79 protein-coding genes, 2 tRNA genes and 1 pseudogene are annotated in these 80,998 nt (G+C 65.6%); 54 read left to right on the top strand and 28 right to left on the bottom strand.

Going from position 1 to position 80,998, the window contains the following annotated elements:
- Positions 1-3,924, top strand: a 3,924-nt coding sequence (locus tag DIE02_RS36170; protein WP_124529930.1) for a DNA translocase FtsK, incomplete at its 5' end; no start/stop codon positions are given.
- 110 nt (positions 3,925-4,034) lie between these two features.
- On the opposite strand, the gene DIE02_RS28165 is transcribed toward DIE02_RS36170, so the two are convergent.
- Entirely contained in the window at positions 4,035-5,282 is a 1,248-nt protein-coding gene (locus DIE02_RS28165) for a lactonase family protein (protein WP_124487193.1), read from the bottom strand.
- A 166-nt stretch (positions 5,283-5,448) separates the two neighbouring features.
- On the opposite strand from DIE02_RS28165, the gene DIE02_RS28155 reads away from it, so the two are divergent.
- Together DIE02_RS28155 and DIE02_RS28145 are read left to right on the top strand one after the other, a co-directional pair.
- A complete protein-coding gene (locus tag DIE02_RS28155) occupies positions 5,449-7,278 on the top strand; it encodes a glycoside hydrolase family 15 protein (protein ID WP_044849192.1) in 1,830 nt (609 codons plus the stop codon).
- 208 nt (positions 7,279-7,486) lie between these two features.
- Entirely contained in the window at positions 7,487-8,974 is a 1,488-nt protein-coding gene (locus tag DIE02_RS28145) for a polyhydroxyalkanoate depolymerase (RefSeq protein ID WP_124487192.1), read from the top strand.
- A gap of 138 nt (positions 8,975-9,112) precedes the next feature.
- Here DIE02_RS28145 and DIE02_RS28140 read toward each other — a convergent pair whose 3' ends face one another.
- Positions 9,113-9,745, bottom strand: a complete 633-nt coding sequence (locus tag DIE02_RS28140) for a TetR family transcriptional regulator (RefSeq protein WP_044849194.1) — start codon at positions 9,743-9,745, stop codon at positions 9,113-9,115.
- A gap of 162 nt (positions 9,746-9,907) precedes the next feature.
- Between DIE02_RS28140 and rsxB the strand changes: the two genes are divergently transcribed.
- A complete protein-coding gene (gene rsxB / locus DIE02_RS28135) occupies positions 9,908-10,909 on the top strand; it encodes an electron transport complex subunit RsxB (protein WP_124487191.1) in 1,002 nt (333 codons plus the stop codon).
- The gene (gene nth / locus DIE02_RS28130) at positions 10,906-11,550 is read left to right on the top strand and encodes an endonuclease III (RefSeq protein ID WP_124487190.1); all 645 of its coding nucleotides are present in this window, start codon (positions 10,906-10,908) and stop codon (positions 11,548-11,550) included. The genes rsxB and nth overlap by 4 nt, the downstream gene beginning before the upstream one ends.
- Positions 11,551-11,662: 112 nt before the next feature.
- Here nth and DIE02_RS28125 read toward each other — a convergent pair whose 3' ends face one another.
- The gene (locus DIE02_RS28125; protein WP_124487189.1) at positions 11,663-12,592 is read right to left on the bottom strand and encodes a DMT family transporter; all 930 of its coding nucleotides are present in this window, start codon (positions 12,590-12,592) and stop codon (positions 11,663-11,665) included.
- Positions 12,593-12,798: 206 nt separating this feature from the next.
- Here DIE02_RS28125 and DIE02_RS28120 point away from each other — a divergent pair, with 206 nt between their 5' ends.
- On the top strand, positions 12,799-13,266 hold the full coding sequence (locus DIE02_RS28120; RefSeq protein ID WP_374692714.1) for a DUF1841 family protein: 468 nt from the start codon (positions 12,799-12,801) through the stop codon (positions 13,264-13,266).
- Between the two features lie 72 nt (positions 13,267-13,338).
- Here DIE02_RS28120 and DIE02_RS28115 read toward each other — a convergent pair whose 3' ends face one another.
- The gene (locus tag DIE02_RS28115) at positions 13,339-13,698 is read right to left on the bottom strand and encodes a cytochrome c (RefSeq protein WP_044846444.1); all 360 of its coding nucleotides are present in this window, start codon (positions 13,696-13,698) and stop codon (positions 13,339-13,341) included.
- 40 nt (positions 13,699-13,738) lie between these two features.
- Positions 13,739-14,098, bottom strand: coding sequence for a c-type cytochrome (locus tag DIE02_RS28110; protein ID WP_011352793.1), 360 nt, complete (start codon positions 14,096-14,098; stop codon positions 13,739-13,741).
- A 244-nt stretch (positions 14,099-14,342) separates the two neighbouring features.
- Here DIE02_RS28110 and DIE02_RS28105 point away from each other — a divergent pair, with 244 nt between their 5' ends.
- The 5 genes from DIE02_RS28105 to DIE02_RS28085 all read left to right on the top strand — a co-directional run bounded on the left by DIE02_RS28105 (position 14,343) and on the right by DIE02_RS28085 (position 19,478).
- A complete protein-coding gene (locus DIE02_RS28105; RefSeq protein WP_124487188.1) occupies positions 14,343-15,185 on the top strand; it encodes a MoxR family ATPase in 843 nt (280 codons plus the stop codon).
- A gap of 21 nt (positions 15,186-15,206) precedes the next feature.
- Positions 15,207-16,382, top strand: a complete 1,176-nt coding sequence (locus DIE02_RS28100; protein WP_124487187.1) for a VWA domain-containing protein — start codon at positions 15,207-15,209, stop codon at positions 16,380-16,382.
- Between the two features lie 56 nt (positions 16,383-16,438).
- Positions 16,439-17,650, top strand: a complete 1,212-nt coding sequence (locus tag DIE02_RS28095) for a benzoate/H(+) symporter BenE family transporter (RefSeq protein ID WP_044846441.1) — start codon at positions 16,439-16,441, stop codon at positions 17,648-17,650.
- A gap of 168 nt (positions 17,651-17,818) precedes the next feature.
- Entirely contained in the window at positions 17,819-18,772 is a 954-nt protein-coding gene (gene tal, locus DIE02_RS28090; protein ID WP_044846440.1) for a transaldolase, read from the top strand.
- A 250-nt stretch (positions 18,773-19,022) separates the two neighbouring features.
- Positions 19,023-19,478: a VOC family protein gene (locus tag DIE02_RS28085; protein WP_124487186.1), complete on the top strand. Its 456-nt coding sequence runs from the start codon at positions 19,023-19,025 to the stop codon at positions 19,476-19,478.
- A gap of 90 nt (positions 19,479-19,568) precedes the next feature.
- Here DIE02_RS28085 and mctP read toward each other — a convergent pair whose 3' ends face one another.
- From mctP to DIE02_RS28070, 3 genes are all read right to left on the bottom strand, one after another.
- The gene (gene mctP, locus DIE02_RS28080) at positions 19,569-21,119 is read right to left on the bottom strand and encodes a monocarboxylate uptake permease MctP (RefSeq protein WP_044846438.1); all 1,551 of its coding nucleotides are present in this window, start codon (positions 21,117-21,119) and stop codon (positions 19,569-19,571) included.
- Positions 21,116-21,358, bottom strand: coding sequence for a DUF3311 domain-containing protein (locus DIE02_RS28075; protein ID WP_011657556.1), 243 nt, complete (start codon positions 21,356-21,358; stop codon positions 21,116-21,118). The genes mctP and DIE02_RS28075 overlap by 4 nt, the downstream gene beginning before the upstream one ends.
- Before the next feature lie 198 nt (positions 21,359-21,556).
- Positions 21,557-22,474, bottom strand: a complete 918-nt coding sequence (locus DIE02_RS28070) for a spermidine synthase (RefSeq protein WP_124487185.1) — start codon at positions 22,472-22,474, stop codon at positions 21,557-21,559.
- Positions 22,475-22,622: 148 nt separating this feature from the next.
- Here DIE02_RS28070 and DIE02_RS28065 point away from each other — a divergent pair, with 148 nt between their 5' ends.
- The 4 genes from DIE02_RS28065 (at position 22,623) to DIE02_RS28050 (ending at position 25,797) form a co-directional block, all read left to right on the top strand.
- Positions 22,623-22,877, top strand: a complete 255-nt coding sequence (locus DIE02_RS28065) for a hypothetical protein (RefSeq protein ID WP_124487184.1) — start codon at positions 22,623-22,625, stop codon at positions 22,875-22,877.
- Between the two features lie 324 nt (positions 22,878-23,201).
- The gene (locus tag DIE02_RS28060) at positions 23,202-23,564 is read left to right on the top strand and encodes a type II toxin-antitoxin system RelE/ParE family toxin (RefSeq protein WP_044846435.1); all 363 of its coding nucleotides are present in this window, start codon (positions 23,202-23,204) and stop codon (positions 23,562-23,564) included.
- Positions 23,561-23,884: a helix-turn-helix domain-containing protein gene (locus DIE02_RS28055; protein WP_039319579.1), complete on the top strand. Its 324-nt coding sequence runs from the start codon at positions 23,561-23,563 to the stop codon at positions 23,882-23,884. Before DIE02_RS28060 ends, DIE02_RS28055 begins: the two co-directional genes overlap by 4 nt.
- A 110-nt stretch (positions 23,885-23,994) precedes the next feature.
- Positions 23,995-25,797, top strand: a complete 1,803-nt coding sequence (locus tag DIE02_RS28050; RefSeq protein ID WP_124487183.1) for an alkaline phosphatase — start codon at positions 23,995-23,997, stop codon at positions 25,795-25,797.
- 2 nt (positions 25,798-25,799) lie between these two features.
- Here the strand turns inward: DIE02_RS28050 and DIE02_RS28045 are convergent, their stop codons facing one another.
- Positions 25,800-25,988: a hypothetical protein gene (locus DIE02_RS28045; protein WP_124487182.1), complete on the bottom strand. Its 189-nt coding sequence runs from the start codon at positions 25,986-25,988 to the stop codon at positions 25,800-25,802.
- Between DIE02_RS28045 and DIE02_RS28040 the strand changes: the two genes are divergently transcribed.
- Both DIE02_RS28040 and DIE02_RS28035 read left to right on the top strand, forming a co-directional pair.
- Entirely contained in the window at positions 25,987-26,682 is a 696-nt protein-coding gene (locus DIE02_RS28040) for a mobilization protein (protein ID WP_039319584.1), read from the top strand. The two genes, DIE02_RS28045 and DIE02_RS28040, sit on opposite strands and share 2 nt — an antisense overlap.
- A 75-nt stretch (positions 26,683-26,757) precedes the next feature.
- Complete coding sequence (locus DIE02_RS28035; RefSeq protein WP_124487181.1) at positions 26,758-27,561, top strand: hypothetical protein; 804 nt, start codon at positions 26,758-26,760, stop codon at positions 27,559-27,561.
- Positions 27,562-27,596: 35 nt separating this feature from the next.
- Here the strand turns inward: DIE02_RS28035 and DIE02_RS28030 are convergent, their stop codons facing one another.
- The 4 genes from DIE02_RS28030 to DIE02_RS28015 all read right to left on the bottom strand — a co-directional run bounded on the left by DIE02_RS28030 (position 27,597) and on the right by DIE02_RS28015 (position 32,198).
- Positions 27,597-28,073 carry a DNA-deoxyinosine glycosylase gene (locus DIE02_RS28030; protein WP_044846432.1) on the bottom strand — a complete coding sequence of 159 codons (477 nt, stop codon included), beginning with the start codon at positions 28,071-28,073 and terminating at the stop codon, positions 27,597-27,599.
- Complete coding sequence (locus DIE02_RS28025) at positions 28,073-28,672, bottom strand: chorismate lyase (RefSeq protein ID WP_124487180.1); 600 nt, start codon at positions 28,670-28,672, stop codon at positions 28,073-28,075. Before DIE02_RS28025 ends, DIE02_RS28030 begins: the two co-directional genes overlap by 1 nt.
- A gap of 8 nt (positions 28,673-28,680) precedes the next feature.
- Complete coding sequence (htpG, locus tag DIE02_RS28020) at positions 28,681-30,579, bottom strand: molecular chaperone HtpG (protein ID WP_124487179.1); 1,899 nt, start codon at positions 30,577-30,579, stop codon at positions 28,681-28,683.
- Positions 30,580-30,737: 158 nt separating this feature from the next.
- Positions 30,738-32,198, bottom strand: a complete 1,461-nt coding sequence (locus tag DIE02_RS28015; protein ID WP_124487178.1) for a PLP-dependent aminotransferase family protein — start codon at positions 32,196-32,198, stop codon at positions 30,738-30,740.
- 227 nt (positions 32,199-32,425) lie between these two features.
- On the opposite strand from DIE02_RS28015, the gene DIE02_RS28010 reads away from it, so the two are divergent.
- The 7 genes from DIE02_RS28010 (at position 32,426) to DIE02_RS27980 (ending at position 40,796) form a co-directional block, all read left to right on the top strand.
- Positions 32,426-33,118: a VOC family protein gene (locus DIE02_RS28010; RefSeq protein WP_124487177.1), complete on the top strand. Its 693-nt coding sequence runs from the start codon at positions 32,426-32,428 to the stop codon at positions 33,116-33,118.
- A gap of 55 nt (positions 33,119-33,173) precedes the next feature.
- Entirely contained in the window at positions 33,174-34,082 is a 909-nt protein-coding gene (locus DIE02_RS28005) for a DMT family transporter (RefSeq protein WP_006752871.1), read from the top strand.
- 152 nt (positions 34,083-34,234) lie between these two features.
- Positions 34,235-35,416, top strand: coding sequence for a PLP-dependent aminotransferase family protein (locus DIE02_RS28000; protein WP_124487176.1), 1,182 nt, complete (start codon positions 34,235-34,237; stop codon positions 35,414-35,416).
- A gap of 50 nt (positions 35,417-35,466) precedes the next feature.
- On the top strand, positions 35,467-35,925 hold the full coding sequence (locus tag DIE02_RS27995) for a RidA family protein (protein WP_039319604.1): 459 nt from the start codon (positions 35,467-35,469) through the stop codon (positions 35,923-35,925).
- Positions 35,926-35,938: 13 nt separating this feature from the next.
- Entirely contained in the window at positions 35,939-36,820 is an 882-nt protein-coding gene (locus DIE02_RS27990; protein ID WP_124487175.1) for a PhzF family phenazine biosynthesis protein, read from the top strand.
- A 220-nt stretch (positions 36,821-37,040) separates the two neighbouring features.
- Positions 37,041-39,380: an EAL domain-containing protein gene (locus DIE02_RS27985; protein ID WP_124487174.1), complete on the top strand. Its 2,340-nt coding sequence runs from the start codon at positions 37,041-37,043 to the stop codon at positions 39,378-39,380.
- Positions 39,381-39,587: 207 nt separating this feature from the next.
- The gene (locus DIE02_RS27980; protein ID WP_124487173.1) at positions 39,588-40,796 is read left to right on the top strand and encodes a chromate transporter; all 1,209 of its coding nucleotides are present in this window, start codon (positions 39,588-39,590) and stop codon (positions 40,794-40,796) included.
- Positions 40,797-40,839: 43 nt separating this feature from the next.
- On the opposite strand, the gene DIE02_RS27975 is transcribed toward DIE02_RS27980, so the two are convergent.
- Positions 40,840-41,286, bottom strand: coding sequence for a multidrug/biocide efflux PACE transporter (locus DIE02_RS27975; protein WP_124487172.1), 447 nt, complete (start codon positions 41,284-41,286; stop codon positions 40,840-40,842).
- Positions 41,287-41,399: 113 nt separating this feature from the next.
- Here DIE02_RS27975 and DIE02_RS27970 point away from each other — a divergent pair, with 113 nt between their 5' ends.
- The gene (locus DIE02_RS27970; RefSeq protein ID WP_124487171.1) at positions 41,400-42,284 is read left to right on the top strand and encodes a LysR family transcriptional regulator; all 885 of its coding nucleotides are present in this window, start codon (positions 41,400-41,402) and stop codon (positions 42,282-42,284) included.
- Between the two features lie 67 nt (positions 42,285-42,351).
- On the opposite strand, the gene DIE02_RS27965 is transcribed toward DIE02_RS27970, so the two are convergent.
- The 5 genes from DIE02_RS27965 to DIE02_RS27940 all read right to left on the bottom strand — a co-directional run bounded on the left by DIE02_RS27965 (position 42,352) and on the right by DIE02_RS27940 (position 50,292).
- The gene (locus DIE02_RS27965) at positions 42,352-42,810 is read right to left on the bottom strand and encodes a CopD family protein (RefSeq protein ID WP_044846424.1); all 459 of its coding nucleotides are present in this window, start codon (positions 42,808-42,810) and stop codon (positions 42,352-42,354) included.
- Positions 42,811-43,056: 246 nt separating this feature from the next.
- Positions 43,057-45,378 (bottom strand): DNA topoisomerase IV subunit A, encoded by a 2,322-nt coding sequence (gene parC, locus DIE02_RS27960; protein ID WP_044846423.1) that lies wholly within the window; start codon positions 45,376-45,378, stop codon positions 43,057-43,059.
- 62 nt (positions 45,379-45,440) lie between these two features.
- A complete protein-coding gene (locus DIE02_RS27955) occupies positions 45,441-47,423 on the bottom strand; it encodes a DNA topoisomerase IV subunit B (protein WP_124487170.1) in 1,983 nt (660 codons plus the stop codon).
- 258 nt (positions 47,424-47,681) lie between these two features.
- Positions 47,682-49,667, bottom strand: a complete 1,986-nt coding sequence (locus DIE02_RS27950; RefSeq protein ID WP_185640880.1) for an ATP-binding cassette domain-containing protein — start codon at positions 49,665-49,667, stop codon at positions 47,682-47,684.
- A 217-nt stretch (positions 49,668-49,884) separates the two neighbouring features.
- Positions 49,885-50,292, bottom strand: coding sequence for a DUF4399 domain-containing protein (locus DIE02_RS27940; RefSeq protein ID WP_124487169.1), 408 nt, complete (start codon positions 50,290-50,292; stop codon positions 49,885-49,887).
- Between the two features lie 199 nt (positions 50,293-50,491).
- Between DIE02_RS27940 and DIE02_RS27935 the strand changes: the two genes are divergently transcribed.
- The 20 genes from DIE02_RS27935 (at position 50,492) to DIE02_RS27840 (ending at position 66,641) form a co-directional block, all read left to right on the top strand.
- On the top strand, positions 50,492-50,674 hold the full coding sequence (locus DIE02_RS27935; protein WP_006478164.1) for a rubredoxin: 183 nt from the start codon (positions 50,492-50,494) through the stop codon (positions 50,672-50,674).
- A 147-nt stretch (positions 50,675-50,821) separates the two neighbouring features.
- Positions 50,822-50,896, top strand: a tRNA-Arg gene (locus DIE02_RS27930).
- Between the two features lie 167 nt (positions 50,897-51,063).
- Complete coding sequence (locus DIE02_RS27925; RefSeq protein WP_124529928.1) at positions 51,064-52,296, top strand: phage integrase central domain-containing protein; 1,233 nt, start codon at positions 51,064-51,066, stop codon at positions 52,294-52,296.
- A gap of 34 nt (positions 52,297-52,330) precedes the next feature.
- Positions 52,331-52,984, top strand: coding sequence for a hypothetical protein (locus DIE02_RS27920; RefSeq protein WP_124529926.1), 654 nt, complete (start codon positions 52,331-52,333; stop codon positions 52,982-52,984).
- A gap of 399 nt (positions 52,985-53,383) precedes the next feature.
- Positions 53,384-53,692 (top strand): transcriptional coactivator p15/PC4 family protein, encoded by a 309-nt coding sequence (locus DIE02_RS27910; protein ID WP_260441532.1) that lies wholly within the window; start codon positions 53,384-53,386, stop codon positions 53,690-53,692.
- A complete protein-coding gene (locus DIE02_RS36165; RefSeq protein WP_260441531.1) occupies positions 53,692-54,396 on the top strand; it encodes a hypothetical protein in 705 nt (234 codons plus the stop codon). The genes DIE02_RS27910 and DIE02_RS36165 overlap by 1 nt, the downstream gene beginning before the upstream one ends.
- Positions 54,389-54,691, top strand: a complete 303-nt coding sequence (locus DIE02_RS27900; RefSeq protein WP_124529924.1) for a hypothetical protein — start codon at positions 54,389-54,391, stop codon at positions 54,689-54,691. The genes DIE02_RS36165 and DIE02_RS27900 overlap by 8 nt, the downstream gene beginning before the upstream one ends.
- Positions 54,684-55,175 (top strand): hypothetical protein, encoded by a 492-nt coding sequence (locus tag DIE02_RS27895; RefSeq protein ID WP_124529922.1) that lies wholly within the window; start codon positions 54,684-54,686, stop codon positions 55,173-55,175. Before DIE02_RS27900 ends, DIE02_RS27895 begins: the two co-directional genes overlap by 8 nt.
- Positions 55,172-57,841: a DUF927 domain-containing protein gene (locus DIE02_RS27890; RefSeq protein WP_124529920.1), complete on the top strand. Its 2,670-nt coding sequence runs from the start codon at positions 55,172-55,174 to the stop codon at positions 57,839-57,841. Before DIE02_RS27895 ends, DIE02_RS27890 begins: the two co-directional genes overlap by 4 nt.
- A 307-nt stretch (positions 57,842-58,148) precedes the next feature.
- Positions 58,149-58,532: a hypothetical protein gene (locus DIE02_RS27885; protein WP_124529918.1), complete on the top strand. Its 384-nt coding sequence runs from the start codon at positions 58,149-58,151 to the stop codon at positions 58,530-58,532.
- Positions 58,529-59,146 (top strand): hypothetical protein, encoded by a 618-nt coding sequence (locus DIE02_RS27880; protein ID WP_124529916.1) that lies wholly within the window; start codon positions 58,529-58,531, stop codon positions 59,144-59,146. The genes DIE02_RS27885 and DIE02_RS27880 overlap by 4 nt, the downstream gene beginning before the upstream one ends.
- 320 nt (positions 59,147-59,466) lie before the next feature.
- Positions 59,467-60,438 (top strand): hypothetical protein, encoded by a 972-nt coding sequence (locus DIE02_RS27875; RefSeq protein WP_124529914.1) that lies wholly within the window; start codon positions 59,467-59,469, stop codon positions 60,436-60,438.
- Positions 60,439-60,580: 142 nt separating this feature from the next.
- A complete protein-coding gene (locus tag DIE02_RS27870) occupies positions 60,581-62,482 on the top strand; it encodes a hypothetical protein (RefSeq protein ID WP_124529912.1) in 1,902 nt (633 codons plus the stop codon).
- A gap of 3 nt (positions 62,483-62,485) precedes the next feature.
- Positions 62,486-63,400 carry a hypothetical protein gene (locus DIE02_RS27865; RefSeq protein WP_124529910.1) on the top strand — a complete coding sequence of 305 codons (915 nt, stop codon included), beginning with the start codon at positions 62,486-62,488 and terminating at the stop codon, positions 63,398-63,400.
- 118 nt (positions 63,401-63,518) lie between these two features.
- A complete protein-coding gene (locus DIE02_RS27860; protein WP_124529908.1) occupies positions 63,519-64,595 on the top strand; it encodes a tyrosine-type recombinase/integrase in 1,077 nt (358 codons plus the stop codon).
- Between the two features lie 313 nt (positions 64,596-64,908).
- Positions 64,909-65,379 (top strand): hypothetical protein, encoded by a 471-nt coding sequence (locus DIE02_RS27855; RefSeq protein WP_124529906.1) that lies wholly within the window; start codon positions 64,909-64,911, stop codon positions 65,377-65,379.
- Positions 65,369-65,926: a hypothetical protein gene (locus DIE02_RS27850; protein WP_124529904.1), complete on the top strand. Its 558-nt coding sequence runs from the start codon at positions 65,369-65,371 to the stop codon at positions 65,924-65,926. The genes DIE02_RS27855 and DIE02_RS27850 overlap by 11 nt, the downstream gene beginning before the upstream one ends.
- A gap of 32 nt (positions 65,927-65,958) precedes the next feature.
- On the top strand, positions 65,959-66,132 hold the full coding sequence (locus tag DIE02_RS35665) for a hypothetical protein (RefSeq protein WP_185702660.1): 174 nt from the start codon (positions 65,959-65,961) through the stop codon (positions 66,130-66,132).
- Between the two features lie 51 nt (positions 66,133-66,183).
- A tRNA-Met gene (locus DIE02_RS27845) sits at positions 66,184-66,260 on the top strand.
- A 120-nt stretch (positions 66,261-66,380) separates the two neighbouring features.
- Positions 66,381-66,641, top strand: a complete 261-nt coding sequence (locus DIE02_RS27840; RefSeq protein WP_124529902.1) for a pyocin activator PrtN family protein — start codon at positions 66,381-66,383, stop codon at positions 66,639-66,641.
- Positions 66,642-66,661: 20 nt separating this feature from the next.
- On the opposite strand, the gene DIE02_RS27835 is transcribed toward DIE02_RS27840, so the two are convergent.
- Both DIE02_RS27835 and DIE02_RS27830 read right to left on the bottom strand, forming a co-directional pair.
- Complete coding sequence (locus tag DIE02_RS27835; RefSeq protein WP_124529900.1) at positions 66,662-67,078, bottom strand: hypothetical protein; 417 nt, start codon at positions 67,076-67,078, stop codon at positions 66,662-66,664.
- 75 nt (positions 67,079-67,153) lie between these two features.
- On the bottom strand, positions 67,154-68,263 hold the full coding sequence (locus tag DIE02_RS27830) for a hypothetical protein (RefSeq protein ID WP_260441530.1): 1,110 nt from the start codon (positions 68,261-68,263) through the stop codon (positions 67,154-67,156).
- Positions 68,264-68,663: 400 nt separating this feature from the next.
- On the opposite strand from DIE02_RS27830, the gene DIE02_RS27825 reads away from it, so the two are divergent.
- The gene (locus DIE02_RS27825) at positions 68,664-69,689 is read left to right on the top strand and encodes a nucleoid-associated protein (protein ID WP_124529896.1); all 1,026 of its coding nucleotides are present in this window, start codon (positions 68,664-68,666) and stop codon (positions 69,687-69,689) included.
- A complete protein-coding gene (locus DIE02_RS27820) occupies positions 69,670-70,875 on the top strand; it encodes a hypothetical protein (protein WP_124529894.1) in 1,206 nt (401 codons plus the stop codon). The genes DIE02_RS27825 and DIE02_RS27820 overlap by 20 nt, the downstream gene beginning before the upstream one ends.
- Positions 70,876-71,136: 261 nt before the next feature.
- On the opposite strand, the gene DIE02_RS27815 is transcribed toward DIE02_RS27820, so the two are convergent.
- Entirely contained in the window at positions 71,137-72,255 is a 1,119-nt protein-coding gene (locus tag DIE02_RS27815) for a right-handed parallel beta-helix repeat-containing protein (protein ID WP_124487157.1), read from the bottom strand.
- A 19-nt stretch (positions 72,256-72,274) separates the two neighbouring features.
- Here DIE02_RS27815 and DIE02_RS27810 point away from each other — a divergent pair, with 19 nt between their 5' ends.
- On the top strand, positions 72,275-72,505 hold the full coding sequence (locus DIE02_RS27810; protein WP_124487156.1) for a hypothetical protein: 231 nt from the start codon (positions 72,275-72,277) through the stop codon (positions 72,503-72,505).
- Between the two features lie 144 nt (positions 72,506-72,649).
- Positions 72,650-72,988 (top strand): annotated as a pseudogene (locus DIE02_RS36160) (TetR family transcriptional regulator C-terminal domain-containing protein); the annotation flags it as partial.
- A gap of 117 nt (positions 72,989-73,105) precedes the next feature.
- Here the strand turns inward: DIE02_RS36160 and eco are convergent.
- Positions 73,106-73,606, bottom strand: coding sequence for a serine protease inhibitor ecotin (gene eco / locus DIE02_RS27800; RefSeq protein WP_044846395.1), 501 nt, complete (start codon positions 73,604-73,606; stop codon positions 73,106-73,108).
- 143 nt (positions 73,607-73,749) lie between these two features.
- On the opposite strand from eco, the gene DIE02_RS27795 reads away from it, so the two are divergent.
- Positions 73,750-74,124 (top strand): hypothetical protein, encoded by a 375-nt coding sequence (locus DIE02_RS27795; protein WP_124487155.1) that lies wholly within the window; start codon positions 73,750-73,752, stop codon positions 74,122-74,124.
- A gap of 183 nt (positions 74,125-74,307) precedes the next feature.
- Here the strand turns inward: DIE02_RS27795 and DIE02_RS27790 are convergent, their stop codons facing one another.
- Positions 74,308-74,709: a hypothetical protein gene (locus DIE02_RS27790; protein ID WP_044846393.1), complete on the bottom strand. Its 402-nt coding sequence runs from the start codon at positions 74,707-74,709 to the stop codon at positions 74,308-74,310.
- 117 nt (positions 74,710-74,826) lie between these two features.
- On the opposite strand from DIE02_RS27790, the gene DIE02_RS27785 reads away from it, so the two are divergent.
- Both DIE02_RS27785 and DIE02_RS27780 read left to right on the top strand, forming a co-directional pair.
- On the top strand, positions 74,827-75,207 hold the full coding sequence (locus tag DIE02_RS27785) for a DUF5594 family protein (RefSeq protein WP_044846392.1): 381 nt from the start codon (positions 74,827-74,829) through the stop codon (positions 75,205-75,207).
- A 181-nt stretch (positions 75,208-75,388) separates the two neighbouring features.
- Positions 75,389-76,756 (top strand): MFS transporter, encoded by a 1,368-nt coding sequence (locus DIE02_RS27780; protein ID WP_044846391.1) that lies wholly within the window; start codon positions 75,389-75,391, stop codon positions 76,754-76,756.
- Between the two features lie 51 nt (positions 76,757-76,807).
- Here the strand turns inward: DIE02_RS27780 and DIE02_RS27775 are convergent, their stop codons facing one another.
- The 3 genes from DIE02_RS27775 to DIE02_RS27765 all read right to left on the bottom strand — a co-directional run bounded on the left by DIE02_RS27775 (position 76,808) and on the right by DIE02_RS27765 (position 79,151).
- The gene (locus tag DIE02_RS27775; protein WP_124529932.1) at positions 76,808-77,389 is read right to left on the bottom strand and encodes an AAA family ATPase; all 582 of its coding nucleotides are present in this window, start codon (positions 77,387-77,389) and stop codon (positions 76,808-76,810) included.
- Between the two features lie 4 nt (positions 77,390-77,393).
- Positions 77,394-78,815 (bottom strand): alpha,alpha-trehalose-phosphate synthase (UDP-forming), encoded by a 1,422-nt coding sequence (otsA, locus tag DIE02_RS27770; RefSeq protein WP_124487154.1) that lies wholly within the window; start codon positions 78,813-78,815, stop codon positions 77,394-77,396.
- A 150-nt stretch (positions 78,816-78,965) separates the two neighbouring features.
- Complete coding sequence (locus tag DIE02_RS27765; protein WP_059527452.1) at positions 78,966-79,151, bottom strand: hypothetical protein; 186 nt, start codon at positions 79,149-79,151, stop codon at positions 78,966-78,968.
- 287 nt (positions 79,152-79,438) lie between these two features.
- Here DIE02_RS27765 and DIE02_RS27760 point away from each other — a divergent pair, with 287 nt between their 5' ends.
- Both DIE02_RS27760 and DIE02_RS27755 read left to right on the top strand, forming a co-directional pair.
- Complete coding sequence (locus DIE02_RS27760; RefSeq protein WP_044846387.1) at positions 79,439-79,990, top strand: hypothetical protein; 552 nt, start codon at positions 79,439-79,441, stop codon at positions 79,988-79,990.
- Positions 79,987-80,481 carry a hypothetical protein gene (locus tag DIE02_RS27755; protein WP_124487153.1) on the top strand — a complete coding sequence of 165 codons (495 nt, stop codon included), beginning with the start codon at positions 79,987-79,989 and terminating at the stop codon, positions 80,479-80,481. Before DIE02_RS27760 ends, DIE02_RS27755 begins: the two co-directional genes overlap by 4 nt.
- Positions 80,482-80,551: 70 nt before the next feature.
- Here the strand turns inward: DIE02_RS27755 and DIE02_RS27750 are convergent.
- Positions 80,552-80,998: AAA-associated domain-containing protein (locus DIE02_RS27750; protein ID WP_179949125.1), on the bottom strand; the 447-nt coding region annotated here is incomplete at its 5' end.

Genomic DNA, 80,998 nt, shown 5'->3' with positions numbered 1-80,998 from the left:
GCCGCGACGCCGCCGCGCACGCACGCCCGCCCGGTGACGGGCGTCGGCGCCGCCGGCCAGTCGCCGGACGCCGCACGACGCCGCCCCGCGCCGCCGGCCCCGGCACGCGCGCCGCTCTACGCGTGGGTGCAACAGCCCGCGGAGCCGATCACGCCGGCACCGAGCGTTCACGACACGCTGCGCTCGATCGAAGCCAGTACCGCGCAGTGGGCGACGCTGGACGGTGTGCGGCAGGCCGACGCGTCGTCGGCGCCGGCCGCCGCGGCGACCGTGGCCGGCGCGGTTGCAGCGGCGGGCAGCGTCGCCGCGTCGGCGTCGACGGCCGTACCGGCCGCGGTCGTTCCGGACGCGCGCCAGGCCGCGCCCCAGGACGCAGGGCGTCGGGATGCGCACGAAGCGGCGCCGGCGTCCGACGACGCACCGATCGTGCTGGATGCATTCATGCCGGCGGAGCCGAGCATGCGCGTGCCTGCTGTCGATACGGATGGCGTGGCATTCGACGAGGCCGTGACGCCATCCGACGACGCACCGATCGTGCTGGATGCGTTCATGCCGGCCGAGCCGGGCGTGCGCGTGCCTGCTGTCGATACGGGTACTCCGGTGTTCGACGAGGCCGTGCGGCATGCCATGCCGGATCCCGGCGTCGAAACCGATGCGCCGACGCGTCACGCGGACCGCGAGCATCGGCATGGCGCCGATGCACCAGCCGCGCCGGCATTCGATGCCCCGATCGACTTTGCGCCTTGGGAAGACATCGTCAGCCCGCCGGTTTCCAGGCTCGGCGCGCCGCATGAAAGCCCGATTGCCGCGCCACCGTCGGACGCGGATGAGTCGGTGGCCGCGAGCGCAGCGGTCGGTACGCCTTCGGCCGCTGTCACGTCGACCGTGAGCGCCACGGGCCGCACCGTCGATGCGAAGGATGCGGCAACGGCCGCCGGAATTGCCGGCCAGATCCAATCGCAAGCTCCGGCGCTTGCCGATACCGCCGTATCGGTCGTCGCGAAAGAACACACGCACGCGACGCAGGATGTCGTGAAGCCGGTCCAGCCGGTCACGCCGCCTCCCCTCTCCGCTTCGTCGATCGCGGCAACGCCGACGCAGCCGCGTGCCGATGCAGTGCCCGTCGCAGCAGCGACGACGGCAGCCTCGGCCGCGTCGAACACGGCACCGGCCGGCGCCGTGACGGGAACGGTCTGGCACGCGGCAGCAAAGCACGGTAGCGAAACCGCTCCGTTGCCTGCAGGCATGCAACGCGCCACGCCACCGGCACCGGCACCGGCGGCGGCGGCGGCGGCGGCGGCGGCGGCGGCGGCGGCAACGGTGACACCGGCCGCCGCGGCCATGCAACCTGCGTCCGTCGACGCCGCTGCCTCCTCCGCATCATGGTCGAAGCCGTTGTCCGCTGAGCCCTTCGCTGGTGCGCAGACGACCTCGGCAGCTGACGCGTCGTCGCCCGTCGGCAGCGCATCCGGTTCTGCCGCGCCGGTGCCCGCGAACACGCCGAACAGCACGCCTGTCGCCGCAGCGCCTGCGTTTGCCGGCATGACAACGGCACAACCTTTTGCGGCCGCGCAAAACGCAGCGGCTGCGGCTTCCGCCCTGACGTCTGCGGCGGGCGCTTCCGGCCCGGCCACCGCGCAGCCTTTCGCATCCGCGCCGACCGTGGCAGCCGCCACGGCGCCTGCATCGACCGGCACGTCCTTCAGCGCAACCGGATCGCAACCTGTGCAACGCACGCCGGTGTCGCCTGCCGCCGCGTCTTTCGCCTCGTCGGGCAGCGCATTGGCCGCAGCGTCGACCGCATCGGCGACGCCTTCGGCAGCATCGACCACCCGCATGCCTGACGGTTCGGCATTCGGTGTGCCGGCCGCGACGACTGGAGCGACGCAGACGACAACCGGCGCCGCGCCTGTCGCTGCCACTGCCATCGCCCCGACACCGTCTTCCGGCGCACTCGCCCCGATGAACACGGTCGCCGTTGCCGCGCCCGCCGCGTTCGGCGCCACGCCTGCCGCGACAAATGGCGCGCCAGCCTCCTTCGCCGCTGCCCCGGCCGCGACGGCACCGGCCGCGTCGCCGACTTCCGCGCCCCCGTCGGTCTCGGCATTGCCGACCTACTCCGTGCCGGGCGGATCCGTCGACACGGCGACACCGGCGCAATCCATCGCGTCCGCACCGCTGCCGCAGGCCCCGTCGTTCACGACCCCGCCGGCTCCCGCCGCTGCGCCGGCGAGTTGGTCGATGTCCGACATCGGCACGACGCCCACGACAACCGGCATCACGATCCCGGCCGCCACGACCGTGCCGCTTCCGACCGCAACGCCTCCCGCGGCCACCGTGCCGCCGGCACCGGCGGAATCGGGCGCCCCGGCCGCCGACGCATCGGCCGCACCCGCGCGCCAGCCGCGCCCGAACGCGTTCGAATTCCACGCACCCGCGTCGTTCAACGTGGAGTTGCCGACGCTCGACCTGCTCGAGCCCGCGTCCGACGACGTCGAAACGATCACCGAGGAACACCTCGCGCAGACGGCCCAGGTCATCGAGCAGCGCCTGCAGGAGTTCAAGGTGCCGGTGACGGTGGTCGGCGCATCGGCCGGCCCGGTGATCACGCGCTTCGAGATCGAACCCGCGCTCGGCGTGCGCGGCAGCCAGATCGTCGGCCTGATGAAGGACCTGTCGCGCGGCCTCGGCCTCACGTCGATCCGCGTCGTCGAGACGATTCCCGGCAAGACCTGCATGGGCCTCGAGCTGCCGAACGCGAAACGCCAGATGATCCGCCTGTCGGAAATCCTCGAGTCGCGCCAGTACCAGCATTCGGCGTCGCAGCTGACGATCGCGATGGGCAAGGACATCACCGGCCACCCGGTCGTCACCGATCTCGCGAAGGCGCCGCACATGCTGGTCGCCGGCACGACGGGTTCGGGCAAGTCGGTCGCGATCAACGCGATGATCCTGTCGCTGCTGTACAAGGCGACGCCCGAGGACGTGCGGCTGATCATGATCGATCCGAAGATGCTCGAGCTGTCGGTCTACGAAGGCATCCCGCACCTGCTCGCGCCGGTCGTCACCGACATGAAGCTCGCGGCGAACGCACTGAACTGGTGCGTCGGTGAAATGGAGAAACGCTACCGGCTGATGTCGGCCGTCGGCGTGCGCAATCTCGCGGGCTTCAACCAGAAGATCCGCGACGCGGAGGCGAAGGAAAAGAAGATCGGCAACCCGTTCTCGCTGACGCCCGACGATCCCGAGCCGCTGTCGAAGCTGCCGCTGATCGTCGTCGTGATCGACGAGCTGGCCGACCTGATGATGGTCGCCGGCAAGAAGATCGAGGAGCTGATCGCCCGTCTCGCGCAAAAGGCGCGCGCGGCCGGCATCCACCTGATCCTCGCGACCCAGCGCCCGTCCGTCGACGTGATCACCGGCCTCATCAAGGCGAACATCCCGACGCGCGTCGCATTCCAGGTGTCGTCGAAGATCGACTCGCGCACGATCCTCGACCAGATGGGTGCCGAATCGCTGCTCGGCCAGGGCGACATGCTGTTCCTGCCGCCGGGCACGGGCTACCCGCAGCGCGTGCACGGCGCGTTCGTCGCGGACGAGGAAGTGCACCGGATCGTCGAATACCTGAAGCAGTTCGGCGAGCCGCAGTACGAGGAAGGAATTCTCGACGGCCCGGCCGCCGACGGTGCGACGCAGGACCTGTTCGGCGAAGCGCCGGATGCGGAAGCCGATCCGCTGTACGACGAAGCGGTCGCGTTCGTCGTGCGCACGCGGCGCGCGTCGATCTCGTCGGTGCAGCGCCAGTTGCGCATCGGCTACAACCGCGCCGCGCGCCTCGTCGAGCAGATGGAGGCGGCCGGACTGGTGTCGCCGATGGGCATCAACGGCAGCCGCGAGGTGCTCGTGCCGGCGGCGGCCGACTGAGCATGGCGGCAGCACGGCCGCCGACGATCGATCCGGGCGCCCCGCGCAAGCGGCCGCCCGGACGAAAAAGGGCGCTGCCTCGGCAGCGCCCTTTTTTGATGGACGGCGATTTACAGCGCCGCCGGCACCAGCTTGAAGTCGACCGGGCTGCCGACCACGACCTTCTGCGGATTCGCGCCGAGCTGCCCCGTTTCGACATCGCGGCTGAACACGTAGAACGTGTCGCTGTCCTGGTTGCCGACGATCAGCCACTTGCCGGTCGGGTCGATCAGGAATTCACGCGGCGTCCTGCCGAGGCTCGACTGGCGCCCGACGGTCTTCAGCCGGCCGTCGGCCTGGTTCACCGCGTAGATCACGATTTCGTTCACGTCGCCGCGATTGCTCGCGTACAGGAAGCGGCCGTCCGGCGACAGGTGGAGCGCGCCGCCGCCGACCTTGCCCTTGAAGCCCGGCACCGTCATCGGCAGCGTCTCGACCGGCGTCAGCTTGCCGTCGCGGTAGCCGAACACCTCGACCGACGCGTTGAGTTCGCTCGTCACGTACGCGAACCGGCCGTCGGCGCTGAATACCATGTGACGCGGGCCGGAGCCGGCCTTCACCGGCGTGTAGCGCGTGTCGGTCGGGCTGATCAGCCCGCGGCTGCCGTCCACCGTGTAGCGGTAGCCGTAGAGCTTGTCCGCGCCGAGGTCCTGCACGAACAGGTAGCGGCCGTCGGGCGAGAACACCGTCGAGTGCACGTGCGCGCCATCCTGGCGCCCCTTCACGGGCCCCGTGCCCTCGTGATGCACCGTCAGCACGGCCGGGCCGGCCGCGCCGCCGTCGCGGATCGGGAACACGGCAAAGCTGCCGCCCGGATCGGCCGCGACCGAGTAGTTGGCCGTGACGAGGTACTTGCCGTCCGGTGACAGCGCGAGATAGCAAGGATCGTTCCCTTCCGACGACACGCGGTCGATGAACGTGAGCGCCCCCGTCTTCGGATCAAAGCCGAACGCGCTGATGCCGCCGCGCTGCGCGGCCGGCCCGTTGTCGCCGGGCAGTTCGTTGACCGCGTAGACGGTGCGACCGTCGCGGCTCGGCAACAGGTAGGACGGATTCACGGTCTTCGCCGACGACACGGGCGCGATGCTGCCCGTTTTCGTATCGAAGCGGTACACGTAGATCCCGTCGCTGCCGTGCCCCGTATAGGTGCCGACGAGCAGGTTGTAGACGCCGTCGGCCGGTGCCGGCGATTGTTGTGCGAAGGCGTGGGTCGCGGACAAGGAAAGCACGAGCGCGAAACCTTTCATCCAGTGAGCGAACCTAAGCGGGAACCCTCGTGTCGAAGCGCGCGCGTCACGCTCGCGTAAACGGTTGGGCATTGAATCCTCCTTGCATCGAGTCGCGTCAAGTGTTGAGATAGGACGAAACGCCGGCCGTTCATGCGCTCCGCCGCCCGGGCGAGTATACGGGGCGCGACGCCGGCGCGTGAAGCCCGGGCGCCGCAGCCCTGCATCGTGAACTCGAATATCCAAGGACCGCTTGCCCATGCCCGCCCTGATCGAAGACTACGCCCTCGTCGGCGACGGCCACACTGCCGCGCTGATCTCGAAAGACGGCTCCGTCGACTGGCTGTGCTGGCCCCGCTTCGATTCGGGCGCCTGTTTCGCGGCGCTGGTCGGCACGCCCGAGCACGGCCGCTGGCTGCTCGCGCCGGCCGCCGACGCCGCGATCACGCACACGACGCGCCGCTATCGCGGCGACACGCTGATCCTCGAAACCGACTACGAAAGCGCCGACGGCGCGGTCACCGTGATCGACTTCATGCCGCCCGGCAACGGCTGGTCCGAACTGGTGAGGATCGTCGTCGGCCGCCACGGCACGATGAAGATGCGCATGGAACTGGTGTTGCGCTTCGACTACGGTTTCTCGATCCCGTGGGTCACGCAGCTGACGCGCGAGGACGGCATGAAGGCGATCGCCGGCCCCGATACCGTCGTGCTGCGCACGCCGGTGCCGCTCACCGGCAAGAACCTCCATACGCTCGCGGAATTCACGGTGAGCGCCGACGAACGTGTGCCGTTTTCGCTCAGCTATGCGGCGTCGCACCTGCGGCTGCCGCCCGCGCGCGATCCGCTGTCGATGCTCGCGCGCACCGAGAACTACTGGCTCGAATGGTCGGGCCGCTGCCAGGTGCAGGGCCGCTACGCGGCCGCCGTGCGCCGTTCGCTGATCACGCTGAAGGCGCTCGCGTACGAGCCGACCGGCGGCATCGTCGCGGCGCCGACCACGTCGCTGCCCGAGAAGATCGGCGGCAACCGCAACTGGGACTACCGCTACTGCTGGCTGCGCGACGCGACGATCACGCTGCTCGCGCTGATGCGCGGCGGCTATTACGACGAGGCGCGCGCGTGGCGCACGTGGCTCGGCCGCGTGATGGCCGGCTCGCCCGAGCAGATCCAGATCATGTACGGGATCGCGGGCGAGCGCCGGCTGCCGGAAATGGAGCTCGACTGGCTGCCCGGCTACCAGGATTCGAAACCGGTGCGCGTCGGCAACGGCGCCGCGAACCAGCTCCAGCTCGACGTGTTCGGCGAAGTGATGGCCGCGCTGCACCTCGCGCGCGTGGGCGGCCTGCAGGCCGACGACACGGTGTGGTCCGTCCAGTGCTCGCTGCTCGACCATCTCGAGAAGATCTGGCGGGAACCCGACGAGGGCATCTGGGAGACGCGCGGCGGCCGCCGCCACTTCACGTTCTCGAAGGTAATGGCGTGGGTCGCGTTCGACCGCGCGATCAAGTCGGCGGAGATGTTCCGGCTGCCCGCGTCGCTCGACCGCTGGCGCGCGCTGCGCGACCGGATCCACGCGGACGTGTGCGACAACGCATGGCATGAAGGCAAACAGGCGTTTGCCCAGAGCTACGGCAGCGACGAGCTCGACGCGAGCGTACTGCTGCTGCCGCTGCTCGGCTTCCTGCCGCCGGAAGACCCGCGCATCGTCGGCACGGTCGACGCGATCGAGCGGGAATTGCTGCACGACGGCCTCGTGATGCGCTACCGCACGACCGAGTACGACGACGGCCTGCCGCCGGGCGAAGGCACGTTCCTCGCGTGCAGCTTCTGGCTGGTCGACAACTACGCGCTGCTCGGCCGGATCGACGACGCGCACCGGCTGTTCAGCCGGCTGCTCGCGCTGTCGAACGACCTCGGGCTGCTCGCCGAGGAATACGATCCGGTCGATGGCCGGCTCGTCGGCAATTTCCCGCAGGCGTTCTCGCACGTGGCGCTCGTGCATACCGCGATGAACCTGATGCACCACGAAGAAGCGATGGCGCGCGCGGCCGGCCAGCCGGCGCCGGCCGTGGCGACGGGGCGCTGACCGGGGGTGGAGCGGCTTCTTCAGAGATCGTCAATTCGCAAACGTTTGATGAAAAATCGGAAAAATGTTGCATTGCAACATTGATCGTTGTCCGATATGATCGACTCGATTGTCCGGCCGCACTGCAACATGGCCGGTCGCTGACCCACACGGCACGCCGCGACGCCACACGCCCCTGCGCACCGTCCCCCAAGCGGGAGTAGTCTGCATGCTTTACCAACTGCACGAATTCCAGCGGGCGATGCTGAGCCCGCTCACGGCCTGGGCCCAGGCCGCCTCCAAGTCGTTCGCCAATCCGTCCAGCCCGTTCTCGCTGATGCCCGGCGCACCGCGGATGGCCGCCGCGTACGAACTGATGTACCGGCTCGGCAAGGATTACGAGAAGCCCGAATTCAACATTCACCAGATCGTCAAGGACGGCCACAACATCCCGATCGTCGAGCAGACGATCATCGAGAAGCCGTTCTGCCGGCTGCTGCGTTTCAAGCGCTATTCGGACGACGCCGATGCCGTCACGCAGCTGAAGGACGAACCGGTCGTGCTGGTCTGCGCGCCGCTGTCGGGCCACCACTCGACGCTGCTGCGCGACACCGTGCGCACGCTGCTGCAGGATCACAAGGTGTACATCACCGACTGGATCGATGCGCGGATGGTGCCGGTCGAGGTCGGCCCGTTCCACCTGCACGACTACATCGCGTACATCCAGGAATTCATCCGCCACATCGGCGCGCGCAACCTGCACGTGATCTCCGTGTGCCAGCCGACCGTGCCGGTGCTCGCGGCAATCTCGCTGATGGCGAGCCGCGGCGAGGACACGCCGCTCACGATGACGATGATGGGCGGCCCGATCGACGCGCGCCGCAGCCCGACGTCGGTGAATTCGCTGGCTACGCAACACTCGACCGCGTGGTTCGAGAACAACGTGATCCACACGGTGCCCGCGAACTATCCGGGCGAAGGCCGCCACGTGTATCCGGGCTTCCTGCAGCACACGGGCTTCGTCGCGATGAACCCGGAACGTCACGCGCAATCGCACTGGGACTTCTACCAGAGCCTGCTGCGCGGCGACGAGGACGACGCCGAGGCGCACCGCCGCTTCTACGACGAGTACAACGCGGTGCTCGACATGGCGGCCGAGTACTACCTCGAGACGATCCGCGTCGTGTTCCAGGAATTCCGGCTCGCGGAAGGCACGTGGGATGTCGCAGGCGAGCGCGTGCGTCCGCAGGACATCAAGCACACCGCGCTGATGACGATCGAGGGTGAACTCGACGACATCTCGGGCAGCGGCCAGACGCACGTCGCGCATGAGCTGTGCACGGGCATCCCGCAGGACGACCGCCGCAGCCTGACCGCCGAGAAGTGCGGTCACTACGGGATCTTCTCCGGCCGCCGCTGGCGCACGATCATCTATCCGCAGTTGCGCGACTTCATCCGCGAGCATGCGCCGGAACCGAAGAACGGCACGACGAAGTTGCCTCCCGATGCACAGGACGCGACCACGATCGGCGCCGTGCCGGCCGCCACGCCGCAGCCTGAAACGACGGCGCGCGCCACCGCCGCGAAGCGCACGCGCCCGAAAGCGCCGGCCGTGACGGTCGCCCCCGCCAGGACGGCCGTCGCGAAGGCCGCACCTGCCGCGAAACGCGCAGGCAGCACGCGCGCCAAGCCCGCGCGGGCGCGCAAGGCCGCCTGACGCACCGCGTCCCGACGCAAAAACGCCGCCGGTGCTTGCGCACGGCGGCGTTTTTTTATCCGGCGGTCGCGCTCGCGGCGACTCATCGATTCATCGACGCGTCGGTTCATCGGCGCGTCGGTTCGACGGTTCGTCGACTCAGCGCCGCAGCAGATACGCGAGCAGCAACTCGGTGTTCATCCTGACCATCTCCGCGCGCTCGTCGGCTTCACTGAAGTCGCGGCCGAGCGTCGCGGCGAGCGTGAAGCGGTTCGACACGATGTAATAGCCGAGCCCCGACAGCGTCACGTAGAAGCGCAGCGGATCGACGTCGCTGCGGAACAGCCCGGCTTTCTGGCCGCGCATCAGCACGTTGCCGAGCTTCGCGACGATCGGCGACATCATCTCGCGGATCCGCGTCGACTTGTGCAGGTAGCGCGCTTCGTGCAGGTTCTCGTTGTTGATGAGCCGCAGCAGCTCGGGATGATCGCGGTAGTAGTCCCACACGAAATGCGCGAGCCGCGTGACGGCCTCGACGGGCGCCACGCCATCCAGGTCGAGCACGCGCTCGGCCTCGGTCAGCGCGGAGAACGCGTGTTCGAGCACGGCCGTAAACAGCTGCTCCTTGCTGCCGAAGTAGTAATAGAGCATGCGCTCGTTGGTCTCGGCCCGGCGCGCGATCTGGTCGACGCGTGCGCCGAACAGCCCTCCACCCGCGAACTCTTCGGCTGCCGCCATCAGGATGCGGCGGCGTGTACCTTCAGGATCTCTTTTGATTTTTGGCTGATTCATGGTGGCGTTTTGCTATGTGAGCCGCGTGATCCTGATCCGGACCGGCACCCCCACCGCCTCGGCGCCGGCTGCCCTGGAACGAGCGCGCCGCATGCGGCCGCCCTCCTGCTGAGCCCCTGCAAAAAAGCGGTTCGATTATGCGCACAGACAGCGTCCAGCGCAATGCGGGAAATCGGCGATAATCGAGGTTTGGCAAACCTTTCCGGCCGCGCCAGACGCGGCCGAGAGCCATTCGGCGCTGCTGCGCCCGTTGTCACCGTGACCGATTCCAAGACCCTCGCGGATCGCATCGAAGATCTGCTTCCCCAGACGCAATGCACGAAGTGCGGCTATAACGGCTGCCGTCCGTACGCCGAAGCGATCGCCGCCGGCGACGCGAACTACAACCAGTGCCCGCCCGGCGGCGCCGAAGGCATCGCGCGCCTCGCGCGCCTGCTCGGCAAGCCCGTGATCCCGCTGAATCCCGTCAACGGCGCCGAGCATCCGCGCGCCGTCGCGTTCATCGACGAAAGCCTGTGCATCGGCTGCACGCTGTGCATGCAGGCGTGCCCGGTCGACGCGATCATCGGCGCACCGAAACAGATGCACACGATCGTCGAATCGCTGTGCACGGGCTGCGACCTGTGCGTACCGCCCTGCCCGGTCGACTGCATCGCGATGGTCCCCGTGACCGACGAGCGCACCGGCTGGGACGCGTGGTCGCAGGAACAGGCGGACGCCGCGCGCGAGCGCCACGACCGCCGGCTCGCGCGCCAGCGTCGCGAACGCGAGGCCGCCGAGGCGCGCGCCGCCGCCCGCCGCGCGGCCAGCGCCGGCGCCGGCGCCGGCGCGGCCAAGGCTGCGCCGGCCGCGGAACAGCCGGGCGCACCGGGCGCTGCCCCGGCCGACGACGCCGACGCGAAGAAGCGCGCGATCATCGCCGCCGCGCTCGAACGCGCACGCAAGAAGAAGGAAGAACTGTCCGGGCAAGGCGCCGGGCCGAAGAACACCGAAGGCGTGAGCGCGGCCGTGCAGGCGCAGATCGATGCGGCCGAAGCCCGCCGCAAGCGGCTCGCCGAACAGCAGGCGCAGCGCGACGCCGAGGCCGCCGGCGACACCCGCGACGATCCGAATCACGACGACCGGAACGGCCCGTCCGCGCCGCCCGACAAGAACCGTCCATGAACGCCACGAAACGACGCGCGATCTACGAAACGCTGCAAAGCCTCAATCCGCATCCGACCACCGAGCTCGAATACACGACGCCGTTCGAGTTGCTGATCGCGGTGATGCTGTCCGCGCAGGCGACCGACGTGTCGGTCAACAAGGCGATGCGCAAGATGTTCCCGGTCGCGAACACCCCGCGACAAATCGTCGCGCTCGGTGAAGAAGGCGTCGCCGACTACATCAAGACGATCGGCCTGTACCGCACCAAGGCGAAGAACGTGATCGCGACGTGCAACATCCTGCTCGAGCGCTACGACGGCGAGGTGCCGGCCGATCGCGAAGCGCTCGAGAGCCTGCCAGGCGTCGGCCGCAAGACCGCGAACGTCGTGCTGAACACTGCGTTCGGCCAGCCGACGATCGCGGTCGACACGCACATCTTCCGCGTCGCGAACCGCACGGGGCTCGCGCCGGGCAAGGACGTGCGGGCCGTGGAGGCCGCGCTCGAGAAGTTCACGCCGAAGGAATTCCTGCAGGACGCGCATCACTGGCTGATCCTGCACGGACGCTATGTGTGCAAGGCGCGCAAGCCCGAATGCTGGCACTGCGTGATCGAGCCGCTGTGCGAATTCCGGCCGAAGACGCCGCCGCCGAACGAGTGAGCGTCAGCCGCGGCTGACGCACTGCACGCGGCCGCTCGTGCCGCTCGTGCGCTCGTGCGCGCGGCACGACCAGCGGACGCCATTGCGGCGCCCGCGGCTTGTCCCTGCCCTGCTATGCGTTGGACGTCGCCGTCGCGTCGTCGGCCGCCGCGCCGCCCGCGCGCACGAGCGCGAGCACGGCCGCGAGGATCGCGACGCCGCCGATCCACTGCAACGGCGACAGCGCCTCGCCGAACAGCAGCGCCGCGAGCGCGACCGTCACGACCGGCTCGAGCGTCGACAGCATCGACGTGCGCGCGGCCCCCAGCCGCTCGAGCCCGGCGAAGAACGCGAGCATCGCGGCGACCGTCGACACCAAGGCGATCGCAAGCATCGACGCCCAGCCGGCAGCCGTCGCCGGCCAGCGCGGCGGCGCACCGAACGCCGCGGTCCGCACGATCGCGATCGCGACGAGCGTCGCGGTCGCCGACAGGCAGATGACGGCGGTCGTCGCGAGCGGATCGACGCCGCGCGTCGCCTTCGTGCCGCCGACGATGTACAGCGAATAGATCACCGCGGCGGCCAGCGCGAGCGCGATGCCGAGCGGCTCGCCGTGGCCGCCGCCGACCATCAGCGCGGAGCCCGCGACGCAGAGCACGAGCGCGACCGCCTTCGCGCGCGTGAGGCGCTCGCCGAGCCACCATGCGGCCAGCAGCGTGACAAAGGCCGGATACAGGTACAGCAGCAATGCGACGAGGCTCGCCTGCGCATGCTGGAGCGCACTGAAATAGCAGAACGACTGCCCGACGTAGCCGAGCGCCCCCATCGCCACGAGCGGCGCGAGCGTGCGGCCGCGCGGCCATGCGACGCGGCGGTGCCGCGCGATCGCGGCAAGGATCGCGCCGCCGATCGCGAAGCGCACGATCAGCAGCCCGAGCACGTCGACGCCGGCCGCATACGCATAGCGGCCGAAGATCGCCATCGCGCCGAAGGCGGCGGCAGACAACGCGACATAGAGCGCGCCCTGTAGCGCGGCGGACGATGAGCGGACGGTGGCGGACATGATGGAGCGGTGCGAGCGCGACGACGGGAATCGTCGGAGTGTAGCGGCGCGGCGGCCGGCAGCCTAGCCCGCGCTTACCCGTTGCGCGGCGGCCCGCACCGACCGGCACCGCGCCCGATGTGCCCGATGTGCCGATGCGCCCGCTGCGCGCGGCAAGCGCCCCGCCAGCGCCGCGCGCCGACCCGGCGTACAATGCGCGACGCGGCATGACGCCGCCCGAATCACGACGTTTCCCCACCATGTTCAATCCGAGTCGCGACGAAGTCCGTCGCTTTTTCACCGAGACCTGGCGCAAGCAGCGCGCCGGCGAGATCCTGACGCCGCTGGAAGCGATGGCAGCCGACTGGATCGTCGAGCATCCGGAATACCACGACGACCTCGCGGACGCCGACGGCGCCGCCGCGCGCAACTACACGCCCGAGGAAGGCCGCACGAACCCGTTCCTGCATCTGTCGATGCACCTCGCGATCAGCGAGCAGCTGTCGATCGACCAGCCGCCCGGCATTCGCGCCGCGCACGACAAGCTGGCCGCGAAGCTCGACTCGACCCACGAGGCGCAGCACATGATCATGGAGTGCCTCGGCGAGACGATCTGGGAAGCGCAGCGCACCGGCACGCCGCCCGATACGGACGCGTACCTGCAGCGCATCCTGCGCCGCGCGTCGCGCGACTGAGCGCCGCGGACAAAAAAATACCCCGCCGCGGCGGGGTATTCCGGCTGCACGGACCGGCAAGGTCCGGCGCGCTTACTTCTTGAAGACGAGATCCGTCTCTTTCAGCGACTCGATGTAGGCCGCGATGTCCTTCATGTCGCTGACCGACAGGTTCTGCACCTGCGCCTGCATGATCGCGTTGTTGCGACCGAGCAGCGGGTTCGTCAGCCCCATCTGGTACTGGCGCATCGCCCACACGAGGTAGTCGGCGTGCTGGCCCGCGAGGCGCGGATATTCTGCGTTGATCGGCTTGTTCAGCTGCGCGCCGTGGCAGGCCGCGCAGTTGTGCGACTCGACCAGCTCCTTGCCCTTCGTGATGTCCGCCGCATGCGCGGTACCGATCGCGAGGCCGGCCGCCAGTGCAACCGCCGCCGTCTTGAATGCGTTGTTCATGAATGCTCCTGTCCCGCCGGTCAGATCGGCGGCGCGCGCTTTACTTGTAGGGATTGTCCTTCGTGTCGGCCTTCTGGACGGCGTAGTAAGCCGCCAGATCCGCGATGTCCTGGTCCGTCAGCGAACCGGCGATCGCGTTCATCGACGGGAAGTGACGATCTTTCTTGCGGTAGGCCTTCAGCGCGTTCTCGAGGTATTGCTGGTTCTGGCCGCCGAGGACGGGCACCCGGTAGACCTCCGGATACGCCGCGCGGTAATCCTGGATGCCGTGGCAACCGATACACATGGCGGCCTTGCTTGCCCCGTCCTTCGGGTTGCCGACCACACCGGCCGCCTGCGCGCTGCCCGCGAGCGCCACGAGCGCTGCGACAACGACGTGTTTGCCGACGAATTTGTTCATAGCTCTTGTAACCTAGCTTGAGGGGAAACTGGCGCCGAAGCGGCAACGGCCCGCGCCGTTTTGCTTGTCGGTCGCCACGCAGGCCAAAAAAAACGGCCAGATTGTACCGCGTCGGCGGGGAATGCGTCCATACGGCGCCCCGGTCCGCCCCGCCGCAGCCCCGCAACGATACGCGGCCCCGGCCCAACCGGACAGCCCTTCTGACTTATACTGGGTTTTTTTGCGACCAGGAAAGAGCGCCGCCATGCGTTTCGAAGGATCCTCGCACTACGTCGCCACCGACGACCTGAAGCTCGCGGTCAATGCCGCGCTGACGCTGCAGCGCCCGCTGCTGATCAAGGGCGAGCCCGGCACCGGCAAGACCATGCTCGCCGAGGAAGTGGCGGCCGCGCTCGACATGCCGCTGCTGCAGTGGCACATCAAGTCGACGACGAAGGCGCAGCAGGGCCTGTACGAATACGACGCCGTGTCGCGGCTGCGCGACTCGCAGCTCGGCGACGCGCGCGTGAAGGACATCGCGAACTACATCGTGAAGGGCGTGCTGTGGCAGGCGTTCGACGCCGAGCACCCGAGCGTGCTGCTGATCGACGAGATCGACAAGGCCGACATCGAATTCCCGAACGACCTGCTGCGCGAGCTCGACCGGATGGAATTCCACGTGTACGAGACGCGCGAGACCGTGCGCGCGAAGCACCGCCCGCTCGTGATCATCACGTCGAACAACGAGAAGGAGCTGCCCGACGCATTCCTGCGCCGCTGCTTCTTCCACTACATCCAGTTTCCCGATCCGTCGACGATGCAGCAGATCGTCGCGGTCCACTTCCCGGACATCCGCGAGGAACTGCTGCGCGCGGCGCTCGAGAGCTTCTTCGAGCTGCGCGCCGTGTCGGGGCTGAAGAAGAAGCCGTCGACGTCCGAGCTGCTCGACTGGCTGAAGCTGCTGCTCGCCGAGAACATCCCGGCCGACGCGCTGCGCGGCGTCGACGCGAAGCAGATCGTGCCGCCGCTCGCGGGCGCGCTGCTGAAGAACGAGCAGGATCTGAGCCTGCTCGAGCGGCTCGTCTACATGAACCGGCACAACCGGTAACCCACCCGCGAAGGCCCGGCCATGCTGCTCAATTTCTTCTACGCGCTGCGCGCAGCCAAGCTGCCCGTCTCGGTGAAGGAATACCTGACGCTGCTCGAATCGCTGAAGGCCGGGCTGATCTCGCCGTCGATCGACGCGTTCTACTTCCTCGCGCGGATGACGCTCGTCAAGGACGAGCAGTACTTCGACAAGTTCGACCAGGCGTTCGGCGCGTATTTCCACGGCGTGTCCGCCCTGCCTTCCGAGGCGTTCGACGTTCCGCTCGACTGGCTCGAGAAACGCCTCCAGCGCGAGCTGTCGCCGGAGGACAAGGCGCAGATCGAAGCGATGGGCGGCCTCGACATGCTGATGGAGCGCCTGAAGGAACTGCTCGACGAGCAGAAGGAACGCCACGAAGGCGGCAACAAGTGGATCGGCACCGGCGGCACGTCGCCGTTCGGGCACGGCGGCTACAACCCAGAAGGCATGCGCATCGGCGGCCCGTCGAACGGCAACCGCACCGCGGTCAAGGTGTGGGAAGCGCGCGCCTATCGCGACTACGACGATTCCGTCGAGATCGGCACGCGCAACATCAAGGTCGCGCTGCGGCGCCTGCGCCGCTTCGCGCGCGAAGGCGCGGCCGAGGAGCTCGACCTGCCCGGCACGATCCGCAGCACGGCCGCGAACGCCGGCTGGCTCGACCTGCGGATGGTGCCCGAGCGTCACAACAACGTGAAGGTGCTGATGCTGCTCGACGTCGGCGGCTCGATGGACGACCACATCAAGCGCACCGAAGAGCTGTTCTCGGCCGCGAAGGCCGAGTTCAAGCACCTGGAGTTCTACTACTTCCACAACTGCGTGTACGACCACCTGTGGAAGAACAACCGCCGCCGTCACGCGGAGCGCACCGCGACGTGGGACGTGCTGCACAAGTTCACGCCCGACTACAAGCTGATCTTCGTCGGCGACGCGACGATGAGCCCGTACGAGGTGCTGCAGCCCGGCGGCTCGGTCGAATACAACAATCCGGAAGCCGGCGCCGTCTGGCTGCGCCGCCTCGCCGACCAGTTCCCCCACCATGCATGGCTGAACCCGGAGCCCGAGCGGCTATGGGAATACCGGCAATCGGTCTCGATCATTCGCGACGTGCTCGGTCAGCGCATGTACCCGCTCACGCTCGCGGGCCTCGAAACCGCGATGCGCGCACTCAGCAAGTAACGAACCCACCCTGCAGACACGAAGGCCGCGTCCAGGCGGCCTCCCCCGGAGATAGCATGAACCCTTCGCCCACCGCGAGCGCTGGCCGCGCCGGCGGCCGCCGCTTTTTCACCGATACGTCCGTCTCGGCGCTCGTCGCCGGCTTCGTCGCGATGATGACGGGCTACACGAGCTCGCTCGTGCTGATGTTCCAGGCCGGCCGCGCCGCGCACCTGACCGACGCGCAGATCTCGTCGTGGATCTGGGCGCTGTCGATCGGCATGGCGCTGACGACGATCGGCCTGTCGCTGCGCTTTCGCGCGCCCGTCGTGGTCGCGTGGTCGACGCCCGGCGCCGCGCTGCTGATCGCGTCGCTGCCCGGCGTACCGTATCCCGAAGCCATCGGCGCGTTCGTCGTGTGCGCACTGCTGCTGACCGCGGTCGGCCTGAGCGGGCTGTTCGACACGCTGATGCGGCGCATTCCGGCCGGCATCGCTGCCGCCCTGCTCGCGGGCATCCTGTTCGAGATCGGCATCGAGATCTTCCGCGCCGCGCAGTTCCAGACCGCGCTCGTGCTCGCGATGTTCTTCACCTACCTGATCGTCAAGCGGCTCGCGCCGCGCTACGCGATCGTCACGACGCTGCTCGTCGGCACCGTGGCGGCCGGCGGCCTCGGGCTGCTCGACTTCAGCCGCTTCCACATCGCGCTCGCGCAACCCGTGTTCACGATGCCCGCGTTCTCGATCGCGTCGATCGTCAGCATCGGCATTCCGCTGTTCGTCGTCGCGATGGCGTCGCAGAACGTGCCGGGCATCGCGGTGCTGCGCGCGGACGGCTATTCGACCCCGTCGTCGCCGCTGATCGCGTCCACCGGCCTCGCGTCGCTGCTGCTCGCGCCGTTCGGCTCGCACGGCGTGAACCTCGCGGCGATCACCGCGGCGATCTGCACGGGCCCCGAAGCGCACGAGGATCACGCGAAGCGCTACACGGCCGCCGTGTGGTGCGGCACGTTCTACCTGATCGCCGGGATCTTCGGCGCGACGATCGCCGCGCTGTTCGCGGCACTGCCGAAGGCGCTCGTCGTGTCGGTCGCCGCGCTCGCGCTGTTCGGCTCGATCATGAGCGGGCTCGCGAACGCGATGCAGGACGTGAAGCAGCGCGAAGCCGCGCTCGTCACGTTCATGGTCACCGCGTCGGGTCTGACGCTGTTGTCGATCGGCTCGGCGTTCTGGGGCCTCGTCGCGGGGATCGTCACGCAGGTGATCCTGAACGCGCGTCGCCCCGCGTGATGCGGCGCGACGCCCGCCACGGCAGGCGCCGGACCCGCCAAAACGTGCCCGACACGAATCGGGCCTAAAATGATGGATCGAAGGCGGCGCCCGGCGCCGCCTCGCTTCGCCGCCGCGCTCGCGCGGCCCGTGAGAACCCGGCGCGCCGCGCCCTTCTTCCGAATCGCCATGACTACCGCACTCGACCAGCTGAAGCAGTACACGACCGTCGTCGCCGACACGGGCGATTTCCAGCAGCTTGCGCAATACAAGCCGCAGGATGCGACCACGAACCCGTCGCTGATCCTGAAGGCCGTCCAGAAGGACGCGTACAAGCCGATCCTCGAGAAAACCGTCCGCGATCATCGCAACGAAAGCACCGATTTCATCATCGACCGCCTGCTGATCGCATTCGGCACCGAGATCCTGAAGCTGATTCCGGGCCGCGTGTCGACCGAGGTCGATGCGCGCCTGTCGTTCGACACGCAGCGCTCGATCGACAAGGGTCGCGAACTCATCGCACTGTACGAGGCCGCCGGCGTCGGCCGCGAGCGCATCCTGATCAAGCTCGCGTCGACGTGGGAAGGCATTCGCGCGGCCGAGGTGCTGCAGAAGGAAGGGATCAAGTGCAACATGACCCTGCTTTTCTCGCTCGTGCAGGCCGCCGCGTGCGCGGAAGCCGGCGCGCAACTGATCTCGCCGTTCGTCGGCCGCATCTACGACTGGTACAAGAAGCAGGCCGGCGCCGACTGGGATGAAGCGAAGAACGGCGGTGCGAACGATCCGGGCGTGCAGTCGGTGCGCCGCATCTACACCTACTACAAGACGTTCGGCTACAACACCGAAGTGATGGGCGCGAGCTTCCGCACGACGAGCCAGATCACCGAGCTCGCGGGCTGCGACCTGCTGACGATCAGCCCCGATTTGCTGCAGAAGCTGCACGACAGCACCGAAACGGTGGCGCGCAAGCTGTCGCCGGACGCGCTGCAGGACAAGCCGACCGAGCGCGTCGCGATCGACGAGGCGTCGTTCCGCTTCCAGCTGAACGACGAAGCGATGGCGACCGAAAAGCTGTCCGAAGGCATCCGCGTGTTCGCCGCCGATGCGGTGAAGCTCGAAAAGCTGATCGACGGGCTGCGCTGAACCACGCCGCACCTGACGTGACGGCCGGCAGTTGAACTGTCAGCAACCCTGACAACAGCCGTCAGCAGCGTGACGAACGGCCGCGAACCGCGTGTTCGCGGCCGTTTTTATTTTTCATTCCATCGTCAGACGCGCGCACTACAATCCACGTCACGAGTGCGCCGGCCGCATCCCGGCGTGCTCTTCCCGGTCAATCTTGGAAGTACCCGCGCCGGCACCGACACGCCGGCCCGGTCAACAGGAGACAACGATGCAAGTCCAACCGTATCTGACGTTCTACGGCCGCGCGGAAGAGGCCCTTCAGTTCTACGAAAAGGCGCTCGGCGCGAAGACGATGTTCAAGATGCGCTTCAAGGATGCGCCGCCGAATCCCGAACACGCGATCACGCCCGAGATGGCCGACAAGGTGATGCATGCGAGCTTCACGATCGGCGACTCGATGATCATGTGCTCGGACGGCGACTGCAGCCAGCCGGCCGGCGCCGCGCATGCCGGCTATTCGCTGTCGCTGAACCCGGCGACGGTCGAGGAAGGCCAGAAGTTGTTCAATGCGCTCGCCGACGGCGGCGAAGTGACGATGCCGTTCGGCAAGACATTCTGGGCGCTCGGCTTCGGGATGGCGAAGGACCGTTTCGGCGTGCACTGGATGGTCAACGTCGAAGACCTGTCGCAACGCGAGGATCTCGTGAAACGCGCGCAGGGCTGACACCCGCGAAAACGCCCGCCACTTCGCAGTGACGGGCGTCGTTGCCGCTGCGCGATGCGCGGCCCGCGACATGCGGCCGCGCCGCCCGCATCAACCCTCGACGACGTCGAGATAGTCCTCCGGCCGCGTGCGATCCTCCGCATGCGCCATGCCCATCGCGCGCACCAGCACGCTCACCGCCACCGCCACCACCAGGTTCACGACCAGCGACCACACGGCCGCGTAGCCGGGAATCGCGAGGCCGAACAGGTGGATCGTGAAGATCGAGCTCGCGAGCTTCAGCGACACCGCCATCCACGTGCCGCACACGATGCCTGCCGCCCAGCCGGCCAGCAGGCCGCGATGGTCGAGCAGCCGCGTGTAAAGGCCGAGCACGATCGCGGGCAGCGTCTGGATGATCCAGATCCCGCCGAGCAGCTGCAGCTGGATCGCATAGGTGAGCGGCAGCCCGAGGATGAACGCGACCGCGCCGACCTTCACGATCAGCGACGTGAGCTTCGCGACGTGCGTCTCCTGGTCGTGCGTCATGTCGCGGTTGATGAACTCGCGGTGGATGTTGCGCGTATAGAGGTTCGCGGCCGCGATCGACATGATCGCCGCCGGCACCAGCGCGCCGATGCCGATCGCCGCGAACGCGACGCCGACGAACCACGACGGGAAATACTCGAGGAACAGCGCGGGCACCGCGAAGTTCGGGCCGAACGCCTTGAAGTACGGCGCGTACTGCGGCATGTCCTTCACGCCCGCTGCAAGCGCCATGTAGCCGAGCAGCGCGAGCAGGCCGAGCACGAACGAGTACGCGGGCAGCATCGCCATGTTGCGGCGGATCGAGTTGCCGGACGACGACGACAGGATCGCCGTGACCGAGTGCGGATACAGGAACAGCGCGAGCGCCGAGCCGATCGCGAGCGTCACGTACGCGCTGTAGCCGTTCAGGCTCGCCGCGTCCGGCGCCTTCAGCAGCAGCTTCGCGGGCGGCACGCTCGCGAAGATGTGGCCGAAGCCGCCGAGCTTCGCCGGGATCACGATGACCGCCGCGGCGATCGTGATGTAGATCAGGATGTCCTTCACGATCGCGATCATCGCGGGCGCGCGCAGCCCCGACGTGTACGTGTACGCGGCGAGGATCGCGAACGCGATGATCAGCGGCAGGTCGCCGACGAAGCCCGTCGTGTCGAAGCCGAGCGCGCCGATCACGACTTCGATGCCGACGAGCTGCAGCGCGATGTAGGGCATCGTCGCGAGGATGCCCGTCACCGCGATCGCGAGCGCGAGCATCCGGCTGCCGTAGCGTGCGTTCACGAAGTCGGCGGCCGTCACGTAGCCGTGACGCTTCGCGATGCTCCACAGCTTCGGGAACACGACGAACGCGAACGGGTAGATCAGGATCGTGTACGGCAGCGCGAAGAAGCCCATCGCGCCGGCGCCGAACACGAGCGCGGGCACCGCGACGAACGTATAGGCCGTGTAGAGGTCGCCGCCGAGCAGGAACCACGTGACGATCGTGCCGAAGCGGCGGCCGCCGAGGCCCCATTCGTCGAGATGGGCGAGATCGCCGCGCCGCCAGTTGGCGGCCAGGAAACCGATGATCGTGACACCGATGAACAGGAGCACGAAAACGAAGGTCGCGCCGAGATTCATCGCGCACCTCCCTGCGGGCCGCTCGCCTTCCACGCGTTCTTGGTCTTGAAATAGACGAACGCGGTAATCACCGCGCTAATGAAGACCCAAAGGAGCTGGTACCAGTAGAAGAACGGAAATCCGAACCATTGCGGTTCGATCTTGCTGTACGACGGTACCCACACCATCGCGATCAGCGGTAGTACCAGCAGCCAGAGCCAGCGCTTGGCGGCCCGATTGGCGTCGGCATCGTGAGCCATGACGTCTCCTCATCTTTCCCGGTTATCGATCTTGTCAAGCGGGTGCGGCGGCGAGAGGAGCGGCAAAACGGGTAAGCTGCGGCTCCCCTGGCTTCGCGCCAGTATAGGAGCCGCGAACGCGCGGTCAAGCGGGGGCGAACCCGAGGTGATCCGCCCCCAGTCATGCGGTTGCACCGGCATGCGGCCGGCGCATGAGCGTCAGATCGCGAACGAGGATTCGCGTGCGCCGATCGTTTCTTTCAAAGCTTTCACCCACTTGCGCGCGGGCAGCTTCAGCGTGTCCTCGATCAGTTTCGCGCGGGCTTCCAGCTGCGCGAACGACACGTCGAGCGCGGGGCCCGAGAACGCGATCGCGATCCGGTTGCCGTCGTGCACTTCGGGCAGCGCGATCACGCGATGGTCGAACGCCGCGTTCAGGTGCTTCATGTTGCGCACGAAGCTCGGATGGTCGCCGAACAGGTTGATCGTCGCGATGCCCGCGTCGGCGAGGCAGCCGCGCACCGCGCGATAGAACGCGACGCTGTCGAGCACCGGGCCGCGTGCGGTCGCGTCGTACAGGTCGATCTGCAGTGCGCCCGTCGTGCCGCGGTTGGCCGGATCGTTGACGAAGTCCCACGCGTCGGCTTCGTGCACGACGAGGCGTGCGTCGTCGGGCGGCAGCGCGAACATCGTGCGTGCGGCGACGATCACGGCCGGGTTCAGTTCGACGGCCTCGACCTTCGCGTGCGGCAGGAAGCGGTGCGAGAACTTCGTCAGCGCGCCGGTGCCGAGCCCGAGCTGGACGATCCGCTCGGGCGTTTCGAGGAACAGCAGCCACGCCATCATCTGCTGCGCGTATTCGAGCTCGATGGCGAGCGGCTTCGAAATCCGCATCGCGCCCTGCACCCATTCGGTACCGAAGTGCAGGAAGCGCACGCCGCGCTCTTCCGAGAACGTGACGGGCGCGAAGCGCGGCTTGCGCGGTGCGTCGAGGACGGGCACGTCGTCGTGTTCGTCGATCTCCGGGCGGCGCTTCACGCGCGGCGGCTGGAGCTGTTCGGAGCCGTTGTAGGCGGACGGCTTGCGTTTTTTGAACGCGCGCGCCTCGGCGGACGCGCGCTTGATCAGTCGGGTCATGATTGAATCTCGCTGGGTGACGCTGGATGAGCGGACGAGAGGATAGCATTGGTGGCGGTGGGAACCGTACCGAACGCCTGGTGATGCACGACTTCGACTTCACCGCGCCGTTGGCGCTACGCCGCGTTCATTGATCGAAGGAGGACGCATGACCTCGAACGGCAAGAAGATCTGGTTTCCCGCGAAGCGCAACGGCTGGGGATGGGGTTTGCCTGTCGCATGGCAAGGTTGGGTCGTGCTGCTGCTGTTCGCGACCGGGATCATCGCGAGCGCGTGGCTGGTGCCGCCGCACCAATCGCCGATCGCATACGGTGCCTGCATCGTGGTACTGGTCGCGCTGCTGACTGCCGTTTGCTGGCTCAAGGGCGAGAAGCCCGGGTGGCGATGGGGCAAGGACGATTGATCGTCCGGCGCGACACGCACGCACGTACGATCGCCGTTCTTCGGCAACGAACAACCCGCTTCCCGCTGTCATCGCCCCAAATCGATCGCCCTCTGTCGAACGGCTGAATTGCCCCGGTCCCCCGCGACGCAAAGATGTGAAGGAACGGCCATCGGCCGGAAGATCACGCGCGCGCTCGCCTTCGTCAACACGCACCGCGGTGCCGCCGGCATCGCCCGTCGGCGTTCACCTCCAGCCTGCCCCGCCCTCACACCGCATGCGAACGGTCGCACCGGGTTCCTGCGCGCACCTTGAAAATATACCCAAATAGGGATAAATTCATCGATGGATCCGTACATCAAACCGCTGTATTGGCTCGGCTCGGCGCGCAAGGACCTCAAAGCGATGCCCGAAGCCGTGCAGGACACGTTCGGTTATGCGCTCTATCTGGCGCAGACCGGACGCAAGCACGAGCAGGCGAAACCGTTGCGAGGGTTCGGATCGGCCGGCGTGCTCGAGATCGTGGAATCGGAAGACAACGGCACGTACCGCGCCGTCTACACGGTGAAGCTCGGGAGCAGCGTCTACGTGCTGCACTGCTTCCAGAAGAAATCATCGTGCGGCATCGCGACGCCGAAGCCGGACGGCGATCTCGTCCGCGCACGCCTGAAAGCAGCCGAAGCACACGCACAAGGAGCAAGACGATGATCGAAATCGAACCGGGCAGCGGGAACGTCTACGCTGATCTGGGCATGCGCGATGCCGACGAAATGCGCGTGAAGGCTCAACTCGCCGCCAAGATCGCGGAGATCATCAAGGCACGCAAATGGACGCAGCAGCAGGCGGCCCGGTTGCTCGGCATGACGCAGCCGAAGCTGTCGAACATGCTGCGCGGGCAGTTTCGCGGCGTGAGCGAAACGAAGATGCTCGAATGTCTGGCGAAGCTCGGACGCGACGTGCAGATCGTCGTCGGGCCTGACCGTCAGTCCGAAGTCGAAGGGCACATCGAAGTCGTATTCGCCGCCTGACGGCAACGTCGTGCCGATGTTCCGGATTGCAGGGCGAGCGACGCGATCGCGTACTGCTGCGTCGCGACGCTCCTCTCCTGGCATCCTTGGTATGTCGATCGGGAGGATCGATGGATCGCCGCCATTTCCTCAAGTCGTCGACCTTTTTCACGGTTGCGGCAGCCACCGGCATGCTCGTCGTTCCGCTGTCGGCCCGATCTGCCGGCACCGCGCGCAAGGGCAGGTATCGGTTCCCGCAAGGCGTCGCCAGCGGTGATCCGCGCGATCGCTCCGTCGTGTTCTGGACGCGCTGCGTGCCCGTCGCCGAGAACGCGCGGCACCGCGCGAAAGGCGTCGCGCACACGATCCCGTTACGACTCGAAGTATCGACGCGGCCGGATTTCTCGACGCTCGTCGCCAGCGTCCCGTTGGGAGCACGCGCCACCTATGACTTCACCGTGCGCGCGAAGGTAACGCAGCTCGCACCGAATCTCACGTACCACTACCGGTTCGTCGCCGGCGGCGACGTGAGTGCCACCGGCGTCGCGCGCACGGCTCCGGATGCCGACGAGGCCAACCACCGCGTTCGCTTCGCATGGCTCACCTGCCAGGACTGGAGCATCAATCACTGGCAAGCCATGCGCCTGCTGGCAGCCGAAAGCGATCTCGATTTCGTCGTGCATGTGGGCGATTACATCTATGAGACGGTTGGGGCCTCGAGACCCGGCACGGTCGAGGCGGCGCACCCGCCGCTGCGCCTGCCTGACGGAAAGCCGCTCGCCGATGGCCGCGTGTATGCCGATACGCTCGAAGACTATCGGACGCTCTATCGCACTTATCGTACCGACGCGCGCTTGCAGACGCTGCACCAGCGCCTGCCGATGATCGCGATATGGGACGACCACGAATTTTCCGACGACTGCTGGCAGGATCACCAGGTCTACACCAACGAGGAAAGGCAGGAGACGCAGCGCCGCCGCAACGCCAGTCGCGCGTGGGCGGAGTACATGCCGGTGGACTGGAGCGACGTGCGCTTCGAACCGGACAATCCGTCGTACACCAACATTCGTATCTATCGCGAATTTCGCTTCGGCACGCTGATGCATCTCGTGATGACGGACGAGCGGCTGTATCGCGACGACCATGTCGTCAGCGAGGCGTCTGTCGCGCGTACACGCGGGCACGACCCGGTCAACGGCGACGACGCAGCCGGCTCGCGCTACTTCGTCAATCAGGGTGTGCTGCAGCGCCTGGAGGCGCAGGCTACCGCGCAGCTTGGTCGCGCGCCGTCGATGCTCGGCCCGGAGCAGACGCAATGGTGGAAGGCCACGATGAAAGGTTCGCCCGCGACGTGGAAGGTGTGGGGCAACGAGGTGATGTTGAACCGTCTGTGGGCCGTGATGCCAGGCGCGCCGCAGACACCGGCAGCACGCCTCGTGGTCGATTGCGACGCATGGGACGGCTATCCGGCACACAAGCACGAACTGCTCTCATACCTGAACGAGCAGGGCATCCGCAACGTCGTCGCGATCAGCGGGGACCTGCATGCGTTTCAGTGCGGCGTCGTGCGGGACGACCCCGACCCTGCAAAAGGCACGCCCGTGGCCGTCGACTTCGTCTGCGCAGGCATCAGCAGCGCGTCCTTCTATTCCTACCTGAAAGCCGCATGGAGCGGCACGCCGTTTGCGTCACTGGCCGCCACCCCGGCCAAACTCGACACCTTCCTGACGACGAACAACCCCGATCTGCGCCACGCCGACCACGACGCACAGGGCTATGCGTCAGCCACCGTCACGCCGGAGCTTTTTTGCGTGGTGTTCAACAAAGTAAGGCCGCTGAACCCGGACGGCACCGCGCCCGCGGAGGCCCTGCTCGACCGCACGCTCCTGACCGTTCCCAAGGACTCGGTCGAGGTGCGCGTCGAGCGCTTCTAGGGTCACGCTTCAGAGATGGCGCATGCTGGCGCTGCCATTTTGTTCAGTTTGACATCGGCGTCGATCAGACAGCATGCTGCTGTCGCACCTGCATTTTCTTTCGACGTGACCTGATACGCCGTAACGTCATCGAAGTCTGCCAACATCCGTTCCGGCCATACCGGCTCCATCACACGGGATTTCGTAATCATGAGTCACATCCACTTCATCGGCGGGGAAAAAGGCGGCGTCGGCAAATCGCTCGCCGCCCGTGTGCTGGCCCAGTATTTCATCGATCGGAGCGTGCCCTTCATGGGCTTCGATACCGACCGATCGCACGGCGCGCTACTGCGGTTCTATGCCGATTTTGCCGCGCCTGCCGTGCTCGACCAGCATGACAGCCTCGATCCGGTCATGGAATCGGCGCTCGAAGATCCGCAGCGGCGCATACTGGTCGACCTCGCGGCCCAGACGCGGCAGTCGCTCGCAAGATGGCTCGACGATTCGGACGTGCTGGATTTTGCCGAAGAACACGGCCTCACGTTGACGTGGTGGCACGTGATGGACACCGGACGCGATTCGGTCGATCTGCTGCGGCATTGGCTCGACGAATTCGGTGGACGCATCAGGCTGGTGCTGGTACTGAATGAAGTCCGCGGCGATCGCTTCGAGATTCTGGAGGCGTCCGGCGAACGCGAGCGGGCCGAGGCCCTCGGCGCCAGCGTGATTACGCTGCGCCGCCTGCCCGACACGACGATGCAGAAGATCGATCGTCAAAGCGCGAGCTTCTGGGCGGCGGTCAATCATCCCGACCGCGCCGCCACGGGGCTCGGCTTGCTGGAGCGGCAGCGCGTCAAGGTCTGGCTGCATCGTACTTATGAGGAGCTGGGTACGCTCGCGTTGTAGTGCGGGCCCCTGCGACGGCGCGGAGGGTGCGGCGCGTTGCCGGAATGGCTCATACACGGAAACCTGGAGGTTGCGATGGCCGATCACGACAGACTGCATCCACTCCGTCCGTTCCTGAAGAATTGGGTTTGGGAGCACGGCCGAATCGGGACGCGCTATCTCGACTGCGTCGATGGCGAAATCAAGTTCGATGCAGGCAAGAAATCGCATTTCGCTGCCGAGAAATATATCTACGTGCCGCTGGGCATGAACACTGACGACGACGCATCCGCGGAGGGTCCTGCGATCCACGAGGAAGGACTTGCCCGCTTTTTGCGGGCTGCGCAACTAGGCACGCCAGGGGAAGCCGGTTCTGTAGCGGAGGTTCAGCGCGCGGTGCAGGACTGCGTGGAGATCGGCCTGTTCAGCGCGTATCAACGGGAGGCTCGACAGGCGTTTGCCCGCTACGCGCAGGAAGCCATGTTCGACGACGAGATCCGCGCGGCGGTTGTCGACGACATCCGTCGAATTTACGTCGCCATGCGAGAGCAGCTGGCGCTGTACGATTTCAGTGTGCTCTACGGCTTGCCCACGCCGCTGCTGATCAGCGACACACCGTTCATCGACTGGCGCGTGAGCGCCAGTCCGGCACTTCCGTTCGTATCGCTTCCGCTGGGACCTTACTGCCTGCTGGTAGGCGCGCCGTCGGGCAGGAGTAGCCGAATCGGCCCGGTGGTCTGGAAGGCCGCTGCCGCGATGGGTCCGTTGAAGGACCACAACCGCCGGATCGAGGAGCACGCACGTCTGTGGCTGGTGGCGACCACCGACGACCAACTCGTCGCTGCACAAGGTCGCATTGCCGCGGCCAGGGGCGCCAGGCACCTGCCGCCGCCCACCTGATACCGCTTCACCGAATCCTCGGAATCCGGCGCGCCTCAGGTGCGAAGGGCGCGCCAGAGCACCAGTTTCTGTTCGAACGACAACGTCGCATTCGCCGGACTCGACGAAGGCAACACGAGCGTTTCATAACCCGCCGCGCCGATCACATCGGCAAACCGCCCTGCCGTCTTGCCGTTGAAGCAGACTTTCTTCAGCAACGGCGCATGCTCGCGCAACGAAGCAAAGTCGTTCGGCTTCGCATTCCGGATCGCCGAATCGAGACTGCCTTTGCGATGGCATGCATCGAGCACGTCCCAGATGCCGATGCCGTGCGCAAGCACGCGTTCGAGCCGCGCGTCATACACGAGTTCGTGCAGCCCGGGTTCGCCGAGCACCGCACCGAGCAACCGCCAGAACTGGTTGCGCGGATGCGCGTAGTACTGCGCGGCATCGAGCGACGCCTCGCCCGGAAAGCTGCCGAGAATCATCGTATGCGTATGCGGCCCGACGACCGGCGGAAAGCCTTGCAGCATCACGCTGCTCCGCGCGGTCCGACGGAGCGCGGCCCGTCGCCGTGCGCATCGAGATGGCGCCACAGCCCGGGCAACATGCATTCGGTGACCATCAGCGGCTTGCCGCGCCGCTGGAACACCGAGCGCCGCGCGGCGAACGCATGCGGCGCGCGCACGCCCGCGCCGAGCGCATGGCTCGCGAGCGCATACAGCGGATGACCTGCGATCACGCGCCGGCTGACGAGCGCGGAGCGCTCGACCTGCGGATCGCTGTACAGCAGCTCCGCGAGCGGCCGCGTGCGCAGCCGCCGCATCGCCTGCCACACGCCCTTGCTGGCCGCGAGCGGCGCGATGCTGTGCGCGGCGACGTACGGCGTGCCGTCGACCGACAGGATCACCTCGCGCACCCACATCGGCGCGCGCGGCGCACTGTCGAGCGCGTCCGGCTCGTCGAACCACGGACAGTCGACGGCCTCGCGCGTCACGCGCACGCTCACGCTGCCAAGCCGCGCGAGATGCGCGGTCAGCGAACCGCCGCGCGTGAGCCAGTCGCGCTGGTCGAGCGTGCAGCCGGGCCGGGGCGTGTCGCGCCAGCCCGCCCGTGCGCCGTCGAATCGCATCCGCGCGTTCACGCGCTGCGCGACAGCAGCAGCGCGTTGGTCCGCTTCACGAAGCTCGCCGGATCGTCGAGCATCCCGCCTTCGGCCAGCAACGCCTGGTCGAACAGCAGATGGCACCAGTCGCCGAAGTTGGCGCTATCGGCGTTCAGCTGCTTCACCAGCGCATGCTCCGGATTGATCTCGAGGATCGGCTGCATCGCCGGCGCGTTCTGGCCGGCCGCCTTCAGCATCCGCTGCAGATAGCCGCTCATGTCGTTGTCGTCGGCGACGAGGCACGACGGCGAATCGGTCAGGCGGAACGTGACGCGCACTTCCTTCACCTTGTCGCCGAGCGCTTCCTTCATCTTCTCGACGACCGGCTTGATTGCCTCGCCCGCCTGCTCCTGCGCCTTCTTTTCCTCGTCGTTCAGCTCGCCGAGGTCGAGATCGCCGCGCGCCACGCTCGCGAGCGGCTTGCCGTCGAACTCGTGCAGGAACGACAGCATCCATTCGTCGACGCGATCGGTCAGCAGCAGCACCTCGACACCCTTCTTGCGGAACACCTCCAGGTGCGGGCTGTTCTTCGCGGCCTGCCACGTATCGGCGGTCACGTAGTAGATCTTGCTCTGCTCGGGCTTCATGCGCGACACGTAGTCGGCGAGCGACACGTCCTGCGCGTCGGTGTCGCCGTGCGTCGACGCGAAGCGCAGCAGCTTCGCGATGCGCTCGCGGTTCGCGTGATCCTCGCCAAGGCCTTCCTTCAGCACCTGGCCGAACGCGCTCCAGAACGTCTTGTACTTCTCCTTGCCGGCATCCTCTTCCGCGTTCGCGAGCTCCTCGAGCATCGACAGCGCGCGCTTGGTCACGCCTTCGCGGATCGCCTTCACGTCACGGCTTTCCTGCAGGATTTCACGCGATACGTTGAGCGGCAGGTCGGCCGAATCGACGACGCCCTTCACGAAGCGCAGGTATTGCGGCAACAGCTGCTCGGCGTCGTCCATGATGAACACGCGCTTCACGTACAGCTTCAGGCCGCCGCGGTAGTCGCGGTTCCACAGGTCGAACGGCGCGTGCGCCGGCACGAACAGCAGCTGCGTGTATTCGCTGCGGCCCTCGACGCGGTTGTGGGTCCACGTGAGCGGATCCTGGTGGTCGTGCGCGATGTGCTGGTAGAACTGCGTGTACTGCTCGTCGGTGACGTCGCTCTTCGAACGCGTCCACAGCGCGCTCGCCTGGTTGACCGTCTCGTCCTCGTCCTTCAGGACCATCTCGCCCTTTTCCTGATCCCACTCTTCCTTCTGCATCAGGATCGGCAGCGCGATGTGATCGGAATACTTCTGGATGATCGACTTCAGGCGGTGCGACGACAGCAGCTCGTCCTCGCCTTCGCGCAGGTGCAGCGTGATCTTCGTGCCGCGCTGCGCGCGCTCGATCGCGTCGATCGTGAAATCGCCCTCGCCCGCGCTTTCCCAGCGCACGGCTTCGTTCGCCGGCAGGCCGGCGCGGCGCGTCTCGACGGTGATCCTGTCCGCGACGATGAAGCCCGAGTAGAAGCCGACGCCGAACTGGCCGATCAGCGCCGCATCCTTCTGCTGGTCGCCGGACAGCTTCGTGAAGAATTCCTTGGTGCCCGAACGCGCGATCGTGCCGAGGTTCGCGATCGCCTCGTCGCGGCTCATGCCGATGCCGTTGTCCTCGATCGTGATCGTGCGTGCCGCCTTGTCGAAGCCGATGCGGATGCGCAGGTTCGGATCGTTCTCGTACAGCGCGTTGTCCGCGAGCCCTTCGAAACGCAGCTTGTCGGCCGCGTCGGACGCGTTCGACACCAGTTCGCGCAGGAAGATTTCCTTGTTGCTGTAGAGCGAATGAATCATCAGGTGGAGGAGTTGCTTGACCTCTGCCTGAAAGCTCATCGTTTCGTGTGCCATGGATGCTGTTTCCTCTTACTTGAACTTGAATGGTGTAGCGCGGGTGCGCCGGCGCGCGATGCCGGCGGGCCCGTCAAGGACGACCGCCTGGCGCAGGCGGTTTGCGCGGGTATCTGGGGACGGGCGAGCGGATTTCAAGGGCGGCGTGCCGCCCGGCGTCACGACGCGCGCCGCGCCGCCGATTCGATATAGCGCGCGAGAAACCCCGGCAGCGCCGGATCGCCGCAGTTCGCGACATTGAAGCGCGTCCATGTCGACGACGACTGCTGCGGCGAGAACAGGCTCCCCGGCGTCAGCAGGAAGCCTTCCTCGTGCGCGGCGGCCGCGAGCGCATCCGAATCGACGCCCGTGTCGGCCCACAGGAACATCCCGGCCGCCGGCATCGTGAAGAGCCGCAGCCCGGTACGCTCGAGCATGCGCGCGGTCTTGTCGCGCACGCCGTCGAGCCGCGCGCGCAGCCGCTCGACGTGGCGCCGGTAGTGCCCTTCGGTCAGTATCTTGTACAACACGCGCTCGTTGAGCTCCGGCGTCGTCATCCCGACCAGCATCTTCTGGTCGGTGACCGCCTTCGCGATCTCCGGCGCGCAGGCGACATAGCCGACCCGCAAATTCGCCGCGAGCGTCTTCGAATAGCTGCCCAGGTAGATCACGCGCTTCAACTGGTCGAGGCTCGCGAGCCGCGTGGCCGAATAGCTCGGCGGGCACAGGTCGCCGTACACGTCGTCCTCGACGACGAGGAAATCGTACGCCTCCGCGAGCTTCAGGATCCGGAACGCCTGCGCGGCCGACAGCGACGTGCCGGTCGGGTTCTGCAGCACCGAATTGATCACGAGCATCTTCGGCCGCCACATCTGCACGAGCGTTTCCAGCGCGTCGAGATCGGGGCCGTCCGGCGTATAGGGCATCCCGACCAGTTGCGCGCCCTGCGACGCGAAGCGGCCGAACATCTGGAACCACGCGGGATCGCCGACGATCACCGCATCGCCGGGACGCACGTAGATCCGCGAGATCAGGTCGATCGCCTGCGTGATGCCCGACACCAGCACGAGCTGCTCGGGCTTCGCGCCGATCTCGACTTCCGCGAGCCGCGTCTGCAGCTGCTGGCGCAGCGGCAGGAAACCCTGCGCGGTGCCGAAACCGAGCATCTGCGCGCCGGACTGGCGCCCGAGCGCGCGCAGCGCACCGGTGATCAGCTCGCCGTCGAGCCAGCGGCCCGGCAGGTAGCCGAGACCCGGCCCTTTTTCCGGGCTGGCGGTATGCAGCATGTTGCGCAGCAGCCAGACCACGTCGATCGTGTTGTGCACCGGCGCGGCCTCGGCCACGCGCACCACGTTGTCGGCCGGCAGCGGGCCGGTGGCCGTGCGCTCGCGCACATAAAAGCCCGAGCCGCGCCGCGAGTCGAGGTAGCCCTGCGCGACGAGCCGTTCGTACGCTTCCACCACGGTGAAGCGCGACACGCTCTTGTCGAGCGCGAGCTTGCGGATCGACGGCATCCGCATGCCGGGCCGGAACACGCGTTCGTCGATGCGGCGCCGCGCCCACTGGACGAGCTGGTCGACGAGCGTGAGCGTGGCCGTATCGTGCGGCGCGGGAATCTGGGCGAGTGGGACGGTGGACATGGGCGGCGGCTCCAACTGTACCGAAGGCTATCGCGCCGATTGTACCGTTACTGTGCCGGTGCCGACGATTACAGTTGACCGGAATGGCGATCGTGCGGCCGCCGTTCCGGCCCTGCCGTATGCGGCGCAGCCCCGTCCGGCCTGCATTCGCGGCCGGGCACCGGCCGGCCGCCCAACCCCGCGCGTCGCCCGCCCACCATGACACTTTCGCTTCCCGACCGACGTTCATGCCAGCCCGCTCCCTGACCCTCGACCATCTCGTGATCGCCGCGCGTACGCTCGACGAAGGCGTGCGCCACGTCGCCGACGCGCTCGGCATCGAACCGGCCGGCGGCGGCCGCCATCCGCTGATGCGCACCCACAACGCGCTGTTCGGCGCGTGGGGCGGGCTGTACCTCGAAGTGATCGCGATCGATCCCGACGCGCCCGCGACAGGCGACGACGCCACGCCGCCGCGCGCGCGGCTGTTCGGCCTCGACGATCCGGCGATGCACGCGCGGCTCGCGCAGGGCCCGTTCCTCGCGCACTGGGTCGCGCGCGTCGACCGCCCGCGCCGGCTCGCGCTGTGGCAAAGCCAGTACCCGACGCGCATCGCGCCGGTCGTCGCGATGCGGCGCGGCGACCTGAGCTGGGGCCTCACGGTGCCCGACGACGGCGCGTTCCCCGCATGGCACGGCGCCGGCGACGGCCTCGTGCCGTCGCTGATCCAGTGGGACAGCCCGCGCCATCCGGCCGAATCGCTGCCGGACAACGGCGTCGCGCTGCAGGCGCTCAAGGGCGTCCACCCGCGTGCGGATGCCGTCCGCGAGCAGCTCGACTGGCTCGGCGCCGGCCATATGCTCGACCTCGACACCGGCGACGGCCCGCCGGCGCTCGTCGCCGAATTCGACACGCCGCAGGGCGCACGCACGCTGCGCTGACCGCCCCGGCGCCCTTTCGATTACCCGAACCCTGCAATACGGAGACACCCAGTCCATGAATTCGCGCGAAACCCGGGGCATGCTGCTCGGCCTCATCGGCGTGATGATCTTCAGCCTCACGCTGCCGATGACGCGTATCGTCGTCTCCGAACTCAACCCGCTGCTGAACGGGCTCGGCCGCGCGCTCGCCGCGTCGGTGCCGGCCGGCCTGCTGCTGTGGTGGCGCCGCGAACGGCTGCCGACCCGCGCGCAACTGAAAAGCCTCGCGGTCGTGTCGGCCGGCGTGATCATCGCGTATCCGGTGTTCTCCGCGTGGGCGATGAAGACCGTGCCGGCGTCGCACGGCGCGGTCGTCAACGGCCTGCAGCCGCTGTTCGTCGCGCTGTACGCGGCGTGGCTGTCGCATGAACGGCCGTCGAAGGCGTTCTGGGCCAGTGCGCTGGCCGGCAGCGCGCTGGTGATCGCGTTCGCGCTGCGCGATGGCGGCGGGACGGTGCAGGCCGGCGACGCGCTGATGCTCGTCGCGGTCGGCATCGGCGCGCTCGGCTATGCGGAAGGCGCGCGCCTCGCGCGCCAGATCGGCGGCTGGCAGGTGATCTGCTGGGCGCTCGTCGTGTCCGCGCCGTTCCTCGTGCTGCCGGTCGGCTGGCTCGCATGGACGCAGCACGTCGCGCACCCCGCCCCGCTCGCGCTGCGCACGTGGCTCGCGTTCGGCTACGTGACCCTCTTTTCGCAATTCATCGGCTTTTTCGCGTGGTACGCGGGGCTCGCCATGGGCGGCATCGCGCGCGTCGGCCAGGTGCAACTGCTGCAGATCTTCTTCACGATCGCCTTTTCCGCGCTGCTGTTCGGCGAAACGGTGACGCCGTCGACCTGGCTGTTCGCGGCCGCCGTGATCGCGACCGTGATGCTCGGCCGGCGCTCGGCGGTGGCCACGGCCCCGCGTCCCGCTCGCGCCGGTTGATGAGGTGCGCCATAATGTCCGTTTTGCCTGAACGGTTTTGCCCACCCGGCCGCGACGGCCCGATCGCGCTCCCGCACGCCCACCCGGCTGCGTCGACGCAATCTGCCTGACCGACCTTTCTTGACTGACCACGATATCCGAACGAGGAGACTATGAATCCGAGCGACCTGCATCCGCCGCACTGGCAGCTTTCCGAACGCGCCCGCAAGCTGACGAGCTCTGCGATCCGCGAGATCCTGAAGGTCACGGAACGCCCCGAGGTCATCTCGTTCGCAGGCGGCCTGCCCGCTCCCGCGACGTTCCCGGCCGAGCGCATGCGCGCCGCGGCCGACCGCGTGCTGCGCGATGCGCCCGCCGCCGCACTCCAGTACAGCGCGACCGAAGGCTACCTGCCGCTGCGCGAATGGATCGCCGAGCGCTACAGCGTGCGCGTGTCGCAGGTGCTGATCACGACCGGCTCGCAGCAGGCGCTCGACCTGCTCGGCAAGGCGCTGATCGATCCGGACAGCCCGATCCTCGTCGAAACCCCGACCTACCTCGGCGCGCTGCAGTCGTTCTCGCTGTACGAGCCGCGCTACGTGCAGGTGCCGACCGACGAGCAGGGCCTGCTGCCCGAAGGCCTCACGCCCGCGCTCACGCAAGGCGCACGCCTGCTGTACGCGCAGCCGAACTTCCAGAACCCGACCGGCCGCCGCCTGCCCGTCGAGCGCCGCCGCGCGCTCGCCGCGTTCGCGCAGTCGAGCCCGTTCCCGGTGCTGGAAGACGACCCGTACGGCGCACTGAACTACCAGGGCGAGCCGCTGCCGACGATGCTGTCGATGGCGCCCGACCATATCGTGCACCTCGGCACGTTCTCGAAGGTGCTCGCGCCGGGCCTGCGGATCGGCTACATCATTGCCCCCGAGGAACTCCACTTCAAGCTCGTGCAGGCCAAGCAGGCCACCGACCTGCACACGCCGACGCTCACGCAGCGCATCGCGCACGAAGTGATCAAGGACGGCTTCCTCGACGAGCACATCCCGACGATCCGCCAGCTGTACGGCGCGCAATGCGAGGCGATGCTCGCGTCGCTCGCGCGCCACATGCCGGAAGGCGTCACGTGGAACCGCCCGGACGGCGGCATGTTCATCTGGGTGAACCTGCCCGCGCAGATCGACAGCATGAAGCTGCTCGAGGCCGCGGTCGCCAACCACGTCGCCTTCGTGCCGGGCGCGCCGTTCTTCGCGAACGACCCGCAGCAGAACACGCTGCGCCTGTCGTTCGTGACGGTGCCGCCGGAGAAGATCGAGGAAGGCGTCGCGCGCCTCGGCAAGCTGCTGCGCGAGCGTCTCTGATCCGCTTTTTCCCTGTCACGACTCTCTACGATCCACGAGGAATCGAATCCATGGCTAACGTCTACGACAAGCTGAAGTCGCTCGGCATCGAGCTCCCGACCGCCGGCGCACCGGCCGCCGCCTACGTGATGAGCGCGCAAAGCGGCAACACGGTCTACCTGTCGGGCCACATTGCGAAGAAGGACGGCAAGGTCTGGGCCGGCAAGCTCGGCGCGGACCTGCAGACGGAAGACGGCAAGGCGGCTGCGCGCGCGATCGCGATCGACCTGCTCGCGACGCTGCACGCGCACACGGGCGACCTGAACAAGGTCACGCGCATCGTGAAGCTGATGAGCCTCGTCAACTCGACGCTCGACTTCACCGAACAGCACATCGTGACGAACGGTGCGTCGGAACTGATCGCCGAGGTGTTCGGCGACGCCGGCAAGCACGCGCGTTCGGCGTTCGGCGTCGCGCAGATTCCGCTCGGCGCGTGCGTCGAGATCGAACTGATCGCCGAAGTCGCGTAACGGGGGCATCGAGGTGACCGGTCGTCTCGTCCGCTTCAAGCAGGTCGACGTGTTCACGTCGGTGCTGTTCAAGGGCAACCCGCTCGCCGTGGTGTTCGACGCCGACTCGCTCGGCGACGACGCCATGCTCGCGATCGCCCGCTGGACGAACCTGTCGGAAACCACGTTCGTCTGCACGCCGACCGATCCGGGCGCCGACTACCGCGTGCGGATCTTCACGACGGCGGGCGAGCTGCCGTTCGCCGGCCACCCGACGCTCGGCACCGCGCATGCGTTCCTGGAAAGCGGCGCGCGGCCGCGCACGCCGGGCCGGCTGGTCCAGCAATGCGGGGTCGGCCTGGTCGAACTGCGCGAACAGGCCGATGGCTGGGCATTTGCCGCGCCGCCGGCACGGTTCACGCCGCTCGACCGTTCGGACTACCCGGCACTGGTGGCCGCGTTGCGCAGCGACGCGATCGACCTGGAAGCCGAGCCGTGCGCGATCGACAATGGCGCGCCGTGGCTGGTCGTGCGGCTGAAGTCGGCCGACGCGTGCATCGGGCTGGCGCCCGATCCGGCCGCGCTGGAGGCGCTCACGCGCCGCTACGGCACGGACGGCCTCGCGGTCTACGCGCCGCATGCCGAAGGCGGTCCCGCGACCTTCGAAATCCGCTGCCTGATGACGGGCGGCGACTTCGGCTTCGGCGAGGACCCGGTCACCGGCAGCGCAAACGCCGCGCTGGCCGGGCTGCTGACGCGGCAGGGACGCCGCCCCGGCCAGTCGTATACGGCCCGCCAGGGCACGGCGATCGGCCGCGACGGCCGCATCTTCGTCAGCTATGCCGAAGACGGCACCACGTGGATCGGCGGCCACGTCGTCACGGTCGTCGACGGCACCTTCCGGTCCCCCGTGTAACATTTCGCGATGTGCGATGGCGCCGGCCCGGCCGGCGCCCTACGATTCCCCCGGCTATCGCAAAAACGTTCCAGCCAGTAATATCGGGCCTAATCCGTCGCTTCGGCGGGTCTGTCCATGGTTGCGCATCCCGCGTACGAACAGACGCCGGTGCGACCCCAACCATAGCCGGCCATCCCGACGCGGGATGGCGCACGCGAGCAGGACGCCGCCCTCTTCGATGAGCTCCGCCCGGTCAAACCACCCGCCGCCGAACCGGCCGCTACGCGCGCCACGCAAGTCGCGCCGGCGCGCGCTGTTCGCGATCCCGCTGCTCGGGATGCTCGCGCTCGCGCTGCTGTGGGCCGTGATCATCGCGCGGCTGTCGGTCGAAAAGGACAGCGCGTACAAGGAAGCGGCGGCTTCCGCGGCGATCCTGTCGTCCGCGCTCGAACAGCACACGGTCAAGGCGATCCACCAGGTCGACCAGATCACCCGCTTCGTCAAGTTCGAATTCGAGAAATCGCCCGCGCGCTTCAACCTCGCGAGCACGGTCGAAAAAGGCGTCGTGCCGAGCGACACGCTGATCCAGGTTTCGCTCGTCAACGCGAAGGGCATCCTGTTCGCGAACACGGCCGAACTCCACCCGAAACCGATCAACCTGTCCGACCGCGAGCACTTCAAGGTCCACCTCGCGCACAACGACGATCGCCTGTACATCAGCAAGCCCGTGCTCGGCCGCGTGTCGAGCCACTGGACGCTGCAGATGACGCGGCGCCTGAACAACCCGGACGGCAGCTTCGCCGGCATCGTCGTGGTGTCGGAAGACCCGAGCTACTTCACGAACGACTTCTACAACAACGCGGCGATCGGCAAGGAAGGCGTGATCTCCGTCGTGTCGGATACGGGTGCCGTGCTCGCGCGGCGCACCGGCTCGCTCAACAACGCACCGGGGGCGTTCTCCGCATCGGGCGTCTACCCGATCGCCGAGCGCGTCACGGGCACGATCATCGACCCGATCGACGGCGTCACGCGCATCGTGTCGTACCGCCACCTCGACGGCTACCCGCTCGCCGTGATGGTCGGGCTGTCGCAGACCGAGGAATACGCGGACTACTACCATACGCGCAACGTCTACCTGCTGATGACGAGCTTCATCACGCTCGCGATGCTCGCGTTCTTCGGCGTCGCGACGGGGCTGATCGGCAAGCTGCTCGGCCGCGAGCGCGAGATGACCCAGCTCGCCGAATACGACCTGCTCACCGGCCTCGCGAACCGCTACGCGACCCTGCGCGGGCTGCGCAACGACGTGTCGATGCCGGCCAGCCTGTCGCGGCTCGGCCTGCTGTTCATCGACCTCGACAACTTCAAGACCGTCAACGACACGCTCGGCCACAACGCCGGCGACATCGTGCTGCAGATGACCGCGTCGCGCCTGTCGGATGCCGTCGGCGACGAAGGCTCGCTCGCACGGATCGGCGGCGACGAGTTCGTCGTCGTGATGAAGGGCGACGACGTCGAACGGCGCGCGGTGCGGCTCGCGGAAGCGATCATCCGGATGTTCGGCGAGCCGTTCGACGTGCGCGGCAGTTCGTTCGTGCTGCATGCGAGCATCGGCATCGCGCTGCACACCGTCGCGAACGAAAGCGAAATCGACCTGCTGAAGAAGGCCGACCTCGCGATGTACAGCGCGAAGGATGCGGGCAAGAACTGCTACCAGTTCTACGCGCCGCACCTGTCGCATCGCGCGGATCACCTGATGCGCTGGGAACAGCAACTGCGCGTCGCGCTCGCCGACGGGCAGCTGTTCCTCGCGTACCAGCCGAAGATCGACCTGACGCACCGCACGATCACCGGCTTCGAGGCGCTCGCGCGCTGGGACCACCCCGAGCACGGGGTCATTTCCGCGAACGAATTCATTTCGATCGCCGAATCGACGGGCCTGATCGTGCCGATCGGCGACTTCGTGATCCGCACCGCGTGCGAACAGATCGCGCGCTGGCGCGACGACGGTCACGACACGCTGACGCTCGCGGTCAACATCTCGCCGGTACAGTTCTGGCGCGGCGACCTGATCGAGACGATTTCGCAGGCGCTGCAGGACACCGGCATCGACGCGAACCGGCTCGAGCTCGAGATCACCGAGACCGCGATGATGGAATATCCGGAGCTCGTGTCCGAGAAGATCGTCGCGTTGAAGAAGCTCGGCATCCGGATCGCGCTCGACGACTTCGGCACCGGCTACTCGTCGCTGTCGTACCTGCACCGCTTCTCCGTCGATACGTTGAAGGTCGACCGCTCGTTCGTGCAGGCGATCCCGAACGATCGCAGCGTGTGCGTGATGGTGTCGTCGATCGTGCATCTCGCGCGCTCGCTCGGCCTGACGGTCGTCGTCGAAGGCACCGAAACCGAGGAGCAGATCGCATGGCTGTCCGCGCTCGGCGAGATCGAGGCGCAGGGCTTCCTGTTCTCGCGCCCCGTGCCGGCCGACGCGATCCCCGCGCTGATCGCGCGCTTCGGCGTGCGCGGCAACCGGCCGAACGTCCTCGCGCACCGCGCGACCGGCAGCACCGGCGCCTGAACCCGCAACCTGCAACCCGCACGGCCCATGTTGCGCGGCACATCGATCATTTCGGCTTCCGATGCGGTTGTTTAGTTCATTTACTAGCGTTTTCGCGCATGGCAGTGTCATGACTCGCGGCGGACAATCGGGAGGGCCATCGTGTCGGCGGGCCGCCGGCACGTCCCTATGCGCGAGACCAGGCCCGGCGCCAACCGCAACACCATCATGACCACCGTCGAAGTCGAAGCGGCCGAACGTGTCGAACAGGCACAGGCATCCCTGTGGGCCTTGTTCAAGGTCGTCGCCGGCATTTCCGCGCTGTCGTGGGGCGGGCTTTCGATGATGGCGCAGCTCGAACGCCACTACGTCGAGCGGTGGCAGCGCATCGAGCCGCACGTATTCGCCGATTTCGTCGCCCTTGCATGGCTTGTGCCAGGCCCCGTCGGCTGTAATGTCGCCGTGCAGGTCGGCCAGACGCTGCACGGCCGCGCAGGCGCGTGGGTCGCCGGCATCGCGAGCGTCCTTCCGTTCTCCGTGCTGATGACGCTGTTTGCGATCTTCTACCGCACGCCGGTCGTGCGCTCGCTGGCCGCGCCGGTGCTGATCAATCACTTCGGGATGGTGCTTGCCGCGCTGATCGGCGTCACGTGGGTCAAGCAGTGGCGCGCGCTCGCGCGCACGCGGCTCGAACAGGTGATCGCCGCGCTGTCGACGATTCTGCTCGCTTTCGCGCATAGTCCGGCCGCTTTCGTCGGGATTCTTTTCGCGGCGTTTGCAGCTGGCTGGCTCACCGGGCCGCCGCAACACGCCACGGTCGACGTCACGCTGTCGAAACGCGACCGCAACCTGCTCGTGCTGCTGGCCGTACTCGTCGCGGTATTCGCACTGCCGCTGCCCGGCGACTACCAGGAGACGCTGCTGTGGCCGCGGCTCGCCGGCGCCGGCATGACGCTGTTCGGCGGCGGCTTCTCCGCGCTGCCCGTGCTCAAGACGCTGTTCGTGTCGCCGGCCACCGGCATCTCCGATCGCGACTTCACGCTCGCCTTCGCGCTGTCGCCGGTGGCGCCCGGCCCGCTGCTGAACGTCGTGCCGTTTCTCGGCTACCTGACCGACGGCTGGAGCGGTGCGCTGCTCGCGACCGCCGCGCTGTTCATTCCGTCGGGATGTCTCGTCGTGTTCGCGCAGAACCATCTGTTCCGGCTCAAGCGCCATTCGCGCTTCGAGCACGGGATGCGCCTGCTGCGCGCGGCGACGACGGGCTTTCTCGTCGTCGCCGTCGTGAAGATCCTGCATCGCGAACCGGCCGATCCCGTCTATTGGCTCACGGGCGCCTTCGCGACGCTGTGCTTCACGCGCTTCAAGGTGCCCGTGTATGCCGTCTACGGTGCGGTCGCGATCGCATGCGGCGTGTGGCTGTGGGCCGTCGCCCACTGACGGCTGGCCCCGGTCGCCGCCCCCGCCGCCGGACGCTTGCGGCTCAGCCCGCCGGTACCGCGACGCGGCGTGCGGCCCAGCGTGCGCGCAGCGCGTCGTACGCGAGGTTGAAGCAGAACGTGTAGGGCAGGAAGAACAGCACGATGCCGAGGTCGAGCAGCAGCGCCTCGACGAGGCTCACGTTCAGCCACCACGCAGCGACCGGCACCACCATCGCGACGAGGCCGAGCTCGAACATGACCGCATGCGCGATCCGCATGCCGAGCGTGCGCGTGAGGCCCGCCCGCCGCTCGAAGCGGTCGAACAGCGTGTTGAACGTCATGTTCCAGGCCATCGCGATCAGCGACACCATCACCGTCAGCACGCCGACGTGCGACACCGGCATGTCGAGCAGCCACGCACCGATCGGCGCGCACAGCGCGATCGCCACCAGCTCGAACGTCAGCGCATGAACGAGACGTTCCGTCACCGTTTTGTTGATCTGTTTCATGGTTCCCTCCGATGCGTTCGTACAATCCATGCCGGTCATTTTGATCGGCGAAACCGCGCGAATCCAGTTTGATATCATCGGTTTTACCGATATAAAACCCTGAGGTTCGCCGCATGCGCCACGCCCCCGAAGCCCTGCTCGCCTTCGCCGAAGCCGCGCTGCTCGGCTCGTTCACGGCCGCCGCCCGCAAGCTCGGCAAGCGCCAGTCGACGGTGTCCGAAGCGATCGCGAACCTCGAGATCGATCTCGGCGTGCAGCTGTTCGACCGCTCGACGCGCGCGCCGACGCTGACCGATGCCGGCCGCGCGCTGCTCCCGCAGGTGCAGCGCGCGCTGGAGGCCGGCGCGGCAATCGACCGCACCGCCGCGCGGCTCGCGCGGGGCGAGGAAGCGCGGCTGACGCTCGTCGTGTCCGACACGTACCAGTCGAAGCGTTACGAGGAAACCTTGATGGCGCTCGAGCGGCGCTTTCCGGCGCTCGAGCTCGAATGCCAGATTGCCGAGCACGAGGACGTACTCGACCTGATCCAGCAGGGTCGCGCACAGCTCGGGCTGATGGCCGCGCGCGCGGTCTATCCGCCCGATATCGGCGCGGCGACGGTGGCGGAAGAGTCGGAGATCGGCCTGTTCGTCGGGCGCACGCACGCGCTGGCGGCCTATGGCGACGCCGACGTGCCGCATGCGGCGCTGCGCGACGCGCGCGAGCTGCGCCTCAATACGTATGTGAAACCGGAGGATCGCGGCGCTGCCGACCGGATCGTCGTCGGCACGCAGCGCTGGCTCGCGCCGAGCTACCTGATGCTGCTGGAGATGGCGGTGCTGGGGTTCGGCTGGGCCGAGCTGCCGCGCTGGATGGTCGAGCACTTCGCGCGCGATCGGCTGTGCGAGCTGCGCGCGCGCGGCTGGCCGCGACGCGTGCGGGTCGATGCCGTGTGGTCGCGCAACCGGCCGCTCGGTCCGGCCGGCGCGTGGCTGCTCGACGCGATGCTGGCCGCGTAGCGGCGCGCGGCACCGCGCCGGCGGCGAGCGCCGAACGGCGCCGCGAAATCAGAGGCCGGCGAGGCGATCAGAAGCCGCGCGACAGCACGGCCGCGCCGATCGTCACGACGCCGAGCACGAGGTTGACGACGACCAGCAGGCGCACCGTGTTCACCGCGCGCGCACCGTCCGGCCAGTTCTGCGCCTGCACCGCGCGGCGGATGCGCGGGAACAGCGCGAAGCGGATATGGCCGAAGATCAGCATCATCACGACGCCGAGCCCCGCCATCGCATGCAGCGTCCACGTCGCGTGCGCGCCGCCGAAGGCCGTGAGCAGGAAACCGCCGGACAGCAGGATCACGATCACCGAGCCCGACACCCAGTTGAAGAAGCGGCCGAACACGCCCTCGATCAGCGGCAGCCGCAGCTGTGGCGTCAGGTCGGACAGCGCCGGGCGCAGGCAGAAGTGCGCGAAGACCATCCCGCCCACCCACACGGCGACGGCCAGCAGATGAAGAAACAGCGCGACGGCAACAGCGTGGGACATGGCGGCAATCCTGTTATGAGTTGAGTGCAACGAACAGCCGCGTCACGCGCGGTCTCGAGCGACGTTCGACCGGCGGACCGCCGGTCGGTTCAGACCCCCGGCGGTATTTCACAATATTTGCAAGTTCCGCGTGACGGCGCCACGCTCGCTTTCCTGCATGCGTCGCCCCAAAACAAACAGGCCGCACGCCCGCCGAAGCGGAGGTGCGGCCTTCGATGCCGGTCGAGCCGGCGACCGGATGCGGCGTCAGCCGAGCAGCGGACGCAGCTCGTTGACGACCTTGAGCTTCGTTTCCGGCGCGCGGCCCTTGCGTGCGCGCTTGCCGACGTGCGGCGCGAGCCCCGCGTACGACAGCGTTTCGTCCTGCGCCTTGCCGCCGCGCCCGGTGCCGATCAGCACGACACCAGCCGGGTCGATCGCGAGCGCCTGCACGAGCGTTTCCTTGTCGTCGAGCGCCATCAGGATCACGCCGCGGCCGCCGCCCGACAGCGTCTTCATCTCGTCCATCCCGAACACCAGCAGACGGCCGCCGCTCGACAGACACGCGACCTGCGTCGCGTTCGGCAGTACCGGCATCGGCGCGAGCGGCACCGCGCCTGCATCGATCGTCATGAACGACTTGCCGGCCTTCACGCGGCTCACCATGTCGCCGACCTTCGCGAGGAAGCCGAAGCCGTTGCTCGACGCGAGCAGCAGTTGCTGATCGGCCGGCGCCGCGTAGTAGTGCATCAGATGCGAGCCCGATTCGAGCTCGATCAGCGACGTGACCGGCACGCCGTCGCCGCGCCCGCCCGGCAGCACCGACACGTCGACCGAGTACACGCGGCCGCTGCTGCCCCATGCGATCAGGCGATCGGGCGTGCGGCACTGGAACGCCGCGTACAGGTGATCGCCGGCCTTGAACGTGAAGCCGGCCGGGTCGAGCCCGTGGCCCTTCAGCGCACGCACCCAGCCCTTCTGCGACACGACGACCGTCACCGGCTCGTCGACGACCTTCGCCTCGAACGTCGCGCGCTTTTCCTGCTGGATCAGCGTGCGGCGGTCGTCGCCGTACTGCTTCGCGTCGGCCTCGATCTCCTTGATCATCAGCCGCTTCATCGCGCTTTCGTTCGCGAGCAGTTCCTCGAGCTTGGCCTTCTCGTCGCGCAGCGCCTCGAGTTCCTTCTCGATCTTGATCTTCTCCAGCCGCGCGAGCTGACGCAGGCGGATTTCGAGGATGTCTTCCGCCTGGCGGTCGGAGAGGCCGAACGCGCTCATCAGCGCGGCCTTCGGCTCGTCCGACTCGCGGATGATGCGGATCACCTCGTCGATGTTCAGGAAGACGATCATCCGCCCTTCGAGGATGTGGATGCGGTCGTCGACCTTCGCGAGACGATGGCGGCAGCGGCGCGTCATCGTCAGCTGGCGGAACTTCACCCACTCGTCGAGGATCGTCAGCAGCCCCTTCTGGCCCGGCCGGCCGTCGGCGCCGATCATCACGAGGTTCAGCGTCGCGTTCGATTCGAGGCTCGTGTACGCGAGCAGCGTGTTCACGAATTCCGTCTGGTCGATCGTGCGCGACTTCGGCTCGAACACGAGCCGCACCGCCGCTTCCTTGCCCGACTCGTCGCGCACCGCGTCGAGCAGGTCGAGCATCGCCTTCTTGGTGTTGAGCTGCTCGGGCGTGAGCGTCTTCTTGCCGAGCTTGAGCTTCGGGTTGGTCAGTTCCTCGATTTCCTCGAGCACCTTCTGGCCCGACGTGTTCGGCGGCAGCTCGGTGACGACGAGTTGCCACTGGCCGCGCGCGAGATCCTCGATCTTCCAGCGCGCGCGCACCTTCAGGCTGCCGCGGCCGGTTTCATAGGCCGCCGCGATCTCGGTGTCGCTCGAGATGATCTGGCCGCCGCCCGGGAAATCCGGGCCGGGAATCAGGTTCATCAGCTCCGCGTGCGAAAGCTTCGGATTGCGGATCAGCGCAACCGCCGCCGCCGCGACCTCACGCAGGTTGTGCGACGGGATTTCGGTGGCCAGGCCGACCGCGATGCCCGACGCGCCGTTCAGCAGCACGAACGGCATGCGGCTCGGCAGCGTCTTCGGCTCCTCGAACGAGCCGTCGTAGTTCGGCATGAAGTCGACCGTGCCCTGGTCGATCTCGTCGAGCAGCAGCTTCGAGATCGGCGTGAGCCGCGCTTCGGTGTAGCGCATCGCCGCCGCGCCGTCGCCGTCGCGCGAGCCGAAGTTGCCCTGTCCGTCGATCAGCGGATAGCGCAGCGAGAAATCCTGCGCGAGACGCACGAGCGCGTCGTATGCCGACTGATCGCCGTGCGGGTGGTATTTACCGAGCACGTCGCCGACCACGCGCGCCGACTTCACCGGCTTCGCGTCGGGGCCGAGGCCCATTTCGTTCATCGCGAACAGGATCCGGCGCTGCACCGGCTTCTGGCCGTCGCACACGTCGGGCAGCGCGCGGCTCTTCACGACGCTGACCGCGTAGCTGAGGTACGCCTGCTCCGCGTAGTTGCCGAGCGTCAGCGCATCGGCTTCCGGTGCGTCGGACCCGGCGAAGAGATCGGAAGTATTGTCGTCCATCTGAATTCCGTATTCGTAAGTGGCGTGAGGCCGGGCCGGGCGTCATGCCCGGCCGCGCGGGTTTAGATGTCCGCTTCGACGTCGTTGCCCTTTTCCTCGAGCCAGCCGCGTCGCGCGGCTGCCTCGCCCTTGCCCATCAGCATCGTCATGCGCGCAACCGTCGCCTCGTAGTCGAGCTCGCCGAGCTTCACCGGCATCAGGCGGCGCGTGTCCGGGTTCATCGTCGTGTCCCACAGCTGCTCCGCGCTCATTTCGCCGAGACCCTTGAAGCGGCTGATGCTCCACTGCGTTTCGCGCACGCCGTCCTTGCGCAGCTTGTCGAGGGTCGCCTCGAGTTCGCCGTCGTCGAGCGCATAGAGTTTCTGCGCGGGCTTCTTGCCGCGCGCCGGCGCATCGACGCGGAACAGCGGCGGCCGCGCGACGTGCACGTGACCGCGCTCGATCAGCTGCGGGAAATGCTTGAAGAACAGCGTGAGCAACAGCACCTGGATGTGCGAGCCGTCGACGTCCGCGTCCGACAGGATGCAGATCTTGCCGTAGCGCAGGTTCGACAGGTCGACGGTGTCGTCCGGGCTGTGCGGATCGACGCCGATCGCGACCGAGATGTCGTGCACCTCGTTGTTCGCGAACAGGCGATCGCGCTCGGTTTCCCACGTATTCAGCACCTTGCCGCGCAGCGGCAGGATCGCCTGGTACTCCTTGTCGCGGCCCATCTTCGCCGAACCGCCCGCCGAGTCGCCCTCGACGAGGAACAGTTCGTTGCGCGCGATGTCTTCCGTCTCGCAATCGGTCAGCTTGCCCGGCAGCACCGCGACGCCCGAGCTCTTGCGCTTCTCGACCTTCTGGCCCGCGCGCGTGCGCGCCTGGGCCTGCTTGATCACGAGTTCGGCGAGCTTCTTGCCGTGCTCGACGTGCTGGTTCAGCCACAGTTCGAGCGCCGGACGCGAGAACGACGACACGAGCTTCACCGCGTCGCGGCTGTTCAGGCGTTCCTTGATCTGTCCCTGGAACTGCGGATCGAGCACCTTCGCGGACAGCACGAACGACACGCGCGCGAACACGTCTTCCGCGAGCAGCTTCACGCCCTTCGGCTGCAGGTTGTGCAGTTCGACGAAGCTCTTCACCGCCTGGTAGAGGCCGTCGCGCAGACCCGACTCGTGCGTGCCGCCGGCCGGCGTCGGGATCAGGTTCACGTACGACTCGCGCACGAGCGAACCTTCCTCGCTCCATGCGACGACCCACGACGCGCCCTCGCCCTCGGCGAAGGTGTCGTCGGTCGAACGCGCATCGGCGAAACGCTCGCCTTCGAACAGCGGGATCAGCAGCTCGCTGCCGTTCATCTCGTCGAGCAGGTAGCCGCGCAGGCCGTCCTCGTATTTCCATGCCTGGCGCTCGCCGGTCTTCTCGTTGACGAGCACGACCTCGACGCCCGGCAGCAGCACGGCCTTCGAGCGCAGCAGACGCTGCAGCTCGCCGAGCGGCAGGTTCGGCGAATCGAAGTACTTCGGATTCGGCCACACCTGCACGCGCGTGCCGGATTTCTTCTCGCCGCGGCCCGCGCCTTGCGTCGCGAGCGGCTTCACGACGTCGCCGTCGGCGAAGCCGAGTTCGGCGATCTTGCCGTCGCGCCAGACCGTCACGTCGAGACGCGTCGCGAGCGCGTTCGTCACCGACACGCCGACACCGTGCAGGCCGCCCGAGAACGTGTACGCGCCGCCGGCGGCCTTGTCGAACTTGCCGCCTGCGTGCAGGCGCGTGAACACGATCTCGACGACCGGCACGCCCTCTTCGGGATGCATCCCGAACGGGATGCCGCGGCCGTCGTCCTCGACCGACACCGACTGGTCGGCGTGCAGCGTGACCGTGATCTGCTTGCCGTAACCGCCGAGCGCCTCGTCGGACGCGTTGTCGATGACTTCCTGGATGATGTGCAGCGGATTTTCGGTACGGGTGTACATGCCGGGCCGCTGCTTGACCGGCTCGAGGCCCTTGAGCACCTTGATCGATGCTTCGCTATAGGCCGCGCTGGGCTTCTTCGTTGACATAGGCGCTGAATTTCGTCATTCATCGGGACGTTGTCCACACCTCGTGTGGATAACGTCGTGGACAAAACGTTGAGTTCCGTAAAAAAGCGAATCGAAACAACGGTGTGCTTGGACTGCTCCGAAAGCGGGCGCGCGGCGTGCGCCGAGCGACCCGGGACGCGCGGTATTTTACTGGTTCCGCGTGGCGCGCCGCCGCAAGATCGTCGCACGGCGCTGCCGGCCGGCGCTCCGACGCGCCGGGCCGCCACGCGTGGTGCGTCAGACCGGCTTGCGCTTTGCCTCGAGCGTCTCCCACCGCTCGAGCGCGGCGAGGAGCTCGTCGTCGATCGCCGCGAACCGCTCGGTCAGGCGCGTGCCTTCCTGCGGATCCTTCGCGAAGATCGAGCCATCTTCGAGTTGCGCGTTGATCGTCTTCTGTTCTTCCTCGAGCGCCGCGATCTTCTCCGGCAACGCATCGAGTTCGCGCTGCTCGTTGAACGACAGCTTCACCGTGCGCTGCGCGTTGCGGCCGGCCGCGCCTTTCGCCGCGTCTTCCTTGACCGGCGCCGCTTCCTTCACCGCGCGCTTCGCCGCTTCCTGCTGCGCAAGCTGCTGCGAACGCTCGCTCTGGATCTGCCAGTCGGTGAAGCCGCCGACGTATTCGCGCCACTTGCCGTCGCCTTCGGCCGCGATCACCGACGTCACGACGTTGTCGAGGAACGCGCGATCGTGGCTGACGAGCAGCACCGTGCCGTCGTAGTCGGCCAGCAGCTCCTCGAGCAGTTCGAGCGTCGGGATGTCGAGATCGTTGGTCGGTTCGTCGAGCACCAGCACGTTGGCCGGACGTGCGAACAGGCGCGCGAGCAGCAACCGGTTGCGCTCGCCGCCCGACAGCGACTTCACCGGCGAGCGCGCACGCTCCGGCGCGAACAGGAAGTCGCCGAGATAGCTCATCACGTGCTTGCGCACGCCGCCGATCTCGACCCATTCGCTACCGGGGCTGATGGTGTCGGCCAGGCTCTTTTCCTGGTCGAGCTGCGCGCGCATCTGGTCGAAATACGCGACCTGCAGGTTCGTGCCGGTGCGCACCGTGCCCGCGTCGGGCTTCAGCTCGCCGAGGATCAGCTTGAGCAGCGTGGTCTTGCCCGCGCCGTTCGGGCCGACGAAGCCGATCTTGTCGCCGCGCATCACCGTCGTCGAGAAGGTGTCGACGACCGTGCGCTCGCCGTAGCGCTTCGTCACGTCCGTCAGTTCCGCGACGATCTTGCCCGACTTCTCGCCCTGCGCGACGTCGAGCTTCACGTTGCCCTGCGAATTGCGGCGCTCCGCGCGCTCGTTGCGCATCTGCACCAGCCGCGCGATGCGGCCGACGCTGCGCGTGCGGCGCGCCTCGACGCCCTTGCGGATCCACACTTCTTCCTGCGCGAGCAGCTTGTCGAACTTCTCGTTTTCCACGCGCTCGACTTCGAGCTGCTGCGCCTTGCGCGTCTGGTACGCGGAGAAATTGCCCGGATACGACAGCAGCCGTCCGCGATCGAGCTCGACGATACGGGTCGCGACGCGGTCGAGGAACGCGCGATCGTGCGTGATGAACAACAGGCCCGCACGCTGCGCGACCAGCAGTTCTTCCAGCCAGCGGATGCCGTCGAAGTCGAGGTGGTTGGTCGGTTCGTCGAGCAGCAGCACGTCGGGCTGCAGCACCAGCGCGCGCGCCAGCGCGACGCGCTTCTGCATCCCGCCCGACAATGCGTCTACCTGTGCGTCGCCGTCCGTCAGGCCGATCTGCGCGAGCGTCATCGACACGCGCGTGCGCCAGTTCCATGCGTCGTGCGCATCGAGCGACGACTGCAGCGCGTTCATCCGCGCGAGCAGCGCGTCGTGTTCGGCGCCTTCCGGTGTTTCAGCGAGGCGATGCGCGATCGAATCGTATTCTTCGAGCACTTCGCGCGTGTGCGTGAGCCCCGATGCCACGGCGTCGAATACGGTCGCGCCGGGTTCGAATTCGGGCTCCTGCGGCACATAGACGGTCACGAGCTCCTGCTGGCGCGTAATCAGCCCGTCATCGGGCTTCGCGAGCCCGGCGACGATCTTCAGCAGCGACGACTTGCCCGCGCCGTTGCGACCGATCAGGCCGACGCGCTCGCCGGCCTCCAGCGAGAAGTCCGCGTGATCGAGCAACGCGACGTGACCGAACGCGAGTTGCGCGCCGGTAATGGAATAAAGCGACATGGGGAGACGGCGAAGAGAGAAATCGGAAGCGCCCATTGTACCGGTGGCGGACGCCTGCGCCGGGATGGCCGGATGGACTAGGCCGGAGGGCGAATCATTTTGTGCTGCTTAAGCGCTGCGTTTTTGCTGCGGCGGCATGATGGCGCGCGCTCGGCGGGCGGGGCCGGCATCGCGCGCGTTGGCGTCATGCGGGGCCGGCGGCGGGCATCCGGCAGCAGTTTCCCGGCCGGGCGCCCGCAGGCGGAACGCGCGATTACTTCACGTTGACCGTGATCGTCGAGCTCAGCTCGGGACCGTACGAGCGGTGCGCGCCTTCGCCGAGCTGCAGCGTCAGCGTATGCTGGCCGGGCGGCAGCTTCAGGTCGGTTTCGGTCTGGCCCTTGCCGAAGTGCAGCGAATGGTCGGTGGCGGGGATCACGTCGCCCTTCGGCACCGGCTTGCCGTCGACCAGCAGGTGATGGTGGCCCGTGTCCGGCGTCATGTCGCCGGCCGGCTTGAGTTCCATCCCTTCAAGGCCGAACTTCACGTGCACGGGGCTCGAGACCGTCGCGCCATCCTTCGGCTCGGCGAAGTACACGCGCGCCTCGGCACGCGCGAGCGTCGACGCGGCCAGCGCCGCGACACAAACCACACCCGCGATCCATTTCTTCTTGTTGAGCATCGTTTTTCTCCTTCAGATTTGAAAGGCTCACGAAGCATACACTGCGCGCCCGGCCCGCGCGATGACGGTCGTTGTTCGCGATGCGTACGTTTAAAACGACGTTGCGGAGGCGTTCGGCGAAATTCCGGTACCATTGCGCCTTTCGTCCGCCGGCCACGCCGCGGACGGCGTCACCGACTTTCATCATCCCGAGCGCCACATGAGCGAAGTAACCGAATACCAGAGCTGGGTCTGCCTGATTTGCGGGTGGGTCTACAACGAAGCGGAAGGCCTGCCCGACGAGGGCATCCCCGCCGGCACCCGTTTCGCCGACATTCCCGCCGACTGGCGCTGCCCGCTGTGCGACGTGGGCAAGGAAGATTTCGTCGTCGTCGATTTCTGATTCGGCTCTTTCGGACACGACCGGGGCACGCGGCGCGTATCGGCACGCATTCCGTCCGCCGATGCGCCGCGCGTTTGCTATACTCTGCGCGCTGTCCACATCGCCGTCCCGGTCGCGTCTTCCGCACGCGATATCGCGGACATGGCTCTCCCCGTAGTTCAATGGATAGAACAAGCGCCTCCTAAGCGCTAGATACAGGTTCGATTCCTGTCGGGGGGACCATCTAAGTTCCCAACACTTCCCAAGTTTGCCCAAAAAGTCGCGCACAGCCTTGTGTCGCCTAGGCTTTTGCTGCCATCATTGCCCAAGGTTGCCCAGTACAAGCAACCTAACTTGGGGGCATCTTTTGGGACATGCCTCCATGCCCCCAAACTCGATGCCCCCACGCCATGCCGAAGCGCGCTACCCCGCTGACCGAGATGCAAATCCGCAAGGCCAAGCCGGCCGAGAAGTCCTATCGCCTGGCAGATGGCAAGGGGCTGTACCTAGAGGTGATGCCGAACGGATCACGCTACTGGCGGATGAAGTACCGATTCGACGGCAAAGAGAAGCGCGCCGCCTTCGGCGTCTATCCGGAGGTAACACTGGCCGAGGCTCGGCAGGCCTGCCTCGATGCACGGAAGCAACTAGCATCGGGAGTCGATCCGACCGAGCGGAAGCGGGAAGTCAAGCGCACTCGGGCCATCGAAGTCGCATCGTCGTTTGAGGCTGTTGCGCGCGAGTGGTTTACTACCCAGAAAGACGGCTGGACTGAAGTGTATGCGGGCAAGGTGATCAGTTCGCTGGAGGTCGACGTTTTCCCGCGAATCGGCCATCGTCCGATCCGAGACATCGAGGCGCCTGACATGCTCGAGATCCTGAGGACCGTTGAATCTCGCGGCGTGCGAGAAACAGCAAAGCGCATTCTCCAGCGTTCACGTGCGGTATTCCAGTACGGAATCATGACCGGGCGATGCCCCCGCAATCCTGCTGCGGACATCGATGCCGAAACCGTTCTCAAGAAAGGTGCCGGAGTCCAACACATGGCGCGAGTCAAACCCGTCGAGATCCCGCAGCTCATGCGGGACATTGCCGCCTACCAAGGCGATCTCGTCACTCGGCTCGCGCTTCGCTTCATGGCCCTGACGTTTGTTCGAACGAAGGAAATGATCAACGCGGAATGGGACGAGTTTGACGAGCGCGCGGCCGAATGGCGAGTTCCAGCGGAGCGAATGAAGATGCGTGATCCGCACATTGTCCCGTTGTCGCGCCAGGCGCTCGACACATTGGCTGCATTGCGAGAGCTGAACGGCACTCACCGGCATGTTTTTTATAGCGTCCAAGGCCGAAGCCACATCTCGAACAACACGATGCTCTATGCGCTCTACCGCATGGGTTACAAGTCGCGCATGACCGGGCATGGATTCCGCGGCTTGGCCGCAACGATTCTGCGCGAACTCGGTTACCGTCGAGACGTCGTCGATCGCCAACTCGCTCACGCCGAGCGCAACCAGGTCACTGCAGCGTATGTGCATGCCGAGTTTCTGCCTGAACGGCGAACGATGATGCAACACTGGGCTGATTATCTCGACGAGCTGCAGGTTGGCGCGAAAATCCTTCCATTCTCGCCACCAAACACCTAAGCAATGCGATATAGCGCAACCAATAGGACACGTCATGGCGATGGAAAATTTTGAGACAGAATTTTCGAAGGGCATACGCGATACGCTCGCGGAATACATGAGCAGCATGGATGCCATGCTCGATCGACATTTCAATATGTCGATGGCTGATAAAGAGCTATCGTTATTCATGCTCTCCCACCGAGCCATGCAGCAAATTGTTGATCAAGACACATCGGCGCCGAAAAACACAGACGAAGCTGCGGCCTATCAAGAATCGAGTCTCTGGATGTCAGAGAAATTTGGAACTCCAACGAAACGCGCACTACTCACCTCAATCGCCTTCGGAACCGTCGTCGCCGGCTGGGTGGAATCTAGGTTGATCCAACAGGAATGGACTTCCGCAGCAGCACTATTGAGCTCAGTAGCCAATATCCACGGCATGGCCATGGCAACTGCCATGGAAATAGAACGCAAGTCGAGCAACGGGAAGAAGGGAGCAGCTGGCCGGCGCGAAACCATTGACGAAATGATCGCCAAATCCATGGCGATTATTCGTTCGCTAGGAGTCGAAAAGCTGCCTGCGTCTCATGCCGCCGAGAAAGCGCGAATCAATGGCGCTCCGCTCTCATACGAGAAACTTGTCCGCTTGATCCGAAGCGAGCGGAAGGGTGATTTGGATAGCAAAACCCGCTCCGAAGACTCCTAACCGCGCTCCGCAGGCACCTGGAACCGCACTCGAAACACCAAACCTACTCGGCTTGGGTCACCATTGTTCGCAAACTTGCGCCATGTCTCACAACCACTCGCAAGGTACCGAACATGGCATCCAAGGTAACAGTCAGGACACCTCGAAAGGCAAAACGCACTCCCCTTCCACCGCTTCCGCCCCTACCCAACATTGATGCGTTCCCGACCATTGGCTATAGCCGGTGGCGTGATCTGAGGCCGTTCGTCCGCTACTCGCGCGAATGGGTACGTTTGCGCGAAAAGGAAGGCCGGTTTCCGAAGCGGATGTGTCAGTCGCCATCCTGCACGGTATGGCCGAACTCCGAAATCAAACGGTGGCTCGCCGATCCGATGGGCTATCGTGCGGAGGCTGCGTGCGATGAAAGATGAAAGCATGCGACCCTGCAATGCCGAATCGAGCGTAACGGAAGAGCGTCACGTCGGCGAGCCAGAACATCCCGGCACGCTTATCGAGGAGATTCAAAAAAACTCGCGTGAACGGCTGCGTATCACCGTTGATCAATTCAAAGGTCACGAATACATCGGCATCCGAATCTGGTTCGTCGGGACCGATGGGCAATATCGCCCCTCCCGCTCCGGCGTCACGCTCAAACCGACACTTCTGCCACAGCTCATGCAGGCACTAGGCCGGGCGGCGCGCGCCATCGATCCGCGCGGAGCGAACTGATGCGGATCCACAAAAAGGCCTTGCAGCCCGTAAACCTCGGCGCGTATACTTTTGACGTGGCTGAAACAGCAGCCACCAGGTTTGGCGACCTGATCATGATGGCGGACGACCGCCGCAGTGCGGTTTTTTTACGTCCGTGCGCCTTCGCACGTCCAGTCAATGGGTGGGCCTGGGCGGGGAGACCTTCGGGTCTGCCGGTGCCATCGTGCCGGTTCGCCAACCCTGTTCAGCGCCCGCCCACCCCGTTTGGCGACGGGAAGCGGGCCTTCTTCAATCACGATGGAGGCCGCACCATGTTGCGCCATATCCCCGCTCGTCCCGAGCAATCCCAGTTCTCGAATTTCCTCACCGGTAAAGTCAGCGTCGCACTTCGTTCGGCCGCACTCGCGCCTAGTCTCGCGTCAGCGCTCGATATTGCCGGTGCCGCACTCGTCGATATTGCGGCGATCGCGCGCAACGAGTGCCAGACGTCGACGTGGACGTTCCCGTCTGCCCATGACACTGCGGCGGCGGCACTGCAGGCCCTCGATCGAATCGCCAGCATCCTCGAATCTATCGAGCGGCTGGCGTCCGACAACGATGACGCGATCGCAGATCTCGCGGCCCTTGCCCGCGGCCTTCTGGCACACCAAATCGGCCGCGCAGAGCTGGTATTCACGTCAACCGTTTGTCGGGACACGACGGCGGAGGTGCGCCATGACTAAGGCGGCTATCTCGGCACGGAAGGCCTCTCGCGCTACCCCGATTCAGCACCTTCGTGATCTCCGCACCATGTTGGCGGAACTTGCATCGGCAGCCGACGACCGTCTCGCGGATCTGGCGGCTCTTGGCACCAGCATCGCTAGGCTCGCGAAGGATAACGACCCGACCGTGAGTCGGCTCGGCTCGCTCGTCGAATACCTCGCGTCGGATAGCGCGAGCGACATCTCGTATCGGCTGACCGAAATCTTGGAATGCATCGACGCTGAAATCGAACAAGCGGGGGAACATCGTGGATAAGAACTTTCTCGAGGATGACGGCATTACCTCGCAGTTTGCCCGGGCGACGCGCCAAGTGGGTGGCCGCGGCGGCCTGAACGCGGAGCCGCTGATGGGCGCACTTGATCAAGCTATTGAGGTGGCCCGCGGAATCGCAGAGGTGCTCCATTTCCAGACCACGAACGCCGTCCGAGCGGATAACTATGCTAATCGCGACGACGGGGAAGCAATAGAGCCGCCTGTGAGCGACTCCAGCATGTCCGCACTGCTTGGCTTGGCCCGCGTGGCTTCTGATCTGCTGGTGGGGGAGCTCGAGCGCGTTGCTAGATGGACCGATGAGCACGGCGCTGCGTCTGCGTTGCTGAAGGCGGCCGCGGTTGCACGCGCCGGCGCCGGCGTGAATCAGAAGCATGCCGCTATGGAGTCGGTTAGCGCGAGAGCAATCCCGGAATCTTGGCGTGTGCATAGCTCTGAGTACTCCTCACCAGAAGCGGAGAGTGCATGAGTACGGTGATAAGCATCGAAACGGAATTCGTCACGGCGATGGCTGCGTATGATCTTCAGCCGACGGAGGTTATTGCCGACGGAAAATTGCACCGCTTCGACGGCCCGGAAGACAAGCGCGGCAAGAAGTCGGCCTGGTACGTCCTGCACGGCGATGGAATCCCGGCCGGGAGCTTCGGTGACTGGAAAACGGGCGTTTCCGAAACGTGGTGCTCCAAAGCGCCGAACGAGATGACCGACGCCGAGCGGGCGGTCAACCGCGAACGTATCCGCGCGATCAAAGCTGCTCGTGAAGCCGAGGAAGCCCGTGATGCCGAGGCGGCGCGCGTTGCCGTTGCCGAGCACTGGGAGAAAGCTGACGGAGTTCGTGGTGACCACGGTTACGTACTCGCGAAGAGAATCCGCCCGCGTGGGGCAAAGCAGCTCCGCGACCAACTGCTGATCCCGCTGAGCGATATCGATGGTGTATTGCACTCGGCGCAGTACATCCAGTCTGACGGAACCAAGCGATTCAAATCTGGCGGCCGCGTTGCCGGATGCTTCTGCCTGGTCGGCGAAGACCCTGCCGACGGCGACACGATCCTCATTTGCGAAGGGTGGGCAACGGCGTGCAGCCTGCATCAAGCGACCGAGCACACCGTCGTCGCCGCGATGAACGCCGGAAATTTGTTGAGCGTCAGTGCGGCGCTGCGCGCGAAGTATCGGGCGGCTCGCCTCGTGGTGTGCGGCGACGACGATTACGAGACGCCCGGCAATCCCGGCCTGGCGAAGGCCACGGAAACCGCTCACGCGACAGGCGCAGTGCTGGTCTTCCCTGATTTTGGAGACGTTCGGCCGGATGGCGCGACCGACTTCAATGACCTGGCAATGTACGCCGGACTGGATGCCGTGAAGCGCTGTGTCGACGCAGTTGTCGATCTGCGACAGACGGCGGAATGCGATGACGAAGCCGCAGCGAATATATCAGTAACGAATGCGGCCGAGGAGTCGGAGGATGATTATGTCCCGTCCGGCTTTCTCGTTACCGACCGCGGCGTATTCTACAAAGAGGACGACGGCACGCCGCACTGGATCTGCTCTCCTCTTCACGTTCGCGCATTGGTGCGCGACCGGGCATCGGAAAACTGGGGGCGACTGCTCGAGTGGAACGACGCCGACGGCCATCCGCATGTATGGGCAATGCCGATGGAGATGCTTCGGTCCGATGGCGCAGACATGCGCGGTGAGCTGGCACGGCTCGGCCTGGACATAGCCCCTGGTAACAAGGCGCGCAACAAGCTAACCGAATACGTCACGTGCGCAAGGCCGATGGCGCGCGGTCGCTGCGTTACGCGTACCGGCTGGCATGGCGGCGCGTTCGTGTTCCCCGACCGGACGATAGGCGAGGCGTCCGAGCGCGTGATATTCCAGGCCGAGAGCGTCATGCGTACGTATTCTCAGGCTGGCACGCTCGACGACTGGAAAGCCAGTGTCGCTCGGCTCTGCGTCGGCAATTCTCGCTTGCTGCTCGCCGTGTCGGCTGCCTTCGCATCAATGATGCTCGAGTACGCCGGGCAGGAATCGGGCGGCCTGAATTTCGTGGGTGACTCGTCGTGCGGCAAGACGACTGCGCTTCGCGCAGCCTGTTCGGTTTTCGGCGGCAAAGAATACATGCAGCGCTGGCGCGCGACGGCGAACGGCCTGGAGGGGCTGGCATCGCTCCACAATGACACGCTGCTCGTGCTCGACGAGCTCGCGCAGGTCGATGCACGTGAAGCCGGTGAAATCGCCTACATGCTCGCAAACGGCAGCGGCAAGGCTCGAGCGGGACGCACCGGCACGGCACGCGCCCGGCAGACTTGGAAGCTGCTGTTCCTCTCCGCCGGCGAAATCGGCTTGAGCCAGCATCTCCAATCGGTCGGCAAGAAAACGAAGGCTGGTCAGGAAGTACGCCTGGTCGAGATCCCCGCCGACGCTGGTGCAGGGTTCGGCCTGTTTGAGGAACTCCACGGTATGGCCGGCGGCGCGGAGCTGTCAACCGCGATCAACGAGGCAGCCGTGAAGGACTATGGCACGGCAGCCCTCGCATTCCTCGAGGCACTCTGCCGCGATCGCGACGAGATCGGGATGTGGCTCAAGGATGAAATCCGCCGGTTCGTGGATGGAAACCTGCCCGCCGACTCCAGCGGCCAAGCACATCGTGTCTGCCAGCGATTCGCCCTGATCGGGCTGGCCGGCGAGTATGCGACCGCTGCTGGCATTTCGGGCTGGAATGAAGGTGATGCGCTCGGCGCCGCCGCCGCTTGTTTCGCCGTTTGGTTGGATGGGCGCGGCGGCGCGGGCAACCAGGAGCGGGACGCGATCCTGTCGCACGTGAAGGCATTCTTCGAGGCGCACGAGGAATCGCGCTTCTCGGACCTGAGCGATACGTCGGACCGTCCGACGATCAACCGAGCCGGCTTCCGCCGCGCCGGTGAGCACGGTACCGAGTATCTGGTGCTCCCGGAAGTGTTCAAGCGGGAGATTTGCGCAGGCTATGAGCCGAAGAGCGTAGCTAAAGCTCTCGCCGATGCTGAATGGATTCGGCCCGGGGCCAACGGCCGGACCCAGCGCGCTGAGCGACTACCCGGTAAGGGGCCGACGAAGGTGTATGTCTTCACCGCTCGCCTTTGGGGGGACTCGAAGTGAACCGCGATCTCTTACCAATACCCTCAAAAACGGGGTTACACGGGTTACGTGAGTTACGCGACTTCGAAAGCCTTACCAATAAAGGCGCTCCGCGTAACCTCGACAGCGTAACCCCGTTTTGCCGTAACCCCGTGAGCCGCTTGTGCGGAATGCCACGTAGCGCCGACAGGGGTTACACGGGAGTCGGGTTACAGATCATGGGTTACGCTGCATCCCTTATTGGGCAAGGACTTGGGCGATGCGTAACCCATGTAACCCACGTAACCCTTGAAAAGAACAATGTCCTGAAGCTTTCGGGAGATGAGTGATGATCCCTCGCAACCTGAAGCACGTCGGGCCGTATGCGGATAAGGTCAACAACCGCGCTCCGGCGAGCGAGCCAGTGCCGGACAACTGCAAGGGCGCACTGAAAGATCCGAACGGCGGCTTGTTCTTACCGTGGTGTGCGCCCGTCACCGCGGACCGGCTCAAGGAACTGCAACGAGAACTCTTCGAGGCTGTCGACGAGGTCGCGCGGCTTGAGCACTGGCCCGATGATGACTATGACCTGGTAATCGGTGCGATCGAGCGCCAGCCTCCATCGACGCTGCTGCCAGATCTCGACCACTTCCGAACGAGATTGCGGGCCGCACGAGCCGGGGAACAGGCACGACAGGCGGCGAGCCGGCGAGCATGGAGGTTCGATCGATGAATGCGAGCAACACACGCCGGCTTTCGAGCCGCCGCAGTGAATTCGTATCTATCCGCGAGTTGGTATTCTCGATCGCCAAGGTCGAATTGCAACCGGCGCCCGAGATTGCAACCACCCTCTGGAATCTTCTCAACGAGTCGGCATCTCCACCGGATTGGGTGCTCCATCAGGACGGCGTGACGCACCGCATTGATGCTGTCGGTCAACGCACCGGCTGGTTTGCGCTCCGAGCGCTCCGCGAGGATCGCGAATGTCATGGCGGATGGGATGAAAAGATGGGGTTTGTGCGGTCCGAGATCCGTGAATTTTTCGACTCTCGCGGCTTGACGGTCTCGCCAATCGACAACAGCGAAGTGATTGAACCGATGGAACCGGGCCCCGAGCGTGACGCTGCCATTCGGACGTACCACGACAACCTTGTCGCTTCAGGAAGCGACAAATGTCGGAAGCGCACGGCGGTCGCTTTTGGTCGCTCAGTGACTGTGATCGACCGAGTGCTGAAACGAACACCCTCCCCTAAGCCGGGTCCTGCGGTCGGGAATCAGGACGCCTGGAATATGTGGAGCAATGATCCGTTCGGCAGGTCCAATGGCGTGCCCTCCGATACCGAATAGCGTTCACACATGTGTGAAGTTGCAGCACACATGTGTGTAGCTTCAACCTTTCTCCATCCGCTGGCGACCGCGGGCATTTCGCCCGAATCAGCGGGAGGAGAACAGGGTGAGAAAGCGAGCAAACAGCGACTCCCGTCAGTCGCACGAACATTGGGCCGCTGTCGCGGATGCGGCCCATAGCCAAGCGGGTGCCGAAGGCGGCGAGCGGGCGAAGCGCTCCGGCGCGCGAGGGAAGACGCCGATCGGCGGTGTGAAGCTCCATCCGGGCTGGGACGCGGCTTTCAAGCGCGCTCGAGCCCGGTAACGCGGGAGACCCAGCGATGAATCTCCACAGTGCCCTCCGCGCGAATGATCAGGTCGAAGCTGCGATTGCTGAGGTCCGTTCTGCAATCCAACGTCGCGCCGATGCAGACCTCGCATTCACTGCCTGCTGTCGCAATCTCGACCAGGCCAACGCAGCTCTACCGGAACTCGATCGCACGGCGGCGCGCCTCCAGGCTGAAGCGATCCAATGCGAGGCTCTCTCTGCGGCCCAAAACGCCTCGAAAGCCGATGTGTCGAAGGCCGTCAAGGCCGCTGACAAGGCAGCACTCGACGTCACCGAAAAGAAGCGCGAGATCGAGCGCCAGACGGCGGCGCGCGAAATGCTGGTGGAAATGGCGCGGACTGCCGACGAGGCGGTCAATGCCGCTAAGGCGAAGTTCACGGCGGCTGTTGCTGCGGTGCGCGCCGGACTTCTGACGGCGCTCGAAGATGATCTCGTGCAAGCACTCAATGAGGCACTCTTCCCCATCCTCAGTGCCGCGAAGGCGATCGACGATTGCTTTCCCGGCGGTCTCGATCGGTCATGGTTAGGTGACCTGCAACTGGTATCCCCTCGGAATCACCGCACCAACCTACTCAAACCGATTCCCAACACGGCTCGCCTGCCCGAGCAGGCTGATCTGACGCTTCGTGAGATCGCCGCGACCACAAAAGCGCTGCAGAGCCACAAGGCCTTTGTGCCGCCTTCCCCGCCTCAGGAGCGCCCGAAGCGTACGGAATGGGAGCAACGAAGGTTCGAAGAACGCGCCGCTGAGAATGCGGAACGGCAGCGCCTTTGGGATGAAGAAGAGGCCCAACGTGAGGCGCGTAGCAAAGCCCGTTCGACAGGACATTCGTGGGTGGTTCGCGAGCCCGGCGGCGCGGGAGCACCGCAAGCAACCGAAATCAACATGGGGCCAGCGATTCAGGTGAATGCCGGCGACGGCGAAACACTCTCGTCCGACTGGCACCGCCCCAATCCGGACTGACGTTTCCTGGCCCCAGCCGGCGGTTGGCGAAGTCGAAAAACACCGGCCGAGGTCCTCGATTGATATTCGGCCGCCGCAATTCGCACTCTATTTTGTCCAGTACACGGACGCCTAATTTAACCTCGAGCCAACGAACACAAGTATGAGCACGCCTCCCGATCAACTGCCAGCCGTCAATAGGCTATTTCAGCAAAATGCGGCCCGGATTAATACGTTCGTCAACGGTCCTCCCGACGGCACCTATACCACCACTGACGGACGCGAGGTACCAACGCTTCCAGCCATTGTTGCGCAGATCAACGCGCAGGATGCAATCGCAAAGATGCAGGCGAGTGAGGATGCGGCGGCGGCAAGCGCGGCGACCGCCGCGCAGCAGGCTAGCATCGGGGCGGCAGCGAGTTTGATTTTTTCGACGACTGCGGCGGGCATCGCAGGCGTCGCCGCCGGAAAGTATTTCTACGTTCCGTCCACCAACTCTCATGGCTCGTACGACGTATGGCAGAACGTTTCAGGGGTGGCGACGTCAACGGGCATCACACTGCCCAACCTTGCGGCAGTCACGGCCGTACAAGCTGCTGTAGCCGCGGAAACGGCCTCGCGTCTCGCGAACATCAATCCGGTCAGTAGTATCGTCACTCAGAAGACGCTTCGACTTCGCGATGCCAATTATGCGCTGATTTTGGATGTCGATGCCGACGCTACGGTCGGCATGACAATGCATGTCCCGCTGAATCTAATGCCGGGCTCACTCGATTTCAGTGCTCTCAACCCGGTGGCACAGGCTCGCCTACCGATGTCGCTGATCGACGATATTGTCGGCTTTCTATATCGCGTCTATGACGCCAACAAGCGCCTGCTTATCGGTATCCCGAAAGATGCGAGTCAACCGATCCAGGCATATGTGTCACGCGCAGCGAGTGCAGACACGGGCGGGGTTGTCGTTGCGGAAACGGCAAACTATTACGTGGAGCAGTTCAAGGATGGGGCCGGTGTCCAGCAGCTCCGCGCGCGCCTGAAATTCGATAATTCGATTTCGTGGACGACGAGCGGTTCCACGCCTGCCACATCGCCTACTGCAACGCCGGACGGCATGATCCTGTACCAACTCGGCGCCGTGACGAAGTGGGTCGACCCGTCGGTCGGGATCCCATACGCCCCGCTCGCCACGACCGATCTTGTCCTATTTGGCGACAGCATGACGGCTCCGGGATCGGGCTACGGCGACAACATGCCGGCGCTCTTCCCGACGCGGACCATCTATAACCAGGGGATCGGCGGTCAGCGCACGTCCTCTATCGCGGTGCGTTTCGGCATTCCAAACCGCCTGACCCTCGCCGTGACGGGCAACCAGATTCCGACCAGTGGCTCAGTAGCGTGCACGCCCAATATCCTGATGCTCCCGTCAGGAGACGTTACGCGTGTCACAGTCGGAGGCACGTTGTGTGATCTGGCCACTTCAGACGGCACCAATTACACATTGAAGCCTGTTACCGCCCCGTCGAGCCCCGTGAATCTGGCCAATCCGGCCCCCGCGACGATCGTGACCGCCTACGTCGCAGGATCGAGTGCTGCAAGCGCTACGCCGATCATCACGTTCCAGCAGGGGGTGGTGATCATCCGGACGGGTAAGAACGACATCGGGAAAACGGATTACAGTCAATCGCAGGTGCTGGCCGACGTCGCCGCGATGGTCCAGGCCGTGGCAGCGCGCGCCAAGTCCGTATTGGTACTCGGCGTCACGAACGGCTACAACGACCTCCCCACCACGATGGGTGGGACGCAGCCTGATGAACCGACGTCGGCTGCGCGATTGATCCAGATCCAGCAACTCAATTCCGCACTGGCCGCCGCGCACGGCACCCGCTTCCTCGATCCGCTTGCGAATCACATCGCTCATGGAGGTGGTCAAGCGTACACCGTCAACGGCACCGCCTACACGGTGCTGACGAGCACCGTCCTCGTCGACGGGATTCATGAAAACGCCACCGGCAAGTCCAATACGGCCGCGCTGGTCCAAGCCGCAATCAACGCAAAGGGATATTAATCCATGTCTTGCCTTGACATCATCCTACCGGGCTCGCTGATCAACGCGAGCAATTTGCCTCTGGCCTACAACGATCAACTGATCTCCGCCGGCACGCTGATGCTATGGGAGCCGGGGCACCCACTCGCTCCTTTCTCAGGCGTCCCGACCCAGCCCGTTGCAAATACCGGCGCTCCGGGTGCTACGACCACCGCGATGCCGAACGTTGCACAGGTCTCTGCCCAAAATCTACTGGGTGGTTCGTCAGTCAATGTAAGCCCGACTTTTTATCGGAATGATGGGACGGGGGCGCCCGCTCCGGACAAGGATATGTTCATCGAGCGCAGTGCGCTCGGCGGCTTGCATGTGGTCACTTCCCAATCAACGGAAGGTACAGGCCGGCAAGCATCCCTTCAACTGCCTGCGTCGGTCCAGAGCTACATAATCGCAAATCCGAACCATGTGTATTACCTTTCGGCGTGGTATCGCATTACGCGCGTCGCGCTTGCCGGTATGACGATGCCTTACGTTTATATCGGTGCCAATGCGGGAGTCGGCAACATGTTGTTTGACGAGGGCATCACGGGTCATCTTGGAAGCTCGACGATCAAAGGAAGCTCGATCTCGCCGGCGAAAAACACGCTCGGGAATACCTTCGAGGCCTGGAACAACAATTTCCAAGGCACGCCACCTTCCGGCACGTCAAGCATGATCGCGGTGCCGTTCGGCTTCGGCCAGGTCGCATCCCAATACGGAGATGCTGCAAGGAACGTCGATTTCAGCGCGATCCTGTATCGCGTGTTTCTGGAGGATTTGACGGTGTCAGGTCGCACCTTCGCTGCGGTCAGCGCGCTCGACCAGTCCCTCTACAACGCGGCCTTCACTTCCGGTGGTCGATACAACGGCGACACCTATACCAGTCCGTCGACATTGCCATAAGCCCTCTACTGTCTACGACGTCAAGCCGCCTGCGGGCGAATCTATTGCGCTTCGACCGACGTTCGTCGACGGTGTCATGTTCGGTACTCGTTGACTTGTCGATACCTTTCGCCCTCCAATGAATGTTCGTCTCTTTCGCATCGGCAAGGTCTGGCACTACCGCTTTCAGATCGATGGTGAGCGGCGCCAACGCTCGACAATGGAGACCGATAGGCAGCGCGCCCAGGAAATCGCTGAGCGCGCCTATCGTCAAGCGCAGCTCTGGGCTCGTGGAAGCAAGACGATCCCGACGTTGCGTGAACTCGTCCAGCAATGGATCGAAGTTCACCAGGCCACGGCAAGCGCGGCTCACGTCAAGGTCGTCGAGACATTCGTTCGATTGCACACGTATGATCTCGGCGACCTCCTGATTGACGAGCTGACGACGGAGCGCGTCGAGCGCGCGAGGGTCGAGCACCTCAGGACGCACGCCCCGGCAAGTGCAAATCAGTGGCTGAAGGTTCTGCGCTTGCTCTGCAACTGGGCCGTGCGTCGCGGTGTGCTTCCGTCGGTACCGTTCAACGTGCGAGGGCTGAAGGTACAGAAGAAGCCCCGCACCATCTTACCGACGACACTCGCGCAGGCCTGGATTGCGGCAATCGACGAGCGCGAGGGCGACAGCCGGGGCATCCGGACCGCCGTCCGGCTCATGCTCGGGCTGGGCTTGCGCGAGGCCGAAACCATCACGGCCCGCTGGGAATGGCTCGACGTCGAGCGGCGCCTATATACGCCCGGCCGCACCAAAGGCCGTGAGGCCGATCCGATCCCCGTGCCCGGCTGGTTGGTCGAGTATTTGCTGCCAGACCGTGTGCCGGCCGGTTTGATTGTTTGCAAGCCCGACGGACGCCCCTATCCACCCGGTTTCACTCGTCGGGCGATGCTATCGGCCAACGCCGCGGTCGGCGCACCTCATATCACGGCGCATCGACTTCGTGGCACCTTCGCCACCCTGCTCAGCGAAGCAGGGACACCCGTGCAATCGATCCAGCGCGCGCTGCGCCATAAGAACCTCACGACGACGGCCGCCTACCTCGAGGTGAATATGGATGCCGTCGCCGAAGGCCAGCGCCAGATCGCCGAACGGATCGGTTTCGGATTACACCCTACGTCCGGCGGCGCGCCAGTGGCGAACGAGCCCCCCCAATGCCATACGTAGCAAGGCGTGCACGATCCCAAATGGTCATCGTGAATTTTGTCGGCGAAACGGACAGCGCAAGGCCGAAATCGGCCCTTTCGAGGGTCGTTTCGGGCCCTCCGGCGGCGCTCCCCTCGCCCCTTGAGGGCCGCGGGTCCTTCCGGGAGGTCCCGATAACGCGGGCATTGCGCGCGCCCGTTTTTCCCGTTCTTCTGACCTGTAAAAACACCTTACAAGTCGGACGAAAACGCGAGCGTTCGTGCTGTAAGGAATCTGGAAAGGATTTTTCAAAATCGCGGCAGTCGCCCGTGCACCAAGGAACAAGGGAGAGCGCATGGATCCTGTAACGTTGACGGACCGTGTAACGCCGGACCTGACAAGTCGGCCCAAAAATCGGCGCGAGATCGTCGGAAAAAAAGCGCTGTGTGCACGGCTCGGATGGTCACGGCCGGCGCTCGATCGGCGGCTGCGGCGCGACGATTTCTTTCCTGTGCTGCACTGCGGAAAACAGGGCGAACCGTGGCAATTCGATCTGCCGGCCGTGATCGCGTATCTTGAGGCGGCCGGCTCGACCCCGCAACCGTCGAATTCGGTGCGAACGCGCGCGCTGTCAATGTCCTCGGAGGCCGGCTCGGACCTCTGTCGCGATCTGGCGCATGCTCGCGCGCTTTATCGCGTCATCGCTGATTTCGTGGCCGAGCTCGGCGCGACGCTCGGTCGAATCGGATCCGCCATCGACACCGACGCGGCGTTGCTGCGCTCGGACACGCCAGCCACCAACATCGAGAACGAGCATGACGATTGAGTCAGATCACACTGACGCGCAGCGCGCGCTCGTCAGCAAGAGCGCGTTGTGCAGACTGCTCGGATGGTCACGGCCAAAGCTCGATTTGCGACTGGAGACCGATCCTCACTTTCCTGTCTCATCCCGCGGCGTGAAGGGCGGCGGCTGGCAATTCGATACGGCTGACGTCGTTGCCTACCTTGGTGGCGGCGCGGTATCGCGGGGCGGGTCGACGGAGCTCAATGCGATCACCCGCCCGTCTGCCCAACTGGCTCGCGCGGCCACCGTTGAGCACCGTGGTGAGCATTCGGCTCGACAACGGCGCGATGCAGTCCAAGCCGAGATACTCGAGGACAAACTTCGGCGCGATCGCGGCGAACTGGTCCAGGCCAACGAAATGCGACGTGTGGTTCTATGTCTCCAAGGTGGCATCAACAAGGGCTTAGATCGGCTGTGCAAACAGATCGTCGAGCTACCTGGCATATCGGATGCCGATACCGTCGTGCGAGAACTTGTCGACGAATTGCGCGACATGATGGCGGCCGATCTGCGGACACTGCTCGGCTGATCGTCAACAACCGCAAACAGTACGAGATCAGCGTGACCGACAAGCAAACAGCCGCACAGGATCGGATCCCACACACCGACGATGCCGAGGAGTTTCTTCTGGTCGTGATGAAAATCCAAGCATCGACATGGAGTATCGAATCTAGGCCTCTGGCATTGATGCCGTACCTCCATGAGCGCCTGGATGACAACAACGAAGATGAATGAGGAGCGCTGACACGCTTTGACGCGGCACCGTATTGCGATTACACTTCGCGCCGCGGGGTGGAGCAGTCTGGCAGCTCGTCGGGCTCATAACCCGAAGGTCATAGGTTCAAATCCTATCCCCGCAACCAAACATCGAAGCCCGCTTTGCGACAGCAAGCGGGCTTTTTGCTCTCTGTACCCGAGTGCCCGCCCCCCTGAACGCGAGGCACGCAAATCGAAAACGACGCGCCTCATAGGAGATACCATCCATGAATACCGTCTTCCTACTGATGGCGCAGTACGGAGCAACTGCCGTCGTTCCGGTCGAACTTGTCTGCCGTGACTACTTCTCACATCTCACCGTTCCGCAGTTTGTCCGTAAGGTGAGTGCTGGGGAGATTGCCATCCCGCTCGTCCGAATTGAAAGATCGCTGAAGTCAGCTAAGGGTGTTCACGTTCAAGATCTCGCAAACTACATCGACGAGCGGCGTGCAGCTGCGCTGAAGGAGTGTACGCAGCTACGCACGTAGCCGCTGCCCTTATACGCCGATCAGTTGACGAGACTGAAGCCGATCGCGAGCGTGCTTGCAATGGCAAGCATTGCGCTTGCCCATCCGCAAACCTGACCCGCAACATTGATTCGCTTTCCAGCAGTGAGCCGATCGTACACATGGTCTATCGACTTGGACAGATCCCCGACATCGACCATCCGCGACTTGACCTCGTTGAGCATCCTGCTAAAGCTAACTGACGCGAGATACATATTCACGATCGCGAGAACAACGCCGAGCCCATATCCGAGCAAGGTAGCGGCACCGATCCATTTTGGATTCGGCAACTTAGCACCCGCCAACAAGGTTGCAACGCCGGCGAGGCCTGCTGCATTTAGCACGACCAGATGTTTGACTGTTTCAAGATCCCATGTGGATGAACGCTCCGACAAGCGCTCCCACCATTGATCGAGCATGGAACGCGCTGCGTGCCGCCGGGCCAGTTCCCTGCCTTGCGCGCCATCCCCAAGATCATTTCGGACATCCATAAGCTACATTTCCCTATTCGCGCCCAATACTCGAGAGAATATCGGATCGAGTGCATCGCAAGATGCTCGCGCCCAAGCCAACCACTGCCCAAGCTGCGATGTATCGGAGACGTCGATGCCGCGGTCTCGTGCCATGAGTTCGACACGCTCCAGGTAGCTTCGCCGGCGCTCGCATGCTTCCGATTGATCCGCCTCCGCGAACAGAGATTCAACGGCCAGCTTTTCCCGCTGAGCCGCTTCGATAGCAAATCGGTCGTGCCATGCCGCACTCTCGATACGGTGCATCAATTCGATGTGTTGTCGTGCCTGCTCTTTTCGGAATTCTTGGCGCGCGTCAAACCCGAGCACCGCAATCCGCAATCGCACGGCGAGCGTATTCAGCTGATCCTCAAGCGCAACATCAGCTTCATCTCGCACCCGAATTTCTTTGCCGGCATACGAGCTTTCTCGCATGGTGATCCGCAGTCTTCCAAGCGGACTCCACTTGTCGTGGCCGATGCCGCTTCCGGTTTTCTCCGTCATCTCGGACAATCGAAACTGCATGATGATGTCCTTGCACGCGATCACCGTGTGCGTGTCCGTGAGACGCACTTTGAATCCGCGCGCCTCCATCGCAACGAAGAATGCATCAGCGATCGACAGTGCTCTCTGACGAGCGTCCGAAGTGACGACTACTGCCGCATACCCGGGGCCAACATCCAATACGCGACCGGGTTTGGTAACCTTCCATTCGACCGCATGGAACCGCGGTTCTCCGTATGGATTGCGGCTCGGTTTATTCTCGATCGCGATTTGCCGGTCGACCTCGGCCAAGCGCTTGGCCAATGCCCTTATAAGGCGATGACGCCACTCTCCGTGTTCCACCGGTGCGATCCGAGTCTCTGGTCGTGCTTCTTCGCATTCAATGCTTTCGCGACTCGCCACATCATCTGCCGATTCCGCGACGCGGCGAGTATAGGCTTCGGGCTGAGCGTAGAGCACCGTCTGTCCATCGTGGCGTGGCAATGGTGTCCGCTCGACCTTTTGACCGGCGCGCAGCTTCGCCCAGTAACCGAGAGGGGGCAACGGTACCCTCAACTTCTGGCAGACCTTGCGCAAGCCATTGTCAGACATGCCATATCTCTTCGAGACAGTACTAACCGGGTCAGTCCATATCTCCGCGTAGAGCGTCTCGCGCTCGAATGTAATCGTGTCTGACATCGTGTTCCCCGATCCGACGGAGCAACTAGCCTACGCAGTCTTTCGGTATGGGTAAACCCAACACGGTCCGACTTTCTACACAGGCGGCCGGAGGCACTCGGCTCTACGGCCGCCGCGTCACATGCGCGAGAGCTACCAACCTATCATCCGAGTCGGGGGCATCGTTTCCCCGCAGAAAACCATCGTTCTGGCTGCAGATGGTAAATTATCGCTAGATCCAGCATCCGCTATCTGACGGCCTCGTGACATGGTCCGTCTAACGGACAAGCTGAGGCGAGCAAAAGCATAAGACCGTTATCGGGGGAATTCGAAAGTGCCTCAAGAGATAAAGAGCCTGATCATCCATCGGTTCGATAAGGCGCCGCACGGCGCCGGAAATGTGATTCCGGGTAAAGCAGAAATCGTTGTTACCCCTGTCGTTCAGACTCTCGTAGACCGCGTGCACGAGCTTTACTCTCATCGTACGAGCAAGCGCCACGGCAAGTTCGAAGACGACGAGAACAACTATCCTATGTCCCGCTACCTGCGGACCTGGTACGTTGATAAGGCTATCGATTTCGTCCAGATGACTGTCGACATGATGACGACGTTGAAGGACCGAGCGGACCGCACTCAGTTTGCCAAGGGTGGATACGTTCTGATTGCTCACCTCGCAAACGACGCACGGGAATTTCTACTTGTCGTTCAGCTCAACGATCGAGCCGGCTCTGCGATCGACGCCAACCTGAACATCGTGGAGAGCATATACCTTGATGTGGACGATCTTCGTGTCGCCGGCCGGATCGACGTCACAGGATGGCAAACCGGGGACATGGAGCGCTACGTCGGCTTCCTCAAAGGGAAAGGGGACGTTTCGGAATATTTCCGTCAGTTCCTTGGCTGCAATACAATCACGGACGCCGCGGCAGACACGCGAAGTCTGTTTCGTGCGCTTCGCTTGTTCGCGAAGGAGCAGGCGCTAGAGCCCGAGCCCAAAGCGGCCCTCCTCGATGAAGCTTTCAACATCTGCGCGGACCTATCGCAAAGAAATGTCCCCGTCGATCTCGATGCTCTGGCAAACCGGCTATACCCGAACGAGCCGGATCTATTGAAGAAGACGCTCGCGCGCGACGACTTCAAGCTCCCCGAGGGGTTGATTCCGAGCAAGAAGGAAGTGGCAAAACAGATGAGCTTCCGTGGCAAAGCGTCTAACTGGGCGGTAGAGATCCGTCGTACCGCCGTGCGCACTGAGGAAGTGACGATCGACGAACAGAATCGGCGCATCACGCTGAATGAAGTTCCTGACCAACTCTTGAGGAAATTGGCGGCTTGGAAAGCAGATGAGCCAGACCAAGTTTGAGCAACTCGCGGACCTGCTGGACCAGGTCCAATTCTCTCCCGCCAGCCGGGAGGGGGCGTTGCACGTCGCTGACGCGACTGTGCTAGCCGAGTTGCGCGCGATTGTCGACGACGAAGAGCTTGGACTCACTCTCCCCGAAGACGAAATCGACGACGTCGCGGTCGGTGATAATGTGGCAATCGAACTGCTTGAGCCCCGACTGGGAATCGGTATCTTTGCTACCACCTTCGATGACTTTTTACGCGCACCGTCGTCCCGAATCAAGCGTCCGAATCACTTCTACATACTTGACCTTCACTATAATTCCCTCGCCAATGGAGCGCCACCGGAACTAGTTAGTCGCTATGACGAATTACTGAAATTAATCAGCATCTTCCGGGAAACCGCGACCTACGTGGATGAGCCAAATGCTACCTTAGTCTACCTTGACAAGGAACGCTTTGACATTCAAATCCGCTACACCGTAGATGACATTGAAAAACTGGATGCTGCTTCGTTAAAGCTCATCACCGACAGCATCACCACTCAAGACAGCCATCGAGAGCAGAAGCTAGCGATCTTAGGGCAATCCCTTAAGGATTCAACAAAGAGCGTCCCAGATCGAGAGAGATTTTCAAATATCCTTAAGAAACTTAGTGAAATTCGAGATAGTTACGTAGAAGGATACAACCTCTTCGCAGCCAGTTTTTCTTACAGCAAAATCAAGAACGAGCTCGAAGCAGCAAAAGTGGAATACATCGGGAAAATTCACAAAGCCATTGCCGACATCCAGAACCAGCTTCTTGGGCTCCCGATCGCAACGGTGATTGTCGCCACACAAATGAAGGAGGCTAAAAATATCGATGCGCAATTCTGGACAAATAGCGCAGTTTTAGCCGGCGCATGGATATTTGCATTCCTTCTTTCTCTATTACTTAGAAATCAATTTCATACCCTGGATACGTTAAATCAGGATATTGAAAAACAGCGATCCGATCTTGAAAACAAGTATTCATCGATCGCAAAGCAATTCCGGGATGTATTTGGCTTTCTGAAACGAAGACTGTGCGCACAACGCTTGGCACTCTGGACGATCGCTGTGGTAGCAGTCATCGCAGCGGCACTAGCGACGTTCTTCTTCTTTATGCTCACCCAACCGGCCTACGATTGGTTCCACCGTGTTGTAACGCAACTTCCCCTCTCATAGGACAGGCTTTTTGGGGGAATCCTTGGGGGCACAAAGAAGCCAAGACAGACGAATTCCCCCCTCGTTGTTGTGCAACATGAGTTCTGTCGGGGGACCAACAATTTCCCGAAATTCCGCCTCAGCCTGAAAATCGCGCCGTCGGCACGCACAGCGTCCGAACGTCGGGTGCCCACGCTCACGCCCGGCCGCGTGTTCCGCCGAAACCACGTATGCCAGGCTGTGCCGGCCAATGGCCGCCAGGCCTGTGACCCCACCGCCCCGTCACCGCATCAACCCCGTCCTCACCTGCGGCATCAGACTCGCATTCGCGCCCGTCACGGCAAACGTCCCCGCCGACGACGCGCCCGCCGGCAGCGCCAGCGCACTGCCGTCCGCGAGCCGGTTCGCATCGACGACGATCTGGCTCGACGCGCAACCGTTCGTCAGCAACGAGACCGGCAACCCGGCGATCGACGAGAACGTGTTGCCCGTCACGCTGAACGAACACACGTTTCCGTACGCCCGGAACCCCGCATATCCGGAACCCGACACGCGGTTGTTCGCCACCGTGACATCCGACACGGCTCCCGACCACGTATCCAGCTCGATCGCGCCCTGCTGCGTCGGCTGCAATCCGTTGTTCACGTTCGCGTTCTGGATGTTGGTCACGGTATTGCCCGTGATGACGACGTTCGAAGCCCCGTAGGTTTTCCAGCTGTCCTCCTGCGCGGCCAGAATCCCCGCCGCCTTCTCGACGCCGTCGACCGTATTGTTCGAGATCGTCACCGCCTGCCCGCCGACAACGGTGATGCCGCGCCCCCAGGAATTGCCCGATACCGCGTTATGGTCGATCAGCACGTTGCTGCTCAGGCGGCCGTCGCCGAGATAGCTGACCACGGCGATCAGATCGTCGCCGGTGCCGGCCACCGTATTGTTCTGCACCAGCACGTTGGTCGATCCGTAGGTCGTATGAATGCCGTCGGCCAGCGTCGCCCGCACGGTATTGCCCACGATCGCGATACGGTTGCCGCCGAACACGAAGATCCCGGCGCTCGCGCCGCCCTGGATCGTCACCCCGAGCACCTGAACGTCCGAGCCCGTGACCTCCACCTTGGTCGACTCGGGCGTCGTGAGCCGCGTGGTGCCGGTGCCGGCCAGCGTCACGCCGACGAGCGTCGAGCCGGCGCCGCTCATCACGATCGTCTGGTCGGCGGGATTCGTCGCGGCCAGCGTCGCGCCGTATCCCGAGATCACCGCCTGCGGCACCGTCACGGCAAGCGAATGCCCGACGACGTAGCGGCCCGGCGCGATGACGAGGCGCTGGCCGGCACGCAGGCTGTCGAATGCCTTCTGCAACGCGTCGGCCTGGTCGCTGCCGTCGGCAGCCGGGGAGACCGTCACATCGGCGACCAGAATCGGTTTGGCGCCACTGGACGGCAGAAGCGTCGTGCCGGACGCGGAACCGGCCGGCGCAGCGGTCGGTGCCGGGCTGCCGGAATTCGTCGATGCAGCCGATGCGCCGGATGCAGCGCCGGCAGGTGCGACGGACGATGTCGATGTGCCCGCAACGGTTTGCGATGCCGGAGCCGCGCTGCCGTCACCGCCGCCGCATGCAGCAAGCCAAAGGCACAGCGCGGCAAGCATCGCCTGATCGACCGTACGCATACGAAGTTCCGCTAGCCCAGATTGGCGTCATCGTAAGTACGCTTGATTACTTTGTAAATGAATTCCGCCGTGCGCCTGCAAAACCGTTCGTTATCCTCTTCCATTCATAATCGCGCCATCACGGTGACATGCGGCACACGACGCCATCAAGGACTACCTGATGCAGACGGCGCGCGTCTTCACGCGCCGCTCGAGACCCGCAGGCTGCCTGATCGTGCTATCGGCACTGCATCCGTCCGAGCGCTCGGACACGGTCCGGCAAATGCTGATCGCGATGCGCGAGCAGACCGTCACCGCGTTACACGCGCGGCTGTGCGAAAGCGTTGCGACCGGAGAGCTCTCGGCACATGCGAACCTCGACGCGATCGCGCGCTACTACGTGACGGTGCAACAGGGGATGTCGATTCAGGCGCGCGACGGTGCGAGCCGTCGCGATCTGGAGGCGGTCGCGCAAGCCGCGCTGGCCGCATGCTGTGCTCGCACACGCGAGCGGCGGATAAAACGGCGGACCTCGGAAAGAAGCCCGCAAGCGAAACCACACGCGACCGTGCAGCGGCAAGCGCCCCTGCACGACCGCGCCGATGCATTACTGCGTCACGGCGTGCTGCACGTCCTTCGACGCATGCCACACGCGGTAGCGCACGTCGAAACCGTCCGGCACGTACACGACGAGCGGCAGGCGGCTGTTGTAGCGCAGCAGCTGGCCGTCGCCGCGCACCTGCACGAAGCGCTGCTGCGGCGCCTGGCCCGGGCAGGCCATCAGCGTCGACGCCGGCCCCTTCACGTCGGTCAGGCGATAGTACGTATAGCCCCAGCCCTTCACGTCCTCGGCGGTCAGTTCCCCGCCGAACCATTGCTGGTTGCAGTCGGTCTGCAGCGTCTTGCCGATCATCAGCTCGACGCGCGCGTCGCCTTCGTTCTCGAGCGCGGGCAGCGCGATCACCGCGCGCTGCTGGCCGGCCGTCGGCTGCGGGAACATCTTGATCGACTCGGCCGGCACGGCGGGCGCCGATGCGGGCCCGGCCGCGCAGGCGGCGGCGGTCGTCACGCAAAGGGCGGCCAGGACGGCCCGGATCGCGAATTTCATCGATGTGCTCCTGAAAAACAAATAGGCCCTGGATGCTAACACTTTCGCTCCAAGACCTTACGGCGCTGTAATTTCACGACACAATTGCATACAGCCGGCGATCCCCGCGCGCGGTACTTATACGGAAACCAACGGAGATCATCATGCTGAAGCTCATTGCTGCCGCCGGCGTCGCCACGCTGCTGGCCGGGTGCGTCGTCGGTCCGGACGCCGGATACGGCTACGGACAGCCCTACTATTCCGATCCCGGCTACGCGTACGGGCCGGCCTACGGGGCGTCGCCCGTGTACGGGACGGTCAACATCTGGGGCGGTGGCGGCGGGCGCGACTGGGACCGCGGACGCCGCGACTGGGATCGCGGACGCGACGGCTGGAATCGTGACCGCGGCGGCTGGGATCGCGACCGCAGCGAACGCGCCCGTCACGGCGGCTGGGGCCGCGGCGACGGACGCCGCGCCGACTGGAATGACGACGGCGGCGGGCGCGGCCAAGGCAACGGCGGCGGCCATCGCCACTGACGCAATTGCAACCGTTTGTATCCACGCACGCCCCACGTAAGGCCGATACGAGCCGCTAGACGACCGTCAAAAAGCAAGGCCCTCGCATCACCGCGAGGGCCTTTTGTCGTCCGCTCCACCGGAAACCGGGCGGCCGGCTACGCAACGCCGAACCTGCCCGCGCCTCATGCGCGTGCCCGCTTCTTACCACCCCGCCGGCTGCGCATAGCCGCCCGACACGGGCGCGCCGCACACGTACGCGCGCTGATAACGGTCGTAGCAATAGCTCGGGCCGTCGTCCTGGTATTGCGCCTGCTGGTAGGTCGGATAAGCCGGCTGCTGGTAGGCCGGTGCCTGGTAGTACGTCGGCGGCTGATAGGCCGGTGCCTGATACACGGGCGCCTGATACGCGACGGGCGGATTCATCGCCGACGTCACGATCGCGCCGAGCACCGCGCCGCCGATCAGCGCGCCGATGACGGCGCCCCCGTCGCGGCCATGCGCGGACGCCGGGCCCGCCACGGCGAGCGAACCGGCGAGGACACATACAGCGGCAATCTTTTTCATGATGGACTCCCACGCGAAGTGGTACTGGATGCGATGCATTGTGGCCGCGCCCGGCCGTAATAGATGCAGCAAGTGGTAACGCGCCATTACGGGTATCACGCACGCCGAAACGCGGCACGGCCGTGCTACGATTTTCGGCACACTGGAGACGCCTTCATGCAGCCCGAAACCGCCCGCCGTTTCGATACCGAATTCGCGCCGCGCATCGCGCAGGCGATCGCCGCCTTCTTCGCCGACCACGTACTGACCGACGTCGTCCCGTACGGCGGCCACGGGCAACCGACGCGCGTGCAGATCCGCAGCGCGCCGCACGAGCACGTGAGCGGCTTCGTGCATCCGCTGAACCTCGAACTGACCTGGGACACCGACGAGATCGAACGGTTGATGGAGCCCGACGGGCCCATGCGCTTCGAGCACTACCTGAGCGCGCTGCCGAGGAAGCTGAGCGCATGGGAGGGCGCGCGCGACATCGACCTCGCGTCGCGCACGCAGGCCGACCCGCTCGTGCGGCTCGGCGGCCTCGATTTCGAAGGCTGAACGCGCGCGCCGGCCGGCGGCGGTGTCGGCGTCGCGCGATTCGGCCCGGTGATACACTCGACCGGCCCCGCGCCGGCGCCGCCAGGCTGGCCGGACCGTCCACCGCCGCCTCCACCCGCAAGCATGGTTGCGCACGCAACCGGCACCCGGGCACGCGGACAACCACGCTTTCGCTCCCGCCATGAACGCCGATACCGGCCTGCCGCTTCCGCAACGCTACTGGGCGATCGTCTGCGTCGCACTGGGCATCACGCTCGCCGTGCTCGACGGCGCCATCGCGAACGTCGCGCTGCCGACGATCGCGCGCGACCTGCACGCGTCCGATGCCGCATCGATCTGGATCGTCAACGCGTACCAGCTCGCGGTCACGATCACGCTGCTGCCGCTCGCGTCGCTCGGCGAACGCGTCGGCTATCGCCGCATCTACATCGCGGGTCTTGCGCTCTTCACCGCGGCGTCGCTCGGCTGCGCGCTCGCCGGCTCGCTGCCGACGCTCGCGGTGATGCGCGTGATCCAGGGGTTCGGTGCGGCCGGCATCATGAGCGTCAACGCGGCGCTGGTGCGCATGATCTACCCGTCGTCGATGCTCGGGCGCGGGCTGTCGATCAACGCGATGGTGGTCGCGCTGTCGTCGGCGATCGGCCCGACGGTCGCATCGGCGATCCTGTCGTTCGCGTCGTGGCCCTGGCTGTTCGCGGTCAACGTGCCGATCGGCATCGCCGCGGTGTTCGGCAGCCTGCGCGCGCTGCCGGCCAACCCGCTGCACGACGCACCGTACGACTTCCCGAGCGCGCTGATGAACGCCTGCGTGTTCGGCCTGCTGATCATGGCCGTCGACGGGCTCGGTCACGGCGAAAGCCACGCGTACGTCGCGGCCGAGCTGGCCGTCGCGTTCGGCGTCGGCTACTTCTTCGTGAAGCGCCAGCTGTCGCAGCCGGCGCCGCTGCTGCCGGTCGACCTGATGCGCATCCCGATGTTCGCGCTGTCGATCTGCACGTCGGTCGCGTCGTTCACGTCGCAGATGCTCGCGTTCGTCGCGCTGCCGTTCTGGCTCCAACATTCGCTCGGCTTCTCCCAGGTAGAAACCGGCCTCTACATGACGCCGTGGCCGCTCGTGATCGTATTCGCCGCGCCGCTCGCGGGCGTGCTGTCGGACCGCTATTCGGCCGGCATCCTCGGCGGCATCGGGCTCGCGCTGTTCGCGGCCGGGCTGCTGTCGCTCGCGACGATCGGCGCGCACCCGGGTACCGTGGACATCGTGTGGCGGATGGCGCTGTGCGGCGCGGGCTTCGGGCTGTTCCAGTCGCCGAACAATCGCGCGATGCTGTCGTCGGCGCCGCGCGAGCGCAGCGGCGGCGCGGGCGGGATGCTGAGCACGGCGCGCCTGACGGGCCAGACGCTCGGTGCCGCGCTCGTCGCGCTGATTTTCGGGCTGGCGCCCGACCGCGGTCCGACGATCGCGCTCTATGTCGCCACGGTGTTCGCGGCGGTCGCCGCGGTGGTCAGCATGCTGCGCATCGCGTCGCCGCGCCCCGACGCTGCGGCCTGATGCGGCGACTTCACGCTGCGACCTGACGCCGCAGCGCGCCGCGCCCGCGACTCAGGCAGCGTCGAGCGCGTCCATCACGAAGCGCACGCGCGCCTTCACGCTCACGCGCGGCAGCTCGATCAGCCGATAACCATACGCCGTATAGCAGTCGACCATCGCGTCGTAGGTGCGCACGGCCTCCGCGAAATCCTGCCGGCGCTCGGTGTCGTGCGTGTAGATCTCGGGCCACGGCGGCGCGATGAACACACGCCGGTGATAGCGGAAGCGCCGCGCCGCGGCCTCCGCGTGTGCGGGCACCGCAAGGCCCGTCAGCCGCAGGTAACCGATCACGTCCGGCACGCCGCGATCGAAGAACACGGGCCCGCGCGCGCCTCGCGCGAGATGGTGCGAACGCATCTCCCAGTTCAGCATCTGCTCGGCGAATGCGGCCCGGTCGCGCCACGGCAGCGCCGGGCCGTCGATCGCCATCTGGTCGCGGATCACGCCGCGCCCGGCCTCGTGCGAGCGCGCGAAACCGGTACGCTCGAGCGCATCGAGCAACGTGCTCTTGCCGGAGCCGGGGCCGCCCGTGACGATGAAGAAGCGGGCGGCCGCATCGTCCGCCGCGCAACCCTCCTCCACGCGCTCGGACATCCGCTCAGACATGCGCGGCCCGCCGGCCCGCGCGCCGCGTGACCGACGCGGCCGCCGCGACGCTGCGCAGGTCGGCGACGAACGTGTCGCGCCAGACCGACAGGTTGTTCTCGCGCAGCCGCGCGAGGTTCGCCTCGTGCCGCGCCCGCCGCTCGGCGAGCGGCATCGACAGCGCGCGCTCGAGCGCATCGGCCATCTGCGACAGGTCGTACGGATTGACGAGCAGCGCGCCGCTCAGCTCGGCCGCCGCGCCCGCGAACTCCGACAGCACGAGCACGCCCGGATCGGCCGGGTCCTGCGACGCGACGTATTCCTTCGCAACGAGATTCATCCCGTCGCGCAACGGCGTCACGTAGCCGACCTGCGACATCCGGAAGAACGCCATCAGCAGATTGCGCTCGTACTTGCGGTTCAGGTACTGGATCGGCGTCCAGTCGAGCTGCGAGAAGCGGCCGTTGATCCGGCCGGCCTCGCCTTCGAGCGTCTCGCGAATGCGCTGGTAGGTCTGCACGTCGGAGCGCGTCGGCGGCGCGATCTGCACGAGCGACACGCGCCCCTGCCAGCCCGGTTGGTTGGCGAGCATCCGCTCGAACGCCTGGAAGCGCTCGACGAGCCCCTTCGAATAGTCGAGCCGGTCGACGCTCATCACGAGCTTGCGGCCCCCGAGCGCGTCGCGCAGCATCTTCACCGGCTTGCGCGAGCCATACTGGACGGCCGCCTCGGCGATCGCATCCGGATGCACGCCGATCGGATAGGCGGCGACCTTCACGACGCGGCCGTGCGCATGCAGCATCCCGTCGTCGCTCGCCGCGCCGATGCCGCGCCGCTCGATGTAGTCGGTGAACGCCTGCTTGTCTGCGTCGGTCTGGAAACCCGCGATGTCGTACGCGCACATGAACTTCACGAGCTCGTCGTGCGGCGGCACGACGCGCAGCATGTCGGGCGACGGAAACGGAATGTGCAGGAAGAAGCCGATCGGATTCTTCACGCCGAGCTCGCGCAGGCAATGCGCGAACGGCAGCAGGTGATAGTCGTGCACCCAGATCAGGTCGTCGGGCCGCAGCAGCGCGGCGAGCTGCTTCGCGAGCATCGCGTTCACGCGCAGATAACCGGCGTACTCCTGCCGGTCGAAGCGCGCGAGATCGCTGCGGTAGTGAAACACCGGCCAGAGTGTCGCGTTCGAGAAACCGCGGTAGTACTGATCGTAGTCGCGCCGGGTCAGCCCCACCGTCGCATAGGTGACGTTGCCGTCCCGCTGGATCGCCGGTTGCGTGTCGGGCGTACCGACGATCTCGCCGTTCCAGCCGAACCAGACGCCGCCGGTTTCCTTCAGCGCATCCATCACGCCGACCGCGAGACCGCCTGCGCTCGGGCGCGTGTCCTCGCCGGCGGCGACACGGTTCGATACCACGATCAATCTGCTCATGCGGCTTCCCCTCCTCGATTCGATTGAATGACGCGCAGCGCGCGCCAAGGCGGACGCGACGGCCCGAAGGCAGTCGCGCGGCGATTCAGATGTGAGCGATGCAACCAGGCGCGCAATGAAATGCGGCAGCGGAATACAGCGGCGACAGCCTCAAGCGTCCTGCTCCTGGCCGAGGTCGCGTTGATAGTCGAGCCCTTCCGGGCGTGCGCCGCCCTGGTTGTGATCGCCGTCGGACGGCGTCTCGTCGGGCGCGCCGGCCGGCGCGTCGGTCTGCGGACGCGGGCGCTCGGCACCCGCATCGGGCGGCCGGGGAGAAAACCGTTTCGAACGGCGCATGGCTGGGTGTCTCATATGGCGCGCGGCTCGGAGCCGTCGTAGAAACATTCCATAACAAAACAGTCTAGGTCGCTTCCTCGCATGCCACGGTAACAATTACCTTCAATTTGTAACGTTTTGACCCCGGCTCCGACATCTGTCCGACAATAGCGCCGCGCGTACGCGCGCGACCCGCCGCCGGCCATTTGTCAAAGCTTTGCAGTTTTCCTATGACCATTGCGAAACAATGACGCGGCAAGGGCGCGCGCATGCGTCGCCGCTCACCCAGACAGGACTTGCACTCAGGGATGAACATGGGTTTCGAACCGCCGCGCCGGGCCACGCCGGCGCGCATCGTGCTGGCCGCGCTCGCCACCGCCGCACTGCTGTCCGGCTGCAACTCGCTGTACAGCGAAGGCGCGACCGCCGGCGCCGGTATCGCGGGCGCCGCGATCGCCTCCAAGGTCACCAACAACGCCGCCGTCGCGACGGGCATCGGCCTCGGCGCCGTCGCCGGTGCGCGTGCGGGCGTCCAGTACACGCAGCGCGTCGCGCACCGCTACACGCAGGAACAGATCGCGAAGGCGGCCGGCCCGCTCGACGTCGGCGGCGTCGCGCCGTGGACGACGCACCATTCGTTTCCGATCGAGGATGACGAACAGGGCCGCGTGACGGTCAGCCGGATGATCAGCATCGGCCCGCTCGACTGCAAGGAAATCGTGTTCGCGGTCGACACGCCCGCGAAGGCCGACAAGGCCGCGCAATCGGCGTTCTACGTCGCCACGATCTGCCGCGACGGTCCCGTGTGGAAATGGGCGTCGGCGGAACCGGCGACCGAACGCTGGGGCGCGCTGCAATGAGCGTCGCGATCCGAATCGCCGCGATCGGCGCGCTGTGCGCGGCCAGCGCCGCGCTGTCGGGCTGCGGCTCGGTCGGCGCGGCGAGCGGCGCGCTCGCCGGCGCGGCGACGGGCCTCGTCACCGCGAACCCGGCCGTCGGCGTCGGTGTCGGGATCGCCGTGCAGGCGGCGACCGACGAGGCCGTCAACCGCACGATGAAACAGCTCCATCAGAACCAGCAGGACGCGATCGCGAAGGCGGCCGGCAGCCTGGCCGTCGGCGAAGTGAAGCCGTGGAACGTGAAGAACACGCTGCCGCTCGAAAACGGCGAGGGCGAGGTGCGCGTCACGCGCGCGTACTCGACGGCGCTTGCGCTGTGCAAGGAATTCGCGTTCTCGGTGAAGGACGGCGACAAGGCCGCCTGGTATTTCGCGAATGCGTGCCAGCAAGGCACGCACTGGAAGTGGGCGTCGGCCGAACCGGCGGTCGACCGGTGGGGTAACCTGCAGTAACGATGCGATGCGCGGCGCCTGGCAGGCGCCGTGCGTGCGGATGCCGGGCCAGACGGCCCGGCTCGACGGCTCAGGACTCGACGTCCTCGAGACTGAAGATTTCGGTCTGGTCGTTGTACGAGAAGATCTCGCCGTAACGACCCCAGTCGATCACCGCGTCGAGCGTTTCCTCCGCCGCGCCGTCCGACAGGAAATCCTCCAGCTCCTGCTCGAAACGCACGCGCGGCGCACGATGGCCCGGGCGCTCGTTCAGCACCTTCTTGATCCGCGCGGCGAGCGGCACGTGCTTCAGCAGGTGATCCGCGAACATCAGCTTGCGCTCCTGCGTGCCGAATTCCGCGAACACACGCCCCGGCGGCGTCAGGAACACGTCGCCTTCGCGCACGTCGGCGAAGCCGAGGTACTGCAGCACTTCGGCGATCGGGAACAGGTCGTCGACCTCCAGATGCAGCGTGCGCGCGATTTCCGGCATGTCGGCACGGCCGTGGTACGGCGCCATCGCAAGCGTCTCGATCAG

It is taken from the genome of Burkholderia sp. Bp8991 (genome assembly GCF_003853795.1).
Taxonomy (GTDB): domain Bacteria; phylum Pseudomonadota; class Gammaproteobacteria; order Burkholderiales; family Burkholderiaceae; genus Burkholderia.
Note: the sequence above shows the minus strand (reverse complement) of the source record. Positions and strands in the feature narration are given on the sequence as shown.

Bases quoted from the DNA above. Each gene is read 5' to 3' on its own strand.
- DIE02_RS28140 (WP_044849194.1), bottom strand. From the start codon at position 9,745: ATGAATCAGCCAAAAATCAAAAGAGATCCTGAAGGTACACGCCGCCGC.
- DIE02_RS28110 (WP_011352793.1), bottom strand. From the start codon at position 14,098: ATGAACAAATTCGTCGGCAAACACGTCGTTGTCGCAGCGCTCGTGGCG.
- DIE02_RS27950 (WP_185640880.1), bottom strand. From the start codon at position 49,667: ATGGGCGCTTCCGATTTCTCTCTTCGCCGTCTCCCCATGTCGCTTTAT.
- DIE02_RS28030 (WP_044846432.1), bottom strand. From the start codon at position 28,073: ATGCTGCAAGGCTTTCCGCCGGTCGTCGGGCCGCATACGCATACGATG.
- DIE02_RS28035 (WP_124487181.1), top strand. From the start codon at position 26,758: ATGGCCGATCACGACAGACTGCATCCACTCCGTCCGTTCCTGAAGAAT.
- DIE02_RS27925 (WP_124529928.1), top strand. From the start codon at position 51,064: ATGCCGAAGCGCGCTACCCCGCTGACCGAGATGCAAATCCGCAAGGCC.
- DIE02_RS28075 (WP_011657556.1), bottom strand. From the start codon at position 21,358: ATGGCTCACGATGCCGACGCCAATCGGGCCGCCAAGCGCTGGCTCTGG.
- DIE02_RS27870 (WP_124529912.1), top strand. From the start codon at position 60,581: ATGAGCACGCCTCCCGATCAACTGCCAGCCGTCAATAGGCTATTTCAG.
- DIE02_RS28025 (WP_124487180.1), bottom strand. From the start codon at position 28,672: ATGCGATTCGACGGCGCACGGGCGGGCTGGCGCGACACGCCCCGGCCC.
- DIE02_RS27970 (WP_124487171.1), top strand. From the start codon at position 41,400: ATGCGCCACGCCCCCGAAGCCCTGCTCGCCTTCGCCGAAGCCGCGCTG.
- DIE02_RS28155 (WP_044849192.1), top strand. From the start codon at position 5,449: ATGCCCGCCCTGATCGAAGACTACGCCCTCGTCGGCGACGGCCACACT.
- DIE02_RS27910 (WP_260441532.1), top strand. From the start codon at position 53,384: ATGAAAGATGAAAGCATGCGACCCTGCAATGCCGAATCGAGCGTAACG.
- DIE02_RS27860 (WP_124529908.1), top strand. From the start codon at position 63,519: ATGAATGTTCGTCTCTTTCGCATCGGCAAGGTCTGGCACTACCGCTTT.
- DIE02_RS27755 (WP_124487153.1), top strand. From the start codon at position 79,987: ATGAGCGTCGCGATCCGAATCGCCGCGATCGGCGCGCTGTGCGCGGCC.
- DIE02_RS28005 (WP_006752871.1), top strand. From the start codon at position 33,174: ATGAATTCGCGCGAAACCCGGGGCATGCTGCTCGGCCTCATCGGCGTG.
- DIE02_RS27955 (WP_124487170.1), bottom strand. From the start codon at position 47,423: ATGTCAACGAAGAAGCCCAGCGCGGCCTATAGCGAAGCATCGATCAAG.
- DIE02_RS27875 (WP_124529914.1), top strand. From the start codon at position 59,467: ATGAATCTCCACAGTGCCCTCCGCGCGAATGATCAGGTCGAAGCTGCG.
- DIE02_RS28015 (WP_124487178.1), bottom strand. From the start codon at position 32,198: ATGTCCACCGTCCCACTCGCCCAGATTCCCGCGCCGCACGATACGGCC.
- DIE02_RS28115 (WP_044846444.1), bottom strand. From the start codon at position 13,698: ATGAACAACGCATTCAAGACGGCGGCGGTTGCACTGGCGGCCGGCCTC.
- DIE02_RS28010 (WP_124487177.1), top strand. From the start codon at position 32,426: ATGCCAGCCCGCTCCCTGACCCTCGACCATCTCGTGATCGCCGCGCGT.
- DIE02_RS27995 (WP_039319604.1), top strand. From the start codon at position 35,467: ATGGCTAACGTCTACGACAAGCTGAAGTCGCTCGGCATCGAGCTCCCG.
- DIE02_RS27865 (WP_124529910.1), top strand. From the start codon at position 62,486: ATGTCTTGCCTTGACATCATCCTACCGGGCTCGCTGATCAACGCGAGC.
- tal (WP_044846440.1), top strand. From the start codon at position 17,819: ATGACTACCGCACTCGACCAGCTGAAGCAGTACACGACCGTCGTCGCC.
- DIE02_RS28040 (WP_039319584.1), top strand. From the start codon at position 25,987: ATGAGTCACATCCACTTCATCGGCGGGGAAAAAGGCGGCGTCGGCAAA.
- DIE02_RS27975 (WP_124487172.1), bottom strand. From the start codon at position 41,286: ATGAAACAGATCAACAAAACGGTGACGGAACGTCTCGTTCATGCGCTG.
- DIE02_RS28145 (WP_124487192.1), top strand. From the start codon at position 7,487: ATGCTTTACCAACTGCACGAATTCCAGCGGGCGATGCTGAGCCCGCTC.
- eco (WP_044846395.1), bottom strand. From the start codon at position 73,606: ATGAAATTCGCGATCCGGGCCGTCCTGGCCGCCCTTTGCGTGACGACC.
- DIE02_RS27795 (WP_124487155.1), top strand. From the start codon at position 73,750: ATGCTGAAGCTCATTGCTGCCGCCGGCGTCGCCACGCTGCTGGCCGGG.
- DIE02_RS27765 (WP_059527452.1), bottom strand. From the start codon at position 79,151: ATGCGCCGTTCGAAACGGTTTTCTCCCCGGCCGCCCGATGCGGGTGCC.
- DIE02_RS27780 (WP_044846391.1), top strand. From the start codon at position 75,389: ATGAACGCCGATACCGGCCTGCCGCTTCCGCAACGCTACTGGGCGATC.
- DIE02_RS28000 (WP_124487176.1), top strand. From the start codon at position 34,235: ATGAATCCGAGCGACCTGCATCCGCCGCACTGGCAGCTTTCCGAACGC.
- DIE02_RS27775 (WP_124529932.1), bottom strand. From the start codon at position 77,389: ATGTCCGAGCGCGTGGAGGAGGGTTGCGCGGCGGACGATGCGGCCGCC.
- DIE02_RS27855 (WP_124529906.1), top strand. From the start codon at position 64,909: ATGGATCCTGTAACGTTGACGGACCGTGTAACGCCGGACCTGACAAGT.
- DIE02_RS27830 (WP_260441530.1), bottom strand. From the start codon at position 68,263: ATGTCTGACAATGGCTTGCGCAAGGTCTGCCAGAAGTTGAGGGTACCG.
- DIE02_RS28050 (WP_124487183.1), top strand. From the start codon at position 23,995: ATGGATCGCCGCCATTTCCTCAAGTCGTCGACCTTTTTCACGGTTGCG.
- DIE02_RS27880 (WP_124529916.1), top strand. From the start codon at position 58,529: ATGAATGCGAGCAACACACGCCGGCTTTCGAGCCGCCGCAGTGAATTC.
- DIE02_RS27885 (WP_124529918.1), top strand. From the start codon at position 58,149: ATGATCCCTCGCAACCTGAAGCACGTCGGGCCGTATGCGGATAAGGTC.
- DIE02_RS28125 (WP_124487189.1), bottom strand. From the start codon at position 12,592: ATGTCCGCCACCGTCCGCTCATCGTCCGCCGCGCTACAGGGCGCGCTC.
- DIE02_RS28100 (WP_124487187.1), top strand. From the start codon at position 15,207: ATGCTGCTCAATTTCTTCTACGCGCTGCGCGCAGCCAAGCTGCCCGTC.
- DIE02_RS28065 (WP_124487184.1), top strand. From the start codon at position 22,623: ATGACCTCGAACGGCAAGAAGATCTGGTTTCCCGCGAAGCGCAACGGC.
- otsA (WP_124487154.1), bottom strand. From the start codon at position 78,815: ATGAGCAGATTGATCGTGGTATCGAACCGTGTCGCCGCCGGCGAGGAC.
- DIE02_RS27820 (WP_124529894.1), top strand. From the start codon at position 69,670: ATGAGCCAGACCAAGTTTGAGCAACTCGCGGACCTGCTGGACCAGGTC.
- DIE02_RS27965 (WP_044846424.1), bottom strand. From the start codon at position 42,810: ATGTCCCACGCTGTTGCCGTCGCGCTGTTTCTTCATCTGCTGGCCGTC.
- DIE02_RS27985 (WP_124487174.1), top strand. From the start codon at position 37,041: ATGAGCTCCGCCCGGTCAAACCACCCGCCGCCGAACCGGCCGCTACGC.
- DIE02_RS27920 (WP_124529926.1), top strand. From the start codon at position 52,331: ATGGCGATGGAAAATTTTGAGACAGAATTTTCGAAGGGCATACGCGAT.
- rsxB (WP_124487191.1), top strand. From the start codon at position 9,908: ATGCGGGAAATCGGCGATAATCGAGGTTTGGCAAACCTTTCCGGCCGC.
- DIE02_RS28105 (WP_124487188.1), top strand. From the start codon at position 14,343: ATGCGTTTCGAAGGATCCTCGCACTACGTCGCCACCGACGACCTGAAG.
- nth (WP_124487190.1), top strand. From the start codon at position 10,906: ATGAACGCCACGAAACGACGCGCGATCTACGAAACGCTGCAAAGCCTC.
- DIE02_RS36165 (WP_260441531.1), top strand. From the start codon at position 53,692: ATGCGGATCCACAAAAAGGCCTTGCAGCCCGTAAACCTCGGCGCGTAT.
- DIE02_RS28055 (WP_039319579.1), top strand. From the start codon at position 23,561: ATGATCGAAATCGAACCGGGCAGCGGGAACGTCTACGCTGATCTGGGC.
- DIE02_RS27935 (WP_006478164.1), top strand. From the start codon at position 50,492: ATGAGCGAAGTAACCGAATACCAGAGCTGGGTCTGCCTGATTTGCGGG.
- mctP (WP_044846438.1), bottom strand. From the start codon at position 21,119: ATGAATCTCGGCGCGACCTTCGTTTTCGTGCTCCTGTTCATCGGTGTC.
- DIE02_RS28120 (WP_374692714.1), top strand. From the start codon at position 12,799: ATGACGCCGCCCGAATCACGACGTTTCCCCACCATGTTCAATCCGAGT.
- DIE02_RS27890 (WP_124529920.1), top strand. From the start codon at position 55,172: ATGAGTACGGTGATAAGCATCGAAACGGAATTCGTCACGGCGATGGCT.
- DIE02_RS27900 (WP_124529924.1), top strand. From the start codon at position 54,389: ATGACTAAGGCGGCTATCTCGGCACGGAAGGCCTCTCGCGCTACCCCG.
- DIE02_RS28070 (WP_124487185.1), bottom strand. From the start codon at position 22,474: ATGACCCGACTGATCAAGCGCGCGTCCGCCGAGGCGCGCGCGTTCAAA.
- DIE02_RS28095 (WP_044846441.1), top strand. From the start codon at position 16,439: ATGAACCCTTCGCCCACCGCGAGCGCTGGCCGCGCCGGCGGCCGCCGC.
- DIE02_RS27940 (WP_124487169.1), bottom strand. From the start codon at position 50,292: ATGCTCAACAAGAAGAAATGGATCGCGGGTGTGGTTTGTGTCGCGGCG.
- DIE02_RS27835 (WP_124529900.1), bottom strand. From the start codon at position 67,078: ATGCTCGATCAATGGTGGGAGCGCTTGTCGGAGCGTTCATCCACATGG.
- DIE02_RS27760 (WP_044846387.1), top strand. From the start codon at position 79,439: ATGAACATGGGTTTCGAACCGCCGCGCCGGGCCACGCCGGCGCGCATC.
- DIE02_RS28165 (WP_124487193.1), bottom strand. From the start codon at position 5,282: ATGCCCAACCGTTTACGCGAGCGTGACGCGCGCGCTTCGACACGAGGG.
- DIE02_RS27850 (WP_124529904.1), top strand. From the start codon at position 65,369: ATGACGATTGAGTCAGATCACACTGACGCGCAGCGCGCGCTCGTCAGC.
- DIE02_RS28060 (WP_044846435.1), top strand. From the start codon at position 23,202: ATGGATCCGTACATCAAACCGCTGTATTGGCTCGGCTCGGCGCGCAAG.
- DIE02_RS28085 (WP_124487186.1), top strand. From the start codon at position 19,023: ATGCAAGTCCAACCGTATCTGACGTTCTACGGCCGCGCGGAAGAGGCC.
- DIE02_RS28045 (WP_124487182.1), bottom strand. From the start codon at position 25,988: ATGATTACGAAATCCCGTGTGATGGAGCCGGTATGGCCGGAACGGATG.
- DIE02_RS27840 (WP_124529902.1), top strand. From the start codon at position 66,381: ATGAATACCGTCTTCCTACTGATGGCGCAGTACGGAGCAACTGCCGTC.
- parC (WP_044846423.1), bottom strand. From the start codon at position 45,378: ATGGACGACAATACTTCCGATCTCTTCGCCGGGTCCGACGCACCGGAA.
- DIE02_RS27980 (WP_124487173.1), top strand. From the start codon at position 39,588: ATGACCACCGTCGAAGTCGAAGCGGCCGAACGTGTCGAACAGGCACAG.
- DIE02_RS27785 (WP_044846392.1), top strand. From the start codon at position 74,827: ATGCAGCCCGAAACCGCCCGCCGTTTCGATACCGAATTCGCGCCGCGC.
- DIE02_RS27790 (WP_044846393.1), bottom strand. From the start codon at position 74,709: ATGCATCGCATCCAGTACCACTTCGCGTGGGAGTCCATCATGAAAAAG.
- htpG (WP_124487179.1), bottom strand. From the start codon at position 30,579: ATGGCACACGAAACGATGAGCTTTCAGGCAGAGGTCAAGCAACTCCTC.